The following is a 113,577-nucleotide window of genomic DNA, read 5'->3' on the forward strand; positions in this document are numbered from 1 at the left end:
CGACGCTCACGCCCAGTTCCCCTTGGACATGAGGCCCAGAATTTCAAGCTGTCGCCAGTTGATGTATTTTTCCGACCACTTGCACCACATGTCCGGATTTTCATCGAGCGTGTTTGCGTAGGCCTTGTATTCGACCGAGGCCGCATAATGTTGCTTGCGATCCAGTTCTTCAGTGGCTTTGTTGTTGAATGTGTCAAGGAACTTGGCGTGCAGCAAAACGCCAGAAGCCTTTTCGCCGCCCCATTCATCGTAGACTTGGTTTAATCCGCGCGGCAACAACATGTGGGTGGAACTGACATAGGCATAGCGGCGGTCCCATTTGACCAGCGGCACCTTGTTCAGCGCGGGCGCCTTGGCCGGAGCTTCGGGAAAAAACAAACGGGCACGCGGGCCGCCCTGAATCCAGAGGTTACCAAATTTCTTGTTGCGCGAGATCGTGTAGTTTCCGCTGTCAAACCAGCTCGCGATCTCAAGCGGGTTTTGACCAACTTCGTAAGGCTGTTCGTCAAGCCGGCCCTTGGGATACATATCCAACAGCATAGCAGAAAACGATTTGATCGAAGAAGCGTCGAGCCAATCTGTCAGCGCCCGCAGCGGGCGTGTGTCGCAGAACGGGTAAACAAGGAATTCATCCGGGTCGACGACAAGGGTCCAATGCCCGTGCCCGTATTTCGACTGCAACCAGTTCAGCCAATCCGCCCCAAAACGCGCGCGCTTATAGCCGGCTTCTGTTGACCATACTGATACATCAGATTGAGACGCGAGGTAGTCTAACGACCCATCAGTGCTGCCATTGTCCACGATTAGGAATTGGTTGATGCCCATCTCGCGGTAGTAATTCAGGAAAAACGGCAACCGCGCCATCTCGTTACGCAAGGTGGAGAACGCCAGCAAATCGGTGGGCCTGATCTGATCAGTACGGCTGACCACACGTTTCAATTCGCGTCGTTTGCGGAACGCACGAATGCGCCACCGCTTGCGCTGAAGCCTCAGCCGATATGACTGCCAAGCGCCCAATTAAAACTATCCTCTACCCGCCGCTCTTTGCGACCTGTCGGCACGTATCAGGTCAACTTTAACACAGTCTTGAAATGTGCGTCCCAAGTTGGCGGGACATACTGCTGCTGATCCGGTGCGTTTGGTCCTAAGCTGGCCAACTCATTTATTTTATTGAGCCATAGATAACGATCTGAAACGCTTGCGTAAATGGGAATATCGCCCAGTATTTCACGCAATGTTGGAAGATCATTGATAATTAGGGGCACACCGCGTGCCGCAGCCTCAGCAGCGGGCAATCCGAACCCTTCTGCGAGACTTGGAAAAAGAACGCCAGCTGCGCCGTCCATCAGGGCGGCCAGAGCACCGTCGCTCAGGCCCGCAACTTCGAACACAGGGCCGCCGACTGGCAGCGCATCGAGGCGCGCGAACACGTCTTCGTTCTTCCATCCGCGCCCACCTGCGATGATCAACCCGGGCGCCTGCGGGCCCATTTGGTCCCACAGGTCAAGAAGAAAGGCATGATTTTTCCGCGGTTCAATTGTTCCGATGCAGACAAAATATGGCGTGTCTTGGGGTACTCTGCTTGGGATATCTGCTGCATTTGCATCCACCTTGACTGTCCCCAAATGCGAAACAATCGATGCAGCGATTTTTGGAAAATACGTTTGTGCGCGCGCCTGCGTGTCTTTGGAATTGTAGATGACAAGGTCTGCAAATTTTCCAACGCGGGCGATCATATCGGCAAAGGGTTGCACTGTGCCATCGCGCTGAAATTCGGGAAAATCAAGCGGGATGACATCGTGGATAAGCGTCGTGATCTGGGCATCTAGACTGCGCACCGCGCCCAAAACTCGATCCGTCAGGTTGGAATGCCCGACGTTGAGATAGGCAAACCCCGTGGGCAGCTTGCGCCGTAGCAAAGCCCGCAGCAGAAATGGGGGGACACGCCCAATGGCGTGCTTTCTTGCGTGACGCCAGCTTTGGCGCTGCTGCGTTTCCACAGTTTCACCGCTGACTGGGCCCGAAAGAAATGGAACCATATGTTCCACACCGGCCTGATCCAGAAGAATGTAGCCAATCCGCGAGCGGACAAGGCCAAACATGGGAACATCGTCAGCGATGAGTGCCTGAACATAGGCCAGCTCAACCCGATCGACACCAGTCAAAACCTTTCCCGCCCTGCGCATCAGGCGCGTGACGTCCAGTAGACGTGCTGTGGGAGGTATTTTGACAGTTGTGACCAGCGTGATGTCTTTTCTCTATTCGTGGGTCACGCCACTCTAGGCCATCGCAGATGGGCCACAAAGTACCTGCAAACTATTCGGCGGCTTGATCCATCTGGACGACGTCGCGGATGTAATCCAACAGATCACTGCGCAATTCTTCGCGCGCCAGTCCAAAGGACACCGTGGCCTGCAGGAACCCGCTTTTTGAGCCGCAATCAAAGCGCTGGCCGCGGAAACGGTAGCCATAAACACCTTCATCACCACCAATCGCCTGTGCGATAGCGTCGGTCAGCTGGATTTCACCACCTGCACCGGTTTTCATCTTGTTGAGCGAGCGTAGAACATTCGGCGAAAGGATATAGCGGCCAATCACGGCAAGGTTTGACGGGGCCTCTCCAGCAGGGGGTTTTTCAACCATGCCAGCGACTTCGACGATCTGTCCGTTTTCTTTCTGAACGTCCAGCACACCGTAAGAAGACGCCTTTTCAGGGGGCACTTCCATAGCGGCAACCATATTGCCACCAGTCTCAGAATACGCTTCGACCATCTGTTGCAGGCAGGGCGTTTCCGCTGCAATCACATCGTCTGGCAAAATCACCGCAAATGGTTCGTTGCCGATCAAGCGGCGCGCACACCAGACCGCGTGGCCAAGGCCCAGCGCCTTGTGCTGCCGAATGTAGGCGATGGCGCCACTGTCCATGTTGGTGTCCTTGAGGACCTCCAACAGTTGGTCTTTGCCCTTTTTGCGCAATTCCTGCTCAAGTGTAGGGGCGTGATCAAAGTAGTCCTCAAGCGCGCCTTTGCCGCGCGAGGTTACAAATATGAATTCCTTGATGCCTGCGGCGCGCGCCTCATCAATGGCGTACTGGATAAGAGGGCGGTCCACCAAAGTCATGATTTCTTTTGGCACTGATTTGGTCGCCGGCAAGAACCGCGTCCCAAGCCCAGCAACCGGAAAGATCGCCTTTGTCACCTTTTTACGCATTCTAGCCCCGTGTTCTTAACTGCCCATATTTGAGCTGTGCTTAGTCTTAGATTACGACCGGAACATGTCCAATTCCTGAATTAATCTGGCAGCAGGGGAATTTTAACCGTGATGCGTCAAATTCAGCGAAAATACAACCTTTGGTAGGCGATGCGCCGCCGCTCGCGTGCAACGCGCTTTGAAAACCGCCACAATGCAAACAACGGGTCTGCGCGGTCGGAACGGCCAAACAGGCCACCCCGCTGCTCCCAATATCCGTCTTTGTGAAACCGCACATGGTGAAACAGTGTCGTGTGCGACAACAAGATAAGGGTCACAGTTTCGCCGTTTGCGACGCGCTGTACCGCCTCGGCACGCAGTTTCTTGCGCTGCCAAAACCGCCCGGCAATCAGAATGCTTGCACGTGGTGTCGCAGAAATCGGCTTGAACGAAGCTATTGCTGTATCCAAAACCTGCGCCCCACCGCGCGCACGAAGCGATCCCTCGGTATATCCGGCGTCGAGACGGCGCATCAGGCGATTAACGTCCCCCGGCACCAACCGCCCGGCCACCATATGCGAAACACACCGCACCTTCTGCGCATGCCTGATGGTCCGCCAATGATCGGCCCAATCGGCCTGATCTATGTACTTGCGCTGAAACACGGCCCAACTTGCGCCTATATCGAACAGATCCCGGGGCGCCCGATCTGCGCGACGCCGTGGGCTGGCGGCAAACCCGTGATGCACCTCGGCCATTGGCACGATTGCAGTCGCATAACCGGCGCGAGCAAGTCGCAAGTTCAAGTCTGTTTCATCCAAAAAGAAGGCAAATGCGGGATCAAACCCTTCCAATGCGCACAGCACGTCGCGGCGCACCGCCATGTTGGTGCCTTCGGTCTTCGTGGCGCGACGCCCTTTCGGGATCAGAACAGTCGACTGTTCCGGGTGCACCTCAAGCGGCGCAGTTGCGCCTGTTTCGTCCACACTGCGTGCGCGCCACTGAAACGAGATTCCGTTCCGCCCGCGCACAAATCCACCTGCCGCAGCCACATTCGCCTGTTCAAACGGGGCCACAAGATGGATCAACCAAGATGGCTCGGGCACCGCATCATCGTCGATGAAGGCAACAATATCGCCCGCCGCATGGCTAATCCCAAGATTACGGGCCTCAGAAATGTTGGGGCGGTCAAAGGGCACAACCTTGATCTGCTCCGCCCAGCGCGCCACGGCAGTGCAGCCCGCATCGTCCGCCACGACGACAATTTCAAACGGCGTGTACTGGACCTGCAACAGACCCAAGAGACAGCGCGCCAAAGCTTCCGGCCGGTCGCGGCTGACCACCACAACACTGACCGGAGGGCGGGTCATTCGAGACCCATTTGCGCCATCATTGCCTCGATCCGGGGGACGTCAGCGGGGTTGTTCAATTCCCAAAACTGCCGCCCACGCGCGTCAACCTCGACGCACAGAACTTGTCGGCCATTCTCAAGAAACCGGAGCTGTTCCAGCCCCTCTAGCGTCTCAAGCGGTCCGACAGACCAATCTGAATACGCCGCGAGTGCGTCAGGACGATAAGCATAGACCCCAACATGGTGAAACACGGGCGTTTCAGCGTCATCCGGATAGGTCGTATTGGTGTAAGGGATCACCTCTTTGGAAAAGTAGAGCCCCTCGTTCTGCGCCCCGAACACCGCAGTCGTGCCACCAACACGGCCCGCTTTGCGGTCCTCTAAAAACCCGTTAAGCGTGGCGCCATCACAACGCAAAACAGGCGTTGCAATCTCTGCCTCAGGGCCAGCGCGCAAACCATCCACCAAACCTTCAATAAACCACGCAGGGGTCAACGGGGCGTCGCCCTGCAAATTCACCACGATATCGTAGGTGCCGCCCAGCTTAGCATGCGCTTCAGCACACCGTTCAGTTCCGTTGCCGCACGCCTCAGAAGTCATGACAACTTCGGCCCCAAAGGCTTTGGACGCTGCGCTGATCCTGTCATCATCTGTCGCAACGACCACCCGATCGATACCAGACACTTCCATGGCGGCACGCCAACTGCGTTCGATCAGGCTCTGGGCAACACCCGTCGCACCTGTCAACGGCACCAATGGCTTGCCGGGATAGCGGCTTGAGGCATAGCGCGCGGGGATGACTAAAAGGACGGACATCAGGCTGGCTTCAGATCAACAGAAGGCGCGTAAGCGATAAAGAATGGGTTCGCGTACCCTTCTTTGCCGTAAACCAGCGGTTCGTGGTTATCAAAGCGCACAACATGGCCCCCAGCCCCCGCCAGAACAGCATGTCCCGCGGCTGTGTCCCATTCCATCGTGCGGCCAACACGCGGATACAAATCCGCCTCGCCCGTGGCAACCAGACAAAACTTCAGGGATGAGCCCGCGCTTTTCATGTCCTGAACACTGTATGTATTGATGTAGTCATCCGTCGCCTGATCCCGGTGCGATTTTGAGGCAACAACCATCAAAGCAGCATTGTCGCTGTCAGCGACCCGTATCGGAGTAACCTCTCCAACGGTTTCCTTATCAAACGCACCCGTTTCCTCGACGGCCTGCCCATCAGCGAGCGTGAAAAACATGCGACCCTTGGCCGGGGCATAGACGACACCGCGCGTGGGCACACCGGCCTCGACCAATGCGATATTGACGGTGAAATCGCCACGGCGATGAACAAATTCCTTGGTGCCATCAAGCGGGTCAACAATCAAAAACGTGTCGCCTGTCGTGGAATGCGTGGCTGCCTGTTCTTCTGTGACCAACATCACATCGGGAAATGCCGCGCGCAGGCCATCCGAAATAAGTGCATCCGCCGCCTCATCAGCTGCGGTGACAGGGCTGTCATCAGACTTCGACTTTACGTCAAAATCGTCAGTTCCATAGATCTCCATAATCTTGTCACCAGCCTCGAGTGCCAGCTTTCGCATGACGGGGATCAAGTCTTCATATGTCATAAAAGCGCTCCTAGGCCGGGCATTTGTTGAAAAGCAACTAAGAGGCCCTTATGCTGCGGCGCTAACGGAACGGCAAGATTTCCCTGCGTAGATAATCGCAACCCGAGGCAGCAGCGCACATGTTTCAATCCACGCGTAAACCGCAGACGAACTTGGGCACTGCCCTTGCGATGTCAGATGTGATCTACCACTCGATCGTGCGATCGGTGCGCAAGACCCACAACAATGCGTTTATGGCCATCGCAATGAACATGCTGCAAATGGTGATCTTCGTGATGGCCTTCTACGTCATGTTCTCGGTACTTGGCCTGCGCGGTGCAGCGGTCCGGGGCGATTTCCTGCTCTACATTATGTCAGGCATCTTCCTTTTTATGACCCACACCAAAACACTGGGCGCCGTCGTGGGTTCTGAAGGACCGGCTAGTCCGATGATGCTGCACGCGCCTATGAACACGATTGTGGCGATCTTTTCGTCAGCCTTGGGTGCGCTCTACATTCAGGTTCTTTCCCTGTTCATGATCCTGTTTATTTATCACGTCGCTTTTACCCCGGTTGTGATTGAACAGCCCTTTCCTGCCTTTGGAATGCTTTTGTTGTCATGGTTTACCGGGGCAGCACTCGGTTTGGTCTTGCTCGCAATCAAACCATGGTTTCCAACCTTTGTAAGCATCTTCACCCAGATCTACTCGCGTGCGAACATGATCGCATCCGGCAAGATGTTTGTCGCCAATTCACTGCCTGCCTTCATGATCGCAATGTTCGATTGGAACCCCCTGTTTCACTTTATCGATCAAGCGCGGGGCTTCATTTTCATCAACTACAGCCCACGCTATACCTCGTGGGAATATGGGTTCTGGGTAGGGGTTGTGCTTGTGATGATCGGGTTGATGGGCGAATTTTACACCCGGCGCCATGCCTCTGCCAGCTGGGGTGCGCGGCGCTAGAATGTCCAACGCGCTCCAATGATGTAGAATGAGACATCCTTGAACGTGGACGAAGTGTAATCGTCATGTGAATACTTGCGGTACTCTGCACCGTGCGACCTCCATGTCAGACACGCTTGGGCCGTTCTTTCCTCTTCCATGGAGAGGGAAGCCCATATGAAAACGTATCGACTTTTCCACTCAATAACCTCAGGATTGCGTGCCGCAGCGCTGGCGATCTCAGTGCGTGCTCAGTAATTGCTAGGATTACGTCAACTTTGTCTGAGGAGGACTGAATGCACGGCACTTTCTCATTTCTGATCTGGCTGATGGCCAGCGCGTTCTGGGTGTGCACCGCACAAATCAGCAAAGCGCAGGAATCTGACCTGCCTGCCGAGCTGGATACATCGCAAGACTGGTCCAACAACTGGTCCGGAACTTGGCAGGAACGCCGCCAGCGACGACAGGACCGGTTCGATCGCTTCTTGAATTGGGAATTGTCCGACAACACCCTGCTCAGCTTCTACGGGCAACTCAATTTCCTTTATCTGGATTATGATGACGACATTGATCCGTTCACCTCCTTTCGGGACAACGCGAATTCGCCGGGTCGACTGGGTTTGAGGCTGGAGACCAATTTCGACAACGGTACCGGGCTTTTGGTCAATCTTGAAACTGGCTTGCGACGCAGCACCTATGACGGGATCATAAGAGGCGGCGGTGTTCAAGACGACTTCGAGGACTGGGACAAAACGCTTTTACGCAAAGCCGAAATGCGCCTTTCGATCCCGTCCTTTGGATTCCTGTCGATCGGTCAAGGCAGCATGGCGGGCGATGGCATCACCGGCTTTGATTTCTCAAGAACCGGAGTGATCGCAACAAACAGCGTCGGCGACACGATTTCTGGCGTACCTGCCTATTTCGCAAACGGCGAGCAATCCGCTTCGCAATTACAAGCCTTCTTTCCGACCTTCGACGGGTCGCGTCGGTTTCGGGTAAGGTATGACAGCGTCACCAAACGCGGCCTGTCTTGGGCCGCATCGGCCGGACGGGAAGTCCTGATCGATGATGACAACAACACCTATGCAGATGTTGCCCTGCGCTACGAGACGGAATGGCGCAACTTTCGGATCAAAACAGGTGTGGCCGCGACCTATAACGATACATCTCCCGATTTCTTTTCCGGCTCGGTTGCCGGAATCGACGAAAAGACTGGGCTAAACTTTACCATCGCTGGCGGGGCAAATTCGCGCCAAGGCCGCTATTTGTATGGGAAGGTTGGCCTCATTCGTTCGTTCTTTGACTTTGGCGATACGTCCGTTTCTCTCGACTACTATCATAGCGACGAGCCCCTCGCCGGAACAAACAATTCACGATCCTGGGGGGCATCCATCGTTCAAAGTATCAAAACGAGCCAAACCGAGATTTATGCCACGTACCGCCAGTATGACGTAGATGCCATCGGGCGTGAAATTCAGGACGCCCGTGTCGTCGCGGCGGGCATTCGCTTCCTCTGGTAGCCGCGCAAGCGACGCGCCAAAGGTTACTCTTGTCTACCCGCCCAACCGGGTCGCGTCCTCGCAATGGACAAACACCCCTCCGCTCACGGCTTCATAGGCCGGGCAACTGTGGGAACAAGTGGCAAGAGCAAAGAGAACAAGGGTTCAAATCAGCAACGTCTAGGCGATCTGTGACATGATGGTCCGGTTTGGTCAGCCCATCGCATCGCCAAATGTCAGTCGGTTTTAGATGGATGCGGGATACAAGCAGGCAACCGCTTTTCCATCAAAGACAGAAATCAAATACAGCAATAATGGCTAGGATGCCAAAGCTTGGTCAAAAAACTACGCGACAGGTCAGATTTATCCTTCCGCCTTTGGGGAGCAAAGAGGATGATCCAAACCGGATCCGGTCTACACCATGGTAGGTCCGTCGGGCCGCGCCTCCCATAACCACCACATCGCCGCTTTCCAGCCATAACGACTCTGTCTTGCCACCGCGTGTGGTGTTGCCAATGCGGAACAGCCCCGCATCACCCAGAGACACTGACAGAACGGGCCAGTCGAAACTGGCCTCGTCTTTGTCTTGATGCATCCCCATGCGCGCATCCTCCCCGTAGTAGTTGATCAAACAGCAATCCGGAGCACGCTCAAGCCCTGTCAGTGTGTGCCAAAGCTGCAGAACCGATGCCGGGATCGGAGGCCATGGCCCACCGTCAGGATGGGTCGGTGCGTAGCGATATCCTGAACGGTCGGCATACCATCCCACGGCCCCAGCCGACGTCATTCGCACGGACATCGGCTTGCCATAGGGTGTCTGAGGCGAGAACATCGGCGCTTGTTTGGCAATATCGCGCACATCTGCGACCAATCCGGCCTGTGCGGCGCTATTCAACTGGCCTTTGTAGACGTCAAAACCCCGGATGTGCGCGTGCATAGGCCCTCTTCTCAACTTTATGTGCAATTTTGGCGGATTCCGTCCCGGTAGAACGGTTGCAGCGTCAAATGACCCTCCTTATATACGCCGCAGCGCGCAAGGAATCTTGCGCAAAACCTATCGTGGCGTCGATGCCGACTTCGGGTCGACGCTTCGTGTCATCGCCTTGAACTAGATAAAGGGATCGAAAAAACATGGCTAAAGTCATTGGTATTGACCTTGGAACAACAAACAGCTGCATCGCCATCATGGATGGTAGCCAGCCTCGCGTAATCGAAAACGCCGAAGGCGCACGGACAACACCGTCCATCGTCGCTTTCACAGAAAGCGAACGCCTCGTCGGCCAGCCGGCCAAACGGCAAGCGGTTACCAACCCCGACAACACAATTTTTGGTGTTAAGCGCCTGATTGGCCGCCGCAACGACGATGCGGATCTGGCCAAAGACAAGAAAAACCTGCCCTTCAACGTGATTGATGGCGGCAACGGCGACGCATGGGTCGAAGCCCGTGACGAGAAGTACTCGCCCAGCCAAATCTCTGCGTTCATCCTCGGCAAAATGAAAGAGACAGCGGAAAGCTATCTCGGCGAAGACGTGACCCAAGCGGTCATCACAGTCCCCGCCTATTTCAACGACGCCCAGCGCCAGGCAACCAAAGACGCCGGCAAAATCGCCGGCCTCGAAGTGCTGCGGATCATCAACGAACCGACAGCCGCCGCTTTGGCCTACGGTCTGGACAAAGAGAACAGCCAAACCATCGCGGTCTATGACCTTGGTGGTGGTACGTTCGACGTGACCATCCTCGAAATCGACGACGGCCTGTTCGAAGTAAAATCCACCAACGGTGATACGTTCCTTGGCGGTGAAGACTTTGACATGCGCATCGTGAACTACCTCGCGGCTGAGTTCAAAAAAGAGCACTCGGTCGACCTGACAGCCGACAAAATGGCCCTGCAGCGTCTCAAAGAGGCGGCAGAAAAGGCCAAGATCGAACTGTCCAGCGCGAACCAGACAGAAATCAACCAGCCCTTCATCTCGATGGGCAGCAACGGCCAACCGTTGCACATGGTGATGAAGCTGACGCGTGCCAAATTGGAAAGCCTTGTTGGTGATCTGATCAAAGCGTCCATGAAGCCGTGCGCTGCCGCGTTGAAAGACGCCGGTTTGTCAGCGTCTGACATCGATGAAGTCGTTCTGGTCGGCGGTATGACCCGTATGCCCAAAGTGGTCGAAGAAGTGACCAAGTTCTTCGGCAAAGAGCCCCACAAGGGTGTGAACCCTGACGAAGTGGTCGCCATGGGTGCCGCCATTCAGGCCGGTGTTCTGCAAGGCGACGTCAAAGACGTGGTTCTGCTCGACGTAACGCCTCTGTCGCTTGGCATCGAAACGCTTGGTGGCGTGTTCACACGCCTGATCGACCGCAACACGACAATCCCGACGAAGAAATCGCAAATCTTCTCGACTGCGGAAGACAACCAGAACGCCGTGACAATCCGCGTGTTCCAGGGTGAGCGCGAGATGGCCTCCGACAACAAGATCCTCGGTGCCTTCAACCTCGAAAACATCCCGCCCGCTCCACGCGGTATGCCCCAAATCGAAGTGACCTTCGACATCGACGCCAACGGCATCGTGTCGGTGGGCGCAAAAGACAAAGGCACTGGCAAGGAACAGCAGATCACGATCCAGGCCTCTGGCGGTCTGTCCGATGATGACATCGAACAAATGGTCAAAGACGCCGAGGACAATGCCGAGGCGGATAAGGAACGTCGCGAGCTGATCGAGGCGAAAAACCAAGCCGAAAGCCTGATCCATTCGACAGAAAAATCTGTCGAAGAGCATTCGGACAAGGTTGATCCGACCACGGTCGAAGCGATCGAACTGGCCATTGCCGCACTCAAGGACGAGTTGGAAACCGACAGTGCTGACAAGATCAAGTCCGGCATTCAGAACGTGACCGAAGCGGCCATGAAACTGGGCGAGGCGATCTACAAGTCAGCACAGGAAGAGGGCGATGATGAGCCCGCCGGTGCTGATGAGCCCCGCGACGCGGACGATGACATCGTCGATGCCGAGTTCGAAGACCTGGACAACGACAAGCGCGCCTAAGCGGTGACGCTCAAGGAACCAATCGCAGGGGCCGGTTCGCACAGGACCGGCCCCACGACGTTCCAGCTGAAGGATATGATCCATGGCAAAACGTGACTATTATGATGTGTTGGGCGTCCAAAAGGGCGCCAACGCTGACGAAATCAAGAAGGGGTTTCGCTCTAAGGCCAAAGAACTGCACCCGGATCGCAATGCCGACAAACCGGACGCCGAAGCGCAGTTCAAAGAAGCCAACGAAGCCTATGACGTTCTAAAAGACCCCGACAAAAAGGCGGCCTATGACCGCTTTGGCCACGCAGCCTTTGAGGGCGGCATGGGCGGCGGTGGTGGACGACCCGGCGGCGGCTTTGGCGGCCAGCAGGGCGACTTTGGCTCTGCCTTTTCGGACGTGTTTGACGACCTATTTGGCGACTTCATGGGCGGCCAACGCGGAGGCGGCGGCGGACGCCGTGCTGCGCGCGGCTCTGACCTGCGCTATAACCTGCGCGTCACGCTCGAAGACGCTTTTGCGGGCATGCAAAAAACCATCAACGTTCCCACATCCGTCAGCTGTGACAGTTGCGATGGTTCGGGCGCCGAAGGTGGCTCCGAACCTACCACCTGTCCCACGTGCTCCGGCATGGGCAAGGTGCGTGCACAACAAGGCTTCTTCACCGTCGAACGCACCTGCCCGACCTGTTCGGGCATGGGCCAGATCATTCAGAACCCTTGTAAGGTCTGTAATGGTGCAGGGCGCACTGAAAAGGATCGTTCGCTGAGCGTGAACATCCCCGCAGGCGTCGAAACCGGCACGCGCATTCGCCTCGCTGGCGAAGGTGAGGCAGGCATGCGCGGCGGCCCGTCAGGTGATCTCTACATCTTTATCGACGTGGCAACGCACGACCTGTTTGAACGCGACGGCAAGAACCTGTTCTGCCGTGTACCCGTGTCCATGAGTTCGGCCGCCCTTGGCGGATCGATCGAGGTGCCAACCATCGACGGCGGCCGGGGTCGGGTGCAAATCCCTGCCGGATCGCAATCGGGTCGGCAAATGCGCCTGCGCTCCAAGGGTATGCCTGCCCTGCGCGGCGGTGGTCCGGGGGACATGTTCATCGAACTGGCCGTTGAAACTCCAGTGAACCTCACCAGCCGTCAAAAAGAATTGCTGCGCGAATTCGAAGAATTGTCCGAAGAGAACAACCCTGAATCCAGTAGCTTCTTTTCTTCTGTCAAATCCTTCTGGGATTCGATGAAGGGCTGATAGGGTAAGGCGGGTTAACATCCGCCTTACGTCTCCGTTCCATTTTCCCAAACTGTATCACGGGCGGTGCACAGGTGGTGCACTCATTGGTCATACCCAATTTAGCCTCGCGTTAACCCATCACTAACCACAGGTCGGCAAAGTTGGCATATGTCACATTTTGCCGAACAACCTCTGCCTTTCGACTTTGACGAGGCGACACCCGCAACGATACCCAACGGAAAAACGCCGTCTTATATGGCTGACCACCGCAAGCGTTTGCGCACGCGGTTCATGGACGGCGGGGCGAGTGCCATGCCCGACTACGAACTGCTGGAACTGGTCCTGTTCCGCGCCATCCCCCGCCAAGACGTGAAACCACTGGCGCATCTGCTGATGGCCGAATTTGGCGATTTTAATCGGGTGGTGTCTGCACCCGTGGACCGATTGCGTGGCATCAAGGGTGTCGGCGACGCTATCATCATTGAACTGAAAGTTGTCGAAGCAGCCGCCCAGCGCCTCGCACGTGCCAAAGTATTGAATCAGCACGTGATTTCCGGCTGGGATGCTTTGATTGATTACTGCCACACCACCATGGCGCACCGTGAAACAGAGCAGTTTCGTGTGCTGTTTCTCGACCGTAAAAACGTGCTGATCGCGGATGAGGAACAAGGCAAGGGCACAGTCGATCACGTGCCAGTCTATCCACGCGAAGTTGCCAAACGCGCGCTGGAACTCAACGCTTCTGCACTGATCCTTGTGCACAACCATCCGTCGGGCGATCCTACGCCCAGCCAATCCGACATCAATATGACCAACCAGATGGAAAACGCCTGCGAGGCATTGGGGTTAACGCTGCATGATCATCTGATCGTGGGCAAATCCCGCGAACTCAGCTTCAAATCCGAAGGGTATCTGTGAGAGCTAGCGCACCCAAACCTCGACCCGCCGATTCGCCTGACGTCCCCACGCGCTGTTGTCACAGGCCATAGGCAACGCTTCGCCAAATGCGTCCACATCCAATTGAATCCGCTCGAAATTTGCGGTCTCAGCAGCAGCCATGACCGCACGGCGCACGGCCTCAGCACGGCGCAGGGCAATGTTGCGGTTGGCTGTTGCAGGTCCGTCTCCATCGCTGAACCCGACCAGCAACATCTGGCGCGCGTCATAGGTGCCCTGCTCCAACGCGCGGGCCAATTGCTGCACATTAGAGCGTGATTGTGCATCGAGGCGGGCTGATCCCGCTTCGAACCGGAACGACGTGGTCAACCGAGCCATGCCGTAAAGCGTCCGGGTCATGCGCTGCAACTCTTCCAGCGACACTTCGGGCCCGGCAGAGGTCACCGCATTTGCAAAGCGGTAGCCCTGGTCATTTATTGACACCTCCTCGGGTGCTTGATCCACGAAACCAGCCCGGCGGATCACAATCTGAGAAGACGCGCCGCGCATATAGGCCAACAACTCGCGCGCAACCTTGGGTAAACGTCGCGCGGGGATGTAAAGGAACATGGGTGCAGTCAGCGGATAATCCTCGGTCTTGATCGTGCCGCGCTGCGCAGACAGCGAAAACCCACAGTCTCCGGTTAGCGTCAATGCACGCCCATCGCCAGTTTCGGCATAGCTGGCGATCCCGATGGCGAACGGATCGGATAACACCGCATCAACAACGTCACCCGCCAGATCGTGACGGATGATCCCTTCGGCAAATGGCAGATCAATCGGCCCCATCACTTTGTCTTCCACTGACTGGCCTAAACCGGTCCGCGCACCGGGCAAGTGCAGTGAAATAGGTGCGTCGGCCCCACCCAACTCTGCCCAATTGGTGATCTGCCCGGCAAACACCTCTGCCAATGCTTGTGGCGAAATCTGATCTACGGGATTGGAGGGGGCCACAATCGGCACCATCGCATCCAGCGCCAGAACGCGGCTGCGGTTTGCATCCGTCATGTCACCCATTCCCGCTTCGCGGGCACGGGCGCGTTCTTCGGGTCGAATTTCGCGTAGCGCCATCACGATATCCGCGTCATTGGCCAGCAGATCGGCAAATCCCTCGTCCGTGGTCGATGCTTGGACATAGAACCGCGCAACAGGTTTCTCTGTGTCCGCATCGACGAGAGTATATGTAAAACCAACGGGCTCCAGCGGTTCGCGGCGCACGATATAGTCGCTGCGCAACGCAAACCCTTCGATCAAGGCAGGCAGCAGAACTGCACCCATGGTGGAAGAGCCCGAGATGGACACTTCGGCTACAAAATCTTGAAGGTTCGGACATGCAGGGCCCTCGCACAGAACACCCGACCCATCGACCGTCAATTCGCCATAGACAGTTTCGATCCGATAAAATTCGCCATCAAAACCCAACAAGGTCCCGCTGAGTTCAACGGCCCCATCAGGCGACGTAAGTGTCACATCCTGCGCAACAAGCGCAGTGCACCAAAAAGAAAGTGCGGCGAAGATCGCCGCACGTGCCCAAGCCATAAAGTGCCCTTTGTCGCAACGGTCAGTTGCTGGCGACTTTCAGGTCTGAGACAAGATTGTTCAACACCAGAAAAGTACCAACCGCGTCGCAATCCGGTACGGACAGGGTGAGGTTGCGGGTTTTTAACGTGCCTTCAGGCCCAAATTCGAGTGTCTGCGCCTCGATCTCGCGGCCGCAATTGTTGACGGTAACTTCGGTCTCGACACTCATGTCGATCACACCGGGCTGCGTCGTCATCGCACGGGCAAATGTGTAGACTTCGGCCATCAATGGCTCAGGCGACAATGTATCGCCCAATCGGGTGATCATACCATTGGTACCCGCAGTAAAACCTTCTACGTTTGGTTTGCGACCAGACCACTGGTGCCCGTTGTCGCCGTAGTCAGCCCCGAACTCACGGGCGTGCAATTCAAACCCGGCATCGCCGCGCCATTGCAGTACGACGCGGTCGTAGTTTGCGATGTCGGCAACTTTGGCTTGTGCAACAGCCCCGTCACCGTTGGCAAACGCCATGATAAAAACCGCGTCCTGAGAAAGGGCAGGTACAGTAAATGTCGCGCCACCACTTTCGTCCGTTGCCTCAGTGAACATGATCCCGTTGTGGTGCACGGTCAGTCGCTCGTTTGGCGCGCAAGGCGCATCCAGCGTCAACGTCACCATGGCGCCAGGCGCCGTCACAGCGTGCGCTGAAATCTCGCAAGTCGGATGCTCGGCAAGTACCTCTGGTGCAGGTGGCAGGTCATCAAGCGTCACTGCGGCAAGCTGCACCTCTTCATCAGTTTGCGGAACCGTAACTTCGGGCATGTCACTGGCCGAAGTCAGTTCGATGTCTTGCACTTGAAGGAGAATGTCAGCGCTTGCGGCAGTGGCCAGTGGCACTGCCGTGATGTCGCTTGGTTCTTGCGATATTGGCCGGGCTTGCGCGCCGTACCGTTCTTTTGCGGTTTCGCTGCTTTGCATTACGAAACCAATTCCGACAGCGATACCCAAGGTCCCTGCAGCTGTCAGCACTTCCTTAATATGTTTCATTTCCCACGTCCCTTCCCGGACTTCCCTGCATGAGAGATCGCATGTCAAAGGGGCTGGGTTATGACCGCCAAAGGGAGTCTTTGGGGCAGGAATGGGGCAATCAGCTTAAATCAGCCGACCGTGACAATGCTTAAACTTCTTCCCGGACCCGCAGGGGCAGGGCTCGTTTCGACCAGGATTTCCCCATGTGGACTGGTCGTCTTCGTCAAATCCCTTTTCGACGGCTTCTTCAGTCGGCGCTGGAAGTGCATCCTGTTCCGCCATCTGGGTCGCGGCCTGCTGTTGTGCCGCAATGTCGGCCAACATTTGTTCACGTTCTTCATCCGTCATGGGGCGAATCATCGACAGTTTCTGCGTCACTTCGTTGCGCAGGCTATCCAGCATGGATTCAAAAAGCTGGAACGCTTCGTTCTTGTATTCATTCAGCGGATCGCGTTGCGCATAGCTGCGGAAGCCAACAACAGACCGTAGGTGTTCTAGCGTCAACAGGTGCTCACGCCACTTGCCGTCGATGGCCTGAAGCAAGAGCTGCTTTTCGATGCTGCGCATGTTTTCCGGGCCAAAGGCTTCGGTCTTTTGTGCCATCAGCGCATCACTCGCCTCAATCAGACGGTCGCGCATCTGTTCATCGTCTACGCCTTCTTCTTCGCCCCACGCCACCACAGGAGCATCAAGGCCAAGATGTTCCAGAACCGCGGCGTGCAGTCCTTCGGTATCCCACTGATCGGCATAGCTGTTGGGCGGCAGGAACTGATCAATCAGATCGTCCACCACCTGATCGCGCATATCCGCTGTGATTTCCGACAGGTCCTCTGCTTCCATGATGTCCCGGCGCTGGGTGAAGATCACCTTGCGCTGTTCGTTCATCACGTCGTCAAATTTCAAAAGCTGTTTGCGGATGTCAAAGTTACGGCCTTCGACCTTTGCCTGCGCGCGTTCCAGCGACTTGTTTACCCATGGGTGTACAATCGCCTCGCCCTCTTCGAGGCCCAGCGTCTTGAGAACCTTATCCAGGCGGCCCGAACCAAAGATGCGCATAAGGTCGTCTTCGAGGCTGAGGTAAAAGGACGTGCGGCCCGCATCCCCCTGACGGCCCGAGCGTCCGCGCAGCTGGTTATCGATGCGACGGCTTTCGTGACGTTCAGAGGCGAGGACGAATAATCCACCCGCTTCCAGAACCTTTTTGTTCTCTTCCAGATGTTCGGATTCGATCCGCGCGCGTACCTCGGCCGGGTCGGCCTCGGGGTTAGCTGTGATCGCTTCCAGCACCTTCATCTCGACGTTGCCGCCCAGCTGAATGTCTGTACCGCGCCCGGCCATGTTGGTCGCGATAGTCACCGCTCCCAGCTTGCCAGCATCGGCGATGATCTGGGCTTCTTGTTCGTGTTGGCGCGCGTTCAAAACGTTGTGCGGAATGTTCTCCGCAGCCAGCAGGTTAGAAAACATCTCGGACTTGTCGATGGATGTCGTGCCAACCAGAACTGGCTGACCCTTGGCGTGTGCGGTCTTGATCTCTTCGATCATCGCTTTGTATTTTTCAGCAGCAGTCCGAAAGACCTGATCGTCTTCGTCCACCCGTGTGATGGGTTTGTTCGTAGGCACTTCGACCACACCCAACCCATAAATTTCACGGAATTCTTCAGCCTCGGTCGCCGCCGTCCCGGTCATCCCAGCCAGCTTGTCATAAAGACGGAAGTAGTTTTGGAAGGTTACAGATGCCAACGTCTGGTTCTCTGGCTGGATCTGGACGTTTTCCTTAGCTTCGATCGCCTGATGCAAACCTTCAGACAACCGGCGGCCGGTCATCATGCGCCCCGTAAATTCGTCAATCAGAACAACTTCGCCATTCCGAACGATGTAATCCTTGTCTTTGCGGAACAGTTTGTGCGCGCGCAGACCCTGATTGACGTGGTGCACGATGGATGTGCTCTCAGGATCATAAAGCGAGGCGTTTTCCTCGATCAGGCCATCGGAACGCAATTTTTCTTCGAGGAACTCGTTGCCCTCGTCTGTAAAGGTCACACTGCGCTGCTTTTCATCCAGCTCAAAATGCGCTTCTTCAATCAACGGGATGATCGCGTCGATGGTCACATACATTTCGGAACGGTCCTGAAGCGGACCGGAAATGATCAAAGGCGTTCGGGCTTCATCGATCAGGATACTGTCGACCTCATCCACCACGGCAAAGTTATGGCCACGTTGAACCATCTGATCGATGGACGGTTTCATGTTGTCGCGCAGATAATCAAAGCCCAACTCATTGTTGGTGGCATAGGTCACGTCGCAAGCATAAGCCGCGCGCTTGTTCTCTTCACCAATCCCGTTGATGGCAACGCCGGTGGTCATGCCAAGGGCAGCAAACACCTTGCCCATCCATTCCGCGTCACGCTGCACAAGATAGTCATTGACCGTGACAACATGCACACCCTTGCCCGTGAGGGCGTTCAGGTAGCAGGCAAACGTGGCGGTCAGCGTTTTGCCCTCGCCCGTCTTTTGTTCGGCGATGTTGCCTTGGTGCAAAAAGATCGCACCTAACAACTGCGTGTCATAGGCGCGCAGACCCAGCGTACGGCGGGCCGCTTCGCGGCAATTCGCAAAGGCTTCGGGCAACAGGTCATCAAGGCTCTCGCCACCCATCGCACGTTTGGCGAGCTCTTCGGTCTTGTCCTTAAGGCCTTCGTCGCTCAGCGCCTTGGCCTCAGCCTCCAATGCATTGATCTGCTCGACCAGGGGTCGCGTCGCTTTAACCTTGCGGTCATTTGGCGTGCCAAACACCTTCTTTGTGAGGGTTTTGAAACCGAGCATGCGTTCTCCAGGCGATCAATTCATGTTCATCAGCAACTGCTTGCCGGGCGCGCGCCAAGCCCATAGAAACGGTAAGGCAAAAGCGGTCCCAGCCGCGTCCATAGGGCGATGTAAGGGTCACGCTAAACCGTGTCAATGCACGCGCCCTCCGCGTGCCCAGCCCAAGGACTTAACATTCATGAAACACCTTCTTTCTTTGCCCACGCTGGGCCTTGTCGTCGCGATGGCCCTACCGGTCGCCGCACAAGACGCCGATCAGGTCGTGGCAACGGTAAACGGGACGGACATCACCGTCGGGCACATGATCGTTGCCCGCGCTACCTTGCCCCAGCAGTTTCAGGAATTGCCAGACGAAGTTCTGTTCAACGGCATTCTCGAGCAACTGGTACAACAGACCCTTCTGGCGCAGTCCTTTGACAGTGACCTGCCCAAACGCGCGCAACTTTCGCTGGAAAACGAAACACGTTCTTTGACAGCAGGTGAAGCGCTTGAGGAACTGTTTGCGGTTGCTTTGACAGACACTGCACTTCAGGACGCGTATGAGGCGCGGTTTGAAGACGCCGAAGCCGCCGAAGAATACAACGCCTCCCATATTCTGGTCGAGACGGAAGAAGCAGCATTGGCCGTAAAAGAAGAAATCGAAGGCGGCGCCGACTTTGCAGCCGTCGCCCGCGAAAAATCGACCGGTCCGTCCGGTCCCAATGGTGGGCAATTGGGCTGGTTCGGGACAGGCGCCATGGTTCCCAGTTTTGAAGCGGCAGTCGTTGCGCTTGAAGTTGGTGAAGTGTCCGCACCCGTCCAGACACAGTTTGGCTGGCACGTCATCATTCTGAACGAATCCCGCGTTCAGGAACGTCCAACTCTGGATGCCATCCGCTCCGAACTCGAAGAGGGTCTCCGCGCAACGGCGCTTGAAGCCCGGATCGAAGAGCTGACAGTCGGGGCAAAGATTGATCAGACTGGCGCAGAAGGTGTTGACCCAGCGGTCATCAAAGACCTCACACTGGTCGATTAAAGATGGCCGGCACAGGCAAGGTATCCCCATTGGCACCGGCGGCGTTTCCAGCGCTGCCGGTGATTTCCGGAGTGACATTCTCGGCCGTTGCGGCGGGCGTAAAGTACACCGGGCGTACCGACGTGATGCTGGCGCAATGCGTGCTGGGAACCACCATCGCCGGCACATTCACCCGATCAGCGACCCGATCAGCTCCGGTTCTGGACTGTCAGGCAAAATTGGGTGAGGCGTCTGATGCCGGGGCGGCCATACTTGTAAATTCGGGCAATTCGAATGCCTTCACAGGGCGCAATGGTCAGGCAGCAACGGATGCCATCGTTGAGGCCACTGCCGCCGCAACAGGTATTCCGGCCTCCCGTGTTTTCACTGCATCGACCGGAGTGATCGGGGAACCGCTTCCGTTTGAGCGGATCACGTCTAAACTGACTGAGTTGCACCAATCGCTATCGCCCGATGCGATCGGCGACGCTGCCCACGCGATCATGACAACTGACACCTATCCCAAGGGGGCGTCCGCGACCTGTCTGATCGGCGGCAAAACTGTAAACATCGCTGGCATCGCAAAAGGCAGCGGCATGATCGCGCCGGACATGGCGACAATGCTGGTCTACATCTTTACCGACGCTCAAGTCGATCAACCAACGTTGCAGGGCATGACGACCAAGTGCTGCAACGCGACCTTCAATTGCATCACTGTGGACAGCGACACGTCCACCTCGGACAGCCTTTTGGTCGCAGCGACCGGCGCCAGCGGCGTGGACGCAAGCGAAGACCCAAAATTTGAGGCCGCGTTGCACGACGTGATGCTGGATCTTGCCCACCAAGTTGTGCGGGACGGTGAGGGAGCAACAAAGTTTGTCGAAGTCACTGTAACGGGCGCAGAGGACGAGGCCAGTGCCCGTATTCACGGCCTGTCGATCGCGAATTCGCCACTAGTGAAAACCGCCATTGCGGGCGAGGATCCCAATTGGGGCCGCGTCGTTATGGCCTTGGGAAAATCTGGCGCAGCTGCAGATCGGGATAAACTGTCGATTTGGTTTGGCGATGTACTCGTGGCGGAAGATGGGTGGGTCAGCCCAAATTATGTTGAGGCAGACGCCGCAGCTCATATGAAATCTGATCACATTCATATCCGCGTGGACTGTGGGATAGGCAGCGGGTCTTCAACCGTTTGGACCTGTGACCTGACCCACGGCTATATTGAGATCAACGCGGATTATCGTTCGTGAAGGTCGTTCTGGTCTCTGCCGTCGCCCTTATCGACACTGACGGTCGAATTCTTCTTGCACAACGACCCGAAGGTAAGTCGATGGCAGGTCTATGGGAGTTTCCCGGCGGCAAAATCGAGCACGGCGAAACGCCCGAAGTCGCCCTAATCCGAGAGTTAGAAGAAGAGCTGGGAATAAACACATGGCAGTCCTGCCTTGCCCCGCTGACGTTCGCAAGCCACAGATATGACACTTTCCATCTGTTGATGCCGCTGTTCGCCTGCCGCAAATGGGAAGGCACACCGCAGTCAAAAGAAGGGCAAGTCTTGAAATGGGTCAAACCACATGACTTAAAATCCTACCCAATGCCCGCTGCCGACGTCCCTTTGATCCCGATATTGCGGGATTGGCTCTGACCAATGAGCGATATTTTTCTCATATTGCACAAAAAGTGTCATTTTCGTGAAATTGTTGGTGACATTTCACCTTAAAATTGTGCAAAATGCGAAAAGGTTTTTCTTGGGGAGGAAGAACAATGATCAGAACTATCGCAATGGGTACTGCGATATTGGTACAGGGGATATACGTCAAAACCTTGCCAGACGGTCGTATGACAGTTCGGGTGGGCGGGACAAACTACTCTGGAAAACCGATTTCTCAGGCCGCCTGACTTAAGACAGACGACCAATTAAAAAGGGGACAGTGCTCACTGTCCCCTTTTATTTTTGTATTCACCGAACTTGTCAGTCGAGCGAACGAGAGATTTCTTCGCGCTCAAATATTTCGATGACATCCTTAGGCCGAATATCCTCGTAATTCTCAAACGCCATCCCGCATTCCTGACCAGACTGCACCTCGGCAACCTCATCTTTGAAGCGTTTCAGGGTTTTCAGAGTGCCTTCGTGGATCACGACGTTGTCACGCAGCAAACGCACACCAGCGCTACGACGCGCCACACCTTCAGTGACCAGACAACCAGCGACTTTGCCGACGTTGGATACTTTGAACACTTCTTTGATCTCGGCATAACCGATAAAGGTCTCGCGGATTTCGTTGCTGAGCAGACCAGAGGCGGCCGCTTTCACGTCGTCCACAAGGTCGTAGATCACCGAATAATACCGGATCTCGACACCTTTTTGGTTGGCCGTGTTCCGCGCAGAGGCGTTGGCCCGCACGTTAAAGCCCATGATCGGTGCACCAGACGCTTCGGCCAGACCCACATCCGTTTCGGTGATGGCGCCGACGCCCGAATGCAGCACGCGCACGCGCACTTCATCGTTGCCGATCTTCTCCATCGCCTGAACGATCGCTTCGGCAGACCCTTGCACGTCGGCTTTGACCAGAATGGGCAATTCGCTGACATCCTCATCGGCCTTGGCATTCGCCATAAGCTGCTCAAGTGTCGTGGCCGCACCGGCAGCCGCACGTTTGTCCTTGGCGGCGTTGGCACGATATTCCGCAATCTCGCGGGCCTGTGCCTCGGTCTCTGTCACGTTCAAAACGTCGCCCGCTTCGGGTGTGCCGTTGAGGCCAAGAACCTCGACCGGCACCGATGGGCCCGCTTCTTTGACGCGCTCACCCTGGTCGTTGATCAGCGCACGGACCTTACCGTACTGCTCACCCACAACAAAGATGTCGCCCTGACGCAGCGTACCGTTCTGGATCAGAACAGTCGCAACAGGGCCGCGGCCCACGTCCAACTGCGCTTCGATCACGGCACCTTGGGCCGCACGATCCGGGTTCGCCTTCAATTCCAAGAGTTCGGACTGCAGAGCAATCGCCTCAAGCAACTCGTCCAGACCTTGCCCCGTGATGGCCGAGACTTCGACGTCCTGCACTTCGCCTGACATCTTTTCAACGATCACTTCGTGCTGCAACAGATCGGTACGCACCTTGTCCGGGTTGGCGGCAGGTTTGTCGATCTTGTTGATCGCGACGATCATCGGCACTTCGGCAGCCTTGGCATGCGCAATCGCTTCGATCGTCTGCGGCATCACCGCGTCGTCGGCAGCAACAACCAGAACCACGATGTCCGTGACCTGTGCACCCCGCGAGCGCATCGACGTAAACGCTGCGTGGCCGGGTGTATCAAGGAAGCTGAGCATCGTGCCGCCATCGGTCTTTACCTGATAGGCACCAATGTGCTGCGTGATGCCGCCTGCTTCGCCTGCGACGACTTTGGCGTCCCGGATGGCGTCCAGAAGGGACGTTTTACCGTGGTCAACGTGGCCCATGATGGTGATGACCGGTGGACGCGGAATAAGGTCAGCCTCATCATCGACAATCTCTTTGATCACGTCTTCGACGTCGGCATCAGACACACGTTGTACGGTGTGGCCAAACTCTTCGATTATCAACTCAGCGGTATCAGCATCAATGGTCTCGTTCTGTGTGACCATCATGCCCATTTGCATAAGGGATTTCACAACATCACCGACCCGTTCCGTCATGCGGTTCGCAAGTTCGGAAACCACAATAGCTTCTGGCAGAGCAACGGTGCGCATGACCTTTTCACGCTCAACCGTACCGCCCATCGCCTTTTGACGAGCGCGCTCTTGTTTGCGTTTCATCGCAGCCATCGACCGGTGACGGCCTGCGCCGCCACCCGTGGCTTCTGACAGCGTCAGTTTGCCGGAACGGCGATTATCTTCGCCACGCCCTTTTGGACGTTGTTGCTGGTCACGTTCGTTTTTGCGCGGAGTCGCCGCAGGCGGTGGCCCGCCACGATTTGGCGCAGCCCGCGCGGGTTGCTGAGTATCCACAGGTGCGGGGTTGGCCGCAGCCTGAGCCGCCGCTTCAGCTTCGCGCCTTTTGTTTTCTTCTTCCTCGGCTTTCGCCTTGAGGCTTTCCTCACGCTCTTTTTCTTCGCGTTCCTTGGCCTCAATCTCGGCACGGCGGCGCTCACGCTCTTTTTCGCGGGCCTTTTCAGCAGCCTCACGTTCCGCAGCCTCATCGGCCTCGCGCGACTTGGCCGCCTGCAGCGCTTTCATGCGGCGCTCCATCTCGGCATCAGTTATGCCAGCGGGGCGACGGCTTGGGTCACCTCCGGCCGCAGCAGATCCGCCAGCAGGCTTGGTCGCACCCGGCTTGGGTACGACGACCCGCTTGCGCTTGGTCTCGACGACAACATTCTTGGTCCGTCCATGGCTGAAACTCTGTTTCACATTGCCCGGACGCGCGCCGCTGCGCAGACCCAAAGTCTTTTTCCCGTCTGTATCGCTCAAAGCTCGTCTATCCTTCCCGGCGACCGTTGCCGCCGTCATTTTCGCGCACACCGCGTAAACGGTTGGCTTCCTCTACAACACGTTGCGTGAGTCCACCAGAGGCGAGCGCGCCGTGTATCACAGTTTGGCGGCCAAAGGCCAAACCCAACTCATCTGCTGTTAGCCAGCCGATGTAACTGCCGTAATGCGGTGTGCTGAGTTTGGACTTGCCACGTCCAGACCCATCAACCGCTTGTATCAACACCTGAGCCTCTTCATTTTGAAGCCAGGTTTTGACTTTTTCGTATCCAGCCACCGCTCTACCCGACTTTCGGGACAGCGCGATCAAGTCGACAACGCGCCGCGCCAGTTGGCGTTCGACCTCAGCCACCAGACCATCTGACACCTGCACGGGCATCTTAGCCCCCCGAGCAAACAGCTTTTTGGCCACTGCCTTGTCGAGCGCGTCGCGATCAGCCGCAACATAAATACCACGGCCCGGCAGCTTTCCAGCGATATCCGGCACAATCTGCGCATCCGGCCCAACAACAAAGCGGATCAACCCATGTTTAGGTTGTACCTCGCCCGTTGCGATGCACTTACGCTCTGCACCGTCACTGCGGTCTTTTGAGGCGCCACCGCGTCCCATGAGGTTGCCCCGAGGCCTGAGATCAGGCCTCGGTCTCCTCGGTCAGATCAGCGTCTTCTTGTTCTTCTTCGTCAGCTTCCAATTCGGTCGGATCGACCCAGCCCAGCATAATGCGCGCTGTCATGACCAGATGCTGCGCTTCTTCCAGTGACACCTCAAAGGGCTCAAGAACGCCATCATCTTTATGACGTTCACCATCAACTGTCGTCCAGCCACCGGCCAGTTCCCAGTCCGCGCAGGTTGCAAAGTCTTCGAGAGTTTTCACGTCGTCTTTGGCCAACGCCTCAATCATTTGGGGTGTGAGCCCGTCAAAATCAATAAGGCTGTCTTCGGCACCCAAGGCGCGTGCGCTTTCCAACGCCGCTTTGGCCGCGGCCTCAAGCACGTCACGGGCACGGGCCTGCAATTCAGCAGCGGTGCCTTCGTCCACTCCGTCGATGACCAGCAGCTCGTCTACCTCAACATAGGCAACCTCTTCGAGGTTGGTGAAGCCTTCGGACACCAGCAACTGGGCAAAGAATTCATCGAGGTCCAGATTGTCCATGAACAGCTTGGTGCGCTGCTCAAACTCGGCCTGACGACGAGCCGATTCGTCGGCCTCGGTCATGATGTCGATGTCCAGACCGGTCAGCTGGCTGGCCAGACGCACGTTCTGACCGCGGCGACCAATGGCGAGGGACAGTTGTTCTTCGGGCACGACCACTTCGATCTTGCCCGCCTCTTCGTCCAGAACCACTTTGCTCACTTCAGCAGGCTGCAACGCGTTCACAAGGAAAGTCGGCTGATCCTCATTCCATGGAATGATGTCGATCTTTTCGCCCTGCAACTCGTTCACAACGGCCTGCACGCGCGAACCACGCATACCAACACATGCCCCAACAGGGTCGATGGAGCCGTCATAAGAAATAACAGCAATCTTGGCGCGCGATCCGGGGTCACGGGCAACGGCTTTGATCTCGATGATGCCGTCATAGATTTCTGGCACTTCCATCTTGAACAACTCGGCCATGAACTCGGGCGCGGTGCGGCTCAGGAAAATCTGGGGTCCACGCTGCTCGCGGCGCACATCTTTGATGTAGCAGCGGATGCGATCGTTCGGGCGATAGGATTCGCGGCCAATCTTTTCGTTGCGGCGCAGGATCGCTTCGCCTGCGCCCACATCGACGATGACGTTGCCGTACTCTTCGCGCTTGACCAAAGCGTTGATGATGGTGCCTGCGCGGTCTTTGAACTCTTCGAACTGGCGATCCCGTTCAGCTTCGCGCACTTTTTGCAGGATGACCTGCTTGGCAGACTGTGCCGCAATCCGGCCCATCTCGACAGGAGGAACCTCTTCGATCAGCTGCTGACCAACCTCGGGGTCTTCCATATATTGCTTGGCCTGCTCAACTGTGAATTCGGCCTGATAGTTTTCCAGCAATTCGTCTTCGACCACTGTGCGCACACGAGTAAAGGTGGCGCGGCCTGTCTTGCGGTCAATGCTGACACGGATGTCCATTTCCGCGCCGTAACGCGACTTCGCCGCACGGGCGAGCGATTCTTCCATCGCCTCGATGACCAGCACAGGGTCGATCATCTTTTCGCGGGCAACCGCCTCGGCGGTTTGCAACAGCTCAAGCTGGTTTGCAGATGTAATGGCCATCAGGTGTTCTCCTCAGACTCTTCGGTCGTTTCGTCTTCTGATATTTCGTCAAATTCAGTTTCTTTGATCACACCGGCGGCTTTGCGCTGGCGCAACATTTCTTTGATCAGCTCGTCCGTCAGAACCAGCTTGGCATCGCTCAACCAATCAAACTTCAGACCAATCGTGCCTTCGGCCACGTTGATCAGCACTTCGTCGTCCTCAACGCCTGCCAATATGCCCTTAAAGCGGCGGCGTCCGTCGATCAGCTCATCTGTTTCCAGCTTGGCATCGTAGCCTTCGAACATGTCGAAGTCCTTGAGGCGCGTCAGCGGGCGGTCAATGCCCGGGCTGCTCACTTCGAGCGTGTAGGCGTCCAAAATCGGGTCTTCGACATCCAGCGTTGCACTGACAGCCGTCGAGATAGCACTGCAATCATCGACTTCAATTCCGCCTTCAGGCTTGTCAGCCATGATCTGGAGCGTGGTTTCTTTGCCGCTCATCAGACGAACGCGCACCAGTTCATAGCCCAGATCCTCGATCACCGGGGTGATGATCTCGGCCAGGCGACGGTCGATGGCAGCTTTGGCGATCAGGTCGTTGTTCATGGTTCTTTCAGGCACAAAAAAACGGGCGCGCGGCCCGTTGATGGTTCTCGGTGGAGCGTCGGGTTTGGACCCCAGCGCGCCGCTGTTGAAGGGCATATACGCACGTCGGGATGAGTCTGCAAGGCCCCTCAGGCCATCCACCACCGCTCAGCCATGCGTGAGTTTTTGATCAACTATAGGTTGTCGAAGCCATAGTTTCGGTTATTCAATTACTTATGGAATTTACTTTGGATGAACTCATCGATTTGCTGGCAGGTCGCAGGGGTGACCTTCAGGTCGGAGTCATTCCGCTTGAAGTTAGGCAACACTTTGGTTGTTCTCGCGAAGAGGTGTTCCTATCCTCAGAGTCTGCGAGACATATCATTGATGAACATGGAGACCATATAGGCAAGAATGAGCTTTTGCGGATTCCAGAAATTTTGACGAAAGGGATGTGGGTAGCAGACCGAAAGCTCGCATGTTCTGTTTCTTTTCAGACAGAGACTCCGGCCATTCGTTTACTTGCAGCCATAAAAATAACGCGCAATCACTCACGAATGTACGTTTCTACTTTGCATCGAGCAAAGAAAAGACAAACCAAGTCAAAGCTAAAACGCGGCCAATTGCTTAGGCCGCACTGGACCTGAATGAGTTGGTTGCCATGCGGTGGGGCCTGCCTGGAACCCCACAATGCGCTCCCATTTTCCCAAATGGTGCTACGGCCGGCAGATTTTCACCGTGTCGCGCATGGCATATGCTTGGTCAGCGGGATACTTCAAAGCACATGAGAAAAGTATTCCGATCGCGTAGATTAATCAACCGAAAAATTGGATTCCTTGTTTTGAATCAAATACTTACTTAAGTCATTGAAAAGAATCCGAAATCTCAACTTATCCACCACCGCTCAGCCATGCGCAGATTGTCGAGTGGCCAGGATTTGCCGACAGACAACGGCACGGCGACAGACGTGGCTGCGATGTGTGTCGGCGACCGACCCCCGGGCAGGATCTGGAAATCACGCGGGTCGGACAAGGGGTCAAGCGCCGCGATATCTGCGACATCGACCATCCCGTCGCGCAGCGCCTCGGAACGGACGGCATCTACGCTGAATTGCACAAACTCGACACTGTCAAACCAACCAGACTGCTTTTTCCAGTGGTTCGCCACACGCGCACCGATGAAATGGCGGCCCGGCTCCAGTTTTTGCACCGCATACAAGCCAGTGCCTGCACCAGTTTCAGATCTGATCTCGTATCCGGGATGCGCAAGAAGATAGGGCAGGTTTGGATTGGGCGTATCGAGCACGATATCTGCGGTGACCGGATCAATAACCTCGACAGTCATGGGCAGTGACCGCAGATGTTCAGCGCTAAATACTTCACCGTCGTGAAACGCGACATCGTCGCGCAACGTGAATCGCCAGCGCATCGCTTGTGCGTCTGATGACCAACCAGTCGCAAGATCACCGCGCAAAGTTCCGTCAGCGGCCACTTCAGTCAGGTTGTCGAACACGGTGGCTGCAACTGCCTGATCAAAAAGCAGCATGGACAATGCCGCCCGCAACCGCCCACCGCGCTGCGGTTGCGCGGACACACCCGTTGCCGCCAGCAACGCGGCTGCGGCGCCAGAGGTAAAGAGTGCGCGGCGGTCAATTCGGGTCATTTCCCTGCAATCCTGTCCATGGTGCGCACCAGTTCAGCCGAAATTCCCGGCTCAGACAAGGCATGCCCGGCATTTCGGATCATCTTGAGATCTGCATTGGGCCACGCTTTGGCCAGCGCATAGGCGCTTTCGGGCGGGCAGATCATGTCATAGCGGCCCTGCACGATTGTACCCGGAATATGTTTGATCCGGCCCGCATGGGCGAGAATTTGGCCATCAAACTCCAAAAAGCCCGCATTGGTGAAATAGTGATTCTCAAGTCGCGCAAAGGCGCGGGCATAGTCCCCCGGGGCCTCTCCACCGGACCCGGTCGAATGGATCGAAGCAAGCGCATTTTCCCAAGACGACCACGCACGGGCAAACCGCGTCTCTATCGCCATGTCGCCTGAAAAGAGGCGGCGGTGATAGGCGGCAATCAAATCGCCACGCTCATCTTCGGGCACAAGCGTCTCAAAGCGGCTCCAAACTTCGGGCCAGAACCGGCCAGCACCACCGCCATAGAACCAATCCAGCTCGCGCTGAGTCATGAGGAACACGCCGCGCAGGACAATGTTACGCACGCGCGCCGGATGGGATTGGGCATAGATCAGCGCCAAGGTCGCACCCCAACTGCCGCCAAAAACGATCCACGCATCAATATCCAACGTCCGTCGGATCATCTCGATATCATCGACCAAGTGCCAAGTCGTGTTGTTGGTCACGGACGCGTGCGGGCGCGAACGTCCACATCCGCGCTGATCAAACAGAATCACACGGTAGCGTTCAGGGTCAAAATAACGGCGCATCGTCGGGCTGCACCCACCGCCGGGGCCACCATGCAGCACCACAACCGGGATGCCAGACGGGTTGCCGCATTGCTCAACATAGATGCGATGCCCCTGTCCAACGTCCAACATCTGTTGGTCGTAGGGGTCGATCGGCGGGTACAGATATTGCACCGCGCGCTTTTGGTCACTGTGTTTGTCCATTACTGACCTACATAGGGCGTTAGACGCACATGAGCATACGGAGACGAAAATGCAAACGCATCAAACCACCGTCGACCCATCCGAGATCGCTAAATTTGAGGCGATGGCGGCGGAATGGTGGGACCCAAACGGAAAATTCAAGCCACTACACATGCTGAATCCCTGTCGGCTGGACTACATCACAAGCCAAATTGCTGCTGAATTTGACCGCGATTTGACCAAAACATCGGCGTTTGAAGGTCTGCGCATTCTGGACATCGGCTGCGGCGGGGGGCTGTTGGCAGAACCCATGGCGCGGCTTGGGGCAGAAGTGGTTGGTGCCGATGCGGCAGAACGGAATATTCCCGTTGCAAAGGTACACGCCGAACAATCCGGATTAACCATCGATTACCGCCACACCACAGCCGAGGATATGGCCGCGGCCGGTGAACAGTTCGACGTGGTGCTGAATATGGAAGTCGTTGAGCATGTCGCAGACCCACTGGCCTACCTCACCGCCTGTCGTGAGTTGCTGAAACCCGGAGGGTTACATATCTGCTCGACCCTAAATCGCAATCCAAAGTCCTTTGTCATGGCGATCATCGGCGCGGAACATGTGATGCGCTGGTTGCCCAAAGGCACGCATGAATGGAACAAGTTCATCACTCCAGACGAACTGTTTGATCTGCTGCGCAATGCGGGCCTTGATCCGGTGGACCGTCAGGGATTCGTCTTCAATCCGCTGACTTGGGGTTGGAAACTGTCAGATCGAGACCTGAGCGTGAACTACGTCACCGCAAGTTTGAAACCAAAGGCCTAGTTTGGCTTGGGTTTGTCTGACATCTGAACGCGCAATTGGCGCAGGATCGGTAGGGTTTCCCTGACCCGATCCTCGCCCAAGCTATCGATGACTTCACCGACCATTGGGGCAATCGCGCTTAGGGCCTGATCGCGGGCACGCCGCCCTGCCGGGCTGATGGCGACCATCTTGCGACGCGCATCATCCCAATCGGGGCGGATATGGATATGTCCGGCCCACTCCAATCGATTGAGAGTGTTGGTCATCGCACCGCGTGTGACGTTGAACGTTTCGGCCAACTGTGCCGGACTGCGCTCATCATCGTGCCAAACAAGATGGTTCAGCACCGAAAAATGAGAAATCTCCATGCCCTTGGGCAACACACGGCTCAGCCGGTAACGGACCATTTGATCCGCTGCGAGCACTTCGCTGAACAGCGAAATGGCCAGTGCGTTCTTTTCTGTACTCATGCACCCGAAGGACCTTCAAAGGGGCGCGCATTGTCCCTTGCAGGGATGCGGCGCCTCGCCTCGGCCACTTTATCTAATTCCATATCAAATACATAAACGCCAGGCGCCTCGCCCGCGTCAAGCACGACCTCGCCCCACGGGTTGATGGCGAGGCTGTGGCCATAGGTGCTGCGTGTCTTGTTTTTCTGACTGGGGTGGGTGCCTGTCTGGGCCGGAGCCAGCACCCATGCGCCCGCTTCTATCGCGCGAGCACGCAGCAGGCTGTGCCAATGGGCCGCACCAGTCACAGGCGAAAAAGCGGCTGGGTATGTCAGGATATGGGCACCAGCGCTAACAAGGGCGTCTGATAGTTTAGGAAAGCGCATGTCGTAGCAAACGGCCATACCTATCGGCGCAAAATTCGTTCGGGCAAGGACGGCTTTCGTCCCAGGGCGATAGCCCGAAGACTCCGCATATGTCTCTGTTTTTGAGATGGCGACATCAAACATGTGGATTTTGTCGTAGCGCGCCAGAATTGATCCATCCGGCCCAATCAAGAACGATCTGTTCGCGAACCGACCGTCCGGATCATCCGTGGTCAACGCCAGCGAACCAATAAGAAGGTGAATGCCACGCGCCGCTGCCACATCGCGCAAGGCGGCGAGCGTGGCATCGCTCGCCTCGTCCGTGAGAACCTGAGCTTGGTGGGTGCGGCTGGTGCTAAGGCAATTGGTGACCTCGGGGGTCAGCACAAACTCCGCCCCCATATCCGCAGCCTGCTGCACCATCTCAACCGTCCGAGGCAGATTCGCCGTCGGATCATCGGATACATTCAGTTGCAGCAGCGCTGTTTTCATTCAGGCCGCCAGAAGCCCGTCAAGTTTGCCTGCCCGTTCCAACGCATAGAGATCGTCGCAACCTCCGACATGAGTATCACCCACAAAAATCTGCGGAACCGTCCGGCCACCATTTGCACGCTGGATCATCTCAGGCTTGCGCTCTGGTTGTTTCAAAACATCAACCTCGGCGAATTCGACGCCTTTTTCGTTCAGCAAACGTTTGGCGGCATGGCAAAAGCCGCACAACGGAGAGGTATAAATTTCAACGGATTTCATGCCCTTTGTCCTTTTGACGCAAATTCTGTTGATCACAGACTTAGGTGTCTTTGGCCGCCCGCGCCAGTACGCTCACGCAGACCTGATCGGCCCCGGCATTTGTTAGTACATCTGCGCAAGCGGCCAATGTGGCCCCAGTCGTCATCACATCATCCACAATCAGAACAGGCCGCCCGATGATTCGATGACTGCGACGCGGATTTATGCGAATGGCGCCATCGAGAATTTCCGCACGCTGCGCCCGTGTCTTGCCATTCAAAGAGGGCGTTCGGATGGGGCGTTCAAGCAAGTCAGCGCACCAGTCACACCCTGTCAGATCAGACAGGTTCTTGGCGATAAGGGCAGATTGATTGTAGCGGCGTTTCGCCAGACGTAGCCAGTGCAACGGGACAGGCGCGATCAGTGTCTGATCAGAGATCATGCCTTGAATCGACGTTCGCATCCACGCCGCGGCTGGGCGCGCAATCTCTTGTCTGTCTCCGTGTTTGAGACCCAAAACCAGCTTGCGCCCCATCCCTGTATAGATCAGTGCTGCGCGCCCATGTGCCCAGGGTTTTGGCGCCCGCATACAGGCATCACAGTGCAATCTATCTTCGGCCTCAGCACCCGGTAGCGGCGCGCTGCAACTGTCGCAGAACGCGCCACCGATGAACTGTGCCTGACCCCAGCAATGTCCACACAGACCAAAGTCGCTGTCGACCGTTTCACCACACCCCAAACAGCGCGGCGGGTAGATAGCGGCAAGTGTTGTTTGTAATAGGCCCATGTTGTCCTCTAGTTATGCGGCCATGCCAAACCCTGACCCTACGCCCCGTCTGACCGATACAACCGCGCTGGCTCGCAACCGTGCGCGCGCCGACGCTCTGTTTCTGCAAGAGGTCGCACAGGATGAGATCGAGGATCGCCTTGAACTGGTTAACAAAACCTTTCAGGTGCCCGCGATTGTCGCAGCCTTTCCTGAATTGTGGCGCGCGCGACGCACGGACGCAGTTGTTGTGGCAGAAACCGACACACTCCCTCTTGAGGTCGGCGGGCATGATCTTGTGATTCACAGCCTGGGTCTGCACTGGGCGAACGATCCCGTCGGCCAGCTGATCCAGTGTCGCCGGGCCCTCAAGCCGGATGGAATGCTGTTGGCCGTGGCGCTGGGCGGGCAAACCTTGCAGGAATTGCGCAGCGTTCTTGCCGAGGCAGAAGTGGCTGTCACTGGTGGCCTATCCCCCCGTGTCGCGCCCATGGGAGAAGTGCGCGATCTGGGTGCGTTGTTACAACGGGCGGGGCTGGCGCTGCCCGTCGCCGATACCGTCGTCTTGACTGTCCGGTATCAAACCATGTGGCACCTGATGCGCGATTTGCGCGCAATGGGTGAGGGGAACGCGTTGCAAACACGACTGCGTTATCCGACGCGGCGCGCAATTCTGGAAGCAGCAGCAAAGCTTTATGCCGACAACTTTGCGCATCCTGATGGCGGGATTGCCGCAACCTTTGAATTGATCGTTCTGACCGGGTGGGCCCCTGACGATAGTCAACCAAAGCCGCTCCGCCCTGGTTCAGCACAAGCACGGTTGGCAGATGCCTTGCGGACGGACGAAACGTCGCTGTCAGATTGACCTGAGGGCGAATCCGTTTATTTGACCAGACAATAGACATAGGAAACCGCCACAAATGCTTGATACCAGCAAAGCGATGACGCGCCCGCAACATGCCGCCGACGATCACCCGGCGTTCCCGCCTGCGCGGGTGGGCGTGCTGCTGGCCAATCTGGGCACGCCAGACAATTACGATTACTGGTCAATGCGTCGGTACCTGAACGAATTTCTGTCAGACAGGCGAGTGATCGATTACTCACCTTGGATTTGGCAGCCACTTTTGCAGCTGATCATTCTGACGAAACGCCCGTTCACATCCGGGGCGGCCTATAAATCCATCTGGAATCACGAGGCCGGTGAAAGCCCGCTGATGACGATCACCAAAGACCAGACGGCCAAGATCAAAGCAGCGATGCAAGAACGATACGGCGATAAGGTGTTGGTTGATTTCTGCATGCGCTACGGCAACCCATCTACCAAATCCAAAGTGCGTGAAATGCGGGACGCTGGATGTCAAAAGATACTATTTTTCCCACTCTACCCACACTACGCCGGGGCCACATCCGCGACGGCGAATGATGAATTCTTTCGGGCCATGATGCAGGAAAAATGGCAACCTACCACGCGAACGGTTGAGCCCTATTACCAGCATCCCAAGTACATTGAGGCATTGGCGCAATCAATCGAACGGGCCTATGCAGACCTTGAAACGCGCCCGGATATACTGGTGTGCAGCTATCATGGTGTCCCTATCAGATATCTGATGGAAGGTGATCCATACCACTGCCAGTGTCAGAAAACGACGCGTCTGCTGAAGGAACGGCTGGGTTGGGCAGACACCGAAATCAAAACGACATTCCAATCAAAGTTCGGACCCGAAGAGTGGTTGAAACCCTACACCGTCGAAGAAGTTGCGCGCCTTGCAGAGGCTGGCAAAAAGAATATCGCGGTGTGCGCCCCTGCATTTTCGGCTGACTGCATCGAAACGCTCGAAGAGATAAACGAAGAGATCAAAGAAAGCTTTGAGCATGCTGGAGGCGAGCATTTCACCTATATCCCATGCCTCAACGATGATGACGCCCATATTGAGGCGCTTAGTACTGTAATCGGAGAAAACTTGCAGGGTTGGCTGGATTAATACCAGAATCCGACCATCAGACATAAAAAAGGCGGTGCAATTGCACCGCCTTCTTTTTTAGTGATGTTACGAACGATTAGTCCGCAAGAGCCGCAGCAACAACTACCAGCAGCAGGATGGGAAGAACCCAACCACCTGAGGAACCTGTTGTTTCTTCAACAATGACAGGTGCTTCGATGATCGGATCGGCAGGAGCGCCGGCGAATGCAGTCGAAGCAGCAGCAGTCAGAGCAGCGGCGAGAACGAGTTTTTTCATATTAATTACCTCCAGTTACGCGCGCGGGAAATTAGTGCCCCAACGCGCCCAAGACTTACCTCGTGATCTTGTGTAAACAGCAATGCGGCATGAATGCAAAGTGTGATTTAAAGTTGAACACTCCGAACCGGGCAGATGTCGTCAAATAAGCAACACTTGTGTGCCGACCTTCGCCATTCCGTACAGTTCTTCGATATGTTCATTGTAGAGGCCAATGCAGCCATTTGAAGATTTACGCCCAATCTTGCGCGTGTCGTGCGTGCCGTGGATACGATAATAGGTCCAGCTAAGGTGCAATGACCGCGTGCCCAAAGGGTTCTGAGGTCCGGGGCCGATATAATCAGGCCATTCAGGGTTCCGCTTTTTCATTGACGGAGTTGGACGCCAATCTGGCTCAGGGTCTTTCAGGATAACCTGCGTGCGCCCACGGCGAGTCAGATCGTCTGTCAACGGCACACTGGATGGATACAGTTTATATATCGTCTGCTCTTGGTTCCAGTAGTGCACTGCGCGACTGTCGATATCGACAAGGATTGCACCATTGCGCAGGCTGTCAAAGTAAGGCTGCCAATCCAGCGTGCGAAAGCTGGAGATATTGCGGCGCACAGAAAGAGCAGGATCGCGTTCGGCCTGCCCAGCGGCAGTTTGCGCGATAGCCGGTGCGCCCAAGAAAGCTGCAGATCCAGCCAAAAAGGCGCGGCGGCTGGTCGTGTTGAACGGTGATTTGGACATTTTATGCCTCTCCTAAGAGTGATCTCGCGAATTTGAGCATAAGTTATTGCGGGAATGTCGCAGTCGCAAATCAAAGGACTGTCATCTCGCAGGTTCACGCCGATGTGCGTTTGTAATGCAACGCGCAAGCGGCTATCGACGTTAACGAACATCACAATAAATGTGCAGGATCAATGCGTACAATCTCTTTCCTTCTGGTTGCTCTTTTGACCCTCGCCGCATGTGGCTCTGCTCCGGTTCAGACCACTGTGGGTGCGGATGGGAGTACTGCGCCCAAACTCTACCGTATTCGCAACAACGACACAGACAAGCTGCAGTTCCGTATGCTGGACTCGGTAAACGCCTTGCGGGCTGCCCAAGGCGCAGCAGCGGTTGTGCTGAATCCAAAACTGAACGCTGCGGCTGCGACTCATTCAAAAGACATGTCCCTTCAAAACCGCCCTTGGCACTTCGGATCTGATGGATCGTCCCCAATCGACCGACTGGCTCGCGTTGGATACCAAGGCACCCTTGTAGGTGAAAACATCTCTGAGACCTACGAGACCGAGCTAGAAACACTTGGCGCCTGGATGGAGCAAAACGACACCCGCCGCACCATCATGTCGCCACGAGCGCGCGAGATGGGGTTCGCTTGGTTCCAAGAATCTAATGGTAAGATCTGGTGGACCATGGTGATGGGCGACCCGACAAATGCGCCTACAATCCCAGCTTCTAACCCGGCAGCAACACGGCTCGTTCCCGAAGCTGTCGACAATCCAGATGGCGCAGCTATCGATGGGACAAATGCAGACGTCGCATCGGCGCCGTCGACCTGATCGTCAGGGATTGATCTGGATAGGCGTCCCGTTGCGGACCATCGCATAGACGTCTTCCATTTCGCGATTCGAAACCGCGATACAGCCCCACGTCCAATCTTTCTTGCCCGTTCGGAATCCGGTTGTATTCCCGTGTATAAAGATGTCACCGCCGGGGGGTTTGCCCAGCCTTGCCGCTTCCGCCCGATCGAGAGCGTTGGGGTATGAGATTCCCAAGGATAAGTGAAACTGGCTGTTGGGATTGCGCCGGTCGATCAGGTACGTGCCTTCCGGGGTGCGCCCGTCACCTTCAAAGAATTTGTCGCCGATGGGGGCAAAGCCAAGGTCGATCTTGTAGTCTTCGATGACCTGACCGTTGTGTAGAAGAAACATTTCTCGTTCTCCTTTGTTCACAACAATGCCGGTGATTCTGGGGCCGTAATACTGGCGGAATTTCGATTGAGTACACGCGCCCAAACCGACCGCTGCTACTCCGCCCATCAATAAGTTTCTGCGCTTCATCGAAATCCTGTCCCAACACTGCTTTTTTGTATTTTGTAGGGATTTACCACCTTATTCCACAAATCGCATAGCGGGTTTTTGCCGCAACCGATCACCTGACCGTGATCAGCGTTTATGATTCGCGATTGTCGAGCTTTGCCTCGATCTCATCCAACCGCTTGATCACAAGGTCACGATACTCATCCGTCGCCGCATTTGACTCCTCCGAATGGGCGTCCTGCATCGAATTCACGATCAGGCCGACCAGAAGGTTCACCACCGCAAAGGTACTGACCAAAATGAACGGCACAAAGAATGCCCAAGCGTAGGGGAACTCCTTCATAACCGGACGCACAATTCCCATGGACCAGGATTCAAGCGTCATGATCTGGAAGAGGGAATAGCCGCTAAGGCCGAGCGTCCCGAACCATTCTGGAAAGGCAGACCCAAAGAGTTTCGTGGCCATAACGGAACCAATGTAAAAAATCATTGCCATCAAGACGAACACACTGCCCATGCCGGGTAGGGCGGTTACGAACCCCTCAACCACACGGCGCAGACTTGGCGCAACGGAAATGACCCGCAGCACCCGGAGAATACGCAGGGCGCGCAGGACAGACAGCCCTTCGGTGCCCGGCGCCAACGCAATGCCGACAATAACGAAGTCAAAGATGTTCCATCCGCTTTTGAAAAAGCTCAGGCGGAAGGTAAACAGCTTTGCAATGATCTCGATCACAAATATCGCAAGGCAGATCTGGTCAATCGCATTGATCAGCCCACCAGCCACCGACACTGCTGTCGCAGACGTTTCCAACCCCAGCGTGATGGCGTTCACGACGATCACACCCATGATAAAGTTGCTGAATTTGGGGCCTTCCAAAAATTCGGCCAAGCGTGCGCGATCAAACATGCGGGGTCTCCTTTATGGTTATCGCGTATGCGCCAGACGGAACGATCCGACAAGTTCTACGTGCGCGGACCATCGAAACTGATCCACAGGTTGCACCCATTCGAGCACATATCCAGCATCTTGCAGCGTGGCCGCATCCCGCGCAAAGGTCTGTGGATTGCAAGACACATGGGCGATGATCGGTGGTTTGGCTTTGGCAAGTTCAGCAATTTGCGCTGCGGCCCCGGCGCGTGGCGGATCGAGAACAACAGCGTCAAATCGGGCAAGTTCATCCGGCAACAGCGGACGACGAAACAGATCGCGCGCCTCTGTCCGGACCCGTTTAAGGCCCTGCGCCTGCCGCCAACCTGCATCAAGAGCGGCGATCATGTCGGATGCACCCTCAACCGCCAACACCTCGGCCTTTTCTGCGAGAGGTAGGGCAAAGGTGCCACATCCAGCAAACAGATCGGCCACAGATTTCGCACCGCCTACAATTTTCTGCACCAACGCGGTCAAAGTGTCCTGCCCATGCTGGGTGGCCTGTAGGAACGCACCCGGCGGGGGTATCACCGATGCGTTTCCGATGGCCTGAGCTGGGGGAACGCGCATGCCGATCAACTCATCCTCCCATGTCAGGCGGGCAAGGCGGTGTGCCTCACACAGGCCTGCCAACAAAATGCGCAACGGCCCATCGAGCGGTTTGCCTCCGGCCACCGCCACATCCAAGCCCTCAAGCCCTTCGGTGACTGTCACACTCAGCGCGCCTTTTCGGCTGGCCCCAGCAACCGCCAATGCTTCGGCCAAAGGCGCGACGCCCGCCAAGCCATCCGTCACCAGAATGCAATTCGGCACAGGAATGATTGCGTCAGACTTGCGGGCGTGAAATCCAACCATCGCTCCCTTTTTGGTGCGCCGCGCGGCAAATGTCGCTCGCCTGCGGGACTTCTCAGGCGATGTGATGGTCGGATGAACCTCCGTTTCAATCCCATGAACGGCTAACGCAGTGACGACCAGATCCCGTTTCCATGCAGCCACCAGATCATCACTGGCATGCTGCAACTGACAGCCGCCACAGGATCGGAAATGCGAACAGGGTGCTTTGACACGGTCAGATGACGGCGCTTCGATGGAAATATCCACCAACGCATCGCCTTCCAGCGTCCCGCTCACTATTTCACCGGGTAGGGTCAGGGGAACAAACAAAGGTCCAGGCGCAACGCCATCACCTTGTTGGCCCAATCGTTCAATGGTCACTGTGGTCATGAGCCTAGGCCTAACTGGCCGAACGCTCAGAAAAAACCCCTATTCGGCGGCTTGGGTTCTGATGAAACCCCCGGACTGACGCTGCCAGTACCGAGCATAAAGACCACCCTTGGCCAACAAAGTCTCGTGCGGCCCTTGTTCCACAACCTGCCCCGCATCCATCACCACAATGCGATCCATCTCCGTTAGGGTGGAAAGTCGGTGGGCGATGGCCAGCACAGTCTTGCCCTCCATCACGCGGGACAGGGCGGTTTGAATGGCGGCTTCGACCTCAGAATCCAACGCACTTGTCGCCTCGTCCAACACAAGAATCGGTGCATCCTTGAGGATCGCGCGGGCCAGTGCGATGCGTTGACGCTGACCACCGGACAATTTTACACCCCGTTCGCCAAGATGCGCCTCGTACCCACGACGACCCCTGTGGTCCTCCAGATCAAGGATGAAATCATGCGCCTCCGCCTTCTTGGCGGCAGCTATCATTGCGCTCTCATCCGCACCGGGCTGGCCGTACAGAATGTTGTCACGGGCCGAGCGGTTAAACATCGCGGTCTCCTGCGTGACCATCCCGATGTTGTGGCGCAGACTGTCTTGTGTGACGCCAGAAGTATCCTGGCCGTCGATCAGAATACGCCCGTTTTCCGGTTCATAGAGCCGCAAAAGCAAGGACACGAGGGTGGACTTGCCTGCACCCGATGCGCCGACAATGCCCACCTTTTCGCCCGGTTTGATCGTCAGCGAAATATCGTCAATACCGCCTGTGTCCCGACCATATGCAAAGCCAAGGTGTTCCAAGGTGATCTCACCCTGCGGGACATCCAGCACCTTGGCCTCACCCGCATCCTCAACCCGTGCGCGGGGAGTAAGCGTGCGCATACCATCCTCAACTTCGCCAATGTTGGAATAAATCTGCATCAGCGTGAAGCTAACCCACCCGGTCATCTGCGCAATCCGAATGGCGATGGCCCCCGAAGCGACGATATCGCCCGGACTAGCAAGCCCGCGCTGCCACATCAGGATGGTACCGCCCAGCAACAGAACGGGCAGCAAACCGGCCAGCGCCATCAAGGCAAAGCGAAATCCGGCAGACAGGATACCGAACTTGACCGCATCCTTGCGGAAAGCCGCCATGGCGCCCAGCGCAGCCTGATCCTCATGATCGTCATGGGCAAACAGCTTGACCGTTTTGATGTTGGTAATCGTGTCGACAACCTGCCCCGACACCATCGCCCGAGAAGATGCCCGCGCAGCTGAACGTTTGCGGATGCGCGGCAGATACCAGCGGATGAGCGAGAAATAGAAGACAAGCCAAACGGCAAACCCCAACGCCACACGCCAGTCGATGGCCAGCAACAAGACAACCGATCCGATGAGCGAGGCCAATGCGAATGCCACCACATTGATGAATTCCGAAACGACATCCGTGACCGCCCGCGCTGTCTGCATCTGCTTTTGCGCGATGCGCCCGGCAAAATCGTCATCAAAAAAGCCGACCGATTGACCCAGCGTCCATCGATGCAGGCGCGACAGCACCAGTGGGTTCACGTTGGGCTGGACAATGATTGCGTTCGTCGCCGCGCTAAACCCAAACAGGATTGGACGCGCAATCAGGAAAAAGGCCAAAGACCCCATGATCAGAGCCACATTCCCAACCGAAAAGAACCCATCCGGGCCAAGGGCCACAGTCGCATCAATGACGCGCCCCAAGATCAGGGCCGTTCCCGCCTCTAGCGCACCAGCCGCCGCCGAACAAAACGCGGCCAGCCACAAGGCAGGCCATGCGCCGGACAAACACCAGCGCATGAAGGGCCACAATTTCTGCGGCGGAGGTCCTTCCGCATGGCGAAAGGAATCGATCCAGTCAGATATTCTCACTCAGCAGCCTCAGACCCTATGAACCCGCCAGATTGACGTGCCCAGAACTCCGAATATAGGCCTCCTTGCGCCAAAAGCGCGTCATGATGGCCGTCTTCGACGATTTTCCCGCCATCAAGCACCAGAATGCGATCCATTTCAGCAATGGTGGACAGGCGGTGCGCAATGGCGATCACCGTTTTGCCTTCCATCATTTTGTAGAGCGTATCTTGAATTGCCGCTTCGACCTCGGAATCGAGCGCGCTTGTCGCCTCGTCCAGCAACAGGATTGGCGCGTTCTTCAGAATCACACGGGCCAAAGTCACACGCTGGCGCTGTCCACCGGACAATTTCACACCGCGCTCACCCACTTGGGCTTCATAACCAGAGCGGCCCTGTGGGTCGGCTAGATCAAGGATGAACTCATGCGCCTGCGCTTGATTTGCAGCCTCGATCATTTGCTCTTCGGTGGCGTCAGGCCGGCCGTACAGAATGTTTTCGCGCACAGACCGGTGGAGCAACGAACTGTCCTGCTGCACCATGCCGATGTTCAAACGCAAACTGCCCTGCGTCACGGTCGTAATGTCTTGCCCGTCCACCTCGATCCGACCCGAATCTGGGTCATAGAACCGCAAAAGCAGCTTGACCAACGTGGACTTGCCCGCGCCCGAACGCCCCACAAGACCCACCTTCTCGCCGGGACGAATGGTGACGTTAATCCCGTCCAGACCACCGCTGTCACGTCCATAGTGGTGGGTCAGGTTGTGTAGGGCAATCTCACCTGTGCCGATCTGCAACGGCTTGGCATCCTTGGAATCGACCAGCGTAATGGGTTGCGCAATCGTCTCCATCCCTTCTGAAACCACACCCAATTCCTGAAAGAACGAAGTCAGGGCCCACATGATCCAGCCGGTCATCGCATTCAGCCGCAGGGTCAGCGCCGTAGCTGCTGCGACTACACCCACGCTCGCCGCACCTTGAGTCCACAGCAGGATCGCCCAGCCAACAACGCCGACGATCAGCAAACCGTTCAGGAAAACCAGGATCACGTCCATGATCGTGAACAGACGCATTTCGCGAATGAATGTGGTGCGTGTGTGCTGAATGGCGTCCTTCGCGTAATCAAGTTCGCGTTCATGATGGGCAAACATCTTAACCGAATGGATGTTGGTATATGCATCGACGATCTTGCCAGTCAGCTGCGACCGGGCATCGGATGACGCCTTGGATGCAGGACCAATGCGACGGACCGTCCACACCACCAACATGGCATAAAGAGCAAACCAGATGACAAGCGGCAGGAGCAAACGCACATCTGCGACGATCAGCAACACCGCTGCGCCGACAAGGTAGGCCAGCGAAAACGAGATAGCGTCGAAAACCTGAAAAATCACCTCACCCGCAGAGCGCGGGGTTTGCATGATCCGGTTGGCAATTCGACCAGCAAAATCGTTCTCGAACCAACCCACAGACTGGCGCAGAACGTGTTTGTGCGACCGCCAGCGGATCAATGTCGGAAAGTTCGGCAGGATCGCGTTATTGAGCAGCAAGACGTCAAGGCCCTGCAACATCGGGCGGGCTACCAGCACGAATACGGCCACCAACCCAGCCTCGGTCCCATGCGCCGCCCAGAAATCACCCGGCGCAGTGCCCAGCAGATCGACGACGCGGCCCATATAGTAAATCAGCCCGACCTCGATCGAGGCAACGATCACTGACATTATGGCCGCAAGCAAAAACACCCGTTTGAAGGGCTGCGAATAGTCCAGCAGAAACGGCCAGATCCGCGTAGGAGGCGTGTCGATTTCGGTGTAAGATGTGTACGGATCGACAAGTGATTCAAAGTATTTGAACATTGGAGTATCTCTTAAAGATGTGGTGCAACATGGGTGTGACGCAGGCCAAAGCCCGGTTCGTCACTTCAGACGATCGGCGACAATATCAGGTGTCGTTCCAGATCCCGCGAAACATGTTGTTACCCTCCGTGTTCGCGACATACGTAGCGCCACGCACACAATTTGTCACGTACTCAAAAGCTGGCTTTTCGTTTTTGTAAGATCAGAAGCCAACCAATCCGCCTTGAGTGAGGAAAGAGTGTCGCCCAGCGCCTTGCCTTGCAGATGGCTCAAGTCGCTGGCTTTGATAGGAAAAGCGGTCGCCGCCCCCTCTTTCACTGCGGATACAGCAGAGGGCTCCAGCGGGCTATTGGCCATCGCCGCGCGCAGCAGAATCGCGCCCAAACCCGCCTGTTCACCCGCAACATGACCTATTGCCTTAGCACCCAATGCACTCACGCTTTGCATACGAATTGACTGAAGCCGCTTTTGTTCGGATCGCCACAAACGCAACCCAGCAACAACGTCCTCACCGCCCAGCGCAGCCAGACGAGCCATAGGATCAGGCCCAACACCTGCGAGTTGTTCAAGATGAACCAAAGGCGCGATCAATGTCGCATCTGCACCCGGCAACACCTGACCAAGAACCCCAGTCTGCGCCATAACAGCCAAAGCCGGTGCCGGGTCGGGCGCTGTTAGTAGTTTGGTCATCTCACCACCAACACGCTCGGCCGAAAGTGTCTCTAACCCGTCTAAATTTGTAGAAATTCCGGCCAAAGCATCTGCATCCCACCCCTCATCCGGCGCCGCGTAGTAGGCGTGAAAGCGAAAGAACCGCAACGTGCGCAGATAATCCTCGCGGATACGCTGTCCTGCATCTTCTATGAACCGCACGCGCCCAGCACGCAGATCTGGCATACCATCCAGCGGATCCACAATGGCGCCCGTCCTGTCAGCATAAATGGCGTTCATCGTAAAATCGCGGCGGCGCGCATCCTCTGCCACGTCTTTGGAAAAGGCGACAACCGCGCGGCGTCCATCTGTTTCCACGTCGCGGCGAAAGGTGGTGACTTCAAACGCGCTGCCGTCAACGACAACGGTTACTGTGCCATGCGCGATTCCGGTTGGCACGGCGCGAAACCCTGATTGTGCAGCAACTTCGATGACCTGATCCGGTGTGGCGTCCGTGGCGATGTCGATGTCGCTTGCCGGTCGTTGCAAAAGAGCGTTGCGCACACATCCGCCCACAAACAGCGCCCTAAACCCCGCCGCCTCAAGGGCGGCACACAGGCTTTGCGCCGCCGGATCGCTCAGAAACGGTGTGTTTGGGTCTAATTCTGCGGCAGTGCGTCGGTCCATGCCCGCAATATACGCGCGGTCGCGCCCCAGATGTAATAGGGACCGTAAGGGACGGCGTAGTAAGATCGCCGCTGGCCACGCCAACGCCGGGATTCGACGACAAAGTTTGCCTTGTCCAGAACATGAGACAACGGCACCCGAAACACTTCGGCCACCTCACCTGCTTCGGGCGTGGCATCGAAGTCTTCAGTGATCAATGCAACGACCGGCGTCACAGTAAATGCCGTCACAGTCTCATGCGGGGAAAACGTGCCCAACACCTGAGCATTGGCGAGCGGAAGTCCAATTTCCTCCTGCGCCTCGCGCAAAGCGGTCACTATCAGGTCTTTGTCGCCCTCATCCTGCTTGCCACCGGGAAAGGCGATCTGACCTGGATGGTGTTTCAGAGCCGAAGACCGTTTGGTCAGGATCAGATCGTAGCCGTCCGGTCCCGCGATGATAGGCGCAAGCACGGCAGCAGGGCGTAAGCGCCGACCCTCAGCCAGTAGAACATCAGGGTTCAGATCAAAGTCCGAAGATGCACCGCTGCCCCGCGCCAAAGCGGCGCGGGTGCGGTTTATCAGGTCACTCACTGCTTTGAGCTTCGGCCTCGAACCCGACGGTTACGGGATCAAGGTCATAATGCGCGCTACAGAACTGACAGTCGGCCGTCACGCGACCCTCGTCGGTGGTCATCTTTTCGATGTCACGGGCCGAATAGATCGACAGGCTTTGACGCACACGCTCTTCTGAACAGGTACAACCAAAGCGGACCGGCTGTGTGTCAAACACGCGCGGCGTTTCCTCGTGGAACAGACGCAGCAGCAGATCGTTTGGCGGCACTTGAGGCCCGATCAACTCCATTTCCTCGACCGTATCAAGCAGGATGTTGACGCGGTTCCAGTCTTCGGACGCATCGCCGTCCAGCAGATCATCAGCGTTGAGCAACTCGCCTGAGCCTTCGCCCTTGGCAACCAGCGGCGACGCTTTGGGCATGTGTTGCAACATTACGCCCCCCGCCCGCCAATGTTCGGCGACACCGGGTTCAGAAGACTTACCAAAGCTGAGCTGGAATCGCGTTGGCAATTGCTCGGACTGAGCAAAGTATGCCTCGGAACAGGCCGCAAGCGACCCGCCTTCCAGTGGCGTAATGCCCTGATAGGGGGTCATGCCCTCGCCCTGATCGATCAGGATGGCAAAGTACCCTTCGCCCACCTGATCAAAGGGGGCGTCATCACTCAGCCGATCAGCATCATAGCTGGCATAGGCGCGAATACGGGCCTCGGACCCTTCACCGTCAGGGGCGTAGTAATCCGTGGCAATCATCCGGACAGCGCCCTTGGACTGCACTTGCAAAGACAGCTTCCAGCGCAGCTTTATCGTTTGACCGATCAGCGCAGTAAGCAAAGCCATCTCAGCCACCAGAGCTTCGACCTGAGGCGGGTAATTGTGTTGCTTTAGGATACCACCCAACACTCCGTCCAGACGCGCGACGCGTCCGCGGATGTCAGCGGCATCAAGTTGGAATGGCAAGACGGTGTCGTCCCACACGATTTGCGAACCAAGAGTCATGGGGTTTCCTTTGGCGCCAAGCGTTGGCATATCGAAGCCCTATATAGGATTGCATCGCGAAACTGAAAGAGGGCGCCGATGAACCGCCGTATAGGACATCCCCCCGATGCCACCCGCCGTTACAAAGCGCGCCCCGGCGCCTATGCCATACTACCCCATGGCGACGACGTGTTGCTTACCTGCCAAATGGATATCGAACCGGATGTCCAACTGCCCGGCGGGGGAATTGATCCCGGTGAAAGCCCATTGCAGGCATTGCATCGCGAAGTGTTTGAGGAAACCGGATGGCACATCTCGCGACCACGCCGATTGGGCGTATTTCGCCGATTTGTTTATATGCCCGAATACACGCTTTGGGCGGAAAAGCTGTGCCATATCTATGTTGCGCGCCCGACGCTGCGCATCGGCGATCCAACAGAACCCGATCATCAGGCGATCTGGGCCACCCCAAACGAGGCGGTGCGCATCCTTGGTAACGACGGGGATCGCCACTTTTTGACGCGCTACTTCTTTGGATCGGCCCCGTGATATTCGAACAGAATACCTGAAACGTCGTCAGGGAAAGACTGCGCGCCCGCAAATTCGCCCAGCCTCCACAACATCGCCTCAAAGAATGCGGGCCCACACACGTCGGCGAGGTCACGCATCATCTCTTCGACCCCTGATTCTTCTACCATGTCGCCGTACAAATTTGGGCATTCCGTCACGCCGTCCGACAGAAGCAAAAGCCGATCTCCAGGCTCTAGCTGTGTTTCAAATTGTGTGAATGAAATCCCCGACATGAGCCCTACCGGAAAGCCGCCCGGTCCGTTCTGTTCGATCGTGCCGTCCTTGCGCTGAACCGCGGGGTGCGGGTGACCAGCCTGTGCCATTCTCACATGGCCATTGGTCAAATCAACATCTGCCAGCAATAGGGTAAAGTAGTGTTCCGTCTCCATCTCATCTAGGACAAGGTCGTTCAGCGTTTCGATCACATTTTCGGGCGGCAAAAATGCATAAGTCCCATCCACCAGCCGTTGCAGCGCCACATTCTGATCAGGCGCGGCGGCGGACAGGTACCCGGCAAGGCGGGCCGTCATGAGCGCCGAGCTGATCCCATGGCCAGATACATCGATGGAAAACAGCCCCAGATGCCCGGGGCCAGCGGCAAAGAATCCCACCAAATCGCCACCCACATGCCCACTGGATCGCAGCATCAGCGACACGTCACCTGTGTCAAAAGACTTGTTCCGTTCGCGGATGAGGGATTGCTGGAGCTTTTTCGCTTCTAACAGATCATTGTCGAGCGAATCGTAGACGCGCTGCAATTCTCCCAACGTCTCCGAAATCAGATCGTTTTTTCGGGTTAGTTCCCGCTGCATTACAAGGATTCGCTCGCCCGCCGCGATCCGGGCACGCAATTCGTTGGCATCCACAGGTTTTGTCAAAAAGTCGTCGGCACCCGATTCAAGGCCCATCGCGACTTCATTTTTCTCGCTCTTGGAGGTCAGAAGAATAAAATACCCATAGCGCTCTCCGGATTGGGTGCGAAATGCTTTGCAGAATTCCAGACCGTTCATCCCTGGCATCATCCAGTCGCTCAATACCAGATCAGGTTGGACTTCAGCGGCAATTTTCAGCGCTTCGGCGCCAGATTCCGCCTCGTAAACATCAAAGCCCCAGCGTTTTACGGAACTGCACAGAATCTTGCGTTGTAAACGGCTGTCATCAACCACCAAGACGCGATGCGCCGGCGGCGCACCTATCGACATAGGCACGGTCGCCGTTTCCACATCAATTTGTCTGCTGCTAACGCTCATCTTACCCGGACATCCCACCATTAAACTATCTGCCTAGGCCATACCGTTTAATGGCGTGTGAAGCCGAGCCGCAGAGTGCGTAAACCTTTAACCGTAACCAGTTCTTAATCTGCGGAGGTGTCTGCTAGGGGGAATTTGGCGGAGCTTAATGATGATTGATTGGACGCGAGTGGCAAGTTTGAAGGCAGAAACCGGTGACGAGGATTTCGAAGAGATCGTACTCCTGTTTATCGAGGAAGTATCTGAAATCACTGACAGGCTGAGGGAGAACATAAACCTGTGCAGCCTTGAAGAGGATTTGCACTGTCTCAAAGGCAGCGCGATCAACCTCGGTTTTGCCGAGTTTTCCGACTTGTGCAGTATCGGCGAATCAATGTCAGCGAAGGGCAAAGGCACCGCCGTTGATATGGCTGAGATCCTTGCCAGCTTTGATCGGTCGAAACAGGCGTTTCTGGCCGGGCTGCAAAAGGGGATTGCCGCTTAGATCACGAACTGCGCCAGCATTTCGTCATTGGTAATGTCGGTGTAGGTGAACCCGCCCGCATCCAAAGCAGCCCTAAATCGATCAAAGTTCTCAGGTTTGAGTGTTTCGATCCCAATCAGGACCGAGCCAAAGTTGCGCGCCGATTTCTTCAGATATTCAAACCTGGCAATGTCGTCTTCGGGGCCTAGGATGCTCAGGAAATCCTTTAGCGCGCCGGGACGTTGCGGCATACGAAGGATGAAGTACTTCTTTACCCCAGAATAACGCTGGGCACGTTCTTTGACTTCTGGCAGCCGCTCAAAATCGAAATTCCCACCGGACGTTACACACACAACCGTCTGTCCAGCAATCTGTTCCGAGACATCCTTGAGGGCATCGACAGCCAGCGCGCCCGCAGGTTCCAACACCAAACCCTCTACATTCAACATCTCAACAATCGTTGTGCAAATGCGATCCTCTGGGATGTTCAAAACATCACCCAAATCTGCACCTACCAGCCGTGCAAAGGTCCGTTGCCCGATCTTGGCAACGGCTGCCCCGTCCACAAAATTGTTGATAGGCGAGACATCGACAGGCGCGCCGGCCTTCAATGCTTCGGCCAAGGACATCGCACCTTGAGGCTCTACAAAGGTGTATTGCACATTTGTGCCAAAGTGACTGCGCGTTCCTGCCGACAAGCCACCACCTCCAACGGGAAGAATGATGCGATCCGGCAGACGACCCAACTGCGCCTCGATCTCCACCGCGACAGACGCCTGACCCTCAATCACATCCTCATCGTCAAAAGGTGACAAGAAATGGCCCCCGGTCTCGGCGCAAAACTTTTGGGCAGAGGCCAATGTTTCGTCGAAGTAGTCGCCCGTCAGCTGAATCTCGACCTGCGCCCCACCAAACATCTGGGTCTTGAGGATTTTTTGCTGCGGCGTTGTCACCGGCATGAAAACGACGCCGCGCACCCCAAAATGCTTGCACATAAAGGCGACGCCCTGCGCATGATTCCCCGCGCTGGCACAGACAAACACCGCATCGTCGCGCATCACCTTGCGCATGGCGTTGAACGCGCCGCGCAATTTGTAGGATCGGACCGGGCTCAAGTCTTCGCGTTTCAACCAGATGTCGGCGCCGTACCGATCTGACAGCAAATCATTGCGCAACAAAGGTGTAGGCGGAAACACTCGGCGCATCGCCTGTTCTGCCGCGCGCGCGCCGTCCTGAAAGCTCATGAATTGACCCCTTTTCGCAATCACGCAGACCTACACGGCGCAGCATGTGTGGGTCAATCTTGCCCCGGATGCACAAAACCGATATCGGCATCCAAACCTGATGAGGAACACGAAAAATGAGCGCCCCAAAGAAAGTTGTGCTGGCCTATTCTGGTGGTCTGGACACCTCCATCATTCTGAAATGGTTGCAAACCGAATATGGCTGTGAAGTTGTCACATTCACCGCCGATCTCGGACAGGGAGAAGAGCTGGAACCGGCCCGTGCCAAAGCCGAGATGATGGGTGCATCCTCGATCTACATCGAAGACGTGCGCGAAGAGTTCGTGCGCGATTTCGTTTTCCCGATGTTCCGCGCCAATGCACTTTATGAAGGCCTATACTTGCTGGGTACCTCCATTGCGCGCCCCCTCATCTCCAAACGTCTGGTCGAAATTGCCGCTGCCGAAGGTGCAGATGCGGTGGCCCACGGGGCAACCGGCAAGGGCAACGATCAGGTCCGGTTTGAACTTGCCGCCTATGCGCTGAACCCTGACATCAAAGTTATTGCGCCGTGGCGTGAATGGGATCTGAGCAGCCGGACCAAACTGATCGACTTTGCCGAAAAGAACCAAATTCCGATCGCGAAAGACAAGCGAGGCGAAGCGCCGTTCAGCGTCGATGCAAACCTGCTGCACACTTCATCTGAAGGCAAAGTACTAGAAGATCCGGCCGTTGACGCGCCCGATTATGTCTACCAACGCACGGTTGCGCCCGAGGATGCACCAAACGAACCGGAATACATCGAGGTCGGTTTTGAAAAGGGTGATGCAGTCTCTATCAATGGCGAAATGATGTCTCCAGCCACCATCCTGACCGAGTTGAACCGGTTGGGTGGCAAACATGGAATTGGTCGCCTTGATCTGGTTGAAGGGCGATTTGTTGGTATGAAATCCCGCGGTATCTACGAAACGCCCGGCGGCACAGTTCTGCTTGAGGCGCACCGGGGTATCGAACAAATCACACTGGATCGCGGGGCCGCGCATCTCAAGGATGAGATGATGCCGCGCTATGCCGAACTGATCTATAACGGCTTTTGGTTCTCGCCCGAGCGCGAGATGCTGCAAGCGCTGATCGACAAGAGCCAGGAGCATGTCACCGGAACAGTCCGCCTGAAACTTTACAAAGGCCTGGCGCGTACAGTGGGCCGCTGGTCAGACCACAGTCTGTATTCCGAGGCGCATGTCACCTTTGAGGATGACGCAGGCGCGTACGATCAGAAAGACGCAGCTGGGTTTATTCAGCTTAACGCGTTGCGTCTGAAACTACTGGCGGCACGAGATCGTCGGCTTAAGTAATCTTATGGGCGGCCATAGCCTCGTAATGGGGCATGGCCGCTTCTACCAATTCCGCGAGCGGCCCGGTCACCTCGGGCAAAGGTCCTTCGGGTCCAGCGAACCCGGTCGAGCGGTGTACCGCCCCGTACCAATGCGCCGCCCAAACACCATCCGACGAATGCCCGCCAGCCGGCCAATGTAGCATGTCATCCGTCCACGGGATGCCCAGCGCAGCACAAAGGCCTTGTAACATATGAGACGGATCAAGGCGGATATCGGACGCATCCACGACAATTGGATTATCGACCCGCTCCATGATCTGCGCCTGCTGGACAAAGCCTATGTCATCCAGAGTTGGTGCTTCGCGCTTGGCCGCGTAACTGGCCACAACCCGCGCCGGGTGTCGGATAAGAAAGACATTTTGCACCTCTTCCATCCATGCCATTGGCCAATCGGGTAGCATGTGGTGGGTCATGTGTTTTTGATAGAAAATAGGCTCTAATAAGGGTGAAATCAGCGATTCTGCTATCTCAACAGGATTGCTACTCTGGCTGGCCAGAATAGCATCTCGCATTGGATGATCTGAACCAGTTTCCGCCAGATAGGCGGCGTAAAACGGTTCATCCACCACACGGCAATCTCCACGTGCGGCAAAGCTGTACATCATGGCGGTGGACAGGTTTCGAGGCCCCGACCACATGGCGATACGAGTTGTCATGCGCGGCACGCTAGAACGACGAAGCGACCGGGTAAACGACCAATCACGGATGCGCGACCTCCCCGGCTCGTGAATTGTGTGACGGCGCTCTTTCCCCCAAGCTGGAACCAAAGGAGAGCCGCCATGACCTTACGTCGTACTTTCAAAACTGTAGTTCTCGCACTGTCTATTGCTGTGGGCCTCGTTGCCCATACCAAGACCAGCCACGCACAGACCTTGGAGACGCTAACCGTTGCCGGGGGGTGTTTCTGGTGCGTTGAGGCGGATTTTGAAAAGGTAGACGGCGTGAAGGAAGCCGTGTCAGGATTTGCCGGCGGCTCGACTGCGAATCCGACTTACAAGCAAGTGACCGGAGGCAACACTGGTCACTATGAGGCCGTTCAGATCACTTTTGATCCGGCACAAGTCGACGTCGAAACGCTGCTATCTCTCTTTTTCCGTTCGATTGATCCAACAGACGCGGGTGGACAGTTTTGCGATCGAGGGGACAGCTACCGCACCGCGATCTTTGCGACACCTTCCCAGACAAATGCTGCAAATCAAGCCAAAGCATCCGCCCAAGCCCAACTGGGCCAAACAGTGGTTACACCAGTTCTGAAATCAGGCCCTTTCTATCCTGCCGACACATACCATCAGAATTTCTACAAAGAGGGCGGAATCATCCTGACCCGTTTTGGCCCAAAGTCGAAAGCTAAGGCGTACAAAGCCTATCGGGATGCCTGTGGACGGGACGCGCGTGTCAAAGCACTATGGGGGTCCGATGCACCCTTTGTTGGCGGCTAGGCCAAACGCGCGTCTTCTATATCTTTGAGGTCCGGAATCACATCTGCCGTCCCCTGACGCGTGACCATCAGTGCGCCAGCCTGCGTGGCAAGCGCCAGTGCTTGCAACATCGGCATGCCCCGATCCAGACCTGCAACGAGGTAACCGGTAAAAGTGTCGCCAGCCCCTGTCGTGTCGACAGTTGTGACGGGAATCGCGGGCATATGTGTCTCTGATCCAGCGGAAACGTCCAACCATTTGGATCCTTCACTGCCCAAAGTGACAACAATTGATGGCACGCCGAGTTCACTCAATTCCTTCTTCATCACTGCCATCAACTGCCCGGCCTCAACTTCGTTCAGGACAAGCAAATCAGTATAGGGAAGCACCTTTGCCACCGCATCTGCGTCAAACGGGGCAGCAGCATAGACAACTTGCAAACCCAATGCCTTGGCAATCTTGGCGGCATATTTCTGACAATTCGTCTCGTTCTGCATCACCAGGATGTCACCTGCTGCGGCGTCAGACAAAGCGGCACCAACCATGTCCTCAGTAATTGATTTGTTGGCGCCAGAGAACACGACAATCTGGTTCTCGCCATCCTCGGCGACAGAGATATTGGCATGCCCGGTCGCCTGATCGCCAAGTGTTGCGATATGCCCTGTATCGACACCATATTCCAGCAAACGCTCAACGGTCCAAGAACCAGCAGGACCCACAGCACCAATATGCGTCACACGCGCCGCGGCGCGCGCAATCGCAACCGACATATTTGCGCCCTTACCGCCCAAACCTTGGGTGTAATCAGCTGCGTGCAAAGTCTCACCCGGCGCGGGCAGGTGGCTTACGCGGTAGACATTGTCGATGTTGATCGAGCCCAGATTCCAGACGGCCATCAGCCCACCTTGCAGGCCGCAAGCACCGCCATGTTGAGAATGTCATTGGCGGTAGAACCGCTAGAACACATCTGGATCGATCCATCCACTCCGGCAAGAATGGGCCCGATCACCGTCGCTCCGCCCATTTCTTGCATCAGCTTGACCGAAATGCTCGCCGAATGGCGTGCAGGCACCACCAGTATGTTCGCGGGGCCCGTCAGCCGCGAGAACGGATAGGACGCCTGCGCTTGGGTGTTCAGCGCGACATCCACCGTCATTTCACCCTCATACTCGAAATCCACACCGCGGGCGTCCAGCACACGCGGCGCCATATGCATCTTTTCCGCACGCTCGGACACAGGATAGCCAAACGTCGAAAAGCTGACAAAAGCCACGCGCGGTTCAAGGCCCATATTGCGCGCGACAACAGCCGCTTGAGTGGCAATGTCGGCCAGGTCTTCTTCGTCTGGCCATTCGTGGACCAGAGTGTCGGCAATGAATACGATACGCCCCTTGTGGATCAGCGCGGTGATACCTGCCGCCTTGCTACTCTCTCCGGCGTCAAACACATGGTTGATCCGGTCAAGAATATGCGCCGATTTTCGCGTTGCCCCAGTGACCAGACCGTCGCCATGACCATGAGCCAGCATAAGAGCGGAAAACACGTGGCGGTCGCGCGCGGCAAGGCGGTGAATGTCCTGACTGTCAAACCCACGACGCTGCAACCGGTCATATAGGTGCGTCTTGTACTGCTCCAGGTGCGTTGTATTGGCAGCATTCACAACTTCTAGCTCGCGCACAGCATCGGCCAGCCCGGTTTCGGTCAGCTTGGCCTTTACATCTTCAATCCGCCCCACAACCAACGCCTTACCGAACCCGGCACGCTGGTACATGACCGCGGCACGCAGCACGCGGGGGTCGTCTCCCTCGGCAAAGATCATGCGGGCCTGAGCCGCGCGTGCCCGGGCGTTAATCCCTGTCAGAATGCTGGCCGTTGGGTCCATCCGGGACTTTAGGCTAACTTCATAGGCATCCATGTCGATGATCGGGCGACGGGCTACTCCGGTGTCCATCCCTGCTTTGGCCACAGCAGTTGGAATGCGGTGGATCAGCCGCGGATCAAATGGCGTCGGAATAATGTAGTCACGTCCAAACGACAGCGATTTACCATAGGCCAGCGCAACCTCATCCGGCACGTCTTCGCGTGCAAGGGCGGCCAGCGCGTGGGCGCAAGCGATCTTCATCTCATCGTTGATCGCGCGGGCGTGGATGTCGAGCGCGCCGCGAAACAAGTAGGGAAAGCCAAGCACGTTGTTGACCTGATTTGGATAATCGCTGCGCCCTGTCGCAACGATGGCGTCCATGCGGACCTCGTGCGCTTCTTCCGGTGTGATTTCGGGGTCCGGATTTGCCATCGCAAAAATGACCGGATTGTCTGCCATGGACTCAACCATCGCCGGTGTCACCGCACCCTTAACGCTGACGCCCAAGAAAACATCTGCGCCCTTCATCGCCTCTTCGAGGCTGCGCATCTCTGTCTTCACCGCATGGGCGGACTTCCATTGGTTCATACCCTCGGTACGACCCTGATAAATCACGCCCTTGGTGTCGCAAACGATGCAATTGTCGTATCGCGCACCCATAGCTTTCAGCAGCTCGATACAGGCAATGCCAGCAGCGCCAGCGCCATTCAGAACGATTTTAACGTCTTCGATCTTCTTTCCCGAGATGTGCAGGGCATTGATTAACCCAGCGGCGCAAATCACAGCTGTCCCATGCTGGTCATCGTGAAAGACGGGAATGTCCATTTCCTCTTTCAGCCGTTGTTCAATGATAAAACATTCAGGCGCTTTGATGTCCTCAAGATTGATGCCGCCAAAGGTGGGGCCCATCAACTTGACTGCATTGCAAAATGCGTCCGGATCTTCGGTATCCAGCTCGATGTCGATGGAGTTCACATCAGCAAAGCGTTTGAACAATACCGCCTTGCCTTCCATGACCGGTTTCGACCCTAATGCGCCCAAATTACCCAATCCAAGCACCGCTGTGCCATTGGAAATGACCGCAACCAGGTTGCCCTTGTTTGTGTAGTCGTATGCCAGCTCCGGGTTCTCTGCGATCGCCTCGCAAGGGACAGCAACACCGGGCGAATAGGCAAGGCTCAGATCGCGCTGCGTGGTCATTGGCACGGTGGCCTGAATCTCGAACTTGCCGGGGGTGGGCTCCAAGTGGAACGCCAAAGCCTCTTCTGCTGTCACCTTGTTGCTTGCCATGTCACATCCTCCCCTGACTCAACACGACATATCCCAGCATACCCGCCGCCTCAATCGACTTTGGGTTTCGCTTGGGCCAAGCAGTTTGTAAGGTCCCCAAACGATTGCCTTGGGGGGCTTGTCCATGTCGACCACGCCAATGATGGCGCAATATCTCGAGATCAAAGCGGCACACCCCGGTGCGCTGCTTTTTTATCGCATGGGCGATTTCTACGAGATGTTCTTTGAGGATGCGGTCAACGCTGCCGCTGCACTCGACATTGCTCTCACAAAACGCGGCAAACATGACGGCGAAGATATCCCGATGTGCGGCGTTCCGGTTCATGCCGCCGAAGGGTATTTGCTGACGCTCATCCGCAAAGGGTTCCGTGTCGCAGTGTGCGAACAGATGGAAACCCCGGCTGAGGCCAAAAAGCGCGGCTACAAGTCAGTCGTCAAACGGGATGTGGTGCGGCTTGTCACACCCGGCACGCTGATCGAGGACTCGCTGCTTGAGGCCCGTCGGCACAACTTTTTGGCAGCTTTTAGCGATATCAGAGGCAGTTGCGCATTGGCGTGGGTCGACATTTCGACCGGGGCATTTTTCGTTATGGCAGTTGATTTGGCCCAGTTAGGGCCTGAATTGGCGCGCCTTTCCCCATCAGAATTGGTGGTCGCGGACAGCAAAGAAGAAGTGCTGCGCCCCATTACCGAAGATTTCGGAATTCCGATCACGACGCTTGGACCAGCCGCCTTTGATAGTGCGGCTGGCCTGGGACGCGTAACAAACCTGTTCAAGGTCGCAACTTTGGATGCCTACGGATCGTTCTCGCGGGCTGAGATCGGAGCCATGGGTGCATTGGTCGAATACCTTGAGATCACGCAAAAGGGGAACCTGCCCTTGCTGCGCCCACCACAACAGGAAGCGCAGGCAAAGACAGTGCAGATCGACGCCGCAACGCGGAGAAATCTGGAACTGACGGCGGGTTTGTCCGGAGGGCGTGGTGGATCGCTCTTGGATGCCATTGATCACACTGTGACCGCGGCAGGTGCGCGACTACTCGAACGAAGGATCGCATCGCCTTCTCGCGTGCTGGAAACGGTATCAGATCGACTGGAAGCCGTGGCATTTGCGGTGTCTGATCAACAGATGTGCCAAGAGCTGCGGACCAAGTTGCGCAGCGTCCCTGACATGGACCGCGCATTGTCTCGATTGTCGCTCGACCGTGGCGGGCCACGCGACCTAACTGCGTTGCGCGCTGGTTTGATCCAAGCGCAAGAGATTGCGGCATTGTCACAGGCGGCGTTTCCAACACTGCTTTCCAACGCATTTGATGATCTTGGAGGGCACAATGCCCTGATCGACCGGCTGGACAATGATTTGGTTGCCGAGCCTCCGCTTTTGGTGCGCGACGGCGGATTTATCGCGCAAGGCTGCGATGCCGAGCTGGACGAGGCACGCACCCTACGAGATGAAGGGCGCTCCGTCATCGCTCAGCTTCAGCAGGATTATGCAGCGCAAAGCGGCGTCCAAACCCTGAAAATCAAGCATAACAATGTGCTCGGTTATTTCATCGAAGTGACTGCGACACATGCCGACAAGATGATGTCGGCACCTCTGAATGAATCCTTTATTCACCGCCAGACGACGGCAAGTCAGGTCCGGTTCACCACGGTTGACCTATCAAGCTTGGAAACTCGGATTCTGAATGCTGGTGCACAGGCCATCGAAATCGAAAAGCGTCACTATGAAGCGTTAAAGACCCTTATTTTGGACGCAGCGGCACAGATCAGCCAGACAGCACGCGCATTAGCAGAAATCGACCTTGCAACCGGTTTGGCGCATTTGGCGGTGACTGAAAGTTGGTGCAAACCAACCCTCGACACATCGCGCGCGTTTGAGATCGAAGGCGGGCGGCATCCAGTTGTAGAAAAAGCGCTGCGCCAGCAAGGCGGCGCCCCTTTCATCGCAAATGATTGCGACATCAGCGCCCAGGATACCGCAGCCATTTGGTTGCTTACTGGTCCGAACATGGCGGGTAAGTCGACATTTCTGCGTCAGAATGCGCTGATCGCAATTCTGGCTCAAACCGGCAGTTTTGTTCCGGCCGCGTCTGCGCATATCGGACTGGTTAGCCAGATTTTCAGCCGCGTCGGCGCTTCGGATGATTTGGCGCGTGGGCGATCCACATTTATGGTCGAGATGGTGGAAACGGCGGCCATCCTCAATCAGGCAGACGACCGGGCATTGGTGATCCTTGACGAAATCGGGCGGGGCACGGCCACTTATGACGGATTGTCTATCGCGTGGGCCGCTCTCGAACATCTGCACGATGTGAACAAATCACGGGCCCTCTTTGCCACCCATTACCACGAGATGACCGCGCTGGCAGGGAAATTGGACGGCGTCGAAAACGCAACCGTCACGGTCAAGGAGTGGGAAGGCGAAGTCGTGTTTTTGCACGAAGTTCGGCGCGGCGCGGCGGATCGGTCATATGGGGTGCAGGTGGCGCAACTCGCCGGATTGCCCAGCGCGGTAATCGCCCGTGCACGCGTGGTCCTTGATGCTTTGGAAAGCGGCGAACGTCAGGGCGGCGCGACCCAAAAGACGCTGATCGACGACTTGCCCCTATTCGCCGCAACGCCGCAACCGCCAGTCACAAAATCCAAAGCCTCCCCAGCTTTGGACATGCTGACCGCGATCCATCCCGACGACCTGAGCCCAAGAGATGCCCTTGATCTGATCTACAAGCTGAAGGCAGCGCAGGACGAAAGCGATACATAACACTTAATGATCAGAGCCTTTGGGGGTTATGTACCTGAGTCTGGCCATTTTGGCCGTTCATCCTTGCTCCCACTCACAAAAAAGGCGCAGTGATGAAACACCGCGCCCTTTTGAACCAGTGGTCAGTTAGATCAGCTGGCTGGCATTGATGACACGCCGACTTGCGCAGGGCGCAATAGGCGGTCGTGCAACATAAACCCTTCGGCTGCGACCTGAATGATTTCCCCTGCCTTAGTTCCTGGCACTGGTGCCTCAAACATCGCCTGGTGGTGCTGCGGATCAAACGTATCACCGACTTCTGGTGCAATCACCTCGATGCCGTGTTTTTTGAACACGTTCAAAAGTTCGCGCATCGTCAGCTCAACACCTTCAAGAACCGCGCCAGACACCGCGCGCTGTTCTTCCGTGATCGACTCAAGCGCGCGCTTCATGTTGTCATAGACAGGCAACATATCACGAGCGAGCTTGGATCCGCCGTAGTTCTCAGCTTCGCGACGATCCTTTTCCGACCGTTTCCGCGCGTTCTCTGCATCCGCAAGTGCACGCATGAACCGGTCTTTCAGCTCATCACGCTCGGCGCGCAACTCGTCAAGCTCCAGCGCCTCGTCATCAATCTCCATCATATCGTCGGCGTACTCTTCATCTTCCGCCAACTCGATGTCGTCCAGAAACTCTTCGTTTTTTGGCTCAGCCATTTTTCACCTTTCACTGCGGTCTGACAGCATCCGCCCGACCAGCTGGGCTGTGTAATCCACGATCGGAACGATCCGGGCATAGTTAAGCCTGGTAGGACCAATCACCCCAACCGCACCCACAATCTTTCGATCAGCGTTCATATATGGGGAAACCACCAAAGAGGAACCCGAAAGTGAGAAAAGTTTGTTCTCTGAGCCGATAAAAATGCGCACACCGTCCCCCGCTTGGGTCAGGTTCAAAAACTCAGCAATGTCACGCTTGCGTTCGAGGTCATCAAACAGGCTGCGGATTAGGTCCAGATCACCCGCTTCGGCCGTTTCATCTAACAGATTCGCGCGGCCACGCACGATAAGCCGCTCTGGCGAATCCCCTGCCCCCTCCCATGAAGCAAGACCGCTTTGGACCAGCGCCTGCGACAACGTGTCGATTTCCTGCCTGCGGTTTTCAATCTCATGCTGAACGACGGTTTTCACCTCGCTCAACGTGTGGCCTTCGATCATTGCGTTTAGGAAATTCGCGGCTTCACGCATGGACGATTGTGTTTGCCCGGGGGGCGGTTGGAACAATCGGTTCTCCACATGCCCGTCAGCAAAAACGATAACGACCAGCGCCTGTTCGGGACCAAGTGGCACAAAATCCAGATGCTTGATCGGCGCTTCGCGTTTTGGCGTCAAAACCAGCGACGCCCCGTGAGTCACACCGGACAAAGCAGAGCCTACACGGTCCAATATGCCTGAAACGTCGGTTTCGTTACTGCCAAGTGTCGCGTCGATTTTTTCACGGTCGGACTCGTCTGGCAGGCCAACTTCTAGCAGCCCGTCCACAAACATACGCAGCCCCAACTGCGTTGGCACACGTCCCGCGCTGATGTGTGGGCTGCCCAGTAACCCCATGAACTCCAAATCCTGCATGACGTTGCGAATAGTGGCCGCACTTACTTTTTCACTGAACTCACGCGTGAGAGTTCGAGACCCGACAGGATCACCGGATTCCAGATAGCCTTCGACCACGCGGCGAAACACTTCGCGCGAGCGGTCGTTCATATCATTCAACATTTTCTGGGTCTCGGTCATGCACTGCTATTAAAGTGCTCGAAAATCAAAGGTCAATCGGGGTTGCACCTGCACGCACGCTGGCGTTATCCCCGATGAGCAGCCGAAAAGGATATCCCATGCGCCCGTCTGGACGAGAGTTAAGCGAAATGCGTGCCGTTTCAATTGAAACGGGATTTACGAAACACGCAGAAGGGTCCGCCCTGATCAAGATGGGCGACACCCATGTATTGTGCACCGCAACAATCGAAGAACGCGTGCCGCCGTTCATAAAAGGATCTGGCTTGGGTTGGGTCACCGCCGAATACGGTATGCTGCCCCGCGCCACCAACACCCGCATGCGCCGTGAGGCCGCGAGTGGAAAGCAAGGCGGGCGCACCGTCGAAATCCAACGTTTGATCGGACGCGCGCTGCGCGCCGGCGTGGATCGTGTGGCATTGGGCGAACGCCAGATCACAGTCGATTGCGATGTTTTGCAAGCCGACGGCGGAACCCGCTGCGCCTCGATCACCGGTGGTTGGGTCGCACTGCGCCTTGCAGTGGACAAACTGATGAAAGCGGGCGACGTGACCAGCAATCCGCTGATCTCTCCGGTCGCGGCTGTAAGCTGCGGTATTTATGCAGGACAGCCCGTGCTTGACCTCGATTACCCCGAAGACAGCGAAGCCGGTGTGGATGGCAATTTCATCTTGATGGGCGATGGCCAGTTGATTGAAATCCAGATGAGCGCCGAAGGCTCGACGTTCTCTCGCGATCAGATGAACAGCCTAATGGATCTGGCTGAAAAAGGCGTGGGAGAACTGGCTGCCGCTCAATTGGCTGCCTGCGCATGACGCGTCGCTTTGACGACACGCGCATCCTGATCGCCACGCACAACGCGGGCAAGCTGGAAGAGATGGAGCAGTTGTTTGCTCCATTCGGTGTAGAGGTCGTTGGGGCAAAGGCCATGAACCTGCCCGAGCCTGAAGAAACTGAAACGACCTTTGTCGGCAACGCCCGGATCAAAGCCCATGCTGCTGTGGCGGCAACAGGGATGCCCGCGCTCGCGGACGATTCTGGCATTGAAGTCGACGGGCTCAACGGCGCGCCAGGTGTTTACACGGCTGATTGGGCTGAGACTCCGAATGGGCGTGATTTTATGATGGCAATGACGCGCACTCATAGCGAATTGGTGGAACGTAACGCTCCTCAACCATGGACAGCTCGTTTTTGTTCGACCCTCGTCCTCGCCTGGCCCGATGGACATGACGAAGTTTTTGCAGGCACTGTTGACGGTACGTTGTGCTGGCCAGTGCGCGGCGCTTTGGGTCATGGATACGATCCGATGTTCCAGCCCATCGGCCATACGCGCACGTTCGCTGAAATGTCGGCAGACGAAAAAAACGCCATCAGTCACCGCGCAGACAGTTTTGCCAAACTGATCGCAGGTTGCTTTGACTGAGGATTGGGAAGCAGGCGGCTTTGGCCTTTACCTGCATTGGCCGTTTTGTGCTGCGAAATGCCCCTACTGCGATTTCAACAGTCATGTCACGGCATCTGTCGATCATGATGCTTGGTCCAAGGCCTTTGTCTCCGAGATCGAACGGGTTGGCGCGCTCACCAAGGGCCGTGTTTTACACTCCGTCTTTTTCGGCGGCGGAACGCCCAGCCTGATGGCGCCATCAACTGTGGGCGCGATCATGGACGCCATTCAAAGGACTTGGCCAACCGCCAACGATCTGGAAGTGACGCTTGAAGCAAACCCAACGTCTGTCGAGGCAGGGAAGTTTTCTGATTTTCGTTCCGCCGGGATTAATCGGGTCTCAATGGGCATTCAGGCACTGAATGACGGCGATTTGCGTAAACTGGGTCGGATGCATAACGCCGCTGAGGCGCTCGCCGCGTTTGATGTCGCTCGCAAGACTTTCGAACGCGTTAGTTTTGATCTGATGTACGGACGGCAAAACCAGTCACTGTCTCAATGGGAAATGGAACTGAAGCAAGCGTTGGACCTAGGGCTTGATCACGTGTCTCTCTACCAACTGACGATCGAACCGGGCACGGTGTTTGGTGACCGCTACAAAGTTGGCAAACTGCGCGGTTTGCCAGACGATGATCTGTCTGCGGACATGTATGCGCTTACCCAAGACATTTGCGCAGATCACAACATGCCCCGGTATGAGGTGTCCAACCACGCGGCATACGGTGCCGAATCCCGACACAACAAGATCTATTGGCGCTATGGCGACTATGTAGGAATTGGACCGGGCGCACATGGGCGTCTGACCCTGGATGGAATCAGAACAGCTACGGACCAAGTCCGTATGCCTACAGCATGGCTATCAGGCGTTGATCGCGAAAGGCAGGAGTCTTTGTCCGGCATGGATCAAGCGGTCGAATTTCTCATGATGGGTTTGAGGCTGACCGACGGCGTCGATCCCGCTCGTTATGAAAGGCTGGCGGGTCAGGCCCTTTCTGGGTCCCGCATCGCAGATTTGCAGAACATGGGTCTATTAACTGCAACAAAAGATAAAATTAGTGTTACAAATCAAGGATTTACACTTCTAAACGGTGTCCTAAGAACTCTTCTTGAGGACTAAGAAACGCTCAATTTACGGCACAGATCATCCAACTGTTCCAATGTGTCGTACTTCAGTGTCATCAACCCAGACTCACCATCAGGCTTGTGCGCCAGCGTCACCTTTACCCCGGTCGCCGCAGACAAATCATCCTCTAATGCGCGGGTATCGGCATCCTTGGTGGCAGCCTTTGGTTTCGGCTCTGAGGTTTGGGGGGGCAGATTTGCCTTTTTTACTAACGCTTCGGTGGCACGCACAGACAGATCACCGGCGATGACCTTTTTGGCCAACGTTTCTGGATCTGCAGATGTAATCAACGCGCGCGCGTGACCCGCGCTCAACGCACCTTCAGATACAAACCGCTGAACAGAGTCAGGCAACGACAGCAAGCGAAGCAAGTTGGCAATATGGCTTCGGCTTTTCCCAAGCGCCTCAGCCATTTTTTCCTGTGTATGGCCAAACTTGTCCATCAACTGGCGATAACCGGCTGCTTCTTCCACCGGGTTCAGGTCAGCACGCTGAATGTTCTCGATAATCGCGACTTCCAAAACCTCGATATCCGAAAACTCACGGACAACCACTGGCAGGCTGTGCAGTTGCGCTTGTTGCGCGGCGCGCCAGCGGCGCTCTCCTGCAACAATTTCATACCCATCACCGGATGGCCGGACGATAAGCGGCTGCAACACACCCTTTTCCTTGATGGACGCGACCAGGTCATCCAACGGGGCTGATTCAAATCTTTTGCGCGGTTGGTTTGGGTTTGGGTGGATTTGTTCGATTGGGATCTGCTGATCGCCGGGGGTCTGAGACGCGGCTGTTTTGTTGATCTCTGAAACATCCGCCATCAATGCGGACAAACCGCGCCCCAACCCACGTTTTTTATCACCGGCCATTTTTATGCTCCCACAGTCATGTCGTTACCAACCAGTTCCTTCGCCAGATCGCGATAGGCAAGTGCCCCTTTGGACGCGCTGTCATAGGACAGTACTGGCATTGAATAGGACGGTGCTTCGCTCACCCTGACATTTCGGGGAATTCGGGTTTTGAACACCAGCTCGCCCAAATTGTCGCGCGCATCCTGCTCCACTTGCTGAGACAGGTTGTTCCGTGCGTCGTGCATGGTCATAACAACGCCTTCGATTCGCAATTTTGGATTGCCGGTCTGTCGCACCTCACGCACCGTAAGCATCAACTGAGACAAGCCTTCCAACGCGAAGAATTCGCTTTGTAGCGGCACAAGAACCGAATGTGATGCGATCATTGCATTGACCGTCAGAAGATTCAGCGACGGCGGACAATCAATCAGAATGTAATCCAAGTTGAATTTGGCCATCTGCGGTTGGCGCAAGGCGTCATGCAGCAAGAAGCTTCGTTTCTCGTTTGAAATCAGCTCGATATCCGCAGAGCTCAGGTCAACAGTCGCCGGGATAACCATCAGGTTTTTAAAGGCTGTTTCTTGAATGACGTCCTGCAGGTCTATGTCTTCGAGCAGCAGTTCGTAAGTTGTGAATTCCCGGTCATCCAGCGCAATGCCAAGTCCCGTGGATGCGTTACCTTGGGGGTCCAGATCAACAACCAAGACGCGGTATCCCAACTCAACAAGAGCCGCAGCAAGGTTTATCGTCGTGGTTGTCTTCCCAACGCCCCCTTTTTGGTTCGCGACAGAGATTATCTTTGGTCGCGTCGGTGTGAGGGGGTCAGGCACGCACGATATCCTTTATCCGCAAGATCGCTGCTTTTTCATTCGTTTTACTCGGTGTTGCGTCACAAGAAAACCGCCAGTTTTGCTGTGCGGCCTCAAGTTCTTGCGCCCACGCCTCCCCCTTCATGAAAACGCAGGTGCCCCCGTCCGCCAGATGAGGTGCCACCAAACCCAGTAAAGCATCCAGGCTGGCCAATGCCCGCGCAGAAATAGTGCTGGCGGCGTGGATGGGCAGGCTTTCGACCCTTTGGGTCAACACTTCAAGCGGCACTTCTAACTCGCGTGCGCAGGTGCGGAGAAAAGTTGCCTTCCTCTGATCACTTTCCACTAGTTTCAGCGAAAGGTCGTGTCCCTCCCCAGACGCGAGAACACCAACAACCACACCTGGCAGGCCACCACCGCTGCCCAAATCCAGCCAATCCCCCTGCCGAGCCTCATAAATCTGTGCAGAATCCCAGATGTGTCGGTGCTCAAGGTCATTTTCGGACGCTTTGGACACGAGATTGATCTTTACCGTCCACTTCCGCAGCAACGCAGCGTAAGCGTCTAGCTTCTCCAATGTTTCACGTGAAACATCTCGACGATACCAATCCGGCGCCTGCATCACGCCGTTTTCTTTTCCAAATAACGGATCCGCCCAAGCAAAAGGGCCAATGCCGCAGGCGTCATGCCATCGATACGGCCCGCCTGAGCCAAGTCGCTCGGCCGCACACGTTCCAGTTTGGCTGTCAGCTCCGCAGACAGGCCTGACACCTCATCATATGTGAAGTCTGCCGGAATCGCATAGGATTCATCCTTTCGCAACCGCTCGACATCCTTCCTCTGACGCTCAATATAATTCGCATACAGCGCTTCCCGCGCCAATTGCTCACCGACATCTTTAGGCAGCGCGCCTAGGTCCTCATGTAGCCCAACAACATCTTCCAATGACACGTCCGGAAAGGCCAAGAGTTGAAAAGGAGTGCGTTTCGTTCCGTCTTGGTTGATCTTGATTCCGACGGCAGCAACTTCTTTGGGCGTATAGCTGTGAGAAGTCATCAAAGAGCGGCCAGTTTCTAAGCGCTCCATCTTATCGTCAAACGCCTTTTCGCGCTCTGCTCCGACACATCCGACTTCCAACCCAAGCGGCGTCAGACGTTGGTCTGCGTTGTCTGCCCGCAAAGACAGCCTGAATTCAGCACGCGACGTGAACATCCGATAGGGCTCCGTCACCCCCCGTGTCGTCAAATCATCGATCATCACACCGATATAGCTCTGATCGCGTTTGAAATAGATCGGGGCCTTGCCCGATGCGGTACGCGCTGCATTCAGGCCAGCAACCAATCCTTGGGCCGCTGCCTCTTCATATCCTGTGGTTCCATTGATCTGCCCAGCAAGGAAAAGCCCAGGAACAGATCGTAATGACAGATCCGCATCCAACACGCATGGATCAACATAATCATATTCAATCGCATATCCCGGTTGCAGAATTTTAACGTCCTCCAAACCCACAATCGACCTGATGTAATCGATTTGGACGTCTTCGGGCAGCGATGTAGATACCCCATTTGGATAAACCGTGTCGTCATCCAGCCCTTCTGGCTCAAGGAAAATCTGATGCGAATCCTTGTCAGCAAAGCGCACGATTTTATCCTCGATAGATGGGCAATAACGTGGCCCCGTACCATCGATGTGGCCCCCGTACATTGCTGAACGATCAAGGTTTTTCCGAATTATATCATGAGTTTGTGCATTCGTGTGCGTAATGCCGCATGCCACTTGTCGTAAAGGTGCCCCGTTGGACAGAAATGAGAACAGAGTTGGGGTTTCATCGCCATCCTGGCGCTCCAACCGATCCCAGTCGATTGTTTTTCCATCTAGCCGGGGCGGCGTTCCCGTCTTCAACCGCCCAAGAGGCAAATTGAACGCATCAATCCTCTGCGCGAGGAGCGAAGACTCCTTGTCACCCATACGCCCGCCAGAATACGACACGTCCCCGATATGTATACGTCCGCGCAAGAATGTACCCGAGGTCAAAACAACCGCGCGCCCATGCACAACGGTATCGTCAGCCAACATGACGCCAGACACCGCATTCTCGGCCATAACGAAGTCAACAACCTCGCCTTCGATGGTAGTAAGGTTTGCCTGTGAGCGTGTCAGCGACAGCATCTCACTCTGGTATACTTTTCGATCCGACTGGGCACGAGGCCCTTGAACTGCCGGGCCTTTGCGTCGGTTTAACAAGCGGAACTGGATACCAGAGGCGTCAGCAACACGACCCATTACGCCGTCCATCGCGTCAATCTCGCGCACGAGGTGTCCTTTTCCAAGACCGCCTATGGCAGGGTTACAGGACAAAATGCCGATGTCAGAGGTTTTCATAGTGATGAGAGCTGTGTTTGCGCCAGTACGTGCAGCAGCATGTGCGGCTTCGCAGCCTGCATGCCCGCCTCCAACGACAACGACATCAAATTGTTTCACGTGAAACACTCCATCATTTACCCAAGCAAAAGCTTGAAAAAATCTCGTCCAGCAGATTTTCAACGCCTATATGCCCGACCAAAGCCTCAAGAGATCGAATCGCGCTGCGGATTTCCTCTGCAACGATATCATATTGATCCGGTCCGTTGCCAACGCAGTTCTGCGCCATACGCAACGCATCCAACGACGCGGCCATTGCATCCCGATGCCGGGCATGTGTCGCCAGCCCAGCAGAAGAGGTCATTGAAGACAATGCATCTGTGATACGATCAGTGAGTTCAGCGATCCCCTCCCCGGTTCTTCCTGAAACAGAAAAAACACCATCGTTGCGGGTATCGCCTTTTGGAGCCACCTGGATATCATTCACGCCCATCTGGACAGGCACATCCTCTCCAGGTTCAATCAGAAAAACTCTCAGGTCAGCTGATTCAGCACGCTGAACCGCACGCTGAATGCCAATAACTTCGATTTCATCCACGCCGTCACGCAATCCGGCCGTGTCCAAAAGTGTCACCGCGTAACCATTAAGGTCCATACGAACTTCTATGACATCCCTTGTTGTCCCCGCCCGCTCTGAGGTTATTGCCGCTTCTCGTTTGGCCAAAGCGTTCAAAAGAGTAGATTTTCCCGCATTTGGCGGGCCAACAATGGCAACTTCAAAACCGGTGCGAATACGTTCCGCAGCAGCAAAACCGCTCAGCTCCACCTGCACCTCATCAAGCACCAAACCCAGCAAGGACTGAACTTCTGGGCTGACATCAACTGGTACATCTTCATCCGCAAAATCGATGGTTACCTCGATAAGCGACGCGGCGCGGATCAGGTTCGCACGCCATCCTTCGATCTTCTTACCCAAGGCACCATCGAATACCCGAAGCGCCTGTCGACGTTGCCCTTCCGTTTCCGACGCGATGAGATCGCCGAGTCCTTCGACCTGCGCCAAGTCCATCTTGTCGTTATCCAACGCACGGCGTGTAAATTCTCCCGGATCTGCCATACGGGCACTGCCCGCACCCAAACAGCGCAAGACTGCCGATACAACTGCGATACTGCCATGCATATGCAGCTCAACGACATCTTCGCCCGTGAAGCTGTTCGGGCCAGCAAACGCGAGCACCAGGGCTTGATCCAGAAGTTCGCCCTGTTCGTCCTGCAAAGAACGTAATCCTGACTGCCGAAGTGGTGGCAAAGAACCACAGAGCACCCTGGCGCAGTCAAATGCTTCGGGTCCTGAAATTCTGACCACAGAAACGCCAGCACGACCCTGAGCCGTAGCCAGAGCAAAGATCGTATCCATAGCTAAGACCCCGCAGGTTGCGTCAGGTGTTCATGGAATCGAAGAATTCTTCGTTGGTCTTTGTCTGCTTGAGCTTGGAAATAAGGAACTCGATCGCATCCGTCGTCCCCATCGGATTCAGGATCCGACGCAATACAAAGGTTTTAGCGAGGTCGATCTTGTCGACCAGCAGTTCTTCTTTCCTTGTACCGGACTTGAGGATGTCGATTGCGGGGAATACGCGTTTGTCTGCGATTTTCCGGTCCAGCACGATTTCAGAGTTACCCGTGCCTTTGAATTCTTCAAAGATCACCTCGTCCATACGGCTACCTGTGTCGATCAGCGCTGTTGCGATGATGGTCAGTGAACCACCTTCTTCGATGTTCCGCGCTGCACCAAAGAACCGTTTCGGGCGTTGCAAGGCGTTCGCGTCCACACCACCGGTCAAAACCTTACCCGAAGACGGCACCACAGTGTTGAAAGCTCTACCAAGTCTTGTGATCGAGTCGAGAAGAATAACAACATCTCGTTTATGTTCGACCAAACGCTTGGCCTTTTCGATTACCATTTCAGACACAGCGACGTGGCGCGTTGCAGGTTCGTCAAAGGTTGAGCTGACGACCTCACCTTTAACCGAGCGCTGCATGTCCGTAACTTCTTCAGGCCGCTCATCAATCAAAAGAACGATGAGGTAGCATTCAGGGTGGTTCTTTTCGATGCTCGACGCGATGTTTTGCATCAGGACCGTTTTACCAGTCCGGGGCGGAGCGGTGATCAGTGCACGCTGACCTTTACCGATGGGCGCCACCAAATCGATGATACGGGCCGAGCGATCCTTGGTTGCTGGGTCGCTTGTCTCCATCTTCAAACGTTCATCAGGATAAAGCGGTGTGAGGTTATCAAACGCAATCTTGTGACGCGCCTTTTCAGGATCTTCAAAGTTAATCCGGGTCGCGTTTGTCAGAGCAAAGTAACGTTCTGTGTCGTCCGGCGCCTTGATCATTCCATCAATCGTATCCCCGGTGCGCAGAGAATACTGGCGGATCATGTCAGGCGAGACGTAGATGTCGTCCGGACCCGGAAGATAATTCGCTTCGGGCGAACGCAGGAAACCAAAGCCATCTTGCAGGACTTCGAGAACGCCATCACCGTAGACTTCCCATCCCTCATCTGCACGTTCGCGCAAAATCTGGAACATCATCTCGCCCTTACGCATGGTCGAGGCGTTTTCAATTTCCAACTCTTCGGCCATCGCCAAAAGGTCTTTGGGACTTTGCGCCTTAAGATCAGCGAGCGCGAGGACTTCGATTGGTTCAGAAGATGTCATGGGAATATTCTTGGCTTGCCCGTAATCGAGCATAGCACGTCCATTAGGATGTAAAGCTGTGTGCGATCCCCGGACGGGGTGCATGAGCGCAGATAAGGACCTATGGACGGCGAGTCAACGGTTTCAGAATTTGACCACGACAGAGAGGACAATCAGCACCATCAGAAGCGTTGGTACCTCGTTCATCATCCGGTACTGCCTGCCAGTCTTGACCGGGCCCCCGTTGGCAAATGCACGACGCTGTGCACTCAGCCATCCGTGAAAGCCTGACATCGCCAAAATGCCAATCAGTTTTGTCCAGGGCCATACAGCGCCCCAATCAATCACACCTGGAATGAGGGCAAGGCAAATGCCAAACACCCATGTTGCGATCATTGCAGGTGTCATGATCACTTTGAGTAGTTTGTATTCCATGGTCTGAAACAGTTCATGTGTTTCACCAGACAATCCGACCTGTTCTGAGTGATAGACATACAACCGAGGCAAGTAGAACAAAGCGGCCATCCATGCGATAACGGACATGATATGAAATGCCTTGATCCACGGATAAAAACTGGCAAGCAGATCAGTCATGTCGTGGTCCCTTCGTTCCGGGCCCACCTATAAATAAATAAAGAATATAAAAGAAGATGGTGATGAAGTAGGGATGCCGTTTTCTGTGGATCAAATGGTTATTGGTGTAGTTATGCCCAGAGTTCATAGGATTTCAAACGCTGGCCATAGATCTTTGATATCTAATATTACTCATTTAAAAACATATAGTTAAATTGAAGCACAGAGTATTTTTTCTGGGACGAATCTGTGGATAGTTCGGTACAAACCACGTTGCCCACACAGATGTAGTTTTCCTTGTTCCCTATGGGTTAAGAACGGGTAAACAGGGCGAAGCGGAGCCTGAGTAACTGGTGCTTCACAATTTCGCGGATCTGCGCACAACATGCCACAGTTTTAACCCCGTACTTTTTCACAAGGTTACGCACATGGATACATCCATTATTCTGGCGTCAGGCTCTCAAATCAGAGCGCAGCTGCTGCGCAATGCGGGCCTCGACTTTGATGTGAGCGTCGCCCGGATAGATGAAGACATGATAAAGGCTGCGCTGCTGGCTGAAGATGCGCCGCCGCGTGACATCGCCGATACGCTGGCCGAAATGAAAGCGCGCAAGATCGCAGATAAGAATCCAGATGCCATGGTTATTGGATGTGATCAGGTACTTGCGTTCAAACAGTCCATTCTGTCCAAACCGACCAGCCCAGAAGACGCGGCACAGCAGTTGCGCATGATGCGCGGTGAGCAGCACATCCTCCTCTCAGCGGCAGTTGTATATCATCAGGGAAAGCCGGTTTGGCGTCATGTAGGACAGGTTCGCCTGCGCATGCGGGATGTGTCGGACACGTATCTGGATGCCTATATTTCCAGAAATTGGGATGACATTCGCCACTCAGTTGGCGCATATCAGCTTGAGGGTGAGGGAGTGCGACTGTTTCACAGCATACAAGGCGACTACTTCCACGTGTTGGGACTACCGTTGTTGGAGTTGCTGGCCTATCTGACTCTACGCGGTGTGATCGAAGGATAGAGAGCGAAACACATGGTCGATAAAATCCCATTGGCCGGGGTCATAGGCTCCCCCATTTCTCATTCAAAGTCGCCACAACTGCATCGTCATTGGTTGAAAACCTACGGCATTGCAGGAGACTATATCCCAATGGATGTGGCAGCCCATGATTTGGCCGAGGTGTTGCGTGCCCTGCCAAAGGCTGGATTTGTCGGGGTCAACGTCACCATCCCGCACAAGGAAACCATTCTGGAAATTGCCGATCTTGTGACAGACCGGGCGACGTTGATTGGTGCCGCGAACACACTGATTTTCCGCAAAGATGGTAAAATCCATGCTGACAACACGGATGGGTACGGGTTTGTCGAAAACCTAAGATCCGGCGCTCCAGAATGGCGAGCCGGAGCTGGCCCTGCAACCGTATTGGGCGCTGGTGGTGCCGCACGCGCGGTGATTGCATCCTTACTTGATGCCGGTGTTCCAGAAATTTTTGTGACCAACCGCACCCGTGTGCGCGCCGAGAAGCTGGCGGACGATTTTGGGAAGCGGCTTACAATCGTGGACTGGGTGCAGGCGGGTAATATCCTTGAGGACTCGGCACTGATCGTGAACACGACATCCCTAGGAATGATTGGCAAACCGTCCATGCGCGTGCCGCTTGATGGATTGCGCCGAGGTTCTGTTGTGACGGACCTTGTGTACACGCCTTTGAAAACCGATTTGCTCGCCGTTGCGGAAGACGCCGGTTGTGTGACTGTTGATGGCTTGGGCATGTTGCTGCATCAGGCCGTGCCCGCCTTTGAACGCTGGTTTGGCAAAAGGCCCGAAGTAGACAGCCATGCGCGCGCGGCTGCTCTCAGATGAGTTTTCGTTTGGGGCTGACCGGGTCCATTGGAATGGGAAAATCCACGACTGCGCAAATGTTTGCCGATGCAGATTGTACCGTCTGGGATGCGGATGCAGCGGTGCACCGTCTGTATTCTCAAGGGGGTGCCGCGGTTAAGCCGATGGCAGAAGTCTTTCCAGACGCAATTGAAAATGGAGCTGTCAGCCGCGTAACGCTCAAGAATATCATTTCCACAGATCCTGGCGCCCTAAAACGGATCGAAAGCATTGTTCATCCGCTTGTTGCCGCTGATCGAGCGAAGTTTATTGAGCAGGCAAGCTCCGATATCTTGGTTTTCGACATTCCCCTGTTGTTCGAAACAGGTGGAGAGAAGGCGATGGATGCAGTGGCAGTTGTGTATGTTTCAGATGATGTTCAGCAAGCTCGTGTCATGGCGAGGGGCACAATGACACTGGACCAGTTTTTAGCCATCAAATCCAAGCAAATGCCCGCATCGGAAAAACGTGCCCGTGCAGATTTCGTCATAGAGACGGACACGCTTGAACATGCCCGCACCCAAGTCCATCATATCGTTGAGCAGATAAAAAAGCGGGTCTCACATGCGTGAAATCGTACTGGATACTGAAACAACGGGTTTCGACCCAGAAAGTGGCGATCGTATTGTCGAGATCGGGGCCATTGAACTGGTCGGCCACATCCCCACAAAAAACGTGTTTCATGAATACATCGATCCGGAACGCGGTATGCCCCAAGAAGCGTTCGAAGTGCACGGGTTGGGCGATGATTTTCTGCGTGGAAAACCAAAGTTCGCGCAGATTGGTCAAAAGTTTCTCGATTTTGTCGGTGACGCCAAGCTGGTGATTCACAACGCGGCCTTTGACATGAAGTTCCTGAACGCGGAGCTCAAGTGGTTGGGCCTTCCACAACTGCCATGTGATCAAGCCATTGATACACTTGAGATTGCGCGGCGCAGATTTCCGGGATCGCCCGCGTCCCTGGATGCTTTATGTCGTCGATTCAGCATCGATAACTCTGCCCGCACGCTGCACGGCGCCCTGTTGGACAGTGAAATTCTGGCCGAAGTCTATCTTGAACTGATTGGCGGGCGGCAGCCTGATTTCGCTCTGTCTGCGAGCGCTGGGCAGCGCAGTCAGCCAGGCGAAACGGTCGCATGGACCCCTTCGCCTCGGCCGAAGACACTTCCGTCTCGGATTACCGACAGCGAAAAACAAGCGCATTCGGAGTTTGTGGCCAAACTTGGCGACAATGCCATGTGGTCAAACTAAAACGCCCGACACGAAGTGTGCCGGGCGAGATAGATTGGTTTTCAAAGCCTTAGGCGTCGGCAGGCGCGGCCTGATTTTGACGACGCGCAATCTCGTTCCGGTAGAGCGAGATGAAATCGATGTTTTCAAGGTTCAGCGGTGGGAACCCACCATCACGCGTGATGTCGCTGACGACGCGACGCAGGAACGGGAAGATCATGCGCGGGCATTCGATCAAAAGGAACGGGTGCAACTGGTCTTCGGGCACGTTTTCGATATGGAACATGCCGACATAATCGATCTCCAGAACAAACAGGACAGTATCGCCCTCTTTGGCCTTCGACGTGATGTTCAGCTTGATCGCCACTTCGTACTGGTTGTCTTGCGAGCGTTTTTTCGCATCTAGATTCACCTGAACTTGAACGTCTGGCTGTACGTCTGGCGACGCGCCTTTTTGGGCGACGATGTTTTCAAACGACATGTCGCGGACAAATTGCCCAAGGACCCGCATTTGCGGCTGAACTGGTTGGGCTGCTTTTTCTTCGGCCATTGGTATTCTCCCGAGGGCGATTTGATTTGATGTCTGGTATCAGTTTGGGCGCAGGGCCTCAATGCTTGGTCCAGCCAGAAGGACCCTGCTGATCATTCGAATTTGGGTCGACCTCTGCATACTCGCCCTCGATTATGTCCGATTGCGGTCTGTGCTGGGGATGGCTGGCAAAAGTCTGTACATTAATGCGCGCCCGGGCCCATTTGAAAACAGCCAGGCGCACGCCCGGAATCAACAGAGCAAATCCAACGCCATCCGTGAAAAATCCGGGTGTTAGCAACAATGCGCCAGAAAACAGGATCATGGCGCCGTGGGCCAGTGCTTCGCTTGGGTCGCGCATTTCATTGAAAGACGATCTGACCTGCCCCAGCGCTTGCGCGCCCTGCGCGCGCACCAAAACCGTGCCCATAATTGCTGTTACAACAACAATCAAAAGCGTCGGCCACAGTCCAATCGCACCACCAATCTGGATGAACAGACCGATTTCGATCAACGGAACAGCAAGAAATGCCAAAAATAACCACATCTGCGACATCCTTTCCCTAGCCCATGCGGGCCACGTAGTGGACTTGGGTCCACTGGGCACCTACATAGGGATCAAACGTGGCGGTTGCCACCCGACCCGCTTAACGAGGTATGAATGAATTCTCCGCTGATCCAGTTGCTTGTCCTTGCGGGCATAGCCGTCTTTTTGATCCTGCGTCTGAAAAACGTGCTGGGCACTCGAGAGGGTTTTGAAAAGCCCCCTGCCCCACAAAAAACCAGTGACCGTGTTGGTGGCCCAAACTTGGAAGTCATCGAAGGTGGTCCCGATCTGGACATCACCGATCACGTTGAAGAAGATAGCGACGCTGCCAAGGCTCTGGCTGGAATGAAGCGGGTGGAACCGTCGTTCAACGTAGCAGATTTTCTTCAGGGCGCGCGCGGCGCTTATGAAATGATCGTTATGGGTTACGAGGCGGGCGAACTTTCAGACATTCAACCGTTTCTGTCTGAAGAAATTTATGAGTCTTTCGTTGATGGCGTGGCCGCCCGCGAAGATCAGGGGCTGAGCATCGAGGCTGAATTTATCGGCGTGCGCGAGTTGAAGCTGTTGGATGCGACATTCAACGAAGACACAAACGAGGCGGAGTTGAGCATTCGATTTGTGGCTGAACTGACATCTGTTGTCCGTGATCAAGGCGGCGATGTCGTAGAAGGCAGCCCGACCGAGGTGAAACGGCAGAAAGACACTTGGTCTTTTGCGCGAACCATGGGGGCTGACGACCCGAATTGGCTGCTGGTTTCTACAGACGGTTAATCCGAACCTATGTCGGGTTTCTTAGCGCAGCGGCCATCATGATTGGTGGGGCTAACGCTGAGGTACGGTATTCCGTCATGGAATATGGTGACCTTGATGGATGGGATGCGGATGACCATGCACAGGCGCTAAGCGTTTTTCGCAGCACATGTCAGGACATGAATGATCCCGATTGGCGCTCGCTTTGTGCTGTGGCGAGCGACATTCCCGATGCCAAAAGCTTCTTCGAGCTCTTCTTTCGCCCAGTTCTGATCGAAGACGGGGCTCCCGGCTTGTTCACTGGGTATTTTGAGCCTGAATTGGACGGCTCAAAGCGTCGCAGTTCCCGCTACCGCTATCCTGTTTATGCTATGCCGCCAGAGGCGCGCGTATCGCGCCCTTGGTATCCGCGACGCGACATCGTGCAGGGTGGCGTAATGAACGGGCGCGGCTTGGAAATTGCCTGGGTCGACGACCCTGTAGAGCTGTTTTTCCTTCAAATTCAAGGATCTGGACGAGTTAAGCTGCCGGGCGGACAAACGATACGCCTCGGGTATTCGGGCTCTAATGGACATGAATATCGCTCTATTGGGCAAGAACTGGTCAGGCGTGGAACGTTTTCACCTCATCAGGTTAGCGCAGATGTGATCAAGAATTGGGTGCGGCGCAATCCCGTTGCTGGTCAGAACCTTTTGCTGCACAGCCCGTCTTACGTGTTTTTCCGTGAAGTAAGCGAGGTGCCTTCCGATCTTGGGCCTCTTGGCGCGATGAATAGGTCCATCACCACGATGCGCACTGTTGCGGTCGATCCGGCCTTTGTTCCACTTGGCGCGCCGGTTTGGATTGAAAAAGATGGCAAAGGCCCATTGCGACGTTTGATGGTGGCGCAGGATACAGGATCCGCCATCAAGGGAGCGCAAAGGGCGGATGTTTTCTTTGGCACTGGCGATCGCGCTGGGCGTGAAGCGGGGCGGTTACGAGACCCGGGGCGGCTTATGGTATTGATGCCAATCCAGCGTGCCTATGCCTTGCTGCCCGAAAGCGCGATATGAAACGGCGCCGGCTGCGCCCGGACGAGGAAGAGTTGTGGCGCAAAGTTGTGTCGAACACGGAGCGATTGCATCCGGAAAAACCTCTGAAACCGCAGGACTTTGTCACAACACCACAGATGAAGCCGCGCAAGAAAGCAACGTTCGAAGCGATACCAAAATCGCTGACAATTAAGCCGCAAGCTCCCTCAACGTCTGCCTACCTTAGTCCGACAATCGCCGAACAGGTGGGTGGGCAACCTGTACAGATGGACAGGAAGGCTTTTGATCAGCTGAAACGGGGCAAGCTGCGCCCCGAAGGCAAGCTGGATTTGCACGGCATGACGTTGGAACGCGCACACCTTGCCCTGACGCGGTTCATTTTGAATGCGCAGTCCGGGGGTAAACGGCTGGTTCTGATCGTGACCGGTAAAGGCAAACAGCGTGACGATGGAGGACCGATCCCCGTCCGCTTTGGGGTCCTCCGTCATCAGGTGCCGCAATGGTTGTCTATGCCACCTCTTGCCCCGGCAGTTTTGCAAGTCACGCAAGCCCATGTGCGTCATGGTGGCGGCGGGGCGTATTACGTCTATTTACGCAAATTGCGGTAAGGCAGTCTGATACCGCTTGATACCGATCCACATGCAAACGCTGGCCAGCACAAAATAGAACGCGACCCCGATGAATTGCGTTGGCAAATCCACTTGTAAATCGATCAAAATTCCAGTGACTCCCGGCCCGATCGCCGAGCCAAGGACCATGACGGCTGTCGCCATCGCTTTGATCGAACCGATGTGCCGGGTGCCATAAAATTCGGCCCAAAATGCGTTGGGTAGGGTCGAATTTGCCCCAGTCGTCAATGCCAGAAATACAAAACCAATGGCTGCATGGCCCAATGATGTCGCGACAGAAAAAACCAAAAAGGCGATGACCATCGGCAGTTGGTAAAGTGTGATCAATCTGGCCGTCCCAAACCGATCAAGGGCCACTCCGGATATAACCATCGCCGCGATGGCGACCCCTGTGTAGAGCGGGAAGAGGGACACCAATGACAGGTGAGTCCACCCTTTGAGCTCAGCGAAGTAGACCTGATGAAAGAAGAATGCAGTGTTGAATGCAGAAGGCCCAAGGATGGCAGGCACCATGAACCAGAACAGCGGATGACGCAGTGCCGCGTTTCGGGACCAATGGGCTTCTCCCATGCCAAGGCTTTGGTTTTCATCAGCCATAGATTGCGGTGTGCGTTCTGTTTTTAGAAGTCGCAAAAGCAATGGTATGCCCAAGATCGCGACGCAGGCCGCCACCACCCAAAGTGACCGCCAGTGAAAGATGCCCAGAAGGGCCACGAAGATGAGAGGCAACAGGGCTTCCCCGGCGGCAAACCCAAGCGAGGCAATGGACAGTGCCCGCCCGCGGGTGGCCACAAACCACCGCGCCATCGATACGATAGCGATATGACTGCACAACCCCTGCCCTGTCAGCCGAAGCGCAAAGATCACGACCGGCAAAAGTGCCACATATGGGTTCCACGCCATCGCAAGGCATGCCGCCGCCAATCCTGCCAGAACCAATGCGCCCAAGGTGCGCGCGCGCAGCACATCTGTAAGCCCTCCTGCCCAGATCATCACGGCGGCAGATGCGGTAGTTCCAAGAGAATAGATCGCGCCCCATCCCCCGTGGCTTAGGCCAAAATCCATGCGGATTTCAGCAGCAAAGAGCGAGATGAAATAGGTCTGCCCAAAGGATGATAAGAGCGTAAGTACCGCCCCAGCCGACAGCCAGTTTCGATTTTCCTTTAGAAAAGTCAGTAGATTAAGGGACGCTGAATTTGTTTTCATGTCACTGGGCCGGGACCAAGACAACACCACCCGGGTCACCGTTCAGGAAACGGCGATCGATGTTAGATGATCGACGCAACAACTGGATCAATGCAGGAGAATTGCCAGCGACGAAATGATTGCCCGATTTGGGATCTGAAAACTCTGTTACATCCACAATCGTGATTGGAAGATCGGCGACTTCCCCAACATTGGATATATTGCCAAGCTGGCTTTCCTGGCCACGCAACCGGGATGACACACGAAGAACGGCGTCTTTGCGGGAGACGAAAACAACAAATGGGTTGGGTATGTCCTGGATTTGATTGAACTGGGCCCGAAAGACATCAACGTTCAGATCAGGTGAGATCAAAACCACGCCGCGGATATTTTTTCCGACCCAACCGGGCTGGGCAATCTCAAGCTGACGGAAAGTTTCCATCAAAAGAGAACCACCCATTGAGTGCGCAATGATAACCACGTCTGGTTGCCCTGCTGCTCGGACCGTTTTTAGAAGGTCGGCCAAACCGTCTCTCGCGAACAAAGAGCTGTCCTGATCATACCCGTAACCCAGCGGATTTGCGCGGCTTGGCCACGCATAGCTGACGTGGGCCCCCGGAATTTCCAAATCATGACCCAGCTGCGCCATTCGAAACGCAGCATCGGAAAAATTGTTGTTGTACCCATGTACAAAAACAACGACTTCGCGCTGATCAACTTTGCGTTTTGAGATTTCGGCTTCCAGACTAGAGGTAAAGCGGTTTTTGTCTTCGAACTCTTCAAGACCTGCGATGGCAAAGTCGCGGTCCAGCTTGGGAGAGTCTTGCCCATATGAAATAGTGCCCACCTCACGATTGGGTGGAATGGAAACTGTCGCCTTGAGCAGACGCAGAGAAGAAGATCGTTCGATCCCGAATTTGCCTGCGTCGTTGATTGCGCGTGTGGTGCCCATGTAGACAGGCAAGTTCAAACCAAAGTTAAGGGCGTCGGGCACGACCGGTGCAGTCGCGCGGTCATCACATGCACCGAGGGCAATAAGAAAAGTTAATATGACCCACCGCATACGCTTGTTCCCGATACTGCCTGCACAAGCCTTAGTGCAGATCAATCTGTAGGACTACAACACATAACGGCTGAGGTCAGTCGACCGCGAAAGCTCGCCCAGATGTTTCTCTACAAAGGCGGAATTCACGACAATTTCGTCCCCGCCCCGATCCGGCGCGTTGAAAGAAAGCTCCTCAAACACGCGTTCCATGACGGTGTAGAGACGACGCGCGCCAATATTTTCAATGGCCTGATTGACCTCTGCGGCGATGCGCGCCAGTGCGCGGATGCCTTCGGGCTCAAACGTGACAGTCACTTGTTCGGTGGCCATAAGAGCAGAGTACTGCAAGGTCAGTGCGTTGTCCGTTTCCTCAAGAATACGAACAAAGTCGTCTTCAGTAAGCGCCCGCAGCTCTACCCGAATGGGCAAGCGACCTTGTAATTCGGGAAGCAGATCGGACGGTTTGGCGATGTGGAACGCGCCGGACGCAATGAACAGGATATGGTCAGTTTTGACGGGACCATGTTTCGTGCTGACGGTTGTCCCTTCGATCAGGGGCAGCAGGTCGCGCTGCACCCCTTCACGGCTTACATCTCCGCCACGCGCATCGGAACGCGCGCACACTTTGTCGATCTCGTCCAAAAAAACGATTCCGTTTTCCTGCACTGACTCAAGTGCGGTTTTTGTGACGGTTTCATCATCGAGCAGTTTGTCCGCCTCTTCCCCGATCAGCACGTCATAGCTGGAGGCGACAGTCAGCTTTTTGCGGGTCGTGCGACCGCCCATCGCTTTGCCGAACAGATCGCCAAGGTTCATCATGCCCGCCCCAGCACCAGGCTGCCCGGGAATATCCATCACCGGAAATGGGTTTGAGGTGTCGGCGACATCCAGTTCAATCACGGTATCGTCCAACTCGCCGCTGCGCAGTTTCTTGCGAAACATTTCCCGCGTGTTGTCCCGCGCATCAGTTCCAGCGATTGCAGTGATTACGCGATCTTCTGCGGCATCCTTGGCTTTGGTTCTTACATCTTCCCGCATCAGATCACGGGTTTGCGCAATCGACGCATCGACAAGATCCCGAATGATCTGCTCGACATCACGGCCGACATAACCAACCTCTGTGAATTTCGTAGCTTCAACCTTGAGAAAGGGCGCGCGCGCCAGTTTGGCGAGGCGGCGGCTAATCTCGGTCTTGCCCACGCCAGTGGGGCCGATCATCAATATGTTCTTGGGATAGACTTCATCGCGCAGATCATCGCCCAGTTGTTTGCGGCGCCACCGGTTGCGCAAGGCCACGGCCACAGCGCGTTTGGCGTCGGCTTGGCCGATGATGAACCGGTCAAGTTCTGAGACGATTTCGCGCGGGGTGAGGTCAGTCATTCGTCGTTCCTTTGATCGTCTCAACGGTCAGGTTTCCGTTGGTGTAGACACAGATATCTGAGGCGATGGCCATCGCATCACGGGCGACGGTCTCGGCATTGCGATCGCTGTCCATCATGCCGCGGGCAGCGGCCAAGGCATAGTTCCCGCCAGACCCGATGGCCGCGACACTATGTTCGGGTTCCAACACGTCGCCCGCCCCGGTGATCACGAACAAATCGGTTCCGTCCGTGACGATCAGCATGGCTTCCAGCTTTTGCAGGTATTTGTCGGTGCGCCAGTCTTTGGCCAGTTCCACGCTGGCGCGGGCCAGTTGGCCTGGCGTCGCCTCCAGCTTGGTTTCAAGCCGTTCGAGCAAAGTGAATGCATCGGCAGTCGATCCGGCAAACCCTGCCACAACGTCAAAGCCGCCGGGGGATAGGCGACGCACCTTGCGCGCGGTTCCTTTGATCACTGTCTGCCCAAGGGAAACTTGGCCGTCGCCTGCGATCACAACCTCACCGCCTTTTTTCACGCCGATGATCGTGGTGCCGTGCCAGCCGGGGAAATTCTCTTTGGTCATAAGTTTGCCTTCCAGTTACGATACCATATGAAACCGCCATCCCTCTTTCGCAAGGCCAAAGCCTGAAGTGACCTCTGTGCTCAACCGCGATTATCTGCGCCAATCAGCGCGCGAGACATTTCTCCCTTTGGCAAGTGAAGCTGGCATTGATCCGACGGGCTATTCAGTGGGTGCTGAATGGATCAAGGATGATGCCAACCGTTTACATATTGTTCAAAGGTATGATGGGCCAGATGGCGCAGCTGTTGTGCTCAAACATGCGTTGCGCCCAGTCGATCAAGCCGGGTTTGGCGCAATACTGGACGCACATCGAAACGCGCATACCGCTTTGTCTGGGCACGAGGCAGCGGGCGTTCCAGAGATTTTGGCGCAGGATGTGGACCGCCAGAGTTATCTCATGTCGTTTTTTTCTGGCGAGACGTTCCTGAACCTATGTCGCCGAAACGAAAATCATGAACCGTTCTTGCATGCCGCTGGTGTTTGGCTTGGCGCGTTTCATGCGGCCACGTTTGAGCAAGAGCGTCCGTTTCAACCCAAGTTCATGCTAGATCATATGCACCGCCTGTCGGATCAAATGGAACGGGGCGAGCGCAAAATACTTGGTCAGAAACGCTTTGTTTCATTGGCGCGAGACATGGGCTCTTATGCGCAGGATGCGACAGGGCATTTGGGCAAGGTTTCTTCGAAACATGGCGATTTGAACGCGCACAATATCCTGATCGATGGAACGCGTGCCGTTGCACTTGATTTTCTGGCGCCATCGACGGCGCCTGTTGGCTACGATATCGCGCGCTTCTTGCTCAGTTACGTGCAAATGGTTGGGGATCTGGACAGCCTGCCAAAAGGTCACGTGCTGCCGCCGGATGCGATGCAGGCTTTTTTTGAAGGCTATGGGAATGTCTCGTCAAACGACCCGGTGGTGCACTTTCTTATGAGGATACAAATCCTGACCGATTGGAACCGCATGTCGGATAAGAAAACGCTTGCCAGTGTCATGCGGTTTGAACGCATAAAAAAAATCGCGCGCCGGGCTTTTGCCTGACGCGCGATCCTAACAAATTCTACAGGGGCTTAGATCGACTCTTCGATCCAGCTTTGCAGTGCTGCTTTTGGCTTGGCACCTGCCATGTTGGAAACAACCTCACCGTTTTTGAAGATGAACAGTGCAGGGATACCGCGCACACCCATCTGAGCAGGCGAGTTGGGGTTCGAATCCACGTCTACTTTGACGATCTTCACTTTGCCTTCCATCTCGCTCGACAACTCTTCGAGTGCGGGGCCGATCTGTTTACAAGGGCCACACCATTCTGCCCAGAAATCCACCACAACGGGGACGTCGGAATTTCGGACTTCGGCGTCAAATGTCGAATCTGTTACGGCCACAGTTGCCATTCTATCTCTCCTGGATGCACCACGCGTGAGACGGCAACCTATGTACCCGGTCCGTCATCGTCAAGATATGGCGTACGATGAAGGGCCGTCATCACCATATCGTGCTGGAGGGGCATCAATTCTCCACTCCGCGTCCACAAAATGCTCAGTCGCTGACTGTGTGCAGGATAGATTTGCGCAATGGCATGTGCATAGGCGCCCATCTGACGCAACACGCCCTCGGGGCAGTCCTGTGATGTGCTTGGAACGACGCGATTGGTTTTGAAATCGATGATATGCACCTCATCCGGGGTGATAATCAGGCGGTCGATGGTGCCATGCAGCGTTTGCCTGCCCAAACGGGCGGTCATTGATACCTCTGCCAAAGTGGTAGGGTCGAAAACCGCTGCCAACTTGGGGTCGCTCAATACTGCTTGGGCCTCGTCTATGCCTTCCTGCTGTAAGTCAGTTGATAATTCTGGTGGTGGAGCGACGTAGGGGTTTCCCCGCGTCTCCAGCAGGTGGTGGACCCACGTGCCATAAGCCATCGCCGTTTCCTCATCCAATCCATCGCCGGGCAATGCTTTGGCTCCGCCCATGTCTGATGGTGAAATGGCTTGCGGTGCAGGCGTCGCCTCGGGGGCGGCGGTAGAAAAGTAGTCTGATAGTTGGGGTGCTGCTGCGTCTTTCGGCGGATCAGACGCAGGTGCTGTCATGTCCCACGCCCCATGTTCCATCCGCAAACCATCGCCCGCTGGTGTCTGCAGGTGGAATGCACCGGATGTGTGCATTGCTGCCTCAACCCGCTGATGCCAATCCTCTCCGTTCTTGTCCAATTCGCCAGACGCTGCAACGATCAGCCACTTTTCTGCCCGTGTCAGAGCCACATAAAGCAGACGCAACGATTCCTCGCGCTGGGCCACTTTCATCTGGTCAATGCGGTTCACCATCGGTTCCGGCTGCAAAGGAGAGGGCATTTTCCAGACCGGGACACCGTCCATTTTGATGATCTCATCTCGGATCTGGATGTCACGCTTGCCGCATTCAGGCAGGATCACGATGGGCGCTTCCAGCCCTTTAGATCCATGCACTGTCATCACCCTGATCTGGTTCGATGCGCTGTCGACTTGGCGTTTTACCTCAAGGTCATCGGTCTCCATCCACGCCAAGAAACCTGTGAGGCTGGGCACAGACGCGCGCTCATAGGCCAGCGCCTGAGACAAAAGCGCGTTAATCCCATCTTCGGCTTCTGCCCCAAGCCGGGCAAGCAGACGCTTGCGCCCGCCATGGCGCGTCAAAATCCGCTCGATCAGGTCATACGGGCGGAGGAAATCAATATTGTCGCGCAGGTCATAAAGGATCTGAACTGTCTCTGGATACTCGGTTTCCTTGAGGCGCAATGTCGCCCACAGGAAATCTGTCTCGCGATGATGGGCTAGGGTGAACAAATCCTGTTCTGACCAACCAAACAAGGGCGAGCGGAGCGCTGTAGCCAGGGAAAGACTGTCGTCTGGCGTTGCCAGAAAGGCGAGCAACGCACCAAGGTCGCGCACTGCAATCTCGGCGCCGACTTTCAGACGATCAGCCCCGGCGATTGGCAACTCCATCTCTTTACAGGCGCGAATGATGTCCGGGAAAATACCGCCGCGTCGCTGCACGAGGATCAGAAAATCGCGCGGCTGAACTGGGCGAGAGCCGGCTTTGTCCGGGATCAGAACCCGGTCGTCGATCATCTGCTTGATCTGGGTGGCGACTTGTTTGGCCAGAACACGAAACTGATGCTCTGGGCTGCGCCGATCCAGCGGGTCGAACCATTCCTGCTCGTCCTCTTTCTCTGGTTTAGGAACAAGTGGCCATAGATCCACGCGTCCAGGCAAATCTGTATTAAACGCCAGATGCTGCCCGCCATCAAAACCGGCGTGCCCGGCCTCTTTGAATACCTCATCGACCAGACGCAGAATGGCAGGCGAAGACCGGAACGAATAGTCGAGCGTTTCGTCGCGCAGGCTTTGACCTGCCTCGCTTAGTTTCGTGCCGAATTCCCGTTGCATCCGGTCAAATTCGCGCGGGTCAGCTCCTTGAAAGGAATAAATCGACTGCTTCTTGTCTCCGACCACGAAAATTGTGCGGGTCACATCTGCGCGCGCGCCTTCACCGCTGGAAAACTCCTCGGCCAATCGACGGATCACGTCCCACTGCGTTGGGCTGGTGTCTTGCGCTTCGTCCACAAGGATATGGTCAATACCCCCGTCCAACCGATAGAGCACCCATGCTGCCACGCGATCATCACTGAGCAACTGACGCGCTTTCTGGATCAGGTCATCAAAGTCTAACCATCCGCGTCGTTGTTTGGCGCGAATGTAAGCCTGAGTGAACCTTTGAGCGAACTGGTGCAGGACAACGGTGCGTTCAGAGGCATCAAGCGACAGCAACTTTTGACGCGCCAGAAACACGCGATCCATCAATGCCTCAATCTGTGGCATTAGGTGCGCGGCATCATCTTTGGTTTTTTTTGTGGGGAATCTGGCCTTGAGTGTCCCGGCCTGAGTCAGAAATGCGGCCATCAAGGCTGGCAGCGGATCCTTTGCATCGATCAGCCTGAGTTTATCCGCAACGCCACTGTCTTGTTTCCCATTTTCGGCAAGGATCAAAGTAAATGCGCGGATGACGTCAAGATCGCCAGCTTCCACGGTTTCTGCTTCAATGCTCTGACGGGACAGCCCTGCTGGTTGGTCAAACAACCCAAGTGCGGCATCTAAATTCAGGTCTGTGAAGGCGCCCGCCATGCCGACCATACTTTTGGTCAGCTTCACGAATTCTTCGCCAGTGTATTGGCGCGCCAACGCCGACAAAAGGGCGGCGTCAGGTCCATCCGCCATCTGATCCACCAATTCCGCCCGCAACAGATCAGAGGCACGATCTTCGATCTCGGTGAACTGCGGGCTTACCCCAGCTTCAAGCGGAAAACGCCGTAATAGAGACGCACAAAACGAGTGGATGGTTTGTATTTTCAACCCACCCGGAGTCTCAATAGCGCGGGCAAATAATGTACGGGCACGCAAAAGATCGTCAGAAGATGGGGTGCGATCAAGGCCAAGTTGAGCCAAAGCATCACGCAAATCATCGTCATCCAGCATGGCCCATTCGCCTAGGCGCTGAAACAGTCGGTTCTGCATCTCTGACGCGGCAGCTTTGGTATATGTCAGGCACAAGATATGTTGTGGTTCGACCTCTTCCAAAAGCAGGCGCGCTACGCGGTCAGTCAAAACACGCGTTTTCCCAGATCCCGCGTTCGCCGATAGCCATGTTGAGGCCATCGGCTCTGCGGCGCTGTGCTGGCGGCGCGTTGCTTCGTTGAACCCAGTCACGTCAGAACCTCGGGTTCCGGGTTTGCAGACACGTCCCACTCGCCAAAGCGCGCCAACTGGTCATAGTCGCGCTCATGCGTGTCTTTTTCGACGGCGCGCCGCGAGGCATAGCCCTTGTCTCCCTCAAGATAAACAGACAGCAGGCTGACCAGCTCTGCGAGGATTTTGTGTCCCGGTTCATCCGCAATCGGAGCGTCCTCGGTGCTTGGTGTGGATCCCAACCCGATGAACTGGGCGGCGCGAACGCTGCGAGGCCCCAGTTTCCCGAAAGCGCCTTCTTCTACCATTGCGGCTTCGATCAGCAGTTGTTTGTCAAAATGAGTCTGCTGTTTTTTCGCGGGCGGCTTGCCGGTTTTGTAATCGTAGATGATCACGTCACCATTTGGATCAACGTCAATACGGTCGGCGCGCCCCTCAAGCGTTGTGGCGATGGAGGGCAGGGTGAGCCGGCCGACAGCGTCCGCTTCGAACAAGGTTGGCGTGGCAATCGACTGCCGTGTTTGCTCGGTTTCAACAATCCACGAGGCGGCTCGCTCAAATCTGGCAAACCACAGGGCGCGGGCGGCTGGCCATGGCACATCAGCGTCCAAAACCTGTCGTGCGTGTTCCAAAAGGGCGTCAGTACTCAATGTGCTGGCATCGTCTAGCGTCGCCTTGACGAAATGCTCCATCACATCGTGGGACAGTATTCCGCGCAGTAATGCATCGGGGCTTTGCACCAGGGGTTTGAGGGCGCGAAGACGCAGGCAGTGTTTGGCATAAATCGCGTAAGGATCTCTTATTAGGGTCTGTATTTCTGTAACAGTCATACTGCGCGGGCGGGCAGATACCGGTGGGCATGGTGCGGGGCGTTTTGCCTTGTCGACATCACTGGCCGCCTCTAGTTGGCGGGCGCGCGCCAACCAGACAGCGCCGCGTTCCTGCATTTGGCTCCAGACATCGGGGGCGCCTTGCGCGGCCAGTCCCACCGACAAGTTCTTGAGCCGGTTGATCCAGCGCGATGGGATCGTTTCAGCATCATCCGACCGGATCGACCGCGTGAGCCACACCTCTGGCGCTGCGATGGCCTGTTGGAAATCGTGGGCTGACAAGCCAATGCGTCGTTCGGGCAATAAAAGCCCGGCATCCTGCCGCATCTTGCGGTTCAGCCAAGGGTCAGGTTTGGGGGCTTCCGGCCAAGTGCCATCGTTCAATCCTGCAAGTATAACCAGATCAGCGCCTTGAACGCGTGCCTCAAGCGTGCCCCAGATCATGTTCGAAGCATGTGGTGAGTCCCGGTCGCGCACTTCGCCCTGGCTTAGGATGCCACCGATCAGGTTGGCGTAATCCGACGCGGTTAGTTCCACTGTGTCGTTGGACTCGGCCAAAACGTCCGCCATGGTCTTTCGAGCCTCTTGGCCCGTCTTTTTTAGCCACAATTCGCCAGCGTCTGACCCGTCTGGTCCATTGGCGATATCCGTTGCCAATGCGATGTGGCGATTTACCCATTCGGTCAGGCTCAACTTGCCGGAAATCGATTTCGAGCAGGTCACATCCGCGACCCACTGGGCCCAAAGCTCCATGGCCTCAGCATGGTTTTTGTCAGCAAGCGGCGCAAGGCGGATGAGTTTGTCGCGATCGGGGTAGGGAAGACCCGTCTTGCGCATCCGCAATTCCAGTTTTTGGGTTTTCAGGATGTGATCGTTGCGCCCATGGCTCGAATGCGTCAGCGGATGTTTGAGAAGGGTGAGTAGGGCCTCGGCATCTAGTTGGCGATCAAAAAGGCCGGCCACATGACGCAGGAAGCGACCCGGTGGGGTCAGGTGCAACGGTGTACCCGCGCTGTCGTCTGGCAAGATGTTCCATCTGTCCAGCGCAGCAGTAACTTGCCGGGTCAACATACGGTCAGGCGTAATCAAGGCGGCGCGCTGTCCGGTTTCGGCGGCCTCGCGCAGGCGCATTGCAATCGTGATGGCCTCGGCGCGTGGCGTGCCGGCCTCGACCAGGGTGATCTGTGCGGTGGCGACGTCCAGGTCACCCAGTTTGGGTCCTTCGGTTCGCCATGCATTCGTAACAGGTGCAGGCCGCAAAGCGAGAGAGATCAACCGATTGCGCACCAGTGTCGGGACGGCATTGCCGGACCAGGCGGTGATATCATTTGGGTGAATGCCCATCGCCTGTGCCAGCTTGAGAAACCGAAACTGTGGATGATCTTCTCCGGCCTTATCCTTGGCTATGTCATCCCAGACATTCGGCATGTCAAAGTCAAAACCGGGGAGGATGACGGCACCTTGCGGAAGGGCAGCAATCGCTTGCATCAGCAGTTGTGTGGTGCCGCGTGACCCGGTGGAACCAACGACAAGAACAGGGTCTGTTATGGGGTTTTTTGCCCAATGTGCCGCCAAATTCAGGACGGTTTCGCGCTGTCGTCCTTCTGCGTCAGGCGCTGTCTTTGATCCATCAATATAGGATTGCGCAATGGCGATAAACGCCTGCGCGCGCGCCCAGTGTCCGGATTGGTCTGACACATCAAGATTTGCGATATCTGCAGCAGTGACGCCTTCGCCCTGCATCTCGTCCATCAAGGTGGCGAGGCTATCGGCCATATCGAAACCGGCGGTTTCAGGGGCAAAGCCGGTTTGCTGTTCGATCAACTTGTTGGTCAAAGCCACGAGTTCCAGCCGACGCCTCAATGGCGAGGTGGGCCGGGGCAATGCGTCGCCGGGCAACAGATCATCGAGATCGGTGATCATACGAATGCGAGGCAACAAACGTGCAGGTCCTGCGTCGAACAGATCTCGCAGACGGCGTGACATCCTGCGTGTGTTCACCAAAAGGGTCACGCGCGCCCATGCATCTGGTGTTGCGTTTTCCAGCCTTTCTTCAAGGCCCCTAATCACAGCGGCGGGGAAATCGACGCCCATCGCACAGCCAAAGACCCGAGGGGATGTGGATGGATCAAACATCAAAACCTCTCCAACATCGCTTCGGCCTCGACGATCCCACCGGGGTGACCGACGTCACACCAGTGTCCCGGGTATGACAGGCCGAACAGCCGACCTTTGTCAGCCATCTTGTTCCATATGACGTTCAGCGAAAAAGCCTGCTCAGAGACTGTTTCGAGTAGATCGGTCTTCATTATTTGGGCGCCGCCGTACACCGTTTCATCGCCTCGATGCAGTCGCCCCAGCGGGTCAATTTCAAAGTCAGCTTTGCCGTTGCGCCCATGCACCCGTGCCTTTGGGACGCACATCAGCAAGGCGTCCATTTTTGACGGATCCCACGCCTGCATCAGCAGGTCCAACGGATTAGGCCCCGCCCAAACCGCATCGGAGTTCAGAGTAAGAACCGGATCGGTGCCAAGAAGTGACAGGGCGTTGCGCAACCCACCGCCTGTATCGAGGATTTGTGGATCTTCTCGAATTGTGTGCACGTCTGTGCCAGCGAGATGCTGTTCCAGCATTTCGGGCAGGTAGTGCAGGTTCGCCACGATTGGCGCGGCGTTCACTTCATGAGCAAGCGCAAGCGCGTGGTCGATCAGCGCGCCGCCAGCCACTTTGACCAGCGGTTTGGGTTGGTGCGCTGTCAGATGCTTCATCCGGGTTCCGAACCCGGCGGCAAATAGCATTAAGGCAATGGGATCGTGGCGCATTGGTCTTTGAGCTTTTGCAAAAGGTCCGGGTTGGGAACAGGCAGTGTGTTGTCGATCAAGGGTTTGATGGATGCCAGCGCAGGGTGAGACAGGTTGGTTTGGATATTTCCCCAGACGCGCGGGATCAGATCGACGTAATGCGGCTTTCCATAGTGCATGGAAAGTCTGGCAAATACGCCCAGAATGCGTAAGTTCCGCTGCGCACCAAGCAGGGCATAGGCGTCTCGAAACGGGTCTTCGTCCAAATGCGTCGCGCCAATGTATCGCGCGATCATCGCTTCACCTACATGCCCCGGCACTTCACGTCGGGCGTCCTGCACAATGGACACCAGATCATAAGCGGGGTGGCCCAGCATGGCGTCCTGATAATCCAGCAAGCCAACCTTCCGGACGCCCGTGCGGTTGGGCAGCCAGATCAGGTTTTCGGCGTGATAATCGCGTTGGATCAAGACGGCAGGCGCGGAATCAAGTGGCTCAAGGCAGGAGCGGAAGGCGGTAACAAACGCATCCTTTTCTGTTGCATTGACGCTGCCTTTCACTCCGCGCTGATACCAATCGTAGGCTAGCGCCGCGCGGTCTGTCATGATGTCTGCATCGTAGCGCGGCAAGTCGGGGGAGTGCGCCTGATGCAGATGCACCAGAACGTCGACGGAGGCCGCATATAGCGGCTCTTCCAACTTTGAATCTGCCGCCATGACACGCGCAAAGAGGTCATCGCCAAGGTCTTCGATGAGCAACAGGCCATGTGTATCGTCTTGCGCGTAAATCTCAGGCGCAGACAAGCCAACCTCGCGCAGATGGTTTGTGATGTGCACAAAGGGGCGTACATCTTCGCCTTTGTCGGGGGGCGCATCCATCAGAATGGCGGTGGTCTGCGCGTCGCGTTCCAATCGCTCATATCGACGGTTCGATGCGTCGCCGGCTACCAGTGTTCGGGGCATATCGCCCCAACCCGCCTGATCCAGAAAGCTAGAAATGAGGGTAGCGCGATCAGGCATGCTGGAGGACTCCTGCCAAGCGGGTGTTCCATTTGGGGGCAGTCCATTCCCATTGAGCAACGCGCCCATCGTCCCGGTAAGAGATGTCGATCAACAGTGCATCCGCCGGGGCCAGCGGGCCAAGGCGATCTGGCCACTCAACCAGGCAAATGGCGTCCTCAAACGCGTCCACAAGCCCCAATTCATCAATCTCTGTGTCCGTGGAAATACGGTACAAGTCGGCGTGCCAAAGCGCGCCGTGCCGCGTGTCATAAGTCTGGATCAAAGTGAAAGTCGGGGAGGGGACATCCTCATGCGTTTCCAAAAGAGATTGGATCAACGCGCGGGCGAAATGCGTCTTGCCAGCGCCTACAGGCCCGCTCAGCAGGACCGTGTCGCCCGGACGCAATTGAGCACCAAGCGCGATTGCGCTGTGTGCAGTCGCATCCGCATCTGGCCAGTCAAAAGTGAGTGGGCTTTGGCTCATTGCGCCAAACTATCTGCATCACCGGGCGCTGCAAGCACAATGACCTCAGGCAGGCAGTTGGGATGAGGCCTTTTGAGCTGGGTCTTTAACCGAAAAGCGGATGACCGTTGCACCGGATGCGATGGGCGACAGACGCGCCGTAAACAACCCATCACTTTTGTGGATCACTTCTGCTTCCCACGTGGCGCGTTCGCCCACTTTCATTACAAAATCCCGCATATCAGCCCAAGCAGGGTCTGGTTCCGCCTGCGCCTGCCATTCCTTCAGAGAGTCGACAATCGTGACATCTGCGAAACTTCCTTCGGGATCCATGCCCCACATTTCACGAAAGGCTGCGTTGCAAAACGTCAGAACACCGGCAGCGGAGAACACGGCAAGAGCATCCTCAAAGGTGTCCATCAGCGACTGACCCAGTTCCAGCTCTGCCCGGAAGTTACGGGTGAGGGAGATTTCGGCGGTGATATCCTCGACCAAAAAGGCAACGGCACCGTCTGGGTGTGGGCGCCCGCTGATACGGTAAGTATGCCCGGTATCGAGGGTCCACGTCTCTTGGTAACTGGCATGAGTAGCCGCCGCGATCATGTCCGAAATTTCCTGCCGCCACGAACTGTAATTCTTGGGCTCTGGCATCACACGATTGTCGCGCAGACGGTCAAAAAAAGCGAGCAGGCCCGGCCGCCCGCTCAAAAACTCAACCGGCAGCGAGGTCAGATCGACCATCGCCGGGTTGAACAAAGCCAACTGTCCGTTGCGGTCAAAGATGGCCAGCCCGATGGATAGATGGACAAAATTGCGCTGGGCCACTTCGGCTTCGATCACAGCATTGATGTCCACGGCATGATAAATGGTGCTGTCGTCCACTTGAGTGGCTGTGACGTTGTACCATTCGGTCAGGTTGGTTTCTTCGACCTTGATCGACGCACGGACAGTGCGCTTTTCATCCAACTCTTCCTGATCGAGATGGAACAACGGATCATCTGTTCCCTCGTCTGAAGGACGTGCGGCATCTGCCAGTGTCTGGTAGGCGATATTGCGCCAGTGGATTTTGCCGTCAGCACCGACGAGCCAGATGGGGTAGGGCGAGGATGCAGCGGCAAGCCTAAGCGTGCCAAGTTCTGCCTCAGTTGATTTGATCTCGTGAACGGCGCTGGCATCGATAAGAAAGTCACCTTCGATTACAACGCGCGTCATTTCCTGTTCGCGATCCAGATGCAGGACGGCAGGATCGTCCAGCGCTGCGGCACGAAGCGTCAGTGTATCGAGGCTGCGCAGGGCATTGCCGTCCGGCAATCCGGGAAACCGAGCAGTCAGTGCGGCGCGCAACGCGTGCCAATCCGTTTCACCAGACTCCTTTAACAGAACCGACCGCGCCTGATCTGTTGCGTGCTCCAGATCGAGATCGCAAAATAGGAAATGCATACCGCATGGGTTTGGCGCCACCTGTGCCTTTTGCGGTGCCGATTGCGTACCCAAAAACACAAGGCCAGCAATGACTGCGGCTCCTGCACCGACAAGTACCACGATAATCTCGACTACAGGCACGTCCCGTTACCTTTCATTAGCGAGGCTTCACACATGCTTCACTAAAGTTAACGGCGGGTTAATTCGGAGGGATCGAACGCAGGTCTATGCCTTAATTTTTTCGTTTTGGCCCTGTGGTATGGCATTTTCGCCAATGCGGGCGTCGATCTTGTGACGTGGCCATTCTACGGCAACAATTGCGCCGCGGTATTCGCCGTCGACCGGAGTGCTGGCGTAGGGGTCAGATCCGTTGGCGAATGTCAGTCCGGCACCCGAGCGCTCTAGAAGTGTTTTGGCGATGAACAGACCCAGGCCCATGCCTTCGTATTCGGGGCGTTCTACACGGGCGTTGCCCGCCTTCCGCGCGCGGACAAATGGATCGCCGATCCGACCCAAAACTTGTGGGGGAAAACCGCGCCCGTCATCCATAATCCGCAGAGTGATCCGATCGTCTGTCCAATGGGCTTCGATCCAGACGGTCGAACGGGCAAAGTCGACAGCATTCTGAACAAGGTTGCGCAGTCCGTGTATGATCTCTGGTTGACGCAGAATGGATGGCTGGTCCATCTCGATCCCTGCATCGGGATCGTGGGTGTATTTCACATGCTTGCCGCGATGAACGTGGGGCTCTGCTGCCTCTTGTACGACAGCCATCAAAGGAGCTTGGCGCAGGTGCAAGTCGTCTTTTCCGGCCCGGCCCATGTCGCGCAGAATGTCCCGGCACCGGTCCGCTTGTTCGCGGATCAGGGCGGCATCTTCACGCAACTCGGGCTGGCCTTCTAGCTCTTCCATCAACTCACCGCTGGCGAGCTTGATTGTGGCAAGGGGGGTGCCAAGTTCGTGGGCTGTAGCAGCAATAACTCCACCGAGGTCTGTCAGCTTTTGCTCACGCGACAGGGCCATTTGGGTGGCGGACAGAGCGTCGGACATAGAGTGTATTTCGACAGTCACCCTACGGGAATAAAGCCCGATGAAGCATACGGCGATGACAAGTGCGATCCAGTTGCCGAATACAAACAGATCCGGAATCCGCAAGAGGGCTCCGTCTTGGGTGAGTAAGGGCAGGTGGAATTCGGACAGCAACGTCACGATGATGATGGCTGTTGCCCCGACCAATATCGTCGACCGCGTTGTCAGAATGGCGGCAGAAATCGTAACCGGCCCAAGCATCAGAAGGGCGAATGGATTGTTGAGGCCCCCCGTCAACGCCAGCAGAAACCCGAGCTGAAGCAGATCAAACAGGACCATCAGCAGGTTCTCGGACTCGGCAAGACGTTTGTTTTCGGGGAAGATGAAGATGGCGATCAGATTGCCGATCACCGACACGCCGACGGCCAGATAGCACAGCCCAAGCTCCAGTTGCAGGCCATACATGCGCTGCGCAACCGTCAGGGCGACAAGCTGACCAACGATGGCAACCCATCGCAATAGGATCATCGTGCGCAGCCTGATCCAGCTGGAACGTTGTTGACCGGCGATTAAGCCAAAATCTGATTGCGCCATGATGTCACTACTTCGTTGGTTGCACTGGAGTGTAAGGTTGATAGCTAGGACATCAATATCCTCGCCGAAAGGACGATCATGACGCGTATCATTGCACCCATTGCCGCCCTTGTCGCTGCCGTATTTCTGGGTGGCGTCTGGTGGATATCCCAACCCAGCGACGAAAGCGCCTTTGCCCAATGTTCGGCCACGACGATTGCAGGGGATGGCAATCAGATTGGTGGCCCGTTTGAGTTGGTCAATGCCGAGGGGCAAACCGTCACCGATGGGGATGTGATCACCGAACCCAGCCTAATTTACTTTGGATACACGTTCTGCCCCGATGTTTGTCCGCTCGACACGTCGCGCAATGCCGAAGCGGTTGATCTGCTGGCAGAGCGTGGGATGTCCGTGACGCCTATCTTCATTACCATTGATCCAGAGCGGGATACGCCCGAACTGGTTGGTGATTTCGCCTTTAACCTGCACGAGAAGATGATTGGCCTTACAGGGTCGCCCGAGCAAATTGATGCAGCGTCAAAGGCTTATCGCACCTATTACAAAGCGCATGACAAGTCGGACGAATTCTACCTTGTTGATCATTCCACCTTTACTTACCTCGTCTTCCCTGAAATCGGGTTTGTCGAGTTTTTTCGCCGGGATACGAGTGCTGAGGTGATGGCAGACCGCGTGGCGTGTTTTATAGAAAACGCCTGAAAACGCGGAAAAAATTGACCCCGCCTGCTGCGCGCTACATATTCTCTTCCAGCCACAATACGACGATACACGGGAACTGGAGCACAACATGGTCACTTCGGCATTGCCTGAACTGGGCGCTGACAAGAGTCTTTTGCTCGTCGATGATGACGAGCCGTTTCTGCGTCGGCTTGCCAAAGCCATGGAAAAACGTGGGTTTGAGATTGAAACAGCTGACAGTGTCGCGGGCGGCAAGGCCATCGCGACAGCCCGTCCCCCTGCCTATGCCGTTGTCGATCTGCGCCTTGAGGATGGCAACGGGTTGGATGTCGTTGAAATATTGCGCGATCGCCGCCCGGACGCTCGGGTTGTTGTCTTGACGGGATACGGTGCTATCGCGACCGCAGTTGCGGCTGTGAAAATCGGTGCGACGGACTATTTGTCCAAACCTGCCGATGCGGCAGACATCACCAACGCTTTGCTGGCCAAAGGTGATGATTTGCCCCCACCGCCAGAGAACCCAATGAGTGCAGATCGCGTGCGCTGGGAACATATTCAGCGGGTCTATGAGCTGTGTGATCGCAACGTGTCAGAGACGGCACGTCGGCTGAACATGCATCGCCGAACCCTGCAGCGCATTCTGGCAAAGCGTTCGCCCCGCTGAACCTATCAAGGGGGCTGTCTGCCCCCGTCGCATACGCGACTCCCCCGAGGATTTTTTAAATCAGAGAAGATAAAGGTCATTGGGCTTTTTTGGGCCCTGTCGAGGTGCGCACCGTTTCGGCATATACGGATAAATGCACTCTGAATGCGGTGATACGCCGTTTTCAGAGATCGTATCGTTTGAGAATCTTGTCGACCTTTTGGCCGTTGGCCATCTCATAGCCTTCGATCCGTCCATAATCCTGAAAACCGCGGGATTGGTAGTAGATCAACCCACCCTCGTTATCGGCGCGGATGTTCGCGTTGATCCATGAGTAACCAAAGTCCTTGGCCGCCCGTTTGGTGGCATCAAAGAGTTTAGAGCCAATCCCAAGCCCGGTTTGGCCAATCTGGACAAAGGTGGCGATTTCCGCGGCTTCGGGCGGAAGGTAGTCTCCGCCTTGCGCGATCCACTGGAAGCCGACAACTTCCTCAGCGTCGTTTACAGCCACATGCCAGGCGTCGCGGTCATATTTGTCGGCCATCCATGTGACCAGGACATCGCCTGTGACCTTGGTGGCGATGGCGGTGGTGCTGCCGTCTTCGATGATCGGGTTGAGCAGCCGAGCCATGGACGGCGCATCCAGTGCGATAGCGGGGCGGACATTGATCATGTGCATAGCTTCAACAGGGCGGCGTGGCGCGCGGTGAAGTCGGCGCGGGTTTCTAGTGGGGCGCGCAGGATGATTTTTAGATCTGCGATCATGTCCAGCGGGGGCTTGCCGAAAAAACGCGTGGCTTCTTGTTCTGTGAATCCAGCGATTTGCGTCGCCTCCATCCAAGCACTTATTTTGTCAGCCTTTTTGATCTGTTTTTTGATGGTCGCGGGTACCTTGGCGGGCAGACCAAATCGGATGTGCACTGCCGCCTCAAGCCGTTCATCGAGCGCGCCATAACCGGGGCCAACAGCTGCCTTCACGGGCGAAATCATGTCGCCGATCACGTATTCTGGTGCGTCATGCAGCAAGGCGGCGAGACGCCATTTTGGCGGCGCGTTTGGCGCGATGCGGCAAAACAGTGTTTCGACCAGCAGCGAATGTTCGGCCACGGAATAAGCGTAATCCCCGATCGTCTGCCCATTCCAACGCGCCACAAAGGCAAGCCCGTGAGCAATATCTTCGATTTCGATATCCATCGGCGTAGGGTCGAGTAGATCAAGGCGTCGTCCCGACAGCATCCGCTGCCAAGCACGGGGTTGTTTTGCCATTTTTGTATCTCCCCTTCCGCCTTGAACTCTGCATTCAGCACGCGTGTGTTTTTTCATTATGGACCGCGTTGTGAAAGTCGCAATCTGCTTTCTTCGCCCACCCATATCGTGATTTTCTGCACACACTGTTTAGCGTGAAGCAAAGCCGCATTGAGCCAGCACACAGAAACTGGTAGCGGGAGCCCAACGTTAAAAAGGATTGTGCAGATGGCAACCGACTACATTGTTAAAGATATCGCGCTGGCCGCTTATGGCCGCAAGGAACTGGACATCGCCGAGACAGAGATGCCAGGCCTGATGGCGTGCCGTGCCGAGTATGGTGAGAGCAAACCGCTTGCGGGTGCGCGCATCGTGGGTTCGCTCCATATGACCATTCAAACGGCGGTTCTGATTGAAACGCTGGTTGTGCTGGGTGCAGACGTACGCTGGGCCTCGTGCAACATCTTTTCCACGCAGGACCATGCGGCGGCTGTGATTGCCGAAGCGGGCGTGCCTGTCTTTGCCATCAAGGGCCAAAGCCTTGAAGAGCACTGGGATTATCTGGACAAATCGTTCCAATTTGCCGACGGACCGAACATGATTTTGGACGATGGTGGCGACGCTACTTTGTACATCTTGTTGGGCGCCCGTGCCGAAGCTGGCGAAGAGATCATTGCCGTTCCGACGTCTGAAGAAGAGACAGTGATCAAGGCGCAGATTGCCAAGCGGATGGCGGAAACCCCCGGTTGGTTCACCAAGATGCGCGATCAGATCAAGGGCGTATCCGAAGAAACGACAACTGGCGTGCACCGTCTTTATGAACTGGTCCGCGATGGGCAGCTGCCGTTCCCTGCGATCAACGTGAACGATTCGGTGACCAAGTCGAAGTTCGACAACAAATACGGCTGTAAGGAATCGCTGGTCGACGGCATTCGTCGCGCCACGGACACCATGATGGCGGGCAAAGTTGCTGTTGTCATGGGCTACGGCGATGTTGGTAAAGGTTCTGCTGCGTCGCTCGCTGGTGCAGGTGCACGCGTTAAGGTGACCGAAGTAGATCCGATCTGTGCCCTGCAAGCGGCCATGGATGGTTTTGAGGTTGTGTTGCTGGAAGACGTTGTCGGATCGGCAGACATCTTCATCACCACCACCGGCAACAAGGACGTGATCCGCATCGAGCACATGCGCGAGATGAAGGACATGGCCATCGTTGGCAACATCGGCCACTTCGACAACGAAATTCAGGTTGCGGCCCTCAAGAACCACAAGTGGACGTCTATCAAGGAACAGGTGGACATGATCGAGATGCCGAATGGCAATCGTCTGATCCTGCTGTCCGAGGGGCGCTTGCTGAACCTTGGTAACGCGACGGGCCACCCGTCGTTCGTGATGTCTGCGTCCTTCACCAATCAGGTGCTGGCACAGATCGAACTGTGGCAGAACACGGATCAGTACAAAAACGAGGTCTACATCCTGCCGAAAGCTCTGGATGAAAAGGTTGCGCGTCTGCACCTTGATCGTATCGGTGTGAAACTGACCAAGCTGGACGGTGAACAAGCAGCGTATATCGGCGTCACACCCGAAGGGCCGTTCAAGCCTGAGCATTACCGTTATTGATAAGCTGGGTGGGGCGAAACTCCGCCTTACTGTTTGACAAAAAGGCCCCGCGCAGCAGCGTCGGGGCCTTTTTTACTTTTCCGCTCTGGATCAGATCGCCGTTCGGATTGGTCCGTCTAAGCGCCCTTCTTCTGCGGGTTTCCGAGGTCTTCGGCCTCGATCACGTCGCTGTCTGCGGCAGTGGTTTCCACGACGGCGCTGGTTGTGTCTGCCACATCAGACCCTTTTGGCGCCAACAGCGGCAGCATCTCTGTGCCTCCGGGCATAGCTACCATCGCGCTGGGCGGCCGTTTCCATGTCAGTGTGTCGAAGGCCGCGCAATTGTTGCAGGTTGGTGTCCATTCAGGCTCGATATTCTGGCAATTGTCGCACACCCATTGCGGTCCACGTGGGGCAGATAGCGCGCGGGTGAGCCAGCCCTGAACCACTGCGTCACTGGCACCCTGACCCCGTTCAATTGCAGCCATCAGGGTTGCTGAGCGAATTGTAGGATCAGTTTCGAACAGATCACCAAGCGCGCGACGCGCTGCTGGGAAGTCTTCGGCGGCGATGTTGAGTTCGGACATCAACATCTTGGTTTCAGAGCTGTCCGGGTGCACGCGCCCCAGCTGGCCAAATCGTTTGAGACGTGCTGTCGGAGTCTCGTCCGGCTCGATTGCTGCAAAGGCGGCGGCGAGATCGGGGTGGGGTTGTGCCTCCCATGCCTTTTTCAGCACGCGGGCCGCGTATTTCTTTTGCCCTTTTTCGATATAGCCTTGGGCGGCCATCACCGCCGCTGGGATCAAATCAGGGGACTGTTTATTGGCAGCTATCGCCGCCTCGCGCGCCTCGATGGTTTGATCTTCGTCGAATATCTTCTTGGCTTCGCTCAATGCCAGAACGGCATCGCGCCGTTTGTGCAGATCGCGGGGCATGCTGCCATAGCGCAGTTTGGCGGACAGGGTCTTGCGCGCACCTGTCCAATCCTCATCCGCGGCTTGAAGCTTGAGCAACACGTCCTGGGTGTCCTCATGCTTGGGCTTTAGCGCAAAGGCCTTTTCGGCCAGCTTCAGTGCCGTGTCTGTGTCTCCATCCGCAAGCTTTTGTTTCATGATTCCGCGCACACCGACAAAGCGTGTGGATTCGCTTTGCACCAGTTTGCGATAGGTTTCTTCTGCTTTCTTGCGGTCCCCAGCCATTTCCGCTGCCTGTGCGGTCAGCAAGTTGGTCAGTTCGGGGCGATTCAGATAGCGATCTGCTTTTTCCGCCTTGGCCAGCGCCACGCGCCCTTCGCCAGAGGCGAGGGCCATCATGCCTTCGGCAATCGCGTCAAATCCTTTGGCCGCCTTGTTGCGCGCAAAATACCGAGACAAGGCCGTTTCATCACCGTTGAGGAATTTCCAGAGAGCGATAAGCAGGCCCAGCAGCTTGAGCCCAAGCCAGATCACGATGACCAACGCAAACAGTGCAATAACGGACTCCAGCGGACCAAACGGATATTCGCGCCCGCCAACGACAACTGTCAGACCGCCTTCGGCTTCCAGAAGATAGCCTGCCCCGAGGGCCAGCGCGGCAACCGCACAAACAAAAAAGATAATCTTGAACAAAGACCAGATCATAATGGGCCCTTTCAGAGTGCCGAGAGGCGTTGTGCCAGTGCGTCTGCGGCCTTGACCGCCTCGTGGCGCTGTTGTGCTTGTTCCAACCACGACCCGAGGGCGGATTGGGCTTCTTCAGGTAGGGCGGTGCTTTCGCTCAGCGCGGTTTCAAGGTCGCCTGCGCGCACCGCTGCTTCGACCCGCGACAGAACGGCGTCAGGGTCTGACCCTTCGCGCGGCACAATCGAACGGCCTCCAAAACGACGTTCGAAAAAGGCACCCACGGTGCCTGTGTCATCGGCTGCACGGGCTGCGTCCAGTGCATCGCGGGCTGCGTCTGCAATGCTGCCCTGCAACTCAGCAAGCGGGGCGACGCCGGTGCTGGCGACGCTGGTCAGCGTATCAGGGATGTCCGATTGATCTGTGGTCTGCAGGTTTTGGATGGCATCGTCAAAGGGTGCGCCGCTGTCCAATGCCGCTTTGATCTGGCTGACGGCAGCGCGGGCAAGAGCTGCGTTGGCTGCGGCCTGTGCATCTGCTTTGGCGTTTGTGGCTTCGGCCAGTAGGCTATCGATCTCGGCTTGTTGGGTTTCGGTGGCGGCGCGCACATCCGCGAGCGTATTTTCAGTCTCTGCACGCATGTCGGCCAGCGCGGCGGCAAAGGCTGAGGCGGGCAGGGTGCCGTCCTCAGCCGGCGTTGTGGCGAGGATATCAACCCGGTCTTGCAGCGATGCGATCTGTTCTTCCAGCGGCGAAAAATCTACGGGCTCAGGCTCGGGGATCGGTTGAGGTTCTGGCAGGTTTGCCAGTGTTTCTTCTAACGTGTCGACCCTATCCAACGCTGCGCTCAACTCACTCCGCAACGCTTCGGCTTCGGCCATGCCGTCAGATCCTCGGGAAAACATGTCTGCTTGCGCCGCGATAAACCCAAGGGCCGCTGCAACTACGCCGCCAAAAACCAAGGGCAAGGCGCTGCGAGATTCTTGAGTTTGTACAGCGGGTGCTACGATATTGTTCTCAGGCTCAGGCTCAGGCTCAGGCTCAGGCTCAGGCTCAGGCTCGTCGCTTGTCTCTGCCGTTCCTTCGGGCGCAACGTCTTCGGCGGTCTCAGCCTCTGGCGCAGCCGTCTCTACGGTTTCTGCTTCGGGGAGGTCTGTTTCGACGACCTCTTCGTTCGCTTCGAGACTAGGTGTTTCGGGCAGTGCATCGTAATCATCTGCCGTCCAAGTGTCTGGCTTGGCAGCTTCTACGCTTTCGACCGCAGTTTCGTTTATCTCAGGCGTATCGCCGGTCGAGTCGTCCTTGGTGGCCTTAGTTGGGCGTTTACGTTTAGCCAAGGTCGTCTCCCCCTTCCGATTCTTTTGATGCATGTTGCATCGGATAAAACACTACTCCGCGCGCCGCTGCCTCTCAACCCGCCGGATTGCAATCAGGACCGTGTTAGCGCCTCAGCCAGTGCCGCGCCCATTGCCTGTGCATCTGGGTGGGCTGCAACGTTGAGGGAATATACTGCTTTCACTGGAATTTCGTGCCCTACTGCGGCGCTGAGGGCAATGACCTGCACGGAATGCAGGGTTGGCGCTGTCTTTACAAATTGGGCCGCTGTGCGCGGGGAAAACAGGGGAACAATTGCGCGGCGGGCATTCAGGATCGCCTGCTGTGCCTCGTCAGACAAAGGACGCAGGATTTGATCATAGATTGGAACATTACTGATGTTCAGTCCCGCTTGGGACAGCTTGCCTGAAATGTCCCCGCGCGTATGCCTGCCAGACAAATGCACAAGGCGGTCCTTGGGCTGCATGGACCGAAGCGCGTTCACCAGACCATCGGCATCGCTGCCAACCTGCTGTGCGTTCCACCCTTTTGCCAAAGCGGCCTCGGTCGTGGCCGGACCGATGCAATAGGCCGCGCGCCCATGGCCCTCTGGCGCGGCCTCAACCCCATTTCGCGATGAGAAAACCGCACTGTCTTGAGGGCCTATTTTGGCGTCATTCTGCATTGGAATGATGTCGATCAGGGGGCTGAACACAGGGTTCAACTGTGCGCGCACGTTTTCTGGCAGTGTGGTCACAAAACCTTCTGACGCAGCACGCGGGCGCGTCATGATCAGGGGAACCAGTGCGGGGGATGCATTGTTTGGCACAACTCGAAGTGTTACCTCGCGCGCAAGCCTCGTGCAACGGATCCATATGATGACCCCCACCCAAACCCTGCTGGGCATTGAAAGCAGCTGTGACGATACTGCCGCTGCGGTGGTACGCGGTGCGCCGGGGGATATGCACGTTCTGTCGTCCGTCGTCTTTGGTCAGGCGGAATTACATGCCGATTTTGGCGGCGTCGTGCCTGAGATTGCAGCCCGCGCCCACGCGGAACGTCTGGATGTCAGTATCGCTGCGGCGTTGGAGCAGGCAGACCTCGGTTTGGATCAGATTGATGCCATCGCCGTGACCTGTGGACCGGGTCTGATCGGCGGTGTTGTGTCAGGTGTGATGATGGCCAAGGGGTTGTCGGCAGCCACTGGCCTGCCCCTTTACGGTGTGAACCATCTGGCAGGACATGCGCTGACCCCGCGCCTGACGGATGGGGTCGCCTTTCCCTATCTTATGCTGCTGGTGTCGGGCGGGCATTGTCAGTTCCTGATCGCGCATGGCCCGGACAAGTTTGAGCGGCTTGGTGGCACCATCGACGACGCGCCTGGCGAAGCCTTTGACAAAGTTGCGCGGCTATTGGGGTTGGGTCAGCCCGGCGGCCCGGCGATAGAAGCGATCTCGGCCCATGGGAATGCGGTACGCTTTGCCTTTCCGCGTCCGCTCGCCAACAAGCCGGGATGCGATCTGAGCTTTTCTGGCCTGAAGACAGCAGTCTTGCGCGCCCGAGACGATCTGGTTGCCGCGCAAGAGGGGCTGCACGCGTCAGATCAGGCCGATCTTGCCGCCTCTTTTCAAGCTGCTGTGCGTGATAGTCTGGTTGGCAAGAGTGCGCGGGCTTTGGAGGCTTACTTGGCTCTTAACCCGCACCAACCCATGTTTTGTGTTGCGGGTGGTGTTGCTGCAAACATGGCTATTCGCGCCGGATTGGAAGCTGTTTCTTCCGATCTGAGTGTCCGTTTTCTGGCTCCACCTCTTTCGCTGTGCACTGACAATGCCGCGATGATTGCAGCAGCCGGGATCGAACAAATGGCTGTGCGTGGTCCCGACGGGATGGCGCTTTCGGCCCGTCCTCGTATGCCGCTTGATACGGAACGGGCTGGGATGCTGGGGTCGGGCAAGAAGGGGGCCAAAGCATGAGTATTGCCGTCATCGGTGCAGGCGCATTTGGGACTGCCCTTGCAGTGACGCTGGGACGGGAAGGACCTGTGGCCTTGTGGGGTCGTGATGTGGGGCCTTTGGCCGCCGAACGGGAAAACCGCCGTCGATTGCCCGGTGTTGCTTTTCCGGCAGACATGGTCATTTTGACGCAATTAGAGACTGCTTTAGAGTCTGATATCTTACTGATTGCATTACCAGCACAGTCCCTTTCCACCTTTGCATCTACCAACGATCTAAGCGGCAAAACCGTTGTGGCCTGCTGCAAAGGGATTGATTTGGCGTCCGGGTCTGGCCCCTCATCGCTTCTGGCAACGGCCAAACATGTCGCTGTGCTGACGGGCCCAAGCTTTGCCGCTGACATTGCAAATGGATTGCCAACCGCATTGACGCTGGCCTGTGCGGATGAGGCCGTTGGGCAGGGTCTGCAGGCGCAGTTGTCCACATCAACACTGCGCCTCTATCGCAGTACGGATGTGGTGGGCGCGGAACTGGGCGGGGCACTCAAGAATGTGATTGCCATTGGGTGCGGCGCTGTCATGGGCGCTGGGCTTGGAGACAGTGCCCGCGCTGCTTTGATGACCCGCGGATTTGCCGAAATGCAGCGGGTGGCGGCAGCTTTTGGGGCGCAGGCCGAGACTTTGATGGGGCTGAGTGGGTTGGGTGATCTGACCCTGACTTGTACGAGTGACCAGTCCCGCAACTACGGGCTTGGCCTTGCGCTTGGGGCGGGACGCGACTTTGATAGCGGCGTCACTGTGGAAGGGGCCGCCACTGCGCAGGCCCTGCGCCGTGTGGCGCGTGAACGGGGATTGGATTTGCCCATTTGTGCCTGCGTTTCCGATCTGGTCGCAGGTGACGTGGATATGAAGGGTGCGATGCAGCAGTTGCTGGGCCGCCCGCTCAAGGAGGAATGACATGATTTTTGCATTGATGGCGTGGGATAAAGAGGGCGCATTGCCAATCCGGATGGAGAACCGGCCCGATCATCTGGCCTATCTGGAAAGCACTGGCGTGGTCCAAAAGGCAGGTCCGTTTCTGGACGCGGATGGACAGCCCTGTGGGTCGCTGATTGTGCTGGATGTCGCCGACATGACTGCTGCTCAGGCTTGGGCGGACAACGATCCATACGCCAAGGCTGGGCTGTTCGCAGACGTGCAGATCACCGCGTGGAAACAGGTCATGGGCGCATGAAGTACTGGCTGTTCAAGTCCGAACCCAGCACATGGAGTTGGGACGATCAGGTTGCCAAGGGCGACGAGGGCGAGGAATGGGACGGCGTGCGCAACTATCAGGCGCGCAATTTCATGCGCGAGATGGTCGTTGGGGATCGCGGCTTCTTTTACCACTCGCAAAAGGAAAAGGCTGTGGTTGGCATTGTCGAGGTGATTGCCGAGGCACACGCTGACAGCACGACTGACGATGACCGTTGGGAGTGTGTGGACATCAAAGCCATAGGCCCTGTCAAAACGCCGGTCACGCTGGAGATGGTTAAGGCGGATGTGCGCCTTTCCGAAATGGCGTTGATCCGCAATTCCCGTCTGTCTGTGCAGCCTGTGACAGATGCAGAATGGCGCGCCGTGTGCGAGATGGCGGGCGTGCCTGCATAAATGTTTGGCCTGACGCCCGATCTCTGTCAAATTGGCATTAAACTGCCAATTGGGAGGGTGATATGGGATTTCTTGCAGTCATAATTGCTGGAATCGGCGGATTCATGTTTGGCGCTGTCTGGTACACACTCTTTGCCAAACAGTGGATGGCAGCATCGGGTGTGCCGTTGAATGAGGCCGGGGATGCTCCTGCCAACCGGTCCAATCCCGTTCCCTACATCACCAGTATAATTGGTGCGATTTTAGTGGCAGGCATGATGCGCCACGTTTTTGTTCTTAGCGGGATCGACACTGTGGGTGCCGGTCTGGTGTCTGGATTTGGTACGGGGTTGTTTCTGGTCAGCCCTTGGATTGCCACCTTTTACGGGTTCAGCGCGCGGCCCTTTCGACTGACGCTGATCGACGGGGGCTATGCCACGTTCGGGTGCACGGTCATCGGCACGATTCTGACGCTGTTTTAGAACAGGAAAGGGGTCTGACCCAAAGTGATCAAACCCCTTACACCCTCAGCGCGCACTCCCATGAGCCACCACAAGTGTTCAAAATAAGGGTCTGACCTTTCTGGTCTGACCACACAGACTTACGCGGTATGGCGCATATAACGCAAATCCTAAGTCGTTATGATTAGAGGCAAAACAGAAACACCCGCCTCTATGGGCGGGTGCGCTTTAGTCACTTGTTTGCCGGGCTTAGCCGTAAACGGATTCTTTGCCGAAATGCTTGGTCAGCATGTAGTAGACAACGGCGCGGTATTTGTTGCGCTCGGACTTGCCGTAGGTTTCGAGGACGCTGTCGATTGCGGCCATCAGGTCCGGGCTGTCGGACAGGCCCAGCTTTTTCATCAGGAAGTTTTCTTTGACAGTTTCCAGTTCGGATTTCTGGCTGCCTGCGACGGTCGATGCGTCCGCATTGTAGATTGCCGGACCACAGGCAATCGTCACTTTGGTCAGCAGGTCCATATCCGGCGTCATGCCACACTTGTTTTTGAGGTCGTCCGCGTATTGCGCAATCAGGTCGTCGCGTTTGCCCATGTCTTCATTCTCCCAGCGGTATTGACGCCCCAAACTTTTGGTGGCGCGTATCGTTACAATTATGTTTGCGCACGTTAGCGGTAAAGTTTCCGTGCACAAAGAAGTTTTCAGGGGGAAAGTATGGCCAGGTTTCCCGGTTAAGATTGCAAAACGACGGAGTGCGTTCTCAGCGGATCGTAAGGATTTCGTCCAGTGGCTTTTTCATCTTGGCAACAGCAGGCACGGTTGCATCCTCTGCAGCGTGTCCAACGGCGATGATCATCGTCGCTTTTTCGCTGTCGGGCCGTTCAAGCAGCTCGCCAAGGAACTTCATCGGATTGGGGGTATGTGTCAGCGTGACAAGACCTGCGCTGTGCAAAGCTGTGAGCAACATGCCGGTGGCGATCCCGACGCTTTCGGGCACGTAGTAATTCTTGTACCGGGTGCCGTCGTCAAAGGTGCCATAGCGCTGGGCAAAGACAACGATCAGCCATGGCGCATCCGTCAGATGCGGTTTGTGATCGTTGGTGCCGATAGGTTCCAGCGCCTTGATCCATTCGTCACTGGCGCCGCCGCCGTAGAATTTACGCTCTTCTTCTTCGGCTGCTTCGCGGATTTTCTGCTTGGTGGCGGCATCGCGTACAGCAACAAAGTGCCAGGGCTGGTGGTTTGCTCCGGATGGCGCAGTACCGGCGGCGGCGATGCAGGTTTCGATGACACTTTGGTCAACGGGGCGGGTTGAATAATCGCGGACCGAGTGCCGGGTGGCGAGGAAGTCACGGAATTCCTGAACCCGCGCCAGCATTTCGTCGTCCGTTAGTGACGCGCGGTCTGGCAGGGCGAGTTGGCTGTATTCAAGGTTGTCTTTGGAGAACATGGGGCACCTTTGGTTTCAGCATTGCTATAGCAGATGTCATGCGCGGCGGGAACGACTGAGCGCACCCGACCGCGGCCTGATGCTTAGATCAGAAATCCAGATTCTCGACGCTCAGCGCATTCTGTTGGATGAATTCACGACGTGGTTCCACAACGTCGCCCATCAGCTTGGTGAACAGGTCGTCCGCCTCGGCCATGTCTTCGACCCGCACTTGCAGCAGCGTGCGCGCATCCGGGTCCAGCGTGGTTTCCCAAAGCTGGTCAGGGTTCATTTCGCCCAGACCCTTGTAACGTTGCAGCGACAGGCCCTTTTCCCCTTCGGAGAGGATGGCATCGAGCAGGTCCATTGGCCCCATGATCTCGACGCTTTTGTCTTTGCGATGCAGTTTGGCTGGTGTTCCGTAAACATCCTGCAAGCTCTGCGTGAATGTGCCGGTCTTGCGCGCCTCACCCGAGCGCATCATGCGCCCGTCAAGCGTGCGCACCTCTTCGACACCGCGTAGGATACGGGCCAACCGCACGCCTTGGTCCTGGGTAATCCGCCCAGCCCAACCGCGTTCCCATTCGAGCGCAATCAGATTGAGCCGTTCGGCCACTTTATCGGCAACGCCTTGCAGATCACCGTCCACCGCGCCGGGCACAAAGGCCCCGGCAATAGCCGCCTGTTCAAGGATGTGGCGCGGATAATGCGTTGGGAAGGCATTCAACACGCGGCGCAACTGGCGCGCCTCGTCGACGACGCGGATAAGGTCTTGCCCCGCGATCTCTTCGCCGTTGCCTTGGCGCAGCATGGCGCCCTCGATCCCTTGCTGGATCAGGTAGTCCTGCATCTCGGCTTCGTCCTTGAGGTAAACCTCGGACTTGCCCCGCGCGACTTTGTAAAGCGGCGGTTGTGCGATGTAGAGGTAGCCGCCTTCGATCAACTCAGGCATCTGTCGATAGAAGAACGTCAGCAACAGCGTGCGGATATGCGCGCCGTCCACGTCAGCGTCCGTCATGATGACGATCTTGTGGTAGCGCAGCTTTTCGATGTTGAACTCGTCACGACCAATGCCCGTGCCCAAGGCCATGACCATGTTGCCGATTTCCTGAGACCCGAGCATCCGGTCGAACCGCGCCCGTTCCACGTTCAGGATCTTACCTTTGAGCGGCAGGATGGCTTGGGTTTTGCGGTCCCGACCTGTCTGGGCAGAGCCCCCGGCGCTGTCACCCTCCACAAGGAAGATTTCAGTGTTGGCGGGGTTCTTGTCAGAACAGTCTTTGAGCTTCGAGGACAAGAAATTCATGTCCATCGGGTTTTTGCGCCGGGTCAGATCGCGGGCCTTGCGCGCCGCTTCGCGGGCGAGCGCTGCCTCGACAATCTTTCCTACAATGATCCGGGCCTCGTTCGGGTTTTCCTCGAACCATTCGGATAGCTTTTCGTTCACCAAGCCTTCGACCGCAGGGCGGACTTCGGAGCTGACCAGTTTGTCTTTGGTCTGGCTGCTGAACTTGGGATCCGGGACCTTGACGGACAGCACGCAGGTCAGCCCCTCGCGCGCGTCGTCGCCGGTAAAGCTCACTTTTTCCTTTTTGGCGATCCCGCTGGTCTGGGCGTAGTTGTTGATCGTGCGCGTCAGCGCGCCACGAAAGCCTGCCATGTGGGTGCCGCCATCGCGCTGCGGGATGTTGTTGGTAAAGGGCAGGACGTTCTCGTGATAGCTGTCGTTCCACCACATGGCGACTTCGACGCCGATGTCGTCTTTCTCTCCGGTGATAAAGATCGGTTCGGGCATCACGGACGCTTTCGAGCGGTCGAGGTATTTGACGAACTCTTTGACGCCTCCCTCATAGTACAGCTCTGAGCGCAGCGTTTCCACCGGGCGTTCGTCCGTCAGAATGATGCGCACACCCGAGTTGAGGAACGCCAGTTCGCGCAGCCGCTTTTCCAGCGTCTCGAACGAGTATTCGAGGTTGGAGAACGTGTCGGTGGACGCCATGAACCGCACCTCGGTGCCGGTCCGGTCCGTGTCGCCGACGACCTCAAGGTGTTTGGCGGTAAAGCCACCTTCAAACCGTGCCACATGTTTCTTGCCATCACGCCAGATGCGCAGTTCCAGCCAATCGGACAGGGCATTAACAACCGACACACCCACGCCGTGCAAACCGCCCGACACTTTGTAGGAGTTGCTGTCAAACTTCCCTCCTGCGTGCAGTTGGGTCATGATGACCTCGGCAGCAGACACGCCTTCTTCTTCGTGAATTCCGACCGGAATCCCGCGACCGTTGTCGCTGACCGATACGCTGGAATCCGCGTGAATTGTGACTGTGACGGCGTCCGCATGACCGGCCAAAGCCTCGTCAATGCCGTTGTCGACGACCTCGTACACCATATGGTGCAGACCGCTGCCATCGTCCGTGTCGCCAATGTACATCCCCGGACGTTTGCGCACGGCTTCCAAGCCCTTGAGAACCTTGATGGAATCTGCGCCGTATTCTTCTGGGGCTTGCCCGTTCTCTGCCATTTTCCGGCCTCTTGTTCTGTTCCCCTAAATGTACCGTTTTTTGGGGGGAATGTCACGCCACTGACACAAGATTTTGCGTTTCAGGTCAGAGGGATGACAAGACCGACGCAGATCAGCAGAACACCTGCTGTAATGTTCATCCGTCTGAGCGCTTCGGGGCGCTGCATCAGGCGTCGCGCGCGGTCGATGAAGAGCGCCATGGCAAGGTTGCCGATCAACGGGATGATCATCGACAAGGTGGCGATAATGACGATGTCCAGTGCCGTCAGCTGCGTCAGATCAAAGAAGCCGGGGAGCATACCCGCGTAAAACAGGATGGCCTTGGGGTTGCCAAGGATCACGACCAGTCCGGCCACAAACCCCGCCCACATACCGGGGCGGGTCAACCGGCTGTCCGTGTCGATTTGTTTGTCAGCGCCGCGGATGACCAGTGCACCCATAACGACGAACATGATCGCTGCGACCCATTTCAGCGCCTCAAGGAAACCGCCATAGACCGACAGAACCCATGTGATGCCAAAGATCGCCAGTAACGACCACATCACGTCGCCCACAACCACGCCAAGGGCCAGCGGCCACGCGGCATGAAACCCACCCGACAGGCTGCGCGCGATCAAACCGACCCAGACAGGGCCGGGGGTCAGGAATAGGATCGCCAGCGCGCCTGCATAAAGTGCGATGTCCCATGCATCCAGCGTCATAGCCCCGATACGGTGCTGGCACCGTCCTCTTCTGTCACTTCAAGGTATTGCGCACGCTCGCCCAGGTGTTCGAACAATTGCGTTTCGGTTCCTGTCATCCAAGCCTGTGCGCCCAGTGCACAAATCTCATCATAAAGGGCCGCACGCCGGTCCGCATCCAAATGTGCGGCGACCTCATCCAGCAACAAGAGCGGCGGCGCCCCGAAATCCCGGGCCAGCGCCCGCGCATTGGCAAGAATGAGTGAGACCAGCAGCGCTTTCTGCTCGCCCGTCGAACAGTCTTTGGCGGGTACGTCCTTGGCCGCATACACTCCGTACAAGTCTGCGCGGTGCGGCCCAATCAAGGTCCGACCTGCCGCGAGATCACGGGGGCGCCCATCGGCAAGTGCTTCGCGAAAGTCCTCGGCCGTGTCTGGCAGGCCCAACTCACCGGGTTGTAGGGTCAATGTGGCGGCTGGAAATGCGGTCTGCGCATCCCCTTGGGCCTCGGCCAGGGCAGCCAAAGCGTTCAGGCGGTTGGCATGTATGGCGGTCCCGGTCTCCGCCATGCGCGTCTCAAGCGCTGCGTACCAATGTGCATCGCGCACCATGTCTTTGAGCAACCGGTTCCGCTCGCGCATGGCCTTTTCATACTCAAGCGACAGTTGCGCATGATCGGGAATGAAACTGAGCGTCATGCGATCGAGAAACCGGCGACGTCCCTCTGCCCCTTCGATCCACAGCCGGTCCATGGACGGGATCAGCCATAGCACGCGTGCAATGCGGCCCAATGCAGTCTGGGCGGCGGACTTTTCATCAATGCGGACCTGGCGGGCGTTACCATTCTCGGACCACGTTTCAACTTCATGCACTTGGTGCAATGAGTGCAACACGCAGGACAGTTTCCACCCCAAGGCCTCAGGTCGACGTGCCATATCCTCGGCAGAGGATCGGCGCAGCCCGCGCCCGGGCGAAAACAAAGACACTGCTTCCAGAATGTTGGTCTTGCCCGCACCGTTGGGTCCGTAAATCGCAACAGGTCGCGCATCTAGCGAAAGGCGCGCTACCTTGTGTGAACGGAAATGCGACAATGTCAGAGAAGATAGGGACAACATGTTTTAAGTCCCCGCGTTTCTTCTGACCAAAAATACCACCGCCGGAGGCACGATTTCTGGAGAAATCGTTATACCCGCATCGGCATGACGACGTAGACTGCCGACAGGTCATTGCCTTCGCGCATCAGGGTGGGATCACCCGATGAGTTGAACAGGAACACCGCGTTTTCGCGATCGACTTGCGATGCGATCTCAAGCAGGTACTTGGCGTTGAACCCGATCTCGAGCTTTTCGTCGGCATAAGCGACGGCCAGTTCTTCTTCGGCGGCGCCGGAGTCTGGTGCGTTGACGGATAGGATCAGACGGTCTTCGTCCAGTTGTAGCTTAACCGCACGAGAGCGTTCGGAGCTGACGGTGGCCACACGGTCAACAGCCTTGGCAAAATCCGATGCGTCGACTTCCATTTTGCGGGTGTTGCCAGCTGGGATTACCCGTGTGTAGTCGGGGAATGTTCCGTCGATCACCTTGGACGTCAGCGTAATGTCAGGCGTGGCAAAGCGCACCTTGGTTTCGGATACAGACACAGCGATCTGCATTTCATCGTCATCCAGCAGCTTGCGCAATTCACCAACTGTCTTACGGGGTACGATCACGCCCGCCATGTCGGCAGCACCCTCGGGCAATTCGCTGTCGATACGTGCCAGACGGTGGCCGTCGGTGGCCACACAACGCAGCGCGCGGCCCTCATCCCCATCTGCAATGTGCATGTAGACGCCGTTCAGATAATACCGCGTCTCTTCGGTCGAAATCGCAAACTTGGACTTGTCGAACAGGCGGCGCAGCTTGGGTGCGGGAACCGAAAAGTTCGAGGCATATTCGGACGAGGCCATGACCGGAAAGTCTTCTTTTGGCAGTGTCGCCAGCGAGAAATTCGAGCGCCCGGCTTCGACCGTCAGACGGCCAGCTGCGCTGTCGGCTGTCAAAGACACCAACGCGCCATCCGGCAATTTCCGTACAATTTCATGGAGCGTCGTGGCCGAAACGGTTGTTGCCCCGGCGCGTTCGACTTGGGCAGGGGCCTTGTCGACCACCTCAATATCAAGGTCCGTCGCGCGAAAGGTCACATCAGACCCTTCAGCCTCGATCAACACATTGGCGAGGATTGGGATGGTGTTACGCCGTTCGACCACGGATTGAGCTTGGGCAACTGCCTTGAGCAGGACGCCGCGTTCGACACTGATTTTCATGGTCCGTCTCCCAGATATCCCCGACCGCAGTGCAGGGACGAGCACCCTAGCCCAAACACGCGGCATCACAAGCATTTTGTTGGTTTGTCCGCCGGATCGAAGGGGGCGTCAAGTCAACGCCGCCCAAGAGCGTGGCAATTTTGCGCAACAGTGGAGAAAGTGAAAACCTTTTCACACTTAGCAGGGGGAAAATCTGCAGTAATTCCCATTGTCTGGCTTATTGTACGATCCATGCAGGGTTCATACATCATCAAGTATCGTTTTAGAGTTTCATTTTACGGGAGCAATTTAATGAATGCCACGTTCCGCAGTGGGATCTTCGCATGATCCGTTTTCTGGATGCGACCCTGGGGCGTTGGCTACGCCACTTTTTGTTCATCCTTGTGCGCAGCTATTACGCGCTTTTTTACAACGTCAGTTGTTCCGGAAAGCATCTGTTACAGGATCAGCCCGGCACACTGATCCTTGCCACCCATGTCAGTCGTCATGACGGGCCGATGATTGCGGCGATGTTGTATTCGACCAAACGAATTCGACCCACTGTGCATTATGACGAGTACTACAATTGGGGCCAGTTCCTGCCCATGTACATCGCGTCTGCCATTCCGATGAGTTCGCCAAAATCGTGGCCTGATGAAAAGCGCAAAGAACGCAAGGTGACGGTCCTCGAGATTGTGCACAAGGTTTTGGCCAAGGGAAATTCGGTTCTTCTGTTTCCAGCGGGAAGGGTCCGGCGCGAAGAACGCGAACTTGTGCCCGCTTATCTGAGCGGCGTACACGAAATCCTGCGCTCTGAACCCGACACGCCTGTCATGTTGCTGCGGCTTGACGGTTTGGGGCGGTTTCAGCAGGCCCGGTATGATGGCTTTTGGAGCTTTATTGGGATCAAGAAGGGGCGGCGGCATGTCGCCATGGACCTGCGCCCTTTGAACGATCTTGATCCGGCGCAGGATTTGGAAGCATTCAATGCACAGCTTGAAGCGTTGTTGAACAAGCCGATTTCCTACGAGCTGTAAGCTCAGGTCAAACAAACAAACGGCGCCCTAGGGCGCCGCATTTTTTCAGAGATATTGCTTTGTTTTACGCTTCAAGCGCGCGGCGCAGCAGTTCCAGATCCTCGGCGATCTGACCATCCTGCTGGCGCAGCTCATCAATCCGTTTGACCCCGTGCATGACCGTTGTGTGATCGCGTCCGCCAAAACGGCGGCCAATCTCGGGCAGGCTGCGCGATGTCAGATGTTTGCACAAATACATCGCCACCTGACGTGGGCGGGCATAGCTACGCAGCCGTTTGGGGCCGATCATGTCGCTGAGGCGAATGTTGTAGTGTTCGGACACCTTGCGCTGGATTTCTTCCACAGTGATCTTGCGCTCGGAAGCGCGCAGCACGTCGGCCAGGCAATCCTGAGTGAGATCAAGATCGATCTTGCGACCCACAAGGCTGGCAAACGCAAAGAGGCGCGTCAAAGCGCCTTCGAGTACGCGGACGTTGTTGGAAATGCGCAAGGCAAGGAATTCGAGTACGCCGTCTTCGATCTTGAGATCAGGATAGACCAGCTGTTGCTGCTCTACCTTGGACTGAAGGATGCCTAGACGCAGTTCGTAATCAGTCGGGTGCAGATCAACGATCAGGCCACATTGCAGGCGCGACTTCACGCGCTCTTCGAGGTCCTTGATCTCGCCCGGGGCGCGATCTGCGGAAATGATAATCTGTTTGTTCTGGTCCACGAGCGCATTGAAGGTATGAAAGAATTCTTCCTGGGTGCTGTCCTTGCCGGCGATGAACTGTACGTCGTCCACCATCAGCACATCGACAGAGCGGAACATTTCCTTGAAGTCCATCATCTTGCGATCACGCAAGGCCTGCACAAAGCGGTACATAAATTGTTC

109 protein-coding genes and 1 pseudogene (2 of these 110 running past the window's edge) are annotated in these 113,577 nt (G+C 56.2%); 39 read left to right on the forward strand and 71 right to left on the reverse strand.

The window, feature by feature from the left end; genetic code table 11:
- The 7 genes from DHN60_RS08145 to cysQ all read right to left on the reverse strand — a co-directional run.
- A protein-coding gene (locus DHN60_RS08145) for a beta-1,6-N-acetylglucosaminyltransferase (protein WP_108836804.1) crosses the window boundary here: on the reverse strand, nt 1–10 show its 5' portion. It extends 1,688 nt beyond the left edge of the window; the window shows 10 of its 1,698 coding nt (coding positions 1–10); it begins with the start codon at nt 8–10; its stop codon lies off the left edge, out of view.
- A complete protein-coding gene (locus DHN60_RS08150) occupies nt 7–1,017 on the reverse strand; it encodes a glycosyltransferase family 2 protein (RefSeq protein ID WP_108836805.1) in 1,011 nt (336 codons plus the stop codon). Before DHN60_RS08150 ends, DHN60_RS08145 begins: the two co-directional genes overlap by 4 nt.
- 47 nt (nt 1,018–1,064) lie before the next feature.
- Complete coding sequence (locus tag DHN60_RS08155; RefSeq protein WP_234423578.1) at nt 1,065–2,165, reverse strand: glycosyltransferase family 1 protein; 1,101 nt, start codon at nt 2,163–2,165, stop codon at nt 1,065–1,067.
- Between the two features lie 151 nt (nt 2,166–2,316).
- On the reverse strand, nt 2,317–3,210 hold the full coding sequence (galU, locus tag DHN60_RS08160; protein WP_108836807.1) for a UTP--glucose-1-phosphate uridylyltransferase GalU: 894 nt from the start codon (nt 3,208–3,210) through the stop codon (nt 2,317–2,319).
- A 122-nt stretch (nt 3,211–3,332) separates the two neighbouring features.
- Complete coding sequence (locus DHN60_RS08165; protein WP_108836808.1) at nt 3,333–4,559, reverse strand: glycosyltransferase family 2 protein; 1,227 nt, start codon at nt 4,557–4,559, stop codon at nt 3,333–3,335.
- Nucleotides 4,556–5,356, reverse strand: coding sequence for a 3-deoxy-manno-octulosonate cytidylyltransferase (locus DHN60_RS08170; RefSeq protein WP_108836809.1), 801 nt, complete (start codon nt 5,354–5,356; stop codon nt 4,556–4,558). Before DHN60_RS08170 ends, DHN60_RS08165 begins: the two co-directional genes overlap by 4 nt.
- On the reverse strand, nt 5,356–6,153 hold the full coding sequence (gene cysQ, locus DHN60_RS08175; protein ID WP_108836810.1) for a 3'(2'),5'-bisphosphate nucleotidase CysQ: 798 nt from the start codon (nt 6,151–6,153) through the stop codon (nt 5,356–5,358). The genes DHN60_RS08170 and cysQ overlap by 1 nt, the downstream gene beginning before the upstream one ends.
- 119 nt (nt 6,154–6,272) lie before the next feature.
- On the opposite strand from cysQ, the gene DHN60_RS08180 reads away from it, so the two are divergent.
- Together DHN60_RS08180 and DHN60_RS08185 are read left to right on the forward strand one after the other, a co-directional pair.
- Complete coding sequence (locus DHN60_RS08180; RefSeq protein WP_108836811.1) at nt 6,273–7,097, forward strand: ABC transporter permease; 825 nt, start codon at nt 6,273–6,275, stop codon at nt 7,095–7,097.
- A 275-nt stretch (nt 7,098–7,372) separates the two neighbouring features.
- On the forward strand, nt 7,373–8,596 hold the full coding sequence (locus DHN60_RS08185) for a hypothetical protein (protein WP_108836812.1): 1,224 nt from the start codon (nt 7,373–7,375) through the stop codon (nt 8,594–8,596).
- Nucleotides 8,597–8,912: 316 nt separating this feature from the next.
- On the opposite strand, the gene DHN60_RS08190 is transcribed toward DHN60_RS08185, so the two are convergent.
- Nucleotides 8,913–9,512 carry an alpha-ketoglutarate-dependent dioxygenase AlkB gene (locus DHN60_RS08190; protein ID WP_108836813.1) on the reverse strand — a complete coding sequence of 200 codons (600 nt, stop codon included), beginning with the start codon at nt 9,510–9,512 and terminating at the stop codon, nt 8,913–8,915.
- A 194-nt stretch (nt 9,513–9,706) separates the two neighbouring features.
- On the opposite strand from DHN60_RS08190, the gene dnaK reads away from it, so the two are divergent.
- The 3 genes from dnaK to radC all read left to right on the forward strand — a co-directional run bounded on the left by dnaK (nt 9,707) and on the right by radC (nt 13,757).
- Nucleotides 9,707–11,617, forward strand: coding sequence for a molecular chaperone DnaK (dnaK, locus tag DHN60_RS08195; RefSeq protein WP_108836814.1), 1,911 nt, complete (start codon nt 9,707–9,709; stop codon nt 11,615–11,617).
- A gap of 82 nt (nt 11,618–11,699) precedes the next feature.
- Complete coding sequence (dnaJ, locus tag DHN60_RS08200; protein WP_108836815.1) at nt 11,700–12,857, forward strand: molecular chaperone DnaJ; 1,158 nt, start codon at nt 11,700–11,702, stop codon at nt 12,855–12,857.
- A 150-nt stretch (nt 12,858–13,007) separates the two neighbouring features.
- Nucleotides 13,008–13,757: a DNA repair protein RadC gene (gene radC / locus DHN60_RS08205; RefSeq protein WP_108836816.1), complete on the forward strand. Its 750-nt coding sequence runs from the start codon at nt 13,008–13,010 to the stop codon at nt 13,755–13,757.
- Nucleotides 13,758–13,760: 3 nt separating this feature from the next.
- Here the strand turns inward: radC and DHN60_RS08210 are convergent, their stop codons facing one another.
- From DHN60_RS08210 to secA, 3 genes are all read right to left on the reverse strand, one after another.
- On the reverse strand, nt 13,761–15,314 hold the full coding sequence (locus tag DHN60_RS08210; RefSeq protein ID WP_108836817.1) for a substrate-binding domain-containing protein: 1,554 nt from the start codon (nt 15,312–15,314) through the stop codon (nt 13,761–13,763).
- A gap of 22 nt (nt 15,315–15,336) precedes the next feature.
- Entirely contained in the window at nt 15,337–16,344 is a 1,008-nt protein-coding gene (locus tag DHN60_RS08215; protein WP_108836818.1) for a hypothetical protein, read from the reverse strand.
- Between the two features lie 105 nt (nt 16,345–16,449).
- Complete coding sequence (secA, locus tag DHN60_RS08220) at nt 16,450–19,149, reverse strand: preprotein translocase subunit SecA (protein ID WP_108836819.1); 2,700 nt, start codon at nt 19,147–19,149, stop codon at nt 16,450–16,452.
- Between the two features lie 178 nt (nt 19,150–19,327).
- Between secA and DHN60_RS08225 the strand changes: the two genes are divergently transcribed.
- The 4 genes from DHN60_RS08225 (at nt 19,328) to DHN60_RS22830 (ending at nt 22,042) form a co-directional block, all read left to right on the forward strand.
- Nucleotides 19,328–20,164 carry a peptidylprolyl isomerase gene (locus tag DHN60_RS08225; protein WP_108836820.1) on the forward strand — a complete coding sequence of 279 codons (837 nt, stop codon included), beginning with the start codon at nt 19,328–19,330 and terminating at the stop codon, nt 20,162–20,164.
- 2 nt (nt 20,165–20,166) lie between these two features.
- The gene (gene argJ / locus DHN60_RS08230) at nt 20,167–21,393 is read left to right on the forward strand and encodes a bifunctional glutamate N-acetyltransferase/amino-acid acetyltransferase ArgJ (protein ID WP_108836821.1); all 1,227 of its coding nucleotides are present in this window, start codon (nt 20,167–20,169) and stop codon (nt 21,391–21,393) included.
- Complete coding sequence (mutT, locus tag DHN60_RS08235) at nt 21,390–21,788, forward strand: 8-oxo-dGTP diphosphatase MutT (RefSeq protein ID WP_108836822.1); 399 nt, start codon at nt 21,390–21,392, stop codon at nt 21,786–21,788. The genes argJ and mutT overlap by 4 nt, the downstream gene beginning before the upstream one ends.
- Before the next feature lie 119 nt (nt 21,789–21,907).
- Nucleotides 21,908–22,042 carry a hypothetical protein gene (locus tag DHN60_RS22830; RefSeq protein ID WP_255415561.1) on the forward strand — a complete coding sequence of 45 codons (135 nt, stop codon included), beginning with the start codon at nt 21,908–21,910 and terminating at the stop codon, nt 22,040–22,042.
- Nucleotides 22,043–22,115: 73 nt separating this feature from the next.
- Here the strand turns inward: DHN60_RS22830 and infB are convergent, their stop codons facing one another.
- Genes infB through rimP form a run of 4 tightly spaced genes read right to left on the reverse strand, consistent with a single transcriptional unit; the run spans nt 22,116 to nt 27,453 of the window.
- Entirely contained in the window at nt 22,116–24,596 is a 2,481-nt protein-coding gene (gene infB / locus DHN60_RS08240; protein ID WP_108836951.1) for a translation initiation factor IF-2, read from the reverse strand.
- A gap of 7 nt (nt 24,597–24,603) precedes the next feature.
- Nucleotides 24,604–25,224 (reverse strand): RNA-binding protein, encoded by a 621-nt coding sequence (locus tag DHN60_RS08245; protein ID WP_108836823.1) that lies wholly within the window; start codon nt 25,222–25,224, stop codon nt 24,604–24,606.
- A gap of 22 nt (nt 25,225–25,246) precedes the next feature.
- Entirely contained in the window at nt 25,247–26,866 is a 1,620-nt protein-coding gene (nusA, locus tag DHN60_RS08250; protein ID WP_108836824.1) for a transcription termination factor NusA, read from the reverse strand.
- On the reverse strand, nt 26,866–27,453 hold the full coding sequence (rimP, locus tag DHN60_RS08255) for a ribosome maturation factor RimP (protein ID WP_108836952.1): 588 nt from the start codon (nt 27,451–27,453) through the stop codon (nt 26,866–26,868). The genes nusA and rimP overlap by 1 nt, the downstream gene beginning before the upstream one ends.
- Before the next feature lie 215 nt (nt 27,454–27,668).
- On the opposite strand from rimP, the gene DHN60_RS22275 reads away from it, so the two are divergent.
- On the forward strand, nt 27,669–28,079 hold the full coding sequence (locus DHN60_RS22275) for a hypothetical protein (RefSeq protein WP_159089153.1): 411 nt from the start codon (nt 27,669–27,671) through the stop codon (nt 28,077–28,079).
- A gap of 238 nt (nt 28,080–28,317) precedes the next feature.
- Here the strand turns inward: DHN60_RS22275 and DHN60_RS08260 are convergent, their stop codons facing one another.
- Both DHN60_RS08260 and pip read right to left on the reverse strand, forming a co-directional pair.
- Nucleotides 28,318–29,094, reverse strand: coding sequence for an ABC transporter substrate-binding protein (locus tag DHN60_RS08260; RefSeq protein ID WP_108836825.1), 777 nt, complete (start codon nt 29,092–29,094; stop codon nt 28,318–28,320).
- Nucleotides 29,091–30,062, reverse strand: a complete 972-nt coding sequence (gene pip / locus DHN60_RS08265) for a prolyl aminopeptidase (RefSeq protein ID WP_108836826.1) — start codon at nt 30,060–30,062, stop codon at nt 29,091–29,093. The genes DHN60_RS08260 and pip overlap by 4 nt, the downstream gene beginning before the upstream one ends.
- A 49-nt stretch (nt 30,063–30,111) precedes the next feature.
- On the opposite strand from pip, the gene ubiG reads away from it, so the two are divergent.
- Nucleotides 30,112–30,861, forward strand: coding sequence for a bifunctional 2-polyprenyl-6-hydroxyphenol methylase/3-demethylubiquinol 3-O-methyltransferase UbiG (ubiG, locus tag DHN60_RS08270; protein WP_108836827.1), 750 nt, complete (start codon nt 30,112–30,114; stop codon nt 30,859–30,861).
- Here ubiG and DHN60_RS08275 read toward each other — a convergent pair.
- From DHN60_RS08275 to DHN60_RS08290, 4 genes are read right to left on the reverse strand one after another with little or no spacing between them, the layout of a single operon-like run.
- On the reverse strand, nt 30,858–31,310 hold the full coding sequence (locus DHN60_RS08275; RefSeq protein ID WP_108836828.1) for a MarR family winged helix-turn-helix transcriptional regulator: 453 nt from the start codon (nt 31,308–31,310) through the stop codon (nt 30,858–30,860). The genes ubiG and DHN60_RS08275 overlap by 4 nt on opposite strands.
- Nucleotides 31,307–32,146: a carbon-nitrogen hydrolase family protein gene (locus DHN60_RS08280; RefSeq protein ID WP_108836829.1), complete on the reverse strand. Its 840-nt coding sequence runs from the start codon at nt 32,144–32,146 to the stop codon at nt 31,307–31,309. The genes DHN60_RS08275 and DHN60_RS08280 overlap by 4 nt, the downstream gene beginning before the upstream one ends.
- Nucleotides 32,147–32,404, reverse strand: a complete 258-nt coding sequence (gene grxC, locus DHN60_RS08285; RefSeq protein ID WP_108836830.1) for a glutaredoxin 3 — start codon at nt 32,402–32,404, stop codon at nt 32,147–32,149.
- A gap of 40 nt (nt 32,405–32,444) precedes the next feature.
- Nucleotides 32,445–33,170, reverse strand: a complete 726-nt coding sequence (locus tag DHN60_RS08290) for a ComF family protein (RefSeq protein ID WP_108836831.1) — start codon at nt 33,168–33,170, stop codon at nt 32,445–32,447.
- A gap of 22 nt (nt 33,171–33,192) precedes the next feature.
- Between DHN60_RS08290 and DHN60_RS08295 the strand changes: the two genes are divergently transcribed.
- Nucleotides 33,193–34,014, forward strand: coding sequence for a methyltransferase domain-containing protein (locus DHN60_RS08295; protein WP_108836832.1), 822 nt, complete (start codon nt 33,193–33,195; stop codon nt 34,012–34,014).
- Nucleotides 34,015–34,069: 55 nt separating this feature from the next.
- A complete protein-coding gene (gene hemH, locus DHN60_RS08300) occupies nt 34,070–35,131 on the forward strand; it encodes a ferrochelatase (RefSeq protein ID WP_199913647.1) in 1,062 nt (353 codons plus the stop codon).
- A 76-nt stretch (nt 35,132–35,207) separates the two neighbouring features.
- Here hemH and DHN60_RS08305 read toward each other — a convergent pair whose 3' ends face one another.
- Nucleotides 35,208–35,387, reverse strand: coding sequence for a hypothetical protein (locus tag DHN60_RS08305; protein WP_108836833.1), 180 nt, complete (start codon nt 35,385–35,387; stop codon nt 35,208–35,210).
- Nucleotides 35,388–35,528: 141 nt separating this feature from the next.
- Entirely contained in the window at nt 35,529–36,119 is a 591-nt protein-coding gene (locus DHN60_RS08310; RefSeq protein ID WP_108836834.1) for a L,D-transpeptidase, read from the reverse strand.
- A 173-nt stretch (nt 36,120–36,292) separates the two neighbouring features.
- Between DHN60_RS08310 and DHN60_RS08315 the strand changes: the two are divergent.
- Nucleotides 36,293–36,799: pseudogene (locus DHN60_RS08315) on the forward strand (CAP domain-containing protein); the annotation flags it as partial.
- 138 nt (nt 36,800–36,937) lie between these two features.
- Here the strand turns inward: DHN60_RS08315 and DHN60_RS08320 are convergent.
- From DHN60_RS08320 to DHN60_RS08355, 8 genes are all read right to left on the reverse strand, one after another.
- Nucleotides 36,938–37,435, reverse strand: coding sequence for a murein L,D-transpeptidase family protein (locus DHN60_RS08320; RefSeq protein ID WP_108836836.1), 498 nt, complete (start codon nt 37,433–37,435; stop codon nt 36,938–36,940).
- A gap of 112 nt (nt 37,436–37,547) precedes the next feature.
- Nucleotides 37,548–38,324, reverse strand: a complete 777-nt coding sequence (locus DHN60_RS08325) for an ion transporter (RefSeq protein WP_108836837.1) — start codon at nt 38,322–38,324, stop codon at nt 37,548–37,550.
- 18 nt (nt 38,325–38,342) lie between these two features.
- The gene (locus DHN60_RS08330) at nt 38,343–39,569 is read right to left on the reverse strand and encodes a class I SAM-dependent RNA methyltransferase (RefSeq protein WP_108836838.1); all 1,227 of its coding nucleotides are present in this window, start codon (nt 39,567–39,569) and stop codon (nt 38,343–38,345) included.
- 39 nt (nt 39,570–39,608) lie between these two features.
- Nucleotides 39,609–41,441: an ABC transporter ATP-binding protein gene (locus DHN60_RS08335; RefSeq protein ID WP_108836839.1), complete on the reverse strand. Its 1,833-nt coding sequence runs from the start codon at nt 41,439–41,441 to the stop codon at nt 39,609–39,611.
- Nucleotides 41,438–43,276 carry an ABC transporter ATP-binding protein gene (locus DHN60_RS08340; protein WP_108836840.1) on the reverse strand — a complete coding sequence of 613 codons (1,839 nt, stop codon included), beginning with the start codon at nt 43,274–43,276 and terminating at the stop codon, nt 41,438–41,440. The genes DHN60_RS08335 and DHN60_RS08340 overlap by 4 nt, the downstream gene beginning before the upstream one ends.
- A 165-nt stretch (nt 43,277–43,441) precedes the next feature.
- Nucleotides 43,442–44,614: a CCA tRNA nucleotidyltransferase gene (locus DHN60_RS08345; RefSeq protein ID WP_108836841.1), complete on the reverse strand. Its 1,173-nt coding sequence runs from the start codon at nt 44,612–44,614 to the stop codon at nt 43,442–43,444.
- On the reverse strand, nt 44,587–45,186 hold the full coding sequence (locus tag DHN60_RS08350) for a CoA pyrophosphatase (protein ID WP_108836842.1): 600 nt from the start codon (nt 45,184–45,186) through the stop codon (nt 44,587–44,589). Before DHN60_RS08350 ends, DHN60_RS08345 begins: the two co-directional genes overlap by 28 nt.
- Nucleotides 45,179–46,165 carry an Hsp33 family molecular chaperone HslO gene (locus DHN60_RS08355; protein WP_108836954.1) on the reverse strand — a complete coding sequence of 329 codons (987 nt, stop codon included), beginning with the start codon at nt 46,163–46,165 and terminating at the stop codon, nt 45,179–45,181. Before DHN60_RS08355 ends, DHN60_RS08350 begins: the two co-directional genes overlap by 8 nt.
- A gap of 78 nt (nt 46,166–46,243) precedes the next feature.
- Here DHN60_RS08355 and DHN60_RS08360 point away from each other — a divergent pair, with 78 nt between their 5' ends.
- The gene (locus DHN60_RS08360; protein WP_108836843.1) at nt 46,244–46,693 is read left to right on the forward strand and encodes an NUDIX hydrolase; all 450 of its coding nucleotides are present in this window, start codon (nt 46,244–46,246) and stop codon (nt 46,691–46,693) included.
- Here DHN60_RS08360 and DHN60_RS08365 read toward each other — a convergent pair.
- Nucleotides 46,669–47,964: a PP2C family protein-serine/threonine phosphatase gene (locus DHN60_RS08365; protein ID WP_306415982.1), complete on the reverse strand. Its 1,296-nt coding sequence runs from the start codon at nt 47,962–47,964 to the stop codon at nt 46,669–46,671. The genes DHN60_RS08360 and DHN60_RS08365 overlap by 25 nt on opposite strands.
- A 169-nt stretch (nt 47,965–48,133) precedes the next feature.
- Between DHN60_RS08365 and DHN60_RS08370 the strand changes: the two genes are divergently transcribed.
- Nucleotides 48,134–48,448, forward strand: coding sequence for an Hpt domain-containing protein (locus tag DHN60_RS08370; RefSeq protein ID WP_306415983.1), 315 nt, complete (start codon nt 48,134–48,136; stop codon nt 48,446–48,448).
- On the opposite strand, the gene ilvA is transcribed toward DHN60_RS08370, so the two are convergent.
- A complete protein-coding gene (ilvA, locus tag DHN60_RS08375) occupies nt 48,445–49,671 on the reverse strand; it encodes a threonine ammonia-lyase IlvA (protein ID WP_108836845.1) in 1,227 nt (408 codons plus the stop codon). The genes DHN60_RS08370 and ilvA overlap by 4 nt on opposite strands.
- 116 nt (nt 49,672–49,787) lie before the next feature.
- Between ilvA and DHN60_RS08380 the strand changes: the two genes are divergently transcribed.
- A complete protein-coding gene (locus DHN60_RS08380) occupies nt 49,788–51,005 on the forward strand; it encodes an argininosuccinate synthase (protein WP_108836846.1) in 1,218 nt (405 codons plus the stop codon).
- Here DHN60_RS08380 and DHN60_RS08385 read toward each other — a convergent pair.
- A complete protein-coding gene (locus tag DHN60_RS08385; protein WP_199913648.1) occupies nt 50,998–51,702 on the reverse strand; it encodes an HAD family hydrolase in 705 nt (234 codons plus the stop codon). The genes DHN60_RS08380 and DHN60_RS08385 overlap by 8 nt on opposite strands.
- A gap of 123 nt (nt 51,703–51,825) precedes the next feature.
- Between DHN60_RS08385 and msrA the strand changes: the two genes are divergently transcribed.
- Nucleotides 51,826–52,485, forward strand: coding sequence for a peptide-methionine (S)-S-oxide reductase MsrA (gene msrA / locus DHN60_RS08390; protein ID WP_108836847.1), 660 nt, complete (start codon nt 51,826–51,828; stop codon nt 52,483–52,485).
- Here the strand turns inward: msrA and DHN60_RS08395 are convergent.
- Both DHN60_RS08395 and DHN60_RS08400 read right to left on the reverse strand, forming a co-directional pair.
- Nucleotides 52,482–53,360: a ribokinase gene (locus DHN60_RS08395; RefSeq protein ID WP_108836848.1), complete on the reverse strand. Its 879-nt coding sequence runs from the start codon at nt 53,358–53,360 to the stop codon at nt 52,482–52,484. The genes msrA and DHN60_RS08395 overlap by 4 nt on opposite strands.
- The gene (locus tag DHN60_RS08400; protein ID WP_108836849.1) at nt 53,360–55,615 is read right to left on the reverse strand and encodes an NADP-dependent malic enzyme; all 2,256 of its coding nucleotides are present in this window, start codon (nt 55,613–55,615) and stop codon (nt 53,360–53,362) included. Before DHN60_RS08400 ends, DHN60_RS08395 begins: the two co-directional genes overlap by 1 nt.
- Before the next feature lie 124 nt (nt 55,616–55,739).
- Between DHN60_RS08400 and mutS the strand changes: the two genes are divergently transcribed.
- Nucleotides 55,740–58,379, forward strand: a complete 2,640-nt coding sequence (gene mutS, locus DHN60_RS08405; protein ID WP_108836850.1) for a DNA mismatch repair protein MutS — start codon at nt 55,740–55,742, stop codon at nt 58,377–58,379.
- A 131-nt stretch (nt 58,380–58,510) separates the two neighbouring features.
- Here mutS and DHN60_RS08410 read toward each other — a convergent pair whose 3' ends face one another.
- A complete protein-coding gene (locus tag DHN60_RS08410; RefSeq protein WP_108836851.1) occupies nt 58,511–59,074 on the reverse strand; it encodes a nucleotide exchange factor GrpE in 564 nt (187 codons plus the stop codon).
- A 3-nt stretch (nt 59,075–59,077) separates the two neighbouring features.
- Nucleotides 59,078–60,148 carry a heat-inducible transcriptional repressor HrcA gene (gene hrcA, locus DHN60_RS08415; RefSeq protein ID WP_108836852.1) on the reverse strand — a complete coding sequence of 357 codons (1,071 nt, stop codon included), beginning with the start codon at nt 60,146–60,148 and terminating at the stop codon, nt 59,078–59,080.
- 98 nt (nt 60,149–60,246) lie between these two features.
- Here hrcA and rph point away from each other — a divergent pair, with 98 nt between their 5' ends.
- The 3 genes from rph to hemW are packed head-to-tail and all read left to right on the forward strand — an operon-like array spanning nt 60,247 to nt 62,706.
- On the forward strand, nt 60,247–60,960 hold the full coding sequence (gene rph, locus DHN60_RS08420) for a ribonuclease PH (RefSeq protein ID WP_108836957.1): 714 nt from the start codon (nt 60,247–60,249) through the stop codon (nt 60,958–60,960).
- Nucleotides 60,957–61,568 carry an RdgB/HAM1 family non-canonical purine NTP pyrophosphatase gene (gene rdgB / locus DHN60_RS08425; RefSeq protein ID WP_108836853.1) on the forward strand — a complete coding sequence of 204 codons (612 nt, stop codon included), beginning with the start codon at nt 60,957–60,959 and terminating at the stop codon, nt 61,566–61,568. Before rph ends, rdgB begins: the two co-directional genes overlap by 4 nt.
- Nucleotides 61,561–62,706 carry a radical SAM family heme chaperone HemW gene (gene hemW, locus DHN60_RS08430; protein WP_108836854.1) on the forward strand — a complete coding sequence of 382 codons (1,146 nt, stop codon included), beginning with the start codon at nt 61,561–61,563 and terminating at the stop codon, nt 62,704–62,706. The genes rdgB and hemW overlap by 8 nt, the downstream gene beginning before the upstream one ends.
- On the opposite strand, the gene DHN60_RS08435 is transcribed toward hemW, so the two are convergent.
- The 7 genes from DHN60_RS08435 to hemJ all read right to left on the reverse strand — a co-directional run bounded on the left by DHN60_RS08435 (nt 62,703) and on the right by hemJ (nt 70,026).
- The gene (locus DHN60_RS08435; RefSeq protein ID WP_108836855.1) at nt 62,703–63,578 is read right to left on the reverse strand and encodes a ParB/RepB/Spo0J family partition protein; all 876 of its coding nucleotides are present in this window, start codon (nt 63,576–63,578) and stop codon (nt 62,703–62,705) included. The genes hemW and DHN60_RS08435 overlap by 4 nt on opposite strands.
- 2 nt (nt 63,579–63,580) lie before the next feature.
- A complete protein-coding gene (locus DHN60_RS08440) occupies nt 63,581–64,390 on the reverse strand; it encodes a ParA family protein (RefSeq protein WP_108836856.1) in 810 nt (269 codons plus the stop codon).
- Complete coding sequence (rsmG, locus tag DHN60_RS08445; RefSeq protein WP_108836857.1) at nt 64,383–64,991, reverse strand: 16S rRNA (guanine(527)-N(7))-methyltransferase RsmG; 609 nt, start codon at nt 64,989–64,991, stop codon at nt 64,383–64,385. Before rsmG ends, DHN60_RS08440 begins: the two co-directional genes overlap by 8 nt.
- On the reverse strand, nt 64,991–66,859 hold the full coding sequence (mnmG, locus tag DHN60_RS08450) for a tRNA uridine-5-carboxymethylaminomethyl(34) synthesis enzyme MnmG (RefSeq protein ID WP_199913649.1): 1,869 nt from the start codon (nt 66,857–66,859) through the stop codon (nt 64,991–64,993). The genes rsmG and mnmG overlap by 1 nt, the downstream gene beginning before the upstream one ends.
- Before the next feature lie 4 nt (nt 66,860–66,863).
- Complete coding sequence (mnmE, locus tag DHN60_RS08455) at nt 66,864–68,147, reverse strand: tRNA uridine-5-carboxymethylaminomethyl(34) synthesis GTPase MnmE (protein WP_108836858.1); 1,284 nt, start codon at nt 68,145–68,147, stop codon at nt 66,864–66,866.
- A 22-nt stretch (nt 68,148–68,169) separates the two neighbouring features.
- On the reverse strand, nt 68,170–69,453 hold the full coding sequence (rho, locus tag DHN60_RS08460) for a transcription termination factor Rho (protein ID WP_108836959.1): 1,284 nt from the start codon (nt 69,451–69,453) through the stop codon (nt 68,170–68,172).
- Nucleotides 69,454–69,576: 123 nt separating this feature from the next.
- Nucleotides 69,577–70,026, reverse strand: a complete 450-nt coding sequence (gene hemJ / locus DHN60_RS08465; RefSeq protein WP_108836859.1) for a protoporphyrinogen oxidase HemJ — start codon at nt 70,024–70,026, stop codon at nt 69,577–69,579.
- A 407-nt stretch (nt 70,027–70,433) separates the two neighbouring features.
- Between hemJ and DHN60_RS08470 the strand changes: the two genes are divergently transcribed.
- Genes DHN60_RS08470 through dnaQ form a run of 4 tightly spaced genes read left to right on the forward strand, consistent with a single transcriptional unit; the run spans nt 70,434 to nt 73,145 of the window.
- Nucleotides 70,434–71,033: a nucleoside triphosphate pyrophosphatase gene (locus DHN60_RS08470; protein WP_108836860.1), complete on the forward strand. Its 600-nt coding sequence runs from the start codon at nt 70,434–70,436 to the stop codon at nt 71,031–71,033.
- A gap of 12 nt (nt 71,034–71,045) precedes the next feature.
- Complete coding sequence (locus tag DHN60_RS08475; protein ID WP_108836861.1) at nt 71,046–71,876, forward strand: shikimate dehydrogenase; 831 nt, start codon at nt 71,046–71,048, stop codon at nt 71,874–71,876.
- Nucleotides 71,873–72,466 (forward strand): dephospho-CoA kinase, encoded by a 594-nt coding sequence (gene coaE / locus DHN60_RS08480; protein ID WP_108836862.1) that lies wholly within the window; start codon nt 71,873–71,875, stop codon nt 72,464–72,466. The genes DHN60_RS08475 and coaE overlap by 4 nt, the downstream gene beginning before the upstream one ends.
- Nucleotides 72,459–73,145: a DNA polymerase III subunit epsilon gene (dnaQ, locus tag DHN60_RS08485; RefSeq protein ID WP_108836863.1), complete on the forward strand. Its 687-nt coding sequence runs from the start codon at nt 72,459–72,461 to the stop codon at nt 73,143–73,145. The genes coaE and dnaQ overlap by 8 nt, the downstream gene beginning before the upstream one ends.
- 49 nt (nt 73,146–73,194) lie before the next feature.
- Here the strand turns inward: dnaQ and secB are convergent, their stop codons facing one another.
- Entirely contained in the window at nt 73,195–73,674 is a 480-nt protein-coding gene (gene secB / locus DHN60_RS08490; protein WP_108836864.1) for a protein-export chaperone SecB, read from the reverse strand.
- Nucleotides 73,675–73,732: 58 nt separating this feature from the next.
- On the reverse strand, nt 73,733–74,200 hold the full coding sequence (locus tag DHN60_RS08495; RefSeq protein ID WP_108836960.1) for an FxsA family protein: 468 nt from the start codon (nt 74,198–74,200) through the stop codon (nt 73,733–73,735).
- A 114-nt stretch (nt 74,201–74,314) separates the two neighbouring features.
- On the opposite strand from DHN60_RS08495, the gene DHN60_RS08500 reads away from it, so the two are divergent.
- The 3 genes from DHN60_RS08500 to DHN60_RS08510 are packed head-to-tail and all read left to right on the forward strand — an operon-like array spanning nt 74,315 to nt 76,592.
- Nucleotides 74,315–74,974: a Tim44/TimA family putative adaptor protein gene (locus DHN60_RS08500; RefSeq protein ID WP_108836865.1), complete on the forward strand. Its 660-nt coding sequence runs from the start codon at nt 74,315–74,317 to the stop codon at nt 74,972–74,974.
- Nucleotides 74,975–75,012: 38 nt separating this feature from the next.
- Complete coding sequence (locus tag DHN60_RS08505) at nt 75,013–76,005, forward strand: murein transglycosylase A (protein ID WP_108836866.1); 993 nt, start codon at nt 75,013–75,015, stop codon at nt 76,003–76,005.
- The gene (locus tag DHN60_RS08510) at nt 76,002–76,592 is read left to right on the forward strand and encodes a Smr/MutS family protein (protein ID WP_108836867.1); all 591 of its coding nucleotides are present in this window, start codon (nt 76,002–76,004) and stop codon (nt 76,590–76,592) included. Before DHN60_RS08505 ends, DHN60_RS08510 begins: the two co-directional genes overlap by 4 nt.
- Here the strand turns inward: DHN60_RS08510 and DHN60_RS08515 are convergent.
- From DHN60_RS08515 to hslV, 4 genes are all read right to left on the reverse strand, one after another.
- Nucleotides 76,575–77,819, reverse strand: a complete 1,245-nt coding sequence (locus DHN60_RS08515; RefSeq protein WP_108836868.1) for an MFS transporter — start codon at nt 77,817–77,819, stop codon at nt 76,575–76,577. The genes DHN60_RS08510 and DHN60_RS08515 overlap by 18 nt on opposite strands.
- Nucleotide 77,820: 1 nt before the next feature.
- Nucleotides 77,821–78,750, reverse strand: a complete 930-nt coding sequence (locus tag DHN60_RS08520; RefSeq protein ID WP_159089154.1) for an alpha/beta hydrolase — start codon at nt 78,748–78,750, stop codon at nt 77,821–77,823.
- Between the two features lie 165 nt (nt 78,751–78,915).
- Nucleotides 78,916–80,223 carry an ATP-dependent protease ATPase subunit HslU gene (gene hslU, locus DHN60_RS08525; protein WP_108836870.1) on the reverse strand — a complete coding sequence of 436 codons (1,308 nt, stop codon included), beginning with the start codon at nt 80,221–80,223 and terminating at the stop codon, nt 78,916–78,918.
- Nucleotides 80,216–80,785 carry an ATP-dependent protease subunit HslV gene (gene hslV / locus DHN60_RS08530; protein ID WP_108836871.1) on the reverse strand — a complete coding sequence of 190 codons (570 nt, stop codon included), beginning with the start codon at nt 80,783–80,785 and terminating at the stop codon, nt 80,216–80,218. The genes hslU and hslV overlap by 8 nt, the downstream gene beginning before the upstream one ends.
- A gap of 67 nt (nt 80,786–80,852) precedes the next feature.
- On the opposite strand from hslV, the gene DHN60_RS08535 reads away from it, so the two are divergent.
- A complete protein-coding gene (locus tag DHN60_RS08535; protein ID WP_234423579.1) occupies nt 80,853–81,827 on the forward strand; it encodes a phosphotransferase in 975 nt (324 codons plus the stop codon).
- Between the two features lie 29 nt (nt 81,828–81,856).
- Here DHN60_RS08535 and trxA read toward each other — a convergent pair whose 3' ends face one another.
- From trxA to regB, 8 genes are all read right to left on the reverse strand, one after another.
- The gene (gene trxA / locus DHN60_RS08540; protein ID WP_108836872.1) at nt 81,857–82,177 is read right to left on the reverse strand and encodes a thioredoxin; all 321 of its coding nucleotides are present in this window, start codon (nt 82,175–82,177) and stop codon (nt 81,857–81,859) included.
- Between the two features lie 38 nt (nt 82,178–82,215).
- Nucleotides 82,216–85,524: a double-strand break repair helicase AddA gene (gene addA, locus DHN60_RS08545; RefSeq protein ID WP_108836873.1), complete on the reverse strand. Its 3,309-nt coding sequence runs from the start codon at nt 85,522–85,524 to the stop codon at nt 82,216–82,218.
- Nucleotides 85,521–88,469, reverse strand: a complete 2,949-nt coding sequence (gene addB, locus DHN60_RS08550) for a double-strand break repair protein AddB (RefSeq protein WP_108836874.1) — start codon at nt 88,467–88,469, stop codon at nt 85,521–85,523. The genes addA and addB overlap by 4 nt, the downstream gene beginning before the upstream one ends.
- The gene (locus tag DHN60_RS08555; protein WP_108836875.1) at nt 88,469–89,155 is read right to left on the reverse strand and encodes a nucleotidyltransferase family protein; all 687 of its coding nucleotides are present in this window, start codon (nt 89,153–89,155) and stop codon (nt 88,469–88,471) included. The genes addB and DHN60_RS08555 overlap by 1 nt, the downstream gene beginning before the upstream one ends.
- Entirely contained in the window at nt 89,131–90,153 is a 1,023-nt protein-coding gene (locus DHN60_RS08560; protein ID WP_108836876.1) for an aminoglycoside phosphotransferase family protein, read from the reverse strand. Before DHN60_RS08560 ends, DHN60_RS08555 begins: the two co-directional genes overlap by 25 nt.
- Entirely contained in the window at nt 90,146–90,619 is a 474-nt protein-coding gene (gene tsaE, locus DHN60_RS08565; RefSeq protein WP_108836877.1) for a tRNA (adenosine(37)-N6)-threonylcarbamoyltransferase complex ATPase subunit type 1 TsaE, read from the reverse strand. Before tsaE ends, DHN60_RS08560 begins: the two co-directional genes overlap by 8 nt.
- A 45-nt stretch (nt 90,620–90,664) precedes the next feature.
- Nucleotides 90,665–92,161 carry a PAS-domain containing protein gene (locus DHN60_RS08570; protein ID WP_108836878.1) on the reverse strand — a complete coding sequence of 499 codons (1,497 nt, stop codon included), beginning with the start codon at nt 92,159–92,161 and terminating at the stop codon, nt 90,665–90,667.
- Nucleotides 92,162–92,245: 84 nt separating this feature from the next.
- Entirely contained in the window at nt 92,246–93,643 is a 1,398-nt protein-coding gene (gene regB, locus DHN60_RS08575; protein WP_108836879.1) for a sensor histidine kinase RegB, read from the reverse strand.
- 78 nt (nt 93,644–93,721) lie between these two features.
- On the opposite strand from regB, the gene DHN60_RS08580 reads away from it, so the two are divergent.
- Nucleotides 93,722–94,339 carry an SCO family protein gene (locus DHN60_RS08580; protein ID WP_108836880.1) on the forward strand — a complete coding sequence of 206 codons (618 nt, stop codon included), beginning with the start codon at nt 93,722–93,724 and terminating at the stop codon, nt 94,337–94,339.
- An 88-nt stretch (nt 94,340–94,427) separates the two neighbouring features.
- A complete protein-coding gene (locus DHN60_RS08585) occupies nt 94,428–94,982 on the forward strand; it encodes an ActR/PrrA/RegA family redox response regulator transcription factor (RefSeq protein ID WP_108836881.1) in 555 nt (184 codons plus the stop codon).
- 163 nt (nt 94,983–95,145) lie between these two features.
- Here DHN60_RS08585 and DHN60_RS08590 read toward each other — a convergent pair whose 3' ends face one another.
- Together DHN60_RS08590 and DHN60_RS08595 are read right to left on the reverse strand one after the other, a co-directional pair.
- Nucleotides 95,146–95,634, reverse strand: a complete 489-nt coding sequence (locus DHN60_RS08590) for a GNAT family N-acetyltransferase (protein WP_108836962.1) — start codon at nt 95,632–95,634, stop codon at nt 95,146–95,148.
- A complete protein-coding gene (locus DHN60_RS08595; protein ID WP_108836882.1) occupies nt 95,631–96,227 on the reverse strand; it encodes an HD family hydrolase in 597 nt (198 codons plus the stop codon). The genes DHN60_RS08590 and DHN60_RS08595 overlap by 4 nt, the downstream gene beginning before the upstream one ends.
- A gap of 207 nt (nt 96,228–96,434) precedes the next feature.
- Here DHN60_RS08595 and ahcY point away from each other — a divergent pair, with 207 nt between their 5' ends.
- A complete protein-coding gene (ahcY, locus tag DHN60_RS08600; protein ID WP_108836883.1) occupies nt 96,435–97,823 on the forward strand; it encodes an adenosylhomocysteinase in 1,389 nt (462 codons plus the stop codon).
- 116 nt (nt 97,824–97,939) lie between these two features.
- Here the strand turns inward: ahcY and DHN60_RS08605 are convergent, their stop codons facing one another.
- From DHN60_RS08605 to DHN60_RS08615, 3 genes are all read right to left on the reverse strand, one after another.
- Nucleotides 97,940–99,421 (reverse strand): heme biosynthesis protein HemY, encoded by a 1,482-nt coding sequence (locus DHN60_RS08605; protein WP_108836884.1) that lies wholly within the window; start codon nt 99,419–99,421, stop codon nt 97,940–97,942.
- An 11-nt stretch (nt 99,422–99,432) separates the two neighbouring features.
- Complete coding sequence (locus tag DHN60_RS08610) at nt 99,433–100,737, reverse strand: COG4223 family protein (protein WP_159089155.1); 1,305 nt, start codon at nt 100,735–100,737, stop codon at nt 99,433–99,435.
- 92 nt (nt 100,738–100,829) lie between these two features.
- Nucleotides 100,830–101,504, reverse strand: coding sequence for a uroporphyrinogen-III synthase (locus DHN60_RS08615; protein ID WP_159089156.1), 675 nt, complete (start codon nt 101,502–101,504; stop codon nt 100,830–100,832).
- 88 nt (nt 101,505–101,592) lie between these two features.
- Here DHN60_RS08615 and tsaD point away from each other — a divergent pair, with 88 nt between their 5' ends.
- The 5 genes from tsaD to DHN60_RS08640 all read left to right on the forward strand — a co-directional run bounded on the left by tsaD (nt 101,593) and on the right by DHN60_RS08640 (nt 104,776).
- Nucleotides 101,593–102,687: a tRNA (adenosine(37)-N6)-threonylcarbamoyltransferase complex transferase subunit TsaD gene (tsaD, locus tag DHN60_RS08620; RefSeq protein ID WP_108836964.1), complete on the forward strand. Its 1,095-nt coding sequence runs from the start codon at nt 101,593–101,595 to the stop codon at nt 102,685–102,687.
- Nucleotides 102,684–103,622 (forward strand): NAD(P)H-dependent glycerol-3-phosphate dehydrogenase, encoded by a 939-nt coding sequence (locus DHN60_RS08625; RefSeq protein WP_108836886.1) that lies wholly within the window; start codon nt 102,684–102,686, stop codon nt 103,620–103,622. Before tsaD ends, DHN60_RS08625 begins: the two co-directional genes overlap by 4 nt.
- 1 nt (nt 103,623) lies before the next feature.
- Nucleotides 103,624–103,899, forward strand: a complete 276-nt coding sequence (locus tag DHN60_RS08630; protein ID WP_108836887.1) for a YciI family protein — start codon at nt 103,624–103,626, stop codon at nt 103,897–103,899.
- Nucleotides 103,896–104,315, forward strand: a complete 420-nt coding sequence (locus DHN60_RS08635; protein WP_108836888.1) for an EVE domain-containing protein — start codon at nt 103,896–103,898, stop codon at nt 104,313–104,315. Before DHN60_RS08630 ends, DHN60_RS08635 begins: the two co-directional genes overlap by 4 nt.
- A 62-nt stretch (nt 104,316–104,377) precedes the next feature.
- A complete protein-coding gene (locus DHN60_RS08640) occupies nt 104,378–104,776 on the forward strand; it encodes a DUF1761 domain-containing protein (protein ID WP_108836889.1) in 399 nt (132 codons plus the stop codon).
- Nucleotides 104,777–105,004: 228 nt separating this feature from the next.
- On the opposite strand, the gene DHN60_RS08645 is transcribed toward DHN60_RS08640, so the two are convergent.
- From DHN60_RS08645 to dnaN, 6 genes are all read right to left on the reverse strand, one after another.
- A complete protein-coding gene (locus DHN60_RS08645) occupies nt 105,005–105,346 on the reverse strand; it encodes a DUF2853 family protein (RefSeq protein WP_108836890.1) in 342 nt (113 codons plus the stop codon).
- A 166-nt stretch (nt 105,347–105,512) separates the two neighbouring features.
- Nucleotides 105,513–106,202 carry a nitroreductase family protein gene (locus tag DHN60_RS08650; protein ID WP_108836891.1) on the reverse strand — a complete coding sequence of 230 codons (690 nt, stop codon included), beginning with the start codon at nt 106,200–106,202 and terminating at the stop codon, nt 105,513–105,515.
- A gap of 88 nt (nt 106,203–106,290) precedes the next feature.
- Entirely contained in the window at nt 106,291–108,705 is a 2,415-nt protein-coding gene (gyrB, locus tag DHN60_RS08655; protein ID WP_108836892.1) for a DNA topoisomerase (ATP-hydrolyzing) subunit B, read from the reverse strand.
- An 80-nt stretch (nt 108,706–108,785) separates the two neighbouring features.
- Nucleotides 108,786–109,406, reverse strand: coding sequence for a LysE family translocator (locus DHN60_RS08660; protein ID WP_108836893.1), 621 nt, complete (start codon nt 109,404–109,406; stop codon nt 108,786–108,788).
- The gene (recF, locus tag DHN60_RS08665) at nt 109,403–110,500 is read right to left on the reverse strand and encodes a DNA replication/repair protein RecF (protein WP_108836894.1); all 1,098 of its coding nucleotides are present in this window, start codon (nt 110,498–110,500) and stop codon (nt 109,403–109,405) included. Before recF ends, DHN60_RS08660 begins: the two co-directional genes overlap by 4 nt.
- 68 nt (nt 110,501–110,568) lie before the next feature.
- The gene (gene dnaN, locus DHN60_RS08670) at nt 110,569–111,687 is read right to left on the reverse strand and encodes a DNA polymerase III subunit beta (protein WP_108836895.1); all 1,119 of its coding nucleotides are present in this window, start codon (nt 111,685–111,687) and stop codon (nt 110,569–110,571) included.
- Between the two features lie 323 nt (nt 111,688–112,010).
- Between dnaN and DHN60_RS08675 the strand changes: the two genes are divergently transcribed.
- Nucleotides 112,011–112,703, forward strand: coding sequence for a 1-acyl-sn-glycerol-3-phosphate acyltransferase (locus tag DHN60_RS08675; protein ID WP_108836896.1), 693 nt, complete (start codon nt 112,011–112,013; stop codon nt 112,701–112,703).
- Nucleotides 112,704–112,767: 64 nt separating this feature from the next.
- Here DHN60_RS08675 and dnaA read toward each other — a convergent pair whose 3' ends face one another.
- A protein-coding gene (gene dnaA, locus DHN60_RS08680) for a chromosomal replication initiator protein DnaA (RefSeq protein WP_108836965.1) crosses the window boundary here: on the reverse strand, nt 112,768–113,577 show its 3' portion. It continues 552 nt past the right edge of the window; only the last 810 of its 1,362 coding nucleotides appear in the window; the start codon falls outside the window, past its right edge; it ends in the stop codon at nt 112,768–112,770.

Source organism: Tateyamaria sp. Alg231-49 (genome assembly GCF_900143535.1).
In the GTDB taxonomy this organism is placed as follows: domain Bacteria; phylum Pseudomonadota; class Alphaproteobacteria; order Rhodobacterales; family Rhodobacteraceae; genus Tateyamaria.

What these genes read in the sequence shown, in the direction of transcription:
- DHN60_RS08475 (WP_108836861.1), top strand. Translation starts at nt 71,046, where the DNA reads ATGGTCGATAAAATCCCATTGGCCGGGGTCATAGGCTCCCCCATTTCT.
- DHN60_RS08625 (WP_108836886.1), top strand. Translation starts at nt 102,684, where the DNA reads ATGAGTATTGCCGTCATCGGTGCAGGCGCATTTGGGACTGCCCTTGCA.
- hemH (WP_199913647.1), top strand. Translation starts at nt 34,070, where the DNA reads ATGCTTGATACCAGCAAAGCGATGACGCGCCCGCAACATGCCGCCGAC.
- DHN60_RS08555 (WP_108836875.1), bottom strand. Translation starts at nt 89,155, where the DNA reads ATGCGCCACGATCCCATTGCCTTAATGCTATTTGCCGCCGGGTTCGGA.
- DHN60_RS08310 (WP_108836834.1), bottom strand. Translation starts at nt 36,119, where the DNA reads ATGTCCAAATCACCGTTCAACACGACCAGCCGCCGCGCCTTTTTGGCT.
- DHN60_RS08295 (WP_108836832.1), top strand. Translation starts at nt 33,193, where the DNA reads ATGCCAAACCCTGACCCTACGCCCCGTCTGACCGATACAACCGCGCTG.
- ahcY (WP_108836883.1), top strand. Translation starts at nt 96,435, where the DNA reads ATGGCAACCGACTACATTGTTAAAGATATCGCGCTGGCCGCTTATGGC.
- DHN60_RS08410 (WP_108836851.1), bottom strand. Translation starts at nt 59,074, where the DNA reads ATGGCTGAGCCAAAAAACGAAGAGTTTCTGGACGACATCGAGTTGGCG.
- hslU (WP_108836870.1), bottom strand. Translation starts at nt 80,223, where the DNA reads ATGACTGACCTCACCCCGCGCGAAATCGTCTCAGAACTTGACCGGTTC.
- DHN60_RS08520 (WP_159089154.1), bottom strand. Translation starts at nt 78,750, where the DNA reads ATGGGCACCACACGCGCAATCAACGACGCAGGCAAATTCGGGATCGAA.
- DHN60_RS08635 (WP_108836888.1), top strand. Translation starts at nt 103,896, where the DNA reads ATGAAGTACTGGCTGTTCAAGTCCGAACCCAGCACATGGAGTTGGGAC.
- recF (WP_108836894.1), bottom strand. Translation starts at nt 110,500, where the DNA reads ATGTTGTCCCTATCTTCTCTGACATTGTCGCATTTCCGTTCACACAAG.
- DHN60_RS08340 (WP_108836840.1), bottom strand. Translation starts at nt 43,276, where the DNA reads ATGTTCAAATACTTTGAATCACTTGTCGATCCGTACACATCTTACACC.
- trxA (WP_108836872.1), bottom strand. Translation starts at nt 82,177, where the DNA reads ATGGCAACTGTGGCCGTAACAGATTCGACATTTGACGCCGAAGTCCGA.
- DHN60_RS08345 (WP_108836841.1), bottom strand. Translation starts at nt 44,614, where the DNA reads ATGGACCGACGCACTGCCGCAGAATTAGACCCAAACACACCGTTTCTG.
- msrA (WP_108836847.1), top strand. Translation starts at nt 51,826, where the DNA reads ATGACCTTACGTCGTACTTTCAAAACTGTAGTTCTCGCACTGTCTATT.
- dnaJ (WP_108836815.1), top strand. Translation starts at nt 11,700, where the DNA reads ATGGCAAAACGTGACTATTATGATGTGTTGGGCGTCCAAAAGGGCGCC.
- DHN60_RS08470 (WP_108836860.1), top strand. Translation starts at nt 70,434, where the DNA reads ATGGATACATCCATTATTCTGGCGTCAGGCTCTCAAATCAGAGCGCAG.
- DHN60_RS08305 (WP_108836833.1), bottom strand. Translation starts at nt 35,387, where the DNA reads ATGAAAAAACTCGTTCTCGCCGCTGCTCTGACTGCTGCTGCTTCGACT.
- cysQ (WP_108836810.1), bottom strand. Translation starts at nt 6,153, where the DNA reads ATGACATATGAAGACTTGATCCCCGTCATGCGAAAGCTGGCACTCGAG.
- DHN60_RS08515 (WP_108836868.1), bottom strand. Translation starts at nt 77,819, where the DNA reads ATGAAAACAAATTCAGCGTCCCTTAATCTACTGACTTTTCTAAAGGAA.
- DHN60_RS08190 (WP_108836813.1), bottom strand. Translation starts at nt 9,512, where the DNA reads ATGCACGCGCACATCCGGGGTTTTGACGTCTACAAAGGCCAGTTGAAT.
- DHN60_RS08290 (WP_108836831.1), bottom strand. Translation starts at nt 33,170, where the DNA reads ATGGGCCTATTACAAACAACACTTGCCGCTATCTACCCGCCGCGCTGT.
- DHN60_RS08325 (WP_108836837.1), bottom strand. Translation starts at nt 38,324, where the DNA reads ATGTTTGATCGCGCACGCTTGGCCGAATTTTTGGAAGGCCCCAAATTC.
- DHN60_RS08650 (WP_108836891.1), bottom strand. Translation starts at nt 106,202, where the DNA reads ATGTTCTCCAAAGACAACCTTGAATACAGCCAACTCGCCCTGCCAGAC.
- DHN60_RS08365 (WP_306415982.1), bottom strand. Translation starts at nt 47,964, where the DNA reads ATGAGCGTTAGCAGCAGACAAATTGATGTGGAAACGGCGACCGTGCCT.
- DHN60_RS08495 (WP_108836960.1), bottom strand. Translation starts at nt 74,200, where the DNA reads ATGTGGTTATTTTTGGCATTTCTTGCTGTTCCGTTGATCGAAATCGGT.
- DHN60_RS08580 (WP_108836880.1), top strand. Translation starts at nt 93,722, where the DNA reads ATGACGCGTATCATTGCACCCATTGCCGCCCTTGTCGCTGCCGTATTT.
- secB (WP_108836864.1), bottom strand. Translation starts at nt 73,674, where the DNA reads ATGGCCGAAGAAAAAGCAGCCCAACCAGTTCAGCCGCAAATGCGGGTC.
- ilvA (WP_108836845.1), bottom strand. Translation starts at nt 49,671, where the DNA reads ATGAGCTTTCAGGACGGCGCGCGCGCGGCAGAACAGGCGATGCGCCGA.
- DHN60_RS08630 (WP_108836887.1), top strand. Translation starts at nt 103,624, where the DNA reads ATGATTTTTGCATTGATGGCGTGGGATAAAGAGGGCGCATTGCCAATC.
- DHN60_RS08660 (WP_108836893.1), bottom strand. Translation starts at nt 109,406, where the DNA reads ATGACGCTGGATGCATGGGACATCGCACTTTATGCAGGCGCGCTGGCG.
- DHN60_RS08275 (WP_108836828.1), bottom strand. Translation starts at nt 31,310, where the DNA reads ATGAGTACAGAAAAGAACGCACTGGCCATTTCGCTGTTCAGCGAAGTG.
- tsaE (WP_108836877.1), bottom strand. Translation starts at nt 90,619, where the DNA reads ATGAGCCAAAGCCCACTCACTTTTGACTGGCCAGATGCGGATGCGACT.
- DHN60_RS08595 (WP_108836882.1), bottom strand. Translation starts at nt 96,227, where the DNA reads ATGGCAAAACAACCCCGTGCTTGGCAGCGGATGCTGTCGGGACGACGC.
- dnaK (WP_108836814.1), top strand. Translation starts at nt 9,707, where the DNA reads ATGGCTAAAGTCATTGGTATTGACCTTGGAACAACAAACAGCTGCATC.
- rph (WP_108836957.1), top strand. Translation starts at nt 60,247, where the DNA reads ATGCGCCCGTCTGGACGAGAGTTAAGCGAAATGCGTGCCGTTTCAATT.
- regB (WP_108836879.1), bottom strand. Translation starts at nt 93,643, where the DNA reads ATGGCGCAATCAGATTTTGGCTTAATCGCCGGTCAACAACGTTCCAGC.
- radC (WP_108836816.1), top strand. Translation starts at nt 13,008, where the DNA reads ATGTCACATTTTGCCGAACAACCTCTGCCTTTCGACTTTGACGAGGCG.
- grxC (WP_108836830.1), bottom strand. Translation starts at nt 32,404, where the DNA reads ATGAAATCCGTTGAAATTTATACCTCTCCGTTGTGCGGCTTTTGCCAT.
- hemJ (WP_108836859.1), bottom strand. Translation starts at nt 70,026, where the DNA reads ATGACTGATCTGCTTGCCAGTTTTTATCCGTGGATCAAGGCATTTCAT.
- addB (WP_108836874.1), bottom strand. Translation starts at nt 88,469, where the DNA reads ATGTTTGATCCATCCACATCCCCTCGGGTCTTTGGCTGTGCGATGGGC.
- DHN60_RS08615 (WP_159089156.1), bottom strand. Translation starts at nt 101,504, where the DNA reads ATGACGCGCCCGCGTGCTGCGTCAGAAGGTTTTGTGACCACACTGCCA.
- DHN60_RS08380 (WP_108836846.1), top strand. Translation starts at nt 49,788, where the DNA reads ATGAGCGCCCCAAAGAAAGTTGTGCTGGCCTATTCTGGTGGTCTGGAC.
- ubiG (WP_108836827.1), top strand. Translation starts at nt 30,112, where the DNA reads ATGCAAACGCATCAAACCACCGTCGACCCATCCGAGATCGCTAAATTT.
- DHN60_RS08605 (WP_108836884.1), bottom strand. Translation starts at nt 99,421, where the DNA reads ATGATCTGGTCTTTGTTCAAGATTATCTTTTTTGTTTGTGCGGTTGCC.
- tsaD (WP_108836964.1), top strand. Translation starts at nt 101,593, where the DNA reads ATGACCCCCACCCAAACCCTGCTGGGCATTGAAAGCAGCTGTGACGAT.
- secA (WP_108836819.1), bottom strand. Translation starts at nt 19,149, where the DNA reads ATGCTCGGTTTCAAAACCCTCACAAAGAAGGTGTTTGGCACGCCAAAT.
- DHN60_RS08645 (WP_108836890.1), bottom strand. Translation starts at nt 105,346, where the DNA reads ATGGGCAAACGCGACGACCTGATTGCGCAATACGCGGACGACCTCAAA.
- mnmE (WP_108836858.1), bottom strand. Translation starts at nt 68,147, where the DNA reads ATGGATACGATCTTTGCTCTGGCTACGGCTCAGGGTCGTGCTGGCGTT.
- DHN60_RS08510 (WP_108836867.1), top strand. Translation starts at nt 76,002, where the DNA reads ATGAAACGGCGCCGGCTGCGCCCGGACGAGGAAGAGTTGTGGCGCAAA.
- gyrB (WP_108836892.1), bottom strand. Translation starts at nt 108,705, where the DNA reads ATGGCAGAGAACGGGCAAGCCCCAGAAGAATACGGCGCAGATTCCATC.
- DHN60_RS08165 (WP_108836808.1), bottom strand. Translation starts at nt 4,559, where the DNA reads ATGACCCGCCCTCCGGTCAGTGTTGTGGTGGTCAGCCGCGACCGGCCG.
- hslV (WP_108836871.1), bottom strand. Translation starts at nt 80,785, where the DNA reads ATGACCAAAGAGAATTTCCCCGGCTGGCACGGCACCACGATCATCGGC.
- DHN60_RS08360 (WP_108836843.1), top strand. Translation starts at nt 46,244, where the DNA reads ATGAACCGCCGTATAGGACATCCCCCCGATGCCACCCGCCGTTACAAA.
- DHN60_RS08590 (WP_108836962.1), bottom strand. Translation starts at nt 95,634, where the DNA reads ATGATCAATGTCCGCCCCGCTATCGCACTGGATGCGCCGTCCATGGCT.
- DHN60_RS08320 (WP_108836836.1), bottom strand. Translation starts at nt 37,435, where the DNA reads ATGAAGCGCAGAAACTTATTGATGGGCGGAGTAGCAGCGGTCGGTTTG.
- hrcA (WP_108836852.1), bottom strand. Translation starts at nt 60,148, where the DNA reads ATGACCGAGACCCAGAAAATGTTGAATGATATGAACGACCGCTCGCGC.
- DHN60_RS08330 (WP_108836838.1), bottom strand. Translation starts at nt 39,569, where the DNA reads ATGACCACAGTGACCATTGAACGATTGGGCCAACAAGGTGATGGCGTT.
- DHN60_RS08170 (WP_108836809.1), bottom strand. Translation starts at nt 5,356, where the DNA reads ATGTCCGTCCTTTTAGTCATCCCCGCGCGCTATGCCTCAAGCCGCTAT.
- coaE (WP_108836862.1), top strand. Translation starts at nt 71,873, where the DNA reads ATGAGTTTTCGTTTGGGGCTGACCGGGTCCATTGGAATGGGAAAATCC.
- dnaQ (WP_108836863.1), top strand. Translation starts at nt 72,459, where the DNA reads ATGCGTGAAATCGTACTGGATACTGAAACAACGGGTTTCGACCCAGAA.
- DHN60_RS08560 (WP_108836876.1), bottom strand. Translation starts at nt 90,153, where the DNA reads ATGCCTGATCGCGCTACCCTCATTTCTAGCTTTCTGGATCAGGCGGGT.
- pip (WP_108836826.1), bottom strand. Translation starts at nt 30,062, where the DNA reads ATGGACAAACACAGTGACCAAAAGCGCGCGGTGCAATATCTGTACCCG.
- DHN60_RS08215 (WP_108836818.1), bottom strand. Translation starts at nt 16,344, where the DNA reads ATGAAACATATTAAGGAAGTGCTGACAGCTGCAGGGACCTTGGGTATC.
- DHN60_RS22830 (WP_255415561.1), top strand. Translation starts at nt 21,908, where the DNA reads ATGATCAGAACTATCGCAATGGGTACTGCGATATTGGTACAGGGGATA.
- DHN60_RS08245 (WP_108836823.1), bottom strand. Translation starts at nt 25,224, where the DNA reads ATGGGACGCGGTGGCGCCTCAAAAGACCGCAGTGACGGTGCAGAGCGT.
- DHN60_RS08675 (WP_108836896.1), top strand. Translation starts at nt 112,011, where the DNA reads ATGATCCGTTTTCTGGATGCGACCCTGGGGCGTTGGCTACGCCACTTT.
- DHN60_RS08185 (WP_108836812.1), top strand. Translation starts at nt 7,373, where the DNA reads ATGCACGGCACTTTCTCATTTCTGATCTGGCTGATGGCCAGCGCGTTC.
- rho (WP_108836959.1), bottom strand. Translation starts at nt 69,453, where the DNA reads ATGACATCTTCTGAACCAATCGAAGTCCTCGCGCTCGCTGATCTTAAG.
- rdgB (WP_108836853.1), top strand. Translation starts at nt 60,957, where the DNA reads ATGACGCGTCGCTTTGACGACACGCGCATCCTGATCGCCACGCACAAC.
- DHN60_RS08355 (WP_108836954.1), bottom strand. Translation starts at nt 46,165, where the DNA reads ATGACTCTTGGTTCGCAAATCGTGTGGGACGACACCGTCTTGCCATTC.
- DHN60_RS08210 (WP_108836817.1), bottom strand. Translation starts at nt 15,314, where the DNA reads ATGGCTTGGGCACGTGCGGCGATCTTCGCCGCACTTTCTTTTTGGTGC.
- DHN60_RS08505 (WP_108836866.1), top strand. Translation starts at nt 75,013, where the DNA reads ATGATTGGTGGGGCTAACGCTGAGGTACGGTATTCCGTCATGGAATAT.
- DHN60_RS08260 (WP_108836825.1), bottom strand. Translation starts at nt 29,094, where the DNA reads ATGACCCGAATTGACCGCCGCGCACTCTTTACCTCTGGCGCCGCAGCC.
- DHN60_RS08400 (WP_108836849.1), bottom strand. Translation starts at nt 55,615, where the DNA reads ATGGCAAGCAACAAGGTGACAGCAGAAGAGGCTTTGGCGTTCCACTTG.
- DHN60_RS08585 (WP_108836881.1), top strand. Translation starts at nt 94,428, where the DNA reads ATGGTCACTTCGGCATTGCCTGAACTGGGCGCTGACAAGAGTCTTTTG.
- argJ (WP_108836821.1), top strand. Translation starts at nt 20,167, where the DNA reads ATGGCCGGCACAGGCAAGGTATCCCCATTGGCACCGGCGGCGTTTCCA.
- DHN60_RS08395 (WP_108836848.1), bottom strand. Translation starts at nt 53,360, where the DNA reads ATGGCCGTCTGGAATCTGGGCTCGATCAACATCGACAATGTCTACCGC.
- DHN60_RS08500 (WP_108836865.1), top strand. Translation starts at nt 74,315, where the DNA reads ATGAATTCTCCGCTGATCCAGTTGCTTGTCCTTGCGGGCATAGCCGTC.
- DHN60_RS22275 (WP_159089153.1), top strand. Translation starts at nt 27,669, where the DNA reads ATGGAATTTACTTTGGATGAACTCATCGATTTGCTGGCAGGTCGCAGG.
- DHN60_RS08225 (WP_108836820.1), top strand. Translation starts at nt 19,328, where the DNA reads ATGAAACACCTTCTTTCTTTGCCCACGCTGGGCCTTGTCGTCGCGATG.
- DHN60_RS08640 (WP_108836889.1), top strand. Translation starts at nt 104,378, where the DNA reads ATGGGATTTCTTGCAGTCATAATTGCTGGAATCGGCGGATTCATGTTT.
- mutS (WP_108836850.1), top strand. Translation starts at nt 55,740, where the DNA reads ATGTCGACCACGCCAATGATGGCGCAATATCTCGAGATCAAAGCGGCA.
- DHN60_RS08435 (WP_108836855.1), bottom strand. Translation starts at nt 63,578, where the DNA reads ATGGCCGGTGATAAAAAACGTGGGTTGGGGCGCGGTTTGTCCGCATTG.
- rsmG (WP_108836857.1), bottom strand. Translation starts at nt 64,991, where the DNA reads ATGCAGGCGCCGGATTGGTATCGTCGAGATGTTTCACGTGAAACATTG.
- galU (WP_108836807.1), bottom strand. Translation starts at nt 3,210, where the DNA reads ATGCGTAAAAAGGTGACAAAGGCGATCTTTCCGGTTGCTGGGCTTGGG.
- dnaN (WP_108836895.1), bottom strand. Translation starts at nt 111,687, where the DNA reads ATGAAAATCAGTGTCGAACGCGGCGTCCTGCTCAAGGCAGTTGCCCAA.
- rimP (WP_108836952.1), bottom strand. Translation starts at nt 27,453, where the DNA reads ATGAACAACGACCTGATCGCCAAAGCTGCCATCGACCGTCGCCTGGCC.
- nusA (WP_108836824.1), bottom strand. Translation starts at nt 26,866, where the DNA reads ATGGCCATTACATCTGCAAACCAGCTTGAGCTGTTGCAAACCGCCGAG.
- DHN60_RS08280 (WP_108836829.1), bottom strand. Translation starts at nt 32,146, where the DNA reads ATGAAAACAGCGCTGCTGCAACTGAATGTATCCGATGATCCGACGGCG.
- DHN60_RS08385 (WP_199913648.1), bottom strand. Translation starts at nt 51,702, where the DNA reads ATGACAACTCGTATCGCCATGTGGTCGGGGCCTCGAAACCTGTCCACC.
- DHN60_RS08180 (WP_108836811.1), top strand. Translation starts at nt 6,273, where the DNA reads ATGTTTCAATCCACGCGTAAACCGCAGACGAACTTGGGCACTGCCCTT.